Annotated in this window: 80 protein-coding genes; 31 read left to right on the forward strand and 49 right to left on the reverse strand. The window is 66.5% G+C overall.

Annotated elements, in window-relative coordinates; translation table 11 throughout:
* Positions 1–197: 197 nt before the first annotated feature.
* The 3 genes from DVT68_RS17815 to DVT68_RS17825 all read right to left on the reverse strand — a co-directional run bounded on the left by DVT68_RS17815 (position 198) and on the right by DVT68_RS17825 (position 2,734).
* The gene (locus DVT68_RS17815; RefSeq protein ID WP_114826551.1) at positions 198–917 is read right to left on the reverse strand and encodes a pseudouridine synthase; all 720 of its coding nucleotides are present in this window, start codon (positions 915–917) and stop codon (positions 198–200) included.
* A gap of 84 nt (positions 918–1,001) precedes the next feature.
* Positions 1,002–1,778, reverse strand: coding sequence for an ABC transporter permease (locus tag DVT68_RS17820; protein ID WP_114826552.1), 777 nt, complete (start codon positions 1,776–1,778; stop codon positions 1,002–1,004).
* Positions 1,775–2,734 (reverse strand): ABC transporter ATP-binding protein, encoded by a 960-nt coding sequence (locus DVT68_RS17825; RefSeq protein WP_114826636.1) that lies wholly within the window; start codon positions 2,732–2,734, stop codon positions 1,775–1,777. The genes DVT68_RS17820 and DVT68_RS17825 overlap by 4 nt, the downstream gene beginning before the upstream one ends.
* Positions 2,735–2,829: 95 nt before the next feature.
* Between DVT68_RS17825 and DVT68_RS17830 the strand changes: the two genes are divergently transcribed.
* Entirely contained in the window at positions 2,830–3,573 is a 744-nt protein-coding gene (locus DVT68_RS17830; RefSeq protein WP_114826553.1) for an FAD-binding oxidoreductase, read from the forward strand.
* A 251-nt stretch (positions 3,574–3,824) separates the two neighbouring features.
* Entirely contained in the window at positions 3,825–4,172 is a 348-nt protein-coding gene (locus DVT68_RS17835; protein WP_147281768.1) for a hypothetical protein, read from the forward strand.
* 18 nt (positions 4,173–4,190) lie between these two features.
* Here DVT68_RS17835 and DVT68_RS17840 read toward each other — a convergent pair whose 3' ends face one another.
* The 4 genes from DVT68_RS17840 to DVT68_RS17855 form a co-directional block, all read right to left on the reverse strand.
* Positions 4,191–5,282 (reverse strand): fimbrial protein, encoded by a 1,092-nt coding sequence (locus DVT68_RS17840; protein ID WP_114826555.1) that lies wholly within the window; start codon positions 5,280–5,282, stop codon positions 4,191–4,193.
* The gene (locus DVT68_RS17845) at positions 5,279–8,032 is read right to left on the reverse strand and encodes a fimbria/pilus outer membrane usher protein (RefSeq protein WP_114826556.1); all 2,754 of its coding nucleotides are present in this window, start codon (positions 8,030–8,032) and stop codon (positions 5,279–5,281) included. The genes DVT68_RS17840 and DVT68_RS17845 overlap by 4 nt, the downstream gene beginning before the upstream one ends.
* Positions 8,029–8,772, reverse strand: coding sequence for a fimbrial biogenesis chaperone (locus DVT68_RS17850; protein ID WP_114826557.1), 744 nt, complete (start codon positions 8,770–8,772; stop codon positions 8,029–8,031). Before DVT68_RS17850 ends, DVT68_RS17845 begins: the two co-directional genes overlap by 4 nt.
* A gap of 68 nt (positions 8,773–8,840) precedes the next feature.
* On the reverse strand, positions 8,841–9,398 hold the full coding sequence (locus tag DVT68_RS17855) for a fimbrial protein (RefSeq protein ID WP_114826558.1): 558 nt from the start codon (positions 9,396–9,398) through the stop codon (positions 8,841–8,843).
* A 425-nt stretch (positions 9,399–9,823) separates the two neighbouring features.
* On the opposite strand from DVT68_RS17855, the gene DVT68_RS17860 reads away from it, so the two are divergent.
* From DVT68_RS17860 to DVT68_RS17890, 7 genes are all read left to right on the forward strand, one after another.
* Positions 9,824–10,483 (forward strand): hypothetical protein, encoded by a 660-nt coding sequence (locus tag DVT68_RS17860; protein WP_147281769.1) that lies wholly within the window; start codon positions 9,824–9,826, stop codon positions 10,481–10,483.
* Positions 10,480–10,713: a helix-turn-helix transcriptional regulator gene (locus DVT68_RS17865; protein WP_199536134.1), complete on the forward strand. Its 234-nt coding sequence runs from the start codon at positions 10,480–10,482 to the stop codon at positions 10,711–10,713. The genes DVT68_RS17860 and DVT68_RS17865 overlap by 4 nt, the downstream gene beginning before the upstream one ends.
* An 11-nt stretch (positions 10,714–10,724) precedes the next feature.
* Complete coding sequence (locus DVT68_RS17870; protein ID WP_114826638.1) at positions 10,725–12,302, forward strand: alpha/beta hydrolase; 1,578 nt, start codon at positions 10,725–10,727, stop codon at positions 12,300–12,302.
* Complete coding sequence (locus tag DVT68_RS17875) at positions 12,299–13,033, forward strand: ABC transporter ATP-binding protein (RefSeq protein ID WP_114826560.1); 735 nt, start codon at positions 12,299–12,301, stop codon at positions 13,031–13,033. The genes DVT68_RS17870 and DVT68_RS17875 overlap by 4 nt, the downstream gene beginning before the upstream one ends.
* Positions 13,030–14,238 (forward strand): ABC transporter permease, encoded by a 1,209-nt coding sequence (locus tag DVT68_RS17880; RefSeq protein ID WP_114826561.1) that lies wholly within the window; start codon positions 13,030–13,032, stop codon positions 14,236–14,238. Before DVT68_RS17875 ends, DVT68_RS17880 begins: the two co-directional genes overlap by 4 nt.
* A gap of 188 nt (positions 14,239–14,426) precedes the next feature.
* The gene (locus tag DVT68_RS17885; protein WP_114826562.1) at positions 14,427–16,130 is read left to right on the forward strand and encodes a dipeptidyl-peptidase 3 family protein; all 1,704 of its coding nucleotides are present in this window, start codon (positions 14,427–14,429) and stop codon (positions 16,128–16,130) included.
* Between the two features lie 110 nt (positions 16,131–16,240).
* Positions 16,241–16,744, forward strand: coding sequence for a hypothetical protein (locus DVT68_RS17890; protein ID WP_114826563.1), 504 nt, complete (start codon positions 16,241–16,243; stop codon positions 16,742–16,744).
* 46 nt (positions 16,745–16,790) lie between these two features.
* On the opposite strand, the gene DVT68_RS17895 is transcribed toward DVT68_RS17890, so the two are convergent.
* Positions 16,791–18,668 (reverse strand): aspartyl protease family protein, encoded by a 1,878-nt coding sequence (locus tag DVT68_RS17895; protein WP_114826564.1) that lies wholly within the window; start codon positions 18,666–18,668, stop codon positions 16,791–16,793.
* A gap of 223 nt (positions 18,669–18,891) precedes the next feature.
* On the opposite strand from DVT68_RS17895, the gene DVT68_RS20500 reads away from it, so the two are divergent.
* Positions 18,892–19,032, forward strand: coding sequence for a hypothetical protein (locus DVT68_RS20500; RefSeq protein WP_158543542.1), 141 nt, complete (start codon positions 18,892–18,894; stop codon positions 19,030–19,032).
* A gap of 12 nt (positions 19,033–19,044) precedes the next feature.
* Here DVT68_RS20500 and DVT68_RS17900 read toward each other — a convergent pair whose 3' ends face one another.
* Positions 19,045–19,911, reverse strand: a complete 867-nt coding sequence (locus DVT68_RS17900) for an alpha/beta fold hydrolase (RefSeq protein ID WP_114826565.1) — start codon at positions 19,909–19,911, stop codon at positions 19,045–19,047.
* Positions 19,908–20,963: a ferrochelatase gene (gene hemH / locus DVT68_RS17905; RefSeq protein ID WP_114826566.1), complete on the reverse strand. Its 1,056-nt coding sequence runs from the start codon at positions 20,961–20,963 to the stop codon at positions 19,908–19,910. Before hemH ends, DVT68_RS17900 begins: the two co-directional genes overlap by 4 nt.
* Before the next feature lie 111 nt (positions 20,964–21,074).
* Here hemH and DVT68_RS17910 point away from each other — a divergent pair, with 111 nt between their 5' ends.
* The 5 genes from DVT68_RS17910 (at position 21,075) to DVT68_RS17930 (ending at position 23,706) form a co-directional block, all read left to right on the forward strand.
* Positions 21,075–21,764, forward strand: a complete 690-nt coding sequence (locus tag DVT68_RS17910; protein ID WP_114826567.1) for a lipid-binding SYLF domain-containing protein — start codon at positions 21,075–21,077, stop codon at positions 21,762–21,764.
* A 67-nt stretch (positions 21,765–21,831) separates the two neighbouring features.
* Positions 21,832–22,062 carry a Sec-independent protein translocase subunit TatA gene (gene tatA, locus DVT68_RS17915; RefSeq protein ID WP_114826568.1) on the forward strand — a complete coding sequence of 77 codons (231 nt, stop codon included), beginning with the start codon at positions 21,832–21,834 and terminating at the stop codon, positions 22,060–22,062.
* Positions 22,063–22,077: 15 nt separating this feature from the next.
* The gene (gene tatB, locus DVT68_RS17920; RefSeq protein WP_114826569.1) at positions 22,078–22,479 is read left to right on the forward strand and encodes a Sec-independent protein translocase protein TatB; all 402 of its coding nucleotides are present in this window, start codon (positions 22,078–22,080) and stop codon (positions 22,477–22,479) included.
* Complete coding sequence (gene tatC, locus DVT68_RS17925) at positions 22,466–23,230, forward strand: twin-arginine translocase subunit TatC (protein ID WP_114826570.1); 765 nt, start codon at positions 22,466–22,468, stop codon at positions 23,228–23,230. The genes tatB and tatC overlap by 14 nt, the downstream gene beginning before the upstream one ends.
* Complete coding sequence (locus DVT68_RS17930; protein WP_233523549.1) at positions 23,227–23,706, forward strand: cupin domain-containing protein; 480 nt, start codon at positions 23,227–23,229, stop codon at positions 23,704–23,706. The genes tatC and DVT68_RS17930 overlap by 4 nt, the downstream gene beginning before the upstream one ends.
* Positions 23,707–24,298: 592 nt before the next feature.
* Here the strand turns inward: DVT68_RS17930 and DVT68_RS17935 are convergent.
* Entirely contained in the window at positions 24,299–25,654 is a 1,356-nt protein-coding gene (locus DVT68_RS17935) for a S41 family peptidase (RefSeq protein WP_114826571.1), read from the reverse strand.
* A gap of 130 nt (positions 25,655–25,784) precedes the next feature.
* Entirely contained in the window at positions 25,785–26,987 is a 1,203-nt protein-coding gene (locus DVT68_RS17940) for a murein hydrolase activator EnvC family protein (protein WP_114826640.1), read from the reverse strand.
* Between the two features lie 374 nt (positions 26,988–27,361).
* On the opposite strand from DVT68_RS17940, the gene gltB reads away from it, so the two are divergent.
* Together gltB and DVT68_RS17950 are read left to right on the forward strand one after the other, a co-directional pair.
* Positions 27,362–31,807 carry a glutamate synthase large subunit gene (gltB, locus tag DVT68_RS17945; RefSeq protein WP_114826572.1) on the forward strand — a complete coding sequence of 1,482 codons (4,446 nt, stop codon included), beginning with the start codon at positions 27,362–27,364 and terminating at the stop codon, positions 31,805–31,807.
* The gene (locus tag DVT68_RS17950; protein ID WP_114826573.1) at positions 31,804–33,243 is read left to right on the forward strand and encodes an FAD-dependent oxidoreductase; all 1,440 of its coding nucleotides are present in this window, start codon (positions 31,804–31,806) and stop codon (positions 33,241–33,243) included. Before gltB ends, DVT68_RS17950 begins: the two co-directional genes overlap by 4 nt.
* A 67-nt stretch (positions 33,244–33,310) precedes the next feature.
* Here DVT68_RS17950 and DVT68_RS17955 read toward each other — a convergent pair whose 3' ends face one another.
* Entirely contained in the window at positions 33,311–34,069 is a 759-nt protein-coding gene (locus DVT68_RS17955; RefSeq protein WP_199536135.1) for a class I SAM-dependent methyltransferase, read from the reverse strand.
* A gap of 77 nt (positions 34,070–34,146) precedes the next feature.
* Between DVT68_RS17955 and DVT68_RS17960 the strand changes: the two genes are divergently transcribed.
* The 3 genes from DVT68_RS17960 to DVT68_RS17970 all read left to right on the forward strand — a co-directional run bounded on the left by DVT68_RS17960 (position 34,147) and on the right by DVT68_RS17970 (position 36,711).
* Positions 34,147–34,974, forward strand: a complete 828-nt coding sequence (locus tag DVT68_RS17960; RefSeq protein WP_114826575.1) for a helix-turn-helix transcriptional regulator — start codon at positions 34,147–34,149, stop codon at positions 34,972–34,974.
* Between the two features lie 6 nt (positions 34,975–34,980).
* Positions 34,981–35,850 (forward strand): methylglyoxal synthase, encoded by an 870-nt coding sequence (locus tag DVT68_RS17965; RefSeq protein WP_114826576.1) that lies wholly within the window; start codon positions 34,981–34,983, stop codon positions 35,848–35,850.
* A 96-nt stretch (positions 35,851–35,946) separates the two neighbouring features.
* Complete coding sequence (locus tag DVT68_RS17970) at positions 35,947–36,711, forward strand: NRDE family protein (RefSeq protein ID WP_114826577.1); 765 nt, start codon at positions 35,947–35,949, stop codon at positions 36,709–36,711.
* Positions 36,712–36,730: 19 nt separating this feature from the next.
* On the opposite strand, the gene DVT68_RS17975 is transcribed toward DVT68_RS17970, so the two are convergent.
* From DVT68_RS17975 to folE, 17 genes are all read right to left on the reverse strand, one after another.
* Entirely contained in the window at positions 36,731–37,144 is a 414-nt protein-coding gene (locus tag DVT68_RS17975; protein WP_199536136.1) for a YchJ family protein, read from the reverse strand.
* A gap of 86 nt (positions 37,145–37,230) precedes the next feature.
* The gene (locus DVT68_RS17980; protein WP_114826578.1) at positions 37,231–37,824 is read right to left on the reverse strand and encodes a DUF938 domain-containing protein; all 594 of its coding nucleotides are present in this window, start codon (positions 37,822–37,824) and stop codon (positions 37,231–37,233) included.
* Positions 37,825–38,034, reverse strand: coding sequence for a hypothetical protein (locus tag DVT68_RS17985; RefSeq protein ID WP_114826579.1), 210 nt, complete (start codon positions 38,032–38,034; stop codon positions 37,825–37,827).
* A gap of 57 nt (positions 38,035–38,091) precedes the next feature.
* Complete coding sequence (locus DVT68_RS17990; protein ID WP_114826580.1) at positions 38,092–39,885, reverse strand: ABC transporter ATP-binding protein; 1,794 nt, start codon at positions 39,883–39,885, stop codon at positions 38,092–38,094.
* A 221-nt stretch (positions 39,886–40,106) separates the two neighbouring features.
* Positions 40,107–40,685 carry an NnrU family protein gene (locus DVT68_RS17995; RefSeq protein WP_114826581.1) on the reverse strand — a complete coding sequence of 193 codons (579 nt, stop codon included), beginning with the start codon at positions 40,683–40,685 and terminating at the stop codon, positions 40,107–40,109.
* Positions 40,686–40,910: 225 nt separating this feature from the next.
* The gene (locus DVT68_RS18000; RefSeq protein ID WP_114826582.1) at positions 40,911–41,465 is read right to left on the reverse strand and encodes a HutD/Ves family protein; all 555 of its coding nucleotides are present in this window, start codon (positions 41,463–41,465) and stop codon (positions 40,911–40,913) included.
* Positions 41,462–43,564: an ATP-dependent DNA helicase DinG gene (gene dinG, locus DVT68_RS18005; RefSeq protein ID WP_114826642.1), complete on the reverse strand. Its 2,103-nt coding sequence runs from the start codon at positions 43,562–43,564 to the stop codon at positions 41,462–41,464. Before dinG ends, DVT68_RS18000 begins: the two co-directional genes overlap by 4 nt.
* 147 nt (positions 43,565–43,711) lie before the next feature.
* Positions 43,712–46,660 (reverse strand): TonB-dependent receptor domain-containing protein, encoded by a 2,949-nt coding sequence (locus DVT68_RS18010; RefSeq protein WP_114826583.1) that lies wholly within the window; start codon positions 46,658–46,660, stop codon positions 43,712–43,714.
* A gap of 246 nt (positions 46,661–46,906) precedes the next feature.
* On the reverse strand, positions 46,907–48,541 hold the full coding sequence (locus DVT68_RS18015) for an NAD(P)/FAD-dependent oxidoreductase (protein ID WP_114826584.1): 1,635 nt from the start codon (positions 48,539–48,541) through the stop codon (positions 46,907–46,909).
* A gap of 137 nt (positions 48,542–48,678) precedes the next feature.
* Positions 48,679–49,332, reverse strand: coding sequence for a DsbA family oxidoreductase (locus tag DVT68_RS18020; protein WP_114826585.1), 654 nt, complete (start codon positions 49,330–49,332; stop codon positions 48,679–48,681).
* 178 nt (positions 49,333–49,510) lie between these two features.
* Complete coding sequence (locus DVT68_RS18025; RefSeq protein ID WP_114826586.1) at positions 49,511–50,017, reverse strand: DUF1993 domain-containing protein; 507 nt, start codon at positions 50,015–50,017, stop codon at positions 49,511–49,513.
* Entirely contained in the window at positions 50,014–51,363 is a 1,350-nt protein-coding gene (locus tag DVT68_RS18030) for a TCR/Tet family MFS transporter (RefSeq protein WP_114826587.1), read from the reverse strand. The genes DVT68_RS18025 and DVT68_RS18030 overlap by 4 nt, the downstream gene beginning before the upstream one ends.
* Positions 51,364–51,828: 465 nt before the next feature.
* A complete protein-coding gene (locus DVT68_RS18035) occupies positions 51,829–52,161 on the reverse strand; it encodes an EF-hand domain-containing protein (RefSeq protein ID WP_114826588.1) in 333 nt (110 codons plus the stop codon).
* Positions 52,161–54,953 (reverse strand): AAA family ATPase, encoded by a 2,793-nt coding sequence (locus tag DVT68_RS18040; RefSeq protein WP_114826589.1) that lies wholly within the window; start codon positions 54,951–54,953, stop codon positions 52,161–52,163. The genes DVT68_RS18035 and DVT68_RS18040 overlap by 1 nt, the downstream gene beginning before the upstream one ends.
* A complete protein-coding gene (locus DVT68_RS18045; RefSeq protein WP_114826590.1) occupies positions 54,946–55,677 on the reverse strand; it encodes a hypothetical protein in 732 nt (243 codons plus the stop codon). The genes DVT68_RS18040 and DVT68_RS18045 overlap by 8 nt, the downstream gene beginning before the upstream one ends.
* Positions 55,670–56,965, reverse strand: coding sequence for a hypothetical protein (locus DVT68_RS18050; protein ID WP_114826591.1), 1,296 nt, complete (start codon positions 56,963–56,965; stop codon positions 55,670–55,672). Before DVT68_RS18050 ends, DVT68_RS18045 begins: the two co-directional genes overlap by 8 nt.
* A 13-nt stretch (positions 56,966–56,978) precedes the next feature.
* Complete coding sequence (gene folE / locus DVT68_RS18055; RefSeq protein ID WP_114826592.1) at positions 56,979–57,584, reverse strand: GTP cyclohydrolase I FolE; 606 nt, start codon at positions 57,582–57,584, stop codon at positions 56,979–56,981.
* A 159-nt stretch (positions 57,585–57,743) separates the two neighbouring features.
* On the opposite strand from folE, the gene DVT68_RS18060 reads away from it, so the two are divergent.
* Complete coding sequence (locus DVT68_RS18060) at positions 57,744–58,604, forward strand: energy transducer TonB (protein ID WP_114826593.1); 861 nt, start codon at positions 57,744–57,746, stop codon at positions 58,602–58,604.
* Positions 58,605–58,613: 9 nt separating this feature from the next.
* Here the strand turns inward: DVT68_RS18060 and DVT68_RS18065 are convergent, their stop codons facing one another.
* The 3 genes from DVT68_RS18065 to DVT68_RS20585 all read right to left on the reverse strand — a co-directional run bounded on the left by DVT68_RS18065 (position 58,614) and on the right by DVT68_RS20585 (position 60,614).
* Positions 58,614–59,465 (reverse strand): methyltransferase domain-containing protein, encoded by an 852-nt coding sequence (locus tag DVT68_RS18065; RefSeq protein WP_158543543.1) that lies wholly within the window; start codon positions 59,463–59,465, stop codon positions 58,614–58,616.
* Between the two features lie 73 nt (positions 59,466–59,538).
* Positions 59,539–60,342 (reverse strand): hypothetical protein, encoded by an 804-nt coding sequence (locus tag DVT68_RS18070; protein WP_114826595.1) that lies wholly within the window; start codon positions 60,340–60,342, stop codon positions 59,539–59,541.
* Complete coding sequence (locus DVT68_RS20585) at positions 60,339–60,614, reverse strand: hypothetical protein (protein WP_199536137.1); 276 nt, start codon at positions 60,612–60,614, stop codon at positions 60,339–60,341. The genes DVT68_RS18070 and DVT68_RS20585 overlap by 4 nt, the downstream gene beginning before the upstream one ends.
* Between DVT68_RS20585 and DVT68_RS18075 the strand changes: the two genes are divergently transcribed.
* Positions 60,613–60,912 (forward strand): hypothetical protein, encoded by a 300-nt coding sequence (locus DVT68_RS18075; protein WP_199536138.1) that lies wholly within the window; start codon positions 60,613–60,615, stop codon positions 60,910–60,912. The genes DVT68_RS20585 and DVT68_RS18075 overlap by 2 nt on opposite strands.
* Positions 60,913–60,934: 22 nt before the next feature.
* Here the strand turns inward: DVT68_RS18075 and DVT68_RS18080 are convergent, their stop codons facing one another.
* The 6 genes from DVT68_RS18080 to DVT68_RS18105 form a co-directional block, all read right to left on the reverse strand.
* Positions 60,935–62,383 carry a DNA recombination protein RmuC gene (locus DVT68_RS18080; RefSeq protein ID WP_114826597.1) on the reverse strand — a complete coding sequence of 483 codons (1,449 nt, stop codon included), beginning with the start codon at positions 62,381–62,383 and terminating at the stop codon, positions 60,935–60,937.
* Between the two features lie 197 nt (positions 62,384–62,580).
* Positions 62,581–63,792, reverse strand: coding sequence for a DUF2252 domain-containing protein (locus DVT68_RS18085; protein ID WP_114826598.1), 1,212 nt, complete (start codon positions 63,790–63,792; stop codon positions 62,581–62,583).
* Positions 63,793–63,823: 31 nt separating this feature from the next.
* A complete protein-coding gene (locus DVT68_RS18090; RefSeq protein WP_114826599.1) occupies positions 63,824–64,999 on the reverse strand; it encodes a class I SAM-dependent rRNA methyltransferase in 1,176 nt (391 codons plus the stop codon).
* 51 nt (positions 65,000–65,050) lie between these two features.
* Entirely contained in the window at positions 65,051–65,485 is a 435-nt protein-coding gene (locus DVT68_RS18095) for a hypothetical protein (RefSeq protein ID WP_114826600.1), read from the reverse strand.
* 431 nt (positions 65,486–65,916) lie between these two features.
* Positions 65,917–66,861 (reverse strand): serine/threonine protein kinase, encoded by a 945-nt coding sequence (locus tag DVT68_RS18100; protein WP_114826601.1) that lies wholly within the window; start codon positions 66,859–66,861, stop codon positions 65,917–65,919.
* Positions 66,858–67,298 (reverse strand): hotdog fold thioesterase, encoded by a 441-nt coding sequence (locus DVT68_RS18105; protein WP_114826602.1) that lies wholly within the window; start codon positions 67,296–67,298, stop codon positions 66,858–66,860. The genes DVT68_RS18100 and DVT68_RS18105 overlap by 4 nt, the downstream gene beginning before the upstream one ends.
* A 56-nt stretch (positions 67,299–67,354) precedes the next feature.
* Between DVT68_RS18105 and DVT68_RS18110 the strand changes: the two genes are divergently transcribed.
* On the forward strand, positions 67,355–68,434 hold the full coding sequence (locus DVT68_RS18110; protein ID WP_114826603.1) for a 2Fe-2S iron-sulfur cluster-binding protein: 1,080 nt from the start codon (positions 67,355–67,357) through the stop codon (positions 68,432–68,434).
* Positions 68,435–68,493: 59 nt separating this feature from the next.
* Here DVT68_RS18110 and DVT68_RS18115 read toward each other — a convergent pair whose 3' ends face one another.
* The 3 genes from DVT68_RS18115 to DVT68_RS18125 form a co-directional block, all read right to left on the reverse strand.
* Positions 68,494–68,937 (reverse strand): rhodanese-like domain-containing protein, encoded by a 444-nt coding sequence (locus tag DVT68_RS18115; protein WP_114826604.1) that lies wholly within the window; start codon positions 68,935–68,937, stop codon positions 68,494–68,496.
* A 133-nt stretch (positions 68,938–69,070) separates the two neighbouring features.
* The gene (locus tag DVT68_RS18120) at positions 69,071–69,484 is read right to left on the reverse strand and encodes a hypothetical protein (protein ID WP_114826605.1); all 414 of its coding nucleotides are present in this window, start codon (positions 69,482–69,484) and stop codon (positions 69,071–69,073) included.
* Positions 69,485–69,536: 52 nt separating this feature from the next.
* Positions 69,537–70,019 (reverse strand): YiiD C-terminal domain-containing protein, encoded by a 483-nt coding sequence (locus tag DVT68_RS18125; protein ID WP_114826606.1) that lies wholly within the window; start codon positions 70,017–70,019, stop codon positions 69,537–69,539.
* Positions 70,020–70,123: 104 nt separating this feature from the next.
* Between DVT68_RS18125 and DVT68_RS18130 the strand changes: the two genes are divergently transcribed.
* From DVT68_RS18130 to DVT68_RS18140, 3 genes are all read left to right on the forward strand, one after another.
* Positions 70,124–70,900, forward strand: a complete 777-nt coding sequence (locus tag DVT68_RS18130) for a uroporphyrinogen-III synthase (RefSeq protein WP_114826607.1) — start codon at positions 70,124–70,126, stop codon at positions 70,898–70,900.
* Between the two features lie 86 nt (positions 70,901–70,986).
* Complete coding sequence (locus DVT68_RS18135; protein WP_114826643.1) at positions 70,987–72,084, forward strand: uroporphyrinogen-III C-methyltransferase; 1,098 nt, start codon at positions 70,987–70,989, stop codon at positions 72,082–72,084.
* The gene (locus DVT68_RS18140; protein WP_114826608.1) at positions 72,081–73,337 is read left to right on the forward strand and encodes a heme biosynthesis HemY N-terminal domain-containing protein; all 1,257 of its coding nucleotides are present in this window, start codon (positions 72,081–72,083) and stop codon (positions 73,335–73,337) included. Before DVT68_RS18135 ends, DVT68_RS18140 begins: the two co-directional genes overlap by 4 nt.
* Before the next feature lie 6 nt (positions 73,338–73,343).
* On the opposite strand, the gene DVT68_RS18145 is transcribed toward DVT68_RS18140, so the two are convergent.
* The 6 genes from DVT68_RS18145 to DVT68_RS18170 all read right to left on the reverse strand — a co-directional run bounded on the left by DVT68_RS18145 (position 73,344) and on the right by DVT68_RS18170 (position 81,630).
* Positions 73,344–73,922 carry an FUSC family protein gene (locus DVT68_RS18145; RefSeq protein ID WP_114826609.1) on the reverse strand — a complete coding sequence of 193 codons (579 nt, stop codon included), beginning with the start codon at positions 73,920–73,922 and terminating at the stop codon, positions 73,344–73,346.
* Between the two features lie 31 nt (positions 73,923–73,953).
* On the reverse strand, positions 73,954–76,242 hold the full coding sequence (locus DVT68_RS18150) for a UvrD-helicase domain-containing protein (RefSeq protein WP_114826610.1): 2,289 nt from the start codon (positions 76,240–76,242) through the stop codon (positions 73,954–73,956).
* A 70-nt stretch (positions 76,243–76,312) separates the two neighbouring features.
* Positions 76,313–78,271, reverse strand: coding sequence for a serine hydrolase domain-containing protein (locus DVT68_RS18155; protein ID WP_114826611.1), 1,959 nt, complete (start codon positions 78,269–78,271; stop codon positions 76,313–76,315).
* 99 nt (positions 78,272–78,370) lie between these two features.
* Positions 78,371–79,573 (reverse strand): FAD-dependent oxidoreductase, encoded by a 1,203-nt coding sequence (locus DVT68_RS18160; RefSeq protein WP_114826612.1) that lies wholly within the window; start codon positions 79,571–79,573, stop codon positions 78,371–78,373.
* A 117-nt stretch (positions 79,574–79,690) separates the two neighbouring features.
* On the reverse strand, positions 79,691–79,909 hold the full coding sequence (locus tag DVT68_RS18165; RefSeq protein WP_114826613.1) for a hypothetical protein: 219 nt from the start codon (positions 79,907–79,909) through the stop codon (positions 79,691–79,693).
* A gap of 107 nt (positions 79,910–80,016) precedes the next feature.
* Entirely contained in the window at positions 80,017–81,630 is a 1,614-nt protein-coding gene (locus tag DVT68_RS18170; RefSeq protein ID WP_114826614.1) for an alpha-glucosidase family protein, read from the reverse strand.
* Between the two features lie 510 nt (positions 81,631–82,140).
* Here DVT68_RS18170 and DVT68_RS18180 point away from each other — a divergent pair.
* The 5 genes from DVT68_RS18180 to DVT68_RS18200 all read left to right on the forward strand — a co-directional run bounded on the left by DVT68_RS18180 (position 82,141) and on the right by DVT68_RS18200 (position 92,814).
* Positions 82,141–85,029: a TonB-dependent receptor gene (locus tag DVT68_RS18180; RefSeq protein ID WP_147281770.1), complete on the forward strand. Its 2,889-nt coding sequence runs from the start codon at positions 82,141–82,143 to the stop codon at positions 85,027–85,029.
* A gap of 180 nt (positions 85,030–85,209) precedes the next feature.
* The gene (locus tag DVT68_RS18185) at positions 85,210–86,784 is read left to right on the forward strand and encodes an alpha-amylase family glycosyl hydrolase (RefSeq protein ID WP_114826617.1); all 1,575 of its coding nucleotides are present in this window, start codon (positions 85,210–85,212) and stop codon (positions 86,782–86,784) included.
* Complete coding sequence (locus DVT68_RS18190; RefSeq protein ID WP_114826618.1) at positions 86,784–89,123, forward strand: glycoside hydrolase family 31 protein; 2,340 nt, start codon at positions 86,784–86,786, stop codon at positions 89,121–89,123. Before DVT68_RS18185 ends, DVT68_RS18190 begins: the two co-directional genes overlap by 1 nt.
* A complete protein-coding gene (locus tag DVT68_RS18195) occupies positions 89,120–91,330 on the forward strand; it encodes a glucosidase family protein (protein WP_114826619.1) in 2,211 nt (736 codons plus the stop codon). The genes DVT68_RS18190 and DVT68_RS18195 overlap by 4 nt, the downstream gene beginning before the upstream one ends.
* Positions 91,327–92,814 (forward strand): MFS transporter, encoded by a 1,488-nt coding sequence (locus DVT68_RS18200; protein ID WP_114826620.1) that lies wholly within the window; start codon positions 91,327–91,329, stop codon positions 92,812–92,814. The genes DVT68_RS18195 and DVT68_RS18200 overlap by 4 nt, the downstream gene beginning before the upstream one ends.
* A gap of 9 nt (positions 92,815–92,823) precedes the next feature.
* Here DVT68_RS18200 and DVT68_RS18205 read toward each other — a convergent pair whose 3' ends face one another.
* The gene (locus DVT68_RS18205; RefSeq protein ID WP_114826644.1) at positions 92,824–93,852 is read right to left on the reverse strand and encodes a LacI family DNA-binding transcriptional regulator; all 1,029 of its coding nucleotides are present in this window, start codon (positions 93,850–93,852) and stop codon (positions 92,824–92,826) included.
* Positions 93,853–94,547 lie beyond the last annotated feature (695 nt).

Genomic DNA, 94,547 nt, shown 5'->3' on the forward strand with positions numbered 1-94,547 from the left:
GGCGGTAACGCCTTAGAAGAGGCTAGAAGCTAGAGTCACTGGATCCCTGCTTTCGCAGGGATGACGGGTAGGAAAGCGTGGGGCAACCTGGGTTCCCAGTTTTTTCAGGGATGGAAGCACAGCTACGACTGCGATGATGCCGTCACGCACGGGGCGCTGCTAGAGAAAGAGTTGGCCACAAAGTGAGCCAAAATCACTCACCACTGCGTGCGATTCGGCAACAGCCCCTTCAACTCCGCCTCAGTCAAATTCCGCCACTGCCCCGGCTTCAGATGCCCCAACTTCACATTGATGATGCGCACCCGCCGCAACTGCGTCACGCGATAGCCAAACGCCGCCGCCATCAATCGAATCTGCCTGTTCAAACCCTGGGTCAGAATGATGGCAAAGCCAAACTTCGCGATCTTGCGGACCTTGCACGGCTTGGTCATCTGTCCATGGATGCGAACGCCACGCGCCATGCCAGCGAGAAACTCGTCGGTGACGGCCTTGTTCACCGCCACGAGATATTCCTTCTCGTGGTTGTTCTCCGAGCGCAGGATCTCGTTGACGATGTCGCCGTTGCTGGTGAGCAGGATCAGGCCTTCCGAATCCTTGTCCAGGCGACCGATCGGAAACACCCGCTCCTGATGGTCAACGAAGTCGACGATGTTGTCCTTGACCGTGGAGTCGGTGGTGCAGGTGACGCCCACCGGCTTGTTCAGCGCGATGTAGACGCCGCGCTTGGCCGACGGCGTGGCGGCGAGGATGCGCGCCTTGACGATCTCGCCATCAACGCGAACTTCGTCGCCTTCCAGCGCCTTCGCGCCAGTGGTGACGACTTCACCGTTGATGGTGACGCGGCCAGCCAACAGCATCTCGTCCGCCTCGCGACGGGAGCAGATGCCGGCTTCGCTGATGTATTTGTTTACACGCATAAAGGCTAGGAGTGAGTTAAGGGGAGTGAGAAACGAGAGGTGGCTCTTTTCTCACTCCTCACTTCTCTTCACTATTTTCTGCACTCAAGACCGCAAGCCTATGCCGCGCTTCAGCAGCTGCAGCGCCACGATGGACAAACCCACGACAAACGCCAGCATCACCGCGAACGCCACGCCGACATGCACGTCGCTCACGCCAAGCACGCCGAAGCGGAACGCGTTGACCATGTACAGGATGGGGTTGACCATCGAGATGGTGCGCCAGGGCTCGCCCAGCATGCTGACCGAATAGAACACGCCGCCAAGGTAGGTGAGCGGGGTCAGCACGAAGGTCGGCACCAGGGCGATGTCGTCGAACTTCTTCGCATACACCGCATTGACGAATCCGGCGAGCGAAAAGATCGTTGCGCCCAGGATCACCGAGGCCAGCGTGATCAGCGGGTGCACCACGTTCAGGTGCGTGAAGAACAGTGCAATGAGCAGCACGAGCGCGCCGACGATGATGCCGCGCGTCACGGCGCCGGTGACGTAGCCCAGCAGGATCACCCAGTTGGGCATCGGCGATACCAGCATCTCCTCCACCGCGCGACTGAACTTGGCGCCGAAGAACGAGCTGGAGATGTTGCCGTAGCTGTTGGTGATGATGCTCATCATCACCAGGCCCGGCACGATGTACTGCATATAGGTGAAGCCGCCCTCGATGGTGCCGATGCGGCTGCCGATCAGCTTGCCGAAGATCACGAAGTAAAGCGTCATCGTGATGGCAGGCGGGATCAGCGTCTGCGTCCAGATGCGCATGATGCGCACGATCTCGCGCCGGACGATGGTGTTGAGTGCGACGAGGTTGCCGGCGCTGTTCATGCGACTTTCTCCACGGTGTCCTTCGTCGTGCGGCCGTTCTCGACGAGTCGAACGAACAGCTCCTCCAGTCGGTTGGTCTTGTTGCGCATCGAGGTCACCGTCATGCCCTCGGCGGACAAGGTGGCGAACAGCGAGTTGAGATCATGCGAGCGGGACATCTCCGCTTCCAGCGTGTGCTCGTCGACGCGGCGCAGCGTGATGCCCGGGATGACCGGCAGCTCCGAGGGGACCTGCTGGATGTCCAGCACGAAGGTCTCCACGTCCAGCGAGGCCAGCAGTCGCTTCATCGAGGTGTTTTCCACGATCGTGCCGTGGTCGATGATGGCGATGTTGCGGCACAGCTGCTCGGCTTCCTCCAGGTAGTGCGTGGTGAGGATCACCGTGGTGCCGGCGGCGTTGATGCCGCTCACGAACTGCCACATGGAGCGGCGGATCTCGATATCCACGCCAGCGGTGGGCTCATCGAGGATCAGCAGCTTGGGCTCGTTCATCATCGCGCGGGCGATCATCAGGCGACGTTTCATGCCGCCGGAGAGCATGCGCGCCTGGTCCTGCGCCTTGTCCCACAGGCGCAGTTCCTTGAGGTACTTCTCGGCACGTTCGACGGCGATCTTGCGCGGAATGCCGTAGAAGCCGGCCTCGTTCACGCAAATATCGAACGGCTTCTCGAACTGGTTGAAGTTGATTTCCTGCGGCACCAGGCCAATCAGCTGCATGGCCTTGCCACGCTGCTTGTTGACCGACACGCCAAATACCTGCGCGTCGCCGCTGGTGGCGTTCACCAGCGAGGAGAGGATGCCGATCAGCGTGGATTTGCCGGCGCCGTTGGGGCCGAGCAGGGCGAAAAAGTCGCCTGGCTGCACCGTGAGGCTGATGCCCTTGAGGGCCTGGACGCCATTGCTATAGGTCTTGCGCAGGTTGTCGACGACCAGCGCGGGTGTGGAAGAGGAGGGCATGAGCTGCACCGAAGGGGCTAGCCCTTTATTATACGTGGCTTGCCCAGCCCGTCCGGCGCGACGCGGTGGCCACACTGTTTCCCCCGGAATACCCCATGGCAGACCATTTCCAGCTCCGTCTCGTCGACAGCCGCATGCTGGCGCCCACCGTGCGCCACCTGGCCTTCGAGCGCGCCGACGGGCAGCCCCTGGCCTTCGTCCCGGGCCAGTTCCTGCAGGTCCACTTCCACTATGAGGACGGCGCCGCCACCAAGCGGAGCTACTCGGTGGGCACGGTGGGCGACGGTTCCTCGCCGGTGCAGCGCATCGAAATCGCGGTGAGCTACGTGGACGGCGGGGCAGCCACCAAACTGCTGGGCGAGCTGCCGGTCGGCGGCGAAATCAACGCCAGCGGCCCCTACGGGCGTTTCTGCCTGCAGGCGGGCGATACCAACGGCCGCTACCTGTTGCTGGCCACCGGCACCGGCGTCACGCCGTACCGCGCCATGCTCCCGCAGATCGCCGAACTGGTGAAGCAGGGCCGCGAGGTGGTGCTGCTGTACGGCGCGCGCAACGAGACCGAGCTGCTCTACGGTGACGAATTCGAAGCCTTCGCCCAGGCCAACCCCGGCTTCAGCTTCTACGGCTGCCTCAGCCGCCAGCCCCGCGCGACGCCTCGTCCGAACGACCGCACCGGCCACGTGCAGAACGTACTGGCCGAGCTGGCGCCCAGCGCCGAGCGTGATATCGCCTACCTGTGTGGCAACCCCAACATGGTCGACGCCGCCTTCACTGCGCTGAAGGAATTTGGCCTGCCGGTGGCCCAGATCCGCCGCGAGAAGTACGTCTCTTCACGCTGAGTCCGCAGCCGCTTCCTAAACGGTTGCCCAACAAGGGATTCAAGCTGCGCTGACCCGCGCCGCTAACCGGTCAGCCCCCACCCAATCCAGATCGCCCCGCCTAGCCCGCCCCCGGCTGGGTGCGGGACGAATGTGACGTGCTTCACATTGCGGAGACCTGCCCGGGTTTCCCATATCAAGTCCCAGGGGACCACGCCGATAGACCCGACATGCACTCCCGCTTTCTGCAGGGGCTGCGGGAAGGGGCGCTTATGAAGGGCTGGATTCGCTGGACCTGTGCGGGTTGCGTCGTCGCCTTGGCGCTGGGTGGATCGCGGGCGCATGCCGTTGACGGAACGCTCACGTTCTCGGGCAGCGTCTTGGAGCCTACATGCATGGCTCGTGGCGTGGACGTTGCCATTGCATCGCCTTCAGCGAAAGCTATGCGCTCTGTTTGTGCCGGGCGGGAAGTTGATTCGGCAGCTTTTGATCTGCGCGTGACCACGGTGGCCCGATCAGGGATTTCTGACGATCGCGTGCTCAGCTATTACGCGGGTTATGCGCGGGCCTTGGGGCAGGACGACTCGTCGATCAAGTTGGTCATGCAGACGTTCTTTTGATGCTCCGAGAATCCATCATTACTGGTAACTCATGACGAACGTGAGCGTGGCGTTCACTTGGCCGGCGCTGACGGGCGATCCCGTCTGGTAGTACTGCACCGTATAGGGAATGGACAGTGGGCCTTTGCTGGTGGATGTGGCAATGCGCTGGCTTGAGCCGCCGGTGACATCCACGGGTGTCCCCGCATTGTTGAAGACCTGCACACCCACGTTGTTTGCATAGCCTGAGCCCGTCGTGGAGAGGATGACGCCCGTCTGTGGCCCAGGGTTACTGGCCGTCATGGTGATTAGGACGTTTTTGCTTGCCGACTTGCAGGTCAAGTTGATGTTGAAGGGGATCTTGCTGCCTACGGCACCACCACCGGTAAACGCCGATGCGATGATGCTCGGCAGGTTCACGCTGAGGTTCTGAGAGTCCGTATTGACGCTGCACGATCCACTGCGGATGGTGCTGTTGGCCAGCATGAGGCTGGCACCCATATTAATGCTGCTGGAATATTGTGAGCCGCCCGACACGTACCACCAGAAGGGAATGAGGCTCTTGCCCGTGATGGTGCCAGTGCCGACGGTGGTACTTGTGACAATGAGTTGGCCCACAAAGGTTTCGGTAAACGTACTGCCATAGCTGCCTTGCACGGAACCGGCCGGAGCCGTGACCGAGCCAACAGGATAGCCGGCGTACTTGTTTGGGCCGTCGTTTACGTTTCCGCTGAGACTGGTTGCCTGTACGGGGCTTGCAGTGACCAGCAAGGCAACGCCCGGGATGTTCGTCGCAAAGGTGATGCCAGGCCCGTTGGGGTTGTTGGTGGCATCCAGCGTCGCCAGACTTTGCCCAGCCTGGATCGTCGCGATGTAGTCCGCCGACCGGGTAGTTGTGACGGGCAGGCCGGTGCAGGTGAATGCGATGGTGACGGGGCTGGAGGTCGCCAGTACGGTGCCTACGGTCTGGTTAGTCGCTGTGATGACGACGTCAGGCATCGTCATCGTCGCCGATGAAGCTGTGCAATTGGCCGCCGCCGCTAGCGAAGACCAGCCGCATCCCGCCACCATGAGAACGAGATACGCGAGCCATCGGCTCCGGCCGCGACTGTTGTAAAGATGATGCGTCATGTACCGCTCCCTGAAACCTGTGCAACGCTTGTGGAGCGCAAGCACGTTACCGTGATCTGCTCGAAGGCACCGGCGAGCTGGCCCTTCCTGCGCGGGCTCAGCTGATAGGGGAACTGACAGCTCTGCATTCCCTCACCATTGTTCCAGCGTGCGGTGAGTAGGCCGCGTTGCTCGACGCCCCGCATAAGCACCTTGCCAGCCTGTCCGGATACGCCAAGGACAGTGCCCTTTTCATTCACGATTTCCGCACCGAAGGGAAGTGACTTGCCATCCTGCAGGCGGACCTGGGCAATCAGAACGCGTCCGTTATGGCTGGTGAATGTCACCATCACTACTGCACCGGCATGCGGGGCGATCTGAGCGCTGGTCGAGTCAAGCTCGACGTCCAGGGGGAGTCCGTGAGGATCGACCGTAATCGTATTGAGGTTGTATGGCACCAAGTAGGGCACGAGTGCGTAGCCTGCGCCATCCACACGGAGGCCGGATGCATTACCCAGGCGCGCACCCGCGGCATCGGGGATATGGACGAGGCCCACCGTGTCGCCCATGGGCTGGCCAAAGGTCAACCCTCCCGGATGCGCCACCACGGCACCACTGACATTGACTGCAGCCTGCGAGAAGCCACTGCCGTTGCCATAGCTCGCATTGATGATGGCATAAGGACTGCGGTAACCACCGTTGAGGGAGCCGGCATTGCCGGTCGTCTCGTTGTGCGAGGCAGTGGCGCCGTAGGTAAACTGATTGTCCACGCCGGCCGAGCCGCTGATCATTGCCTGTTCCTGCGCGCCGCTGGTGGTGTCGTGCGAGGCATTGAACGAAAGTGTGGGCGAGTGCGTGCTTTGGCCAAGAGGGAAACTGAGGTTGACGAAATACTGGTTGTCGTACCGACCCACTGGATCGCGTGTGCGGGTGGCGGATACGCCGTAGTTCACTTGGTGGAACGTATTGTTGTAGCCAACTTGGAACTGCGTATCAGTGCCTGTACGGTTCCAGTAGTCGTTGGCCGTCGTATTGAGGAAGAGGGATCCGCTGGAATCGCCCAGGCGTTGGCTGAGCGAGAGCGTGAAGCGATTGCGCTGGCGTTGCAGCACCTGGCTTTGCAGCGCGGGATTGTAGTTGGCTCCATTAAGCGCCGCTTGCTGTGCGGGCGTCAGCAGATTCTGCGCCGGAATACCATCGATGAACGTCTGGTTGATGGGCAGTGTGGCTGTGAATGCATCGAGACCGCGGCGGGAATAGTCCCGCGCGACGGCCGCATCAGAGAGGCTCAGGAAGCCGCTTGTGGAGTAGCGGTAAGCGGCCACTGAGAGAGATGTGTTGGTTTCGGGCAGGATCTTGCTGTAGCTGATCCGCATGCTCTGGCCCGACTGCGAGGAGAATCCCGGAATCTCAGCGTGGGCCTGAGTCAGATCAATCGAAACGGCGCCAAAACGCGAATTGAGCGCACTGCCAATCAGTACGGCTTGGTAGCCCTGAGAAGCCTGGAGTCCAGCATAGCCCGTCCATAGGTTGCCGAAGCCATGTTGGACGGTCGCTTGTGCGACGGTCGGCTTGTGGTCGATGAGCGTCGAACGCAGTTCACCGACCCCGATGTCGAAGCGTGTCGTGCCCGGGCGAAGAAGTTGCGCCACGGAGGCATACGGCACGACAAAGGTTCGCGTACGTCCGTCGGCTTCCGAAATGGTGACGTCCAGGTTGCCGCCGTATCCGGTGGGATAAAGGTCGTTGATGGAAAACGGACCGGGCGCCACCGTAGTTTGGTAAATGATCAAGCCGTTCTGCCGAACGGTCACTTTCGCGTTGGTGTCCGCCACGCCGCGCACGACCGGCGCGTAGCCGCGCAGCGAGTCCGGCAGCATGCGATCGTCCGTCGCCAGTTGCACGCCGCGCAAGCCATAGCTGTCGAAGACCTGGCCGTCGGTAAAGGAGTCACCCAGCGTCAGCTGCGCGCGCAGTGACGGCAGATCGCGCTGAACATAAGTATTAATGTTCTGCCACTGGTGGCGCGCCGGCGCGCCCGCCTCGGATGAAAACCAGTTGGCCGTAGAGTCCTGGCGAAAGTGCCACGAGCCGATGTTCAGACCCAGGTTCAGGCCGAGGTAGGCCGTTGTTTGCGAAATGCCCTGGTTCGACGAGCGGTATGTATTGAAGTTGTAGTTGAGAAGTGCCGCAGGCACGCCGGCATCCCAGTACTCTGGACCCACGTAGCCACGTGGTTTGAGCCCTAGTAGTGCTTGCGGAACGCTGGCGTCCAGGCGCAGGCTGGATAAGTCGAACGCCAAATTAGCCCCCGGGATGACGCGGTCGAAGCCCACGCATGCCGCGGGGTCTTTCATCTGGGCGACCACTTCGGCGGGAAGGTTGGACGGTCGCAAATTCAATTTGTCGAGCAGGGTTTGGTCAACGCACGGCGTTGCGGTGACCTGTCCCGGAGCCGTAGCAAAGCGGACATTGGCGCGTCCTGTTGGCATGCCATTGAGATAAAGGTCGGCGCGGTAGTTTCCTGGGGAGATTGGATTGCCGTGCTCGAAGCGTGACAGGTCTACCGTGTTCTGTCCGGCGCCGGACAGAAGGCTGCGATCAAAGCTTGCATCGGCGCCGCTGGCGTCCGCGCTGGTGGAAGCATCGGTGGCATGCGCACTAACCCACCCGCCGAGCGCGAGGGCGATGCCCGCGCACAGCAGGAGCTGCCGACCCTTCGCGTGATCGCGGGGTGGCTGCAGGGCGGCACTGGAGCACCGCAAACTCACGGGGAGACGATGCCCTTGAGAGCGATGCTGGCGCCGTAGTCATTGAGTGCGGTGTAGTCGATGCTGGCGCCGCTCGACGGAGCATGCGGCATATCCTTCACCGCCACACGAAGCGTGCTCAGCGGCGAAATCATGCCGCTATCCGCCGAATAGATCGCGCCGCCGCTATTCACCGTGATGGTGGTCAGCGTCACGTAGTAAGGCGTCGGGTTGCGGATTTCGAGTGCAATACTCTCTCCGCCGGACATGGCCTTCCAGGTAAGGCTTTCAGGTGCCTTCAACGGGTCGCCCGGCAGATTGGGCGGGCGATAGAACAGCTTCAAGCGCGACCGTACGGCGAACTGCAGCGTGTTTTTGCTTTCGCCCTCGAGGCTCGTGGGCTTCGGTGGAACTTCCAGTACGTTCAACCAGAACAGGGATTCGCGATCCACAGGCAATTGGGCCGGGGTCGCGACGATACGCAGGCTCTGGTCCTTGTTCGGTTCCAGACGGAAAAGCGGGGGGGTGACGAGGAAGGGCACATCCACCTTGTCCGGCGTCGACTGGGCGTCGCCGCTGTCGATCCAGCTCTCCACCAACGCCGGCTTGCTGCCCTGGTTGGTCAGGCGCACGGTCACTTCGCCATCCTTCGCCGGAAACACCACACGGGTACCGCCGATCACGACACTGGCCTGAGCAGTGGCTGTGCAGACGCACAAGGCGACTAGACCCGCGCCCACGGCGCAGATAAGGCTCTTCATCGGGAGTTTCCTGTAGAGGGTGGAAAGCCAGGCACGGCGGCCGCCGTGGGGTCGCCGTGCCTGCCGTCTTACTGGTAGGACATCGTGAACGAGACAGTGGACGTGACGGAACCCGCCCCGGCGCTGCCGTTCTTGGAGTAGTACTGGGCGTAGTACTGAAGCGTGGCCGCGCCGCTCGTAAGATTGACGGCGGGCATAGCGTAGGTTGCGGCCAGGGGAATTGCATTCTGGCTGCTGTCGAGCAACTGCACTTCCACGGCACTGCTGGTGCCGGTGTTCGAAAGCACGTGGTTCGTGACGTCGATGCCGCTGCCGGAGAAGGTGGTGGTCACGCTCTTGAGGCCGGGGTCGCAGCCGGCGATCTGGATCTGAAAGCCGGTCTGGCCGGCGGTGCTGCCCGCAGCATTCAACGCGGTGGCCAACACGTTTGGCAGGTTGATCGTGCGGTTGTCAGGCGTGGTCAACGTGCCATTGGACTGATAGGCGATGGTGTCCACAGTGCAAGTCTGCGCGAGAACTTGGCCCTTGAAGGTGATCGTGCCATCGACGGCTTTGGCCGACTGCGGAGCCAGAACGGCCACGCTAACAACGGCAGCCATCGCGGCGGTGAGAAGAAGCTTTTTCATACCCGAGTCCTTAATTGATTTAGTGGATACCGCTTTTTGACGCGCTTTCGGACTAGGGGCTGGGGCCCCCGGCTGCGCTGTTCGGCTTCTGGCCCGGACCCCCTATGGGCTGGTCTCCAGATCGCTTACCCCGCCCTTTGCAACCGCCGTGCCAAGCCTCGCAGGGCCAGTGAGATGGCCCTGTTCGGGGTGGAAACGAGGGATTTGTTAAGACGGGGTGAAGAATCGGCCGTCGTTTCGGGTCACTTCCGACCCTTGCAGCGGCCCAATGTGCAAATTCTGTCACGTTTTTGGAAATGTCTTATTGCCATGACACTAAAGTTTGGCGTGGGACTGTCGATAACCTTGCGTATGTAAAGCAAGCTTGACAGGCTTGGCCTGGCCGCCTTAGCCTCATGTCAAGTCAACTTGACATGAGGCGGATCATGGAAAGCGCCGATTCGAAAACTGGAACGCCGGCCGTGATGTCCCGCGCCCAGGTTCGACGGAAGTTGCCTTGGGGCCCGATGGCGGATTGGCCGGCGTGGGGACGCTCGGCGGCGCTCTTGCTTGCCTACGCGCTGCTTGCTGGCGGCGTCTGGCTGATGGCCGTGGGCGGGGCGGCCGCGCGCTTCGCGGGCGTGCTGGCGGTAGCGCTGTCATTGCCGTTATTGGTCCACGCCGGGCGTGCGGTGGCGCGCGAACGCAGCCGTGCCAGCGACCGCCGCTACTTGCGCGAATTCATGCCGGCCATCGTCGGGTACATGCTGTTCATGCTGTATGTCTGGCCCCTGCAGAAGGGCATGGACCCGGGCTGGCTCAAGACGGCGCTGGTGCTCTCGCCGATGCTGCCGGTAGCGGGCATCATCCGGGCCAGTCTTCGCCACGTGCTCGCGAGCGATGAACGGGAGCGACGCCAGCACATGGAAGCTCTGGCCATCGGCGTGGTGATCGTGAGCCTGGGCAGTTGCGCCCTCGGTTTTCTCGGCGCCGCGCGGATCCTCGTGCTGGATGGCGCCACGGTTCTCCTTTTCGTCTATCCGGCCATCTGCATCACGTATGGCCTGGCGTGCTGCTTCCTGACCTGGCGCAGCTATCGCGCATGATCAACCGCATCCGGGAATTGCGAGGCGATCACGGCTGGTCACAAGCGGACCTGGCGGAACGCCTGGACGTGTCGCGCCAGACCGTGAACGCGATCGAGACGGGCAAGTACGATCCGAGCCTGCCGCTGGCGTTCAAGATCGCGCGGCTGTTCGACCTGTCGATCGAGTCGATCTTCGAACCAGACGCGCCGGCGACGTTGTTGGCAACTCCACGAAACCCGAAGGAATGAGGGGCATCAGCATGGCGAGCAAGGGAAGGACAAGTTTGCGCATAGCGATGGCGATAGTCATCGTCGTTGCACTGGGCTGGAGGCACTTCCATCCCCAGGAACCCGAGGCGACAGGCGATCACCCACCGGCTGCCGCTGCGGCCCCTGCGGCTGTCGCGCCGGCGAAGCCTCAGACGTGGCGGCTCGGTTCGCTGACGTTGACGCCCTGCGAGTTGAGTGAACCGAACAGCGGCCTGTCCACGGCGGCGTGGTGCGCGCCATTCGAGGTGCCGGAAAATCGCGACGATCCGCACAGCCGGACGATCCATCTCAAACTGGCCGTCCTGCGCAGCAGCGCGCAGGTGGCCAGCAGGGACATGCTGGTGATGCTCGCCGGCGGTCCTGGCCAGGCGGCGACGGAATCGTGGCCGGCAGTCTCCACTGCGCTATCGCCGCTGACGGCGCATCGCCATGTGTTGTTGCTGGACCAGCGCGGCACCGGTGGGTCCAACCCGCTTACCTGCAAAGACGAAGGGGCCGGCCCCGAGGGCGGCGTCGACGACCTGCAATCGCATCCGGAAAAAGAGCGCGAGCAAATCCAGCGCTGCCTCAAGCTGCTCGCCGACAAGGCCGATCCGCGTTTCTACACCACCAGCGTCGCCGTGCAGGACTTGGAAGACGTGCGCAAGGCGCTCGGCTCGCCGACCTTCGACCTGGTCGGCGTGTCCTACGGCACGCGCATGGCGCAGCAATACGCGATGCGGCATCCGGAAGCGGTGCGCAGCCTGGTGCTGGATGGTGTGGTGCCCAACGAACTGGTGCTTGGCGAGGACTTTGCGCAGAACCTCGACGACGCGCTCAAGGCGCAATTCGCCCGATGCGCGACAACCGACGCCTGCCGCAAGCGCTTCAATGATCCGTACCAGACGCTGTACCAGTTGCGTGATGCGCTGCGCGCCAACCCGCACATGGTGAGCTTCCGCGATCCGCAGAACTACCAGACCGTGCAGCGCATGCTGAGCGAGGCATCACTGGCCAGCGTGGTGCGCATGTTCGCTTATACGCCGCTCACCTCGGCCTTGCTGCCGCTATCCATCGACGCGGCGGCGCATGGCGACGTCGGCCCGCTGCTGGGCCAGGCCAAGCTGCTGTCGGGGGATCTCTCCGACACCATGAACGGCGGCATGCAGCTGTCGGTGATCTGCAGCGAGGATGCCGACCTGCTCACCGCACGCCCGCAGGATGCGCACACCATCCTTGGCACGCGCATGATCGACACGCTGAAGAACGTCTGCTCTGTCTGGCCCAAAGGCACGCGACCGGACGATTTCCACCAGCCGCTGAAGACCGACAAGCCGGTGCTGCTGCTGTCCGGCCAATACGATCCGGTGACGCCGCCGCGCTACGCCGAGCAGGTGGCCAGCAACCTGCCGCGATCGCGTCACCTCGTGCTGACCGGCCAGGGCCACAACGTGATGAACGCGGGCTGCGCGCCGCAGGTCATCAAGCACTTCATCGAAGACCTGAATCCCGCAGCGCTCAACGTCAAGTGCCTGGACCGCCTGCAACCCACGCCGATGTTCATCGACTTCAACGGAGCTGAGCCATGATCGAAGTGAAGGACCTGCACAAGGCGTTCGGCGCGGTGAAGGCCGTCGACGGCGTGAGCTTCACCGCACGCGATGGCGAGATCACCGGCCTGCTTGGCCCCAACGGCGCCGGCAAGACCACCACGTTGCGCATGCTGTACACCCTGATGGCGCCCGACCAGGGCCGGGTGCTGGTGGATGGCGTCGATGCCGCGGAGGACGCTCTGGCCGTGCGCCGACTGCTCGGCGTGCTGCCGGATGCGCGAGGGTTGTACAAGCGCCTCTCCGCGCGCGAGAACATCGATTACTTCGCGCGCCTGCATGGCTTGCCCGAAGATGTCCTGGCCACGCGCCGCGAGGCGTTGGTGCAGGCGCTGGAGATGGGCGACTTCGCCGGCCGTCGCGCCGAGGGTTACTCGCAGGGCCAGCGCGTGAAGACCGCGATCGCCCGCGCGCTGATCCACGACCCGCGCAACGTCATTCTCGACGAACCCACCAACGGGCTCGACGTGATGGCGACCCGCGCGCTGCGGCAGTTCATGCGCCGATTGAAGGGCGAAGGTCGCTGCGTGCTGTTCTCCAGCCACATCATGCAGGAGGTGGCCGCGCTGTGTGACCGCATCGTGGTGATCGCCCATGGCCGCGTGGTGGCGGACGAGTCACCTGAGGCGCTGCGTGAGCAGACGGGGGAGGCCAACCTGGAAGACGCCTTCGTGAAAATCATCGGCAGCGAAGAGGGACTGGCCGCATGAACAGGGACATCGCGCCAACGATCGGCCGCAGCCGGGCTTTCCTCACCGTCTTCCTCAAGGAGGTGAAGGAGAACCTCCGCGACCGCCGCACGCTCATCAGCGCCTTTCTCACCGGGCCGCTGCTCGGCCCGATGATCCTGGTGATGCTGCTCAACATCACGCTCAACCGCGAGCTCGACAAGGCGGAAAAGCCGCTGCCGGTACCGGTGATCGGCGCCGAGTACGCGCCCAACCTCATCGCTGCGCTCAAGGTCGACGGCATCGTGCCCACGCCGCCCATCGCCAATCCCGAGCTGGCCGTGCGCAAGCAGGATGCCGACATCGTGCTGCGCATCTCGCCCGACTTCGGCCGCGCCTGGCGCAAGGGCGAGCCAGTGCAGGTGCAGCTGATCTTCGACTCCTCTCAGCGCGACGCGAATACGGCGGTAATGCGGGTGAGCCAGCTTGTGGAGACTTATGCTCGCCAGCAGGGCGCCATGCGGCTGGTGGCGCGGGGGCTGTCACCCAGCACGGCCTGGCCGGTGGTGGCGGCCAAGCGGGACCAGGCCACGGCGCAGGCGCGCGCGGCGCTGATGTTCTCCATCCTCCCGTATTTCTTCGTGCTCACCGTGTTCATGGGCGGCATGTATCTGGCGATCGACCTCACGGCCGGTGAGCGAGAGCGGCAGTCGCTGGAACCCTTGTTCGCCAACCCGGTGCCGCGCTGGAAGATCCTGGCCGGCAAGCTGGTGGCGATCTGCGTGTTCGCCACGGCCAGCCTGCTCATCTCGCTGGCGGCGTTCGCCGTAGTGGGGCGCTTCATTCCCACCGAAAAGCTCGGCATGGAGCTGGACCTTGGCCTGGGCTTCGGCAGTCGCGTCCTGCTGCTGATGTTGCCACTGATCGTGTTGCTGGCGGCGCTGCAGTCGCTGGTGGCGGCCTTCGCCAAGAGCTATCGCGAAGCGCAGACCTATGTGTCGCTGCTGATGTTTGTCCCGGTGATCCCGAGCATCCTGCTCTCCACCATGCCGATCAAGTCGCAGGCTTGGATGTACGCCGTGCCACTGCTTGGCCAACACATCGGGATCATGCAGTTGTTGCGCGGCGACGGTGTGGATGCACAGCAGTTGGTCTTGTGCCTGCTTGGCAGTCTGGCGGCGGCGGCGTTGGGCGTGCTGGTGACGGTACGTTTGTACCAGTCGGAGCGCTTGGCGATTTCGGGCTGATGCAACTCACTCCTTCTCCCCTCCGGAGAGAAGGTTGGGATGAGGGGCGGGTGCTCGCGATGAGGCCTCAGCAAAGCTCGCCTGAATGGCCGTCATCGCAAGGCCACCCCCTCACCCAACCCTCTCCCCAACGGGGAGAGGGGACGGCGTCGCGGTACCATGGCGCTTTCGTCATCCGGAACGTCCCCATGCGCCGCCACCTGCTCGCCCTCACCCTGATCGCCGCCCTGGCCGCCTGCAGCTCGCACGACCACGCGCCGGCGGCGCAGTCGCCCGGGCCGGCGCCGGCCAGCACGGCGCCCGCGGCGCCACCGCCGCCGTCGACCGACGCGGAGAACGCGCAGCAGCGCCTGGCCAACTACGCCACGGTGAAGCTCGGCGCTGACCTGTCCGCCTTCGACGAGAAGCAGAAGCGCATGATCGCGCTGCTGGTCGAGGCGGCCGATGTCACCAACGACATCTACTGGCAGCAGGCGTGGGGCGACAAGGCTGCGCTGATGGCGCGCATTCCCGATGAGGTGACGCGCCGCTTCGCGGAGATCAACTACGGTCCGTGGGATCGCCTCGACAACGATCAACCTTTCGTCGCCGGCGTCGGTCCGCGTCCGCCGGGCGCGCAGTTCTACCCGGCCGACATGACCAAGGAAGAATTCGAGCAGGCCGACCTCAAGGACAAGACTGGCCTGTACACGCTGCTGCGTCGCGATGCGCAGGGCAAGCTGGTGACGGTGCCCTACCACGAGGCCTACAAGGCCGACCTCGAGCGTGCCGCCGGCCTGCTGCGACAGGCGGCGGAACTGTCGGACGACAAGGAGTTCGCGGCCTACCTCAAGCAGCGCGCCGATGCGCTGCTCAGCGACGACTACCGTCCCAGCGACTTCGCCTGGATGTCGATGAAGAACAACCCGGTCGACATCGTGATTGGCCCGATCGAGACCTACGAAGACCAGCTGTACGGCTACAAGGCCAGCTACGAGAGCTATGTGCTGGTGAAGGACCAGGCCTGGAGCGCCAAACTCGCGCGCTTCGCCAAGTACCTGCCGGAACTGCAGCGCGAACTGCCGGTGGAGGACAAGTACAAGGCCGAGAAGCCCGGCTCCGATGCCGACCTCAATGCCTACTTCGCCGTGTATTACGCAGGCGACGCCAACGTCGGCGCCAAGACCATCGCCATCAACCTGCCCAACGACGAGGAAGTCCAGCTGAAGAAGGGCACGCGCCGCCTGCAGCTGGAGAACGTGATGCAGGCGAAGTTCGACAAGATCATGCTGCCGATCGCCAGGGAACTGATCGCCGAGGACCAGCAGTCACACCTGACCTTCGATGCGTTCTTCGAGAACACCATGTTCCACGAAGTGGCGCATGGCCTGGGCATCAAGAACACGCTCACCGGAAAGGGCATGGTGCGCACTGCGCTGAAGGACCAGGCTTCCAGCTTCGAGGAAGGCAAGGCCGACATCCTGGGCCTGTACATGGTCACCAAGCTGGCCGAGAAGGGCGAGCTGGACAAGTCGAAGCTGATGGACAACTACGTCACCTTCCTCGCCGGCATCCTGCGCTCGGTGCGCTTCGGCGCCAGCGATGCGCATGCGCGGGCGAACATGGTGCGCTTCAACTTCTTCCAGCGGCAGGGCGCCTTCACCCGCGACGCCGCCACCGGCCGCTATCGCGTCGACTTCGACAAGATGACCGCGGCGATGAACGCGCTCTCGGCCAAGCTGCTCACCATCCAGGGCGACGGCGACTACGACGCCGCCAGGCAGCTCACCGACACCATGGGCAATATCGACGCCACCCTGGCCGGCGATCTCAAGCGCCTTGATCAGGCGAAGATCCCGGTGGACATCACCTTCGAGCAGGGGCTGGACGTGTTGGGACTGAGCAAGCCCTGAGGCGGCCCGGACGCCTCCCGGATGACAAAAGTTTCATGTCAGCTCGATTGACACAGTCTCCTGGCAAGCGCCTCATCGCCCGAGGGGTCAACTGCCAAAGGAGCGTTGTCATGACGATGCGCAAGGATGGGATGGCGATCTGGATGGGCGTATTGCTGTCGATGGCCGCAGGTGTAGCGACGGCTGGGGATGGCGGCGATCAAGGACAGGCGGCATTGCGTAGCGCCTATCTCAAGGCTGCCGGCCGTGCCGTGGATGGCCTGCCGGCGACGACGCTCATCAGTAGTGTTGATCAGCTCGGCGACCACCACATCGCGCTGTATACGGTCGATGGCAGCCACAAGGACGTCTGGCTGGTCACTACCGATGCCGCCTGTGTGCAACCGAGGCTCGAGGGTGACCGCATCGTGGAGGCGAATGCGCAGGGCGAGGCTTCCGCGTGTCGTTCGGTGCGGATCCAGTCCGTGGATCAGCGAGAGCTGGCTGCGCAGTTGATGAGTCTTCCGTCGGGTCAGGCAAGCGCGCATGAGACTGTCCTGGTGTATCCGGTAACCCTGCGCGAGTTCACCGCCTATCGCACCGATGTGATGACGGACGGCGGGCGCACGCGCTAGCGGACGCTCGCCAGGCAAGCGTCCGCGCGACGTTGTCATCGCACGGTTACTTCGTCGCCAGGTCTCGCGCCTGCAGCTTCATCTCGCGCCCGTCGGCAAGGGTGAGCGTCACCGACGCGCCGTCCGGCAAATGGCTGGTGAGATCGCGCAACGCACCGAAACTCAATCTCGATGAAGGTTGGCCGTTCACCGCCATGATGGCGTCACCCTGCTTGAGGCCCGCCTGTTCGGCAGGGCTGCCGGGCATGACGTTGATGACCTGGTAGCGGTCGGGCTGGTCGGACTTCTTGTCGGCGCGGATGCCCGTCATGGCGTAGTGCCACGACGGAACCGGGTTGCGCGGCATCAGCACCATCTGCTGGCGGCGGTAGTCGAAGTGCACGTTGTAGCGCGACAGCACGTCCTGCCCGATGTTGCCTGCTTCGCTGGGGTTGCCGGTGGCGCCGGCATCGGCGCGGGTGAGCATGGCCACCACGTTGTCCAGGCGCTGGTTGCCCAGTTGCAGTTCTTTCGCATGGGCGATGTGCGCCATGAACAGGCCGCCCACGCCGCCGGTAGGCACCGGCGTGCCGCTCGCATAGTGGGCGGCGATGCCCTCGCGTTCGGCCCACTGCGGAAAGGTCAGCACGTAGCCGGCGTTGCCGGTGTCGATGCCGAACATGCCGCGTTTCCCGTCCTGTGCAGCAGACACCAGTGGCATGTCGTCAGTGAAGCGCAGCGCAAGCACGTCGCCCTTGGCAGTCGGTGGCGCATCGCCGTGGTCGAAGGGTTGCAGGTGCAATACGCCGCGATCGTAGTCAAACGTCACCGCGAATCGCTCGAAGATCTCCAGGCCGAGAATACCGGCAATCGGAGGCTGGCCTTCGCCACGCTCGTAGAAGTCGTAAGGGTAGGGCATCACCAGGAAGGTGAGTCCGTCCACATGCGCGTGGCCCAACGCGAGGTCGCGCACGCGGGTATAGGCGGTGCTCATCGAGCCGGGACCGGAACCGGTGCTCACGCCCTTGCCACTCGTCTCGAAGCCAAGCTGTTTCGCCGCGTCCGCGGTAAGGATCGCGTGACCACCGGAGTCGAGGATGAAAGGCATCGGGGCGCCGCCGTTGATGCTCGCATCGACCAGCACGATGCCGCCTTCCACACGCAGACGGGTGACGGCGATGCGCGCATCGCCGTCCATGCGTACGTCGGTGACGCGCGCCGTGGGGCGTTGCGTGTTGGCCGAGTGGGCGGCGTCGAGCACGCGATAGCCGGTCACGGTATCCACACTCTCGCCGTCGTTGGTACCTGCGACGGTGGCGGCGGTGGTGGTGATGCGGAACGGTAGTTGCAGGCCATCGACGGGGCGATAGTCGGCAAATCGCTGGGTAAAGGTGAGGAACGAACGGCGCCACTCGGCGCGATCCACGCGATGCGACTCCGGATCGATCCACAGCGTGACGGCGCGCCCGCCCGCCGGCGTGGCTTCCAGTCGCTGGTAGTGGCGCGCGCCATCGGCGGCATCGGGCAACGCGCGGTAACTCACGTCGCTCGCGGTCCGCAGAAAACCATAGCTGCGTAGCCAGTCTTCGCTGATGGCCGTGGTCTTCGCCTCGTCGGAGTCCAGCGGATGGATCAGGCCCGAGATGTCCTGCCGCCAGTGCCCCTGCGCATCGCCGCCCTCGGCGGTGGCGAACAGGTCGTTGCGCGCACGGGTGAGATAGTGGGCGTTGCGCAGGTCGACGGTGGATTGCCATGGACCCTCGAGCCCATCGCTGGACTCCCGGCCCTCGACAGCGATCGCGCCGACGCCGGACCAGCGTTCACCGCCATAGGCCTGCCGCAGGTCGCGCAGCAGCGTATCGGCGTTGTCCGCCGCCATGGAGCAGGCGGGGGCAAGCAGGCCGGCAAGCAGCATGAGATGGAGGACGGGCGAGTGACGCGCCATGGTGAGGCTCCTTGCGTGGGGTGGCGCCATGCTCGCTGCGTTTGTGGCGCGGGTCTGGCACGTGCGTGACAAATCAGCATGGGCTTTCCACTTGCCGCCGATAGTCACGTGGGGTCTGGTGGGTGGCGCGGGGGAACACTTGGCTCCCTGTAGATGCTCCATGCGGCCAGTCTATGCCGTTGCCGCGGCGCGGCATGTGCCGTCGGTCAGGCAGCACAATTGTGTGAACACCGTCCCTCGGATGTCGCGCAAGGGCGATGCCGATATCTTCAGCACGTTGCCGCTGCATGGCCCACCGCCGCACGACACCAGCATGAACCACATGAGCCACGCCGCCTCGACTGCCGGCAGCAACGTGAAATAGCCCGCCGGCAATTCAGGCCTGCGCGTCTCCGCCGAGATGGCGGCGCGCCCAGGCCGCCACGTCGGCGGGATGCTCCAGGTGCAGGTGATGGCCGCCATCCATGTGGATGGTTGCCATGTTGCCCACGCAGGCGGCTCGCGCCCGCATCTGGGCATCGGGCAGGTACGGCGTTTGCGGTCGTGCGAGCAGCAGCGCGGTGGGCGCCTCGATGCCTTGCAGCAGGGCATGGACCTGAGTCTCGGCCATGCGCAGCGGCGAGGCGCGGTTCAGGCGCGGATCGCTGCGCCAGTGCCAGCCGGCCTCGGTTTGTCGCAGGCCGCGTTCGACGATCGGGCGGGCCTGCTCAGCCGGGAGACCGCTGGCCATGGTGCGCGCACTGATGGCGAGTTCGACCGACGGAAACGCGCGCAGCGAGCGTCCCGTGGCCGAACTGGCCAGGGCATCGCGGAACCGGCGCAAGGTGAGGTGACCGTCATCACCGATCGGGCCGATGCCTTCGACCAGCAGCAGCCGATCCACCCGTCCTGGCGTGGCGGCGGCCACCAGCGCGGCGACGCCCGCGCCGAGCGAATGACCCAGCAGGTGGTAGCGGGTCAGCTGCAACGCGTCGACGGCAGCCAGCACGGCGCGCACGTAGTCGATGAAGTGGTAGTGCTGGCCCGGCGGCAGATGGTCCGAATGGCCGTGGCCTGGCAATTCGAGCGCGATGACTCGCCAGCGGTCGGCCAGCAGCGGCGCCAGGCGAGCAAAACTGCCCGCGTTGTCCAGCCAGCCATGCAAGGCCAACAGGGGCGGTGCATCCTCTCGTCCCCACGCCAGTGCGCGTAACCGAGAATGCGGCAGCGTGATGTCGAGTTCAGTCGGCGCAACTGTGCTCATGCGGTGCAGCCGTTGAATTCGGGCCAGCCGGCGGTGTGGCGTTGCACCAGCGCGGCGAGGCTTTCCACCTGCGCGGCCGAATCGTTCAGCGCGGGGATGTAGCGCAATGCGTCGCCGCCCGCTTCACGGAAGAACTCGTGGTTCTGCATGGCGATCTCCTCCAGCGTCTCCAGGCAGTCCACCGCAAAGCCGGGGCAGGCCACATCGAGCGTCCTGACGCCGCCGCGGGCCAGTTCGCGCACGGTGGCGTCGGTATAGGGTTGCAGCCAAGGCTCGCGGCCCACGCGCGACTGGAAGCTCACCAGCAGTTGCCCATCGTCCAGTCGCAGGCGTTCGCGCAGCGCGCGCGCCGTGGCCTGGCATTGGTCGAGATAAGGATCGCCCGCGCGCACGTACCGCTCGGGAATGCCGTGGAAGGACAGCAGCAGCTTCTCGCCGCGCCCATGTGTAGCCCACCACTGCTCGATGCTTTGCGCCAGCGCCTCGATGTGCGCGGGATCCTCGTGATAATCGTTGACCACGCGCAGCTCCGGCGGCCAGCGCAGCGCCTTCAGCGCATCGGCCACGGCGTCGATCACCGAGCCGGTAGAGGTGGCCGAGTACTGCGGGTACAGCGGTAGCACCAGCAGGCGGCGCACGCCTTCGCGCTGCAGCGCTTCGATCTGCTGGTGCACCGACGGCTGGCCGTAGCGCATTGCCAGCGCCACGCGGACGCGACCGGCGCACTGAACCGACAGCGTCTCCTGCAGCCGTGACGCCAGCGCTTCGCTGCCCACGCGCAGCGGCGAGCCCTGCGGGGTCCATATGCGCTGGTAGGCGTGGGCCGAGCGTGCCGGCCGCACGCGCAGGATCACCCCGTGCAGGACCAGCCACCACAGCCAGCGCGGGTAATCGATCACGCGTGGATCGCTCAAGAATTCGGCCAGATAGGGCCGAACCGCGCTCGGAGTCGGCGCGTCTGGTGTGCCCAGGTTCACCAATAGCACCGCAGCCTGAACAACAGGGTCATGGGAAGCGCCGGCAAGGCCGGTATAGTCATGGCTGCGTGGCATCGTGGCGTGGTCGGAGGAAACCGCCGCAAAGTCTGCCACAAGCCATCGGTGGCGCCGCGGGGAACCATCGCCGCAGGCCGCCCGTCCAATTATCAGCTTCGGGAGTCATCCATGTTCAAGGCATCGTTCCATCGCGTGTTGCTCGCCCTGTCGGTCCTGCTGCTGCCGGCCATGGCCGCGCATGCGGAGGATCCGCCGCTGGTGCGCGCCCAGAACGCCGTGCGCGTGTTGAACGAAATCATGCAGGCGCCGGACAAGTCGATCCCGACCGATCTGCTCAAGGAGGCCAAGGCCATCGCGGTGATCCCGGACCTGCTCAAGGTCGGCTTCGTGTTCGGCGGGCGTCGCGGTGAGGGTGTGATCTCGGTGAAGGCGCCGGACGGTACCTGGTCCAACCCCAGCTTCATCACCATGACCGGCGGCAGCTTCGGTTTCCAGGCTGGCGCGTCCTCCACTGACGTGATCCTGGTGTTCCGTACCCAGCGCGGCGTGGATTCGATCGTCAACGGCAAGTTCACCCTGGGCGCGGACGCCGCCGCCGCGGCCGGCCCGGTCGGCCGTACCGCCGCCGCCTCCACCGACAGCGACTTCAAGGCCGAGATCTACTCCTACTCCCGCTCGCGCGGCCTGTTCGCCGGCGTAGCCCTGGATGGCTCGGCCCTGCGCATCGACTACGACGCCAACGAGGCCATCTATGGCAAGGGTGTGACCCCGCGCCGCATCTTCGAAGGCGGTGTAAGCAATGTCCCAGGCCAGGTAGTCGATTTCAGGGACCGCCTGGAGGAGTACACTCAGCGCTGATATGGAGCGGCGGCGCGATGGCGTGACGGCTTCGTTCCGCCGCGTTGACGTCCCTGAGGCCTGTTAAATGAGCATCACTCATCTACTTATCCTGCTCGTTGTCGTCGTGCTGATCTTCGGCACCAAAAAGCTGCGCAATATCGGCGCCGACCTTGGCGGCGCGGTGCGCGACTTCAAGAAGGGCCTGGACGGCGACGAAGCGTCCAAGGCGAATGACCCGAACGAGCGCCTGCGGGCCGATCCCCCGGCCGGCACGACCCAGAACCAGGGCCAGCACGACACCACCGAGTCGAAGTAAGTCGGTACGCCGGTCATGATCGAGATCAGCTTCGGCAAGCTGGTATTGCTCGCGCTGGTTGCGCTGATCGTGCTCGGCCCGGAAAAGCTGCCGCATGCGGCGCGCACCGCGGGCGCTTTGCTGCGTCGGGTGCGAACCGGCTGGGACAGCGTACGGGCCGAGGTCGAGCGCGAACTGCAGGTGGAGGAGATTCGCCGGCAGGCGCAGGAGGCCGCGGCGCGGGCCGAGGCCGCCCAGGCCGAACTCGACGAAACCCTGCGCAAGATGCGGCCCGCCGGCGGCGCCGCCACGATGAGTCCGCCGGCGCCAGAGATCCAGCCGGTCGTCGTCGACGCTGCCACTGCAACAGCCACCGCCACCCCCACCGCCACCGCCGATGCGACGTCAGCCAAGGAAGCACCGCATGGCGGCGCCTGAACTCGACGGCCCGGAGGACGAGGGCCTGGAACAGGGTCTGTTCTCGCACCTGATCGAGCTGCGCTCGCGCCTGATGCGGGGCATCGTGGCCGTACTGGTGGTGCTCGGCGCGCTGATCCCCTTCGCCAACCGGCTTTATACGCTGCTGGCCGAGCCACTGGTGTCGCGCCTGCCTTCCGGCGCGCACCTGATCGCGACCGAAGTCGCCAGCCCGTTCGTGACGCCGCTGAAGCTCGCCTTTTACGCCGCGCTGTTCATCGCGATGCCGGTGCTGGTCTACCAGCTGTGGGCCTTCGTCAGCCCCGGTCTCTACCGCAACGAGAAGCGACTGGCGCGTCCGCTGCTGGTGGCGGCGCTGCTGCTGTTCTATCTCGGCTGCGCGTTCGCCTATTTCCTGGTGCTGCCGGCCGCGTTCCGCTTCCTCACGGCGGTGACGCCGCAAGGCGTGGAAATGATGACGGACATCTCGCATTACCTGGATTTCGTGATGCTGATGTTCTTCGCCTTCGGTCTTTGTTTCGAAGTGCCGGTGGCGGTGGTGATCCTCGCTGCGATCGGCGTGGTCAATCTTGAGCAGTTGCGCGCTGGGCGTCGCTACGCCGTCGTCGGCGCGTTCACCATCGCCGCGTTCATCACGCCGCCGGACATCACCTCGATGATCATGCTGGCCATCCCGATGTGTCTGCTGTATGAGTTGGGCGTGCTGGCGGTACGCTGGCTGATCAAGCCTGAGGGCGTGGAGGCGACGTGAGCGACCCGGCCATCCGCATCGAGGAGCTGAAGTCGCTGCTGCAGTTGCAGCCTCATGTGGAAGGTGGTCACTACCATCGTTTCCACCCGCCCAAGGCCAGTGGCGACGGCATTGGCGCTCGTCATGCACTGAGCGCGATCCACTACCTCATCGAAGCGGGAACCGTCAGCAGCTGGCATCGGGTGGATGCCGAGGAAGCCTGGCACTTCGTCGAAGGCGACCCGCTGGAGCTGTTGATCTACAACCCGGTGTCCAACAGCCTCGAACGTTGCTGCCTGGGACCCCTTGCCCCCGACGTGAGGTCGATGGTGGTGGTGCCCGCCGGCGCGTGGCAGGCGGCGCGGCCACTGGGTCGCTATGCGCTGATGACCTGTCTGGTGGCGCCGGGGTTCGAGTACGAGGGGTTCGAGCTGATGGCGGAGGATGATCCGCTGGCGGGGCATTTGAGTGGGTTGGCGCCGGAGATTGGTTTCTGAGTGAGGCGCTTCCGCGGGGAGCTGAAGGATTTTATGTTGGATGGGGCAGAGACGAAGCGATAGCTGTGCCTCACACCCTCCCGCTCGTCATCCCAGCGAAGGCTGGGATCCAGTGACTTTGGCTCTCGGTTTTGGGTTTGGCGCTCCCCGCCAGCTTGCCGCCTACGCAGCGGGCGTTTCGATCGCCTGCCGGCGCTCGAGTCACTTTTCTTTTGCTGGCCCAAAAGAAAAGTAACCCAAAGAAAATGGCCTTAAAGGCTCGTAGCGATATGTGAGATCCAAGACTCGCCGACTGCGGCCATCCGGATCGGCTTCGTGCTACCTCAGGGACCCCGGCTATCCCGCAACGCGCCGTAGCGGAGAGGGGGCGCAGCGCTGCATGGCATACAAGCACTGACGACTGCGCCAAGCCCAATTCGTCGCGTGCTACCTCAAGGACAGCGGCTACACCGCGGGGCGTCGTCGTACTGAGGACTTAAAGCAGCGTCGTCCGGCTCCGCTCCTCGCTCCCTCTCCCCTTTGGGGAGAGGGTCGGGGGTGAGGGGTGGGTGCTCGCGGAGACACCTCAAAGGCGCCCCACCAAGAGCGAGCCTCAATGCTTGCTGGTCGCCGACGGCGGCGCAACGCGATTGAGGGCCAGGCCCTTGAGCACGTTCAAGGCTTCCGACAGGGCGTAGTCCTGCGTGGCCAGCTTGGCGTTCTCGGCGCTGCCGTCGTTGTCGAGGTCCTTGACGCCCTTGCCGTCTTCGTTGGCGAGGTGGTTGGGCAGGTCGGCTTCGGAGCCGACCAGGGTGGGCGTGCTGTCGGACTTGTTCACCGCGAGGTCGGCCAGGGCGATGTCGGGCTTGATGCCCTCGGCCTGGATCGAGGTGCCGCTCGGGGTGTAGTAGCGCGCGGTGGTGATCTTGACGGCGTGATCGGCATCGAGCGGCAGCACGGTTTGCACCACGCCCTTGCCGAAGGTGCGGCGGCCGACGATCAGCGCGCGACGGTTGTCCTTGAGCGCGCCGGAAACAATCTCGGCGGCGGAGGCGGTGCCGTTGTCCACCAGCACCACCATGGGAGCCCCATTGAGCAGGTCGCCCGGGTGGGCTTCGAAGCTCAGGTTGGAATCCTGCAGGCGGCCGCGGGTGGTGACGATGGTGCCCGAATCGAGGAAATCGTCGCTGACGCCGACGGCCGCCGTGAGCAGGCCGCCCGGGTTGGAGCGCAGGTCGAGAACCGCGCCCTTGAGCGGGCCCTTCTTGCGGATCAGCTCACCGAGCTTCTTTTCCAGGTCCGCGGTGGTGTCGTCCTGGAATTGGCTGATGCGGATGTAGGCGTAGCCGGGCTCGATCTCGCGCACCTTGACGCTGGTGACGGAGATGCGCTCGCGCACCAGCGGCATGTCGATCGGCTTGTCGCTCTTCTCGTGCAGGATGGTGAGGGTGATCTTGCTGCCGGGGTCGCCGCGCAGTTCCTTGAACATCTCGTCGATGTTCTCGGAATCCACCGGCTTGCCGTTGATCTTGACGATGGTGTCGCCCGGCTTGATGCCGGCGCGCGAGGCAGGGGTGTCGTCAATCGGCGCAATGATGCGCAGGGTGCCGTCGACCTGCAGCACCTCGATGCCGAGGCCGCCGTACTGGCCGGTGGTGTCTTCGCTGAGTTCGGCCAGGCCGTCCTTGTCCAGATACTCGCTATGCGGGTCCAGGCCGCTGAGCATGCCGCTGATGGCGGCCTTCATCAGGGTCTTGTTGTCGACCGGCTCCACGTAGGCCTGGCGCACGATCTCGTAGACGCGGCTGAAGTTGCGGATGTCGTCCAGGTCCAGGGTGTCGGGTACCGCCGCGGCTGCGGCGCCAGCCGCCGGATGCTTCGAGCCGGTGGCTTGGGCGGGGGCCGTCTGGGCCTGCGCCAACGGCGCGGCCAGCAGCAGGACCGCCAGGCTCAAGGTGGAAAACCGCATGGATGGGGGACTCCGGGGGTACTGTGAGGACGCCGCCGACGGTCGGCAGCATGGCTGCTTGGACCGCCGGATAGCGCCGAAATTCAATCTCGCGGCGCGCAGATTAGCCTGCGACGCCGCGTAGCCGGCGTCAACGTGGCTTGCCCAGCCAACTGCGCGGGTCGACCGGCTTGTTGTTCTGGCGCAGTTCGAAATAGACACCGGTATTGACCCCGGTGGGGGCGCTGGCGGTGCCCACCACCTCGCCGGCGGCAACCTGGTCGCCGACGCCGCGCAGCAGGGACTCGTTGTTGCCGTACATGCTCAGCCAGCCGTTGCCGTGGCTGACGATGACCAGCATGCCGTAACCACGCAGGAAGGCGGCGTAGACCACCCGGCCGGCGGCCACCGCATGCACTTCGCTGCCACCGGCCGCCTTGATCAGCACGCCGTTGCCGTAGGTGTTGACCACGCCGTTGGCCGGCCACGGCAGGTTGCCGCGGATATTGACCAGGCCCTTGCCCGCGGGCGGCGCGGCGCTGCCCGCGGCGTTGGCCTTGGCGGCGCGCTCGGCCTCCCGCGCGGCCTCGTCGATAGCCTTCTGCAGCTTGTCCACCAACTGGTTGAGCGAGGCCTCGTTCTGCTTGAGGGCGGCCAGCCGGGATGCCTGATCCTTGTACTGGGCGTCGGTGTCGGCCACCAGCCTGGCCTGGCTGGCGCGCTGTTGCTCCAGCGCCTTGGCCTGGGTCTCGCGCTCGGCGCGACTGGCTTGCAGGGCCTGCTGCTGGGCGGTGATCTGCGCTTCCAGGTCCTGCAGCCGCGCCAGGTCGCCCATCAGCTGCTGCACCCGGGCCACGCGGTCTTCCTGGAAATACTTGGAATAGGCCAGCGCCTCGGCGATGCGGGCCACGTCGTCGTCACCCATCAACAGGCGAAGATCCGAGCCGCGCCCCAGCGCATAGGTGGCGCGCAGGAGGTCGGCGATGGCGGCGCGCTGCCCTTCGAGGCTCTTTTGCAGCTCGGCCCGCTGGGCCTGCAGCTGGGTGAGGTCCTTCTGCTTGGCGGCGAGCTCGGTGTCCGTGTCCCGGACCGCCTTGGCCGCTGAGGCCACGGCATTGGCCTGCTTGGCCAGCTCGGCGGTGGCGCTGTCGCGCTTGGCGGCGGTCTCGGCCTGTTCCTTGGCCAACTCCTCCATCTTGCTGCGCACGTCGGTCAGCTTCTTTTGCGCCTCGGCTTGTTCGGAGCGCGTCTTGCTGTCCTGGGCGGCCCAGGCCGGCAAGGCGATGAGGGAGAGGGCGAGGGCGCCAGTCAAGGCGCGGGCGAGGGGGCGGGCACAACTGACTGGTATGGGCATCGGCGGATTATCACAGAGCACGATGACGGCGCGCGAGACGGTGCAGCGGGCCAGTTGACCCTGGTCACAGGTCCTGCGCTCCGCCACCACGCGCTGCACTGGTATGGCGTAACGGCGTCATCAGTGTCTTCCGCACTGAGGCTTCGACGCAGCAGTGGGGAGATCGTCCGCACAGACAACTCGTTGTGAATCACGGCGATGCCTCGCGCGGCGAACAAGAATGATTCCACCTGAAACTTTCATTTAGCCGTAAAGATGTCTTTGACGCGACGCACCAATTGTGTTTTATTCGAAGCCACACACTCGGATGCGTGACAGCAGTGCCTGCGGCCCTGCTGGGACGACGCGTCCCCATCGATTAGCCGGGAGTCGAGATGGCGCAGGCAGTACCAGCGACGCTTTACGACGCTGCGTTTGAGCACGACAGCTGTGGCTTTGGCCTGGTCGCGAACATCGACGGGCATGCCAGTGCATGGGTGGTCAATACAGGCTTCGACGCGTTGGCCAAACTTTCCCACCGCGGTGGCGTCAATGCCGACGGCGTGAGCGGCGATGGCTGCGGCGTGCTGTTCCATCGTCCGCTGGGCTGGTTGAAAGCGCTTGCCGATGAGTCAGGTATCGCATTGGGCGAGCAGTTTGCCGCCGGCGTGGTGTTTCTCGATCCCGCAGGCGGCGATGCCGCCGCAGCTACGCTCGAAGCGTTCGTGCGTGAGGAAGGCCTGCGTGTGGCCGGTTGGCGCGAGGTTGCCGTCAATGCCGAAGCCTGCGGTCCGCTCGCGGCGGCGGCCATGCCACACGTGCGCCAGGTCTTCGTCGAACCGGCCGAGAGCATGGATGACGCGCGCTTCGAGCGCGCCCTGTTCCGTGCACGCCGCCGCGCCGAGACGGCGCTGGCGAACGACCAACACTTCTATGTGGTGACGCTGTCGGCCCAGGTGGTTGGCTACAAGGCGATGGCCGCGCCGGGCCGCCTGCGCGAAGTCTTCGCCGACCTGGCGCATCCGGCGCTCGCCGCCGACGCGATCGTGTTCCACCAGCGCTATTCCACCAACACCACGCCGCAGTGGCGCCTGGCGCAGCCGTTCCGCCTGCTCGCCCACAACGGCGAGATCAACACGATCCGCGCGAACCGTCGCTGGATGCAGTCGCGCGAGTCCATCCTGTCGTCGCCGCTGGTGGACTTCTCCGACATTGGTCCGCTGGTCAGCCAGACCGGCTCGGATTCCGAAAGCCTGGACAACGCGCTGGAAGTGCTGCTGGCCGGTGGCCTGGATCTGATCACCGCCATGCGCGTGCTGGTGCCGCCGGCATTCGCCGCGCGTGAAGGCATCGACGAGGATCTTGCCGCGTTCTACGAGTACTACGCGCTGCACAGCGAGCCGTGGGACGGCCCCGCCGGCCTGGTGATGTGCGATGGCCATTACGCCGCGTGCACGCTGGATCGCAACGGCCTGCGTCCGGCGCGCTGGGCGCTGTCGGCGGACAACCATCTGATCGTCGCTTCCGAAGCCGGCCTGTGGGACGTGCCGTCCTCGAAGGTGGTGGCCAAGGGCCGCCTCGCGCCGGGCGAGATGATCGCGGTGGACCTGAAGGAACACCGCCTGCTGCGCGACGCCGACATCGACGACATCAACCGCAAGCGCGCGCCGTTCCGCGACTGGTTGCGCGATGGCGTGAGCTACCTGGAGTCGGACCTGATCGACCCCTCGCTGGCGGCCGAGCCGCTGCCGCAGGAGCAACTGCGCCGCTATCAGAAGCTCTACGGCCTGTCGCGCGAAGAGCGCGAGACCGTGCTCAAGGCGATGGTGGAACTGGAGCAGGAAGCCACCGGTTCGATGGGTGACGACACCCCGATCGCGGCGATGTCGCGCCAGGTGCGCCCGCTGTTCGATCGCTTCCGCCAGGGTTTTGCCCAGGTCACCAATCCGCCGATCGACCCGCTTCGCGAGAAGCTGGTGATGTCGCTGGTCACGCAGATCGGACCGGAAAGCAATGTGTTCGACCTGGCGCCGGAAAACGCCAAGCAGATCCTGATCAATTCGCCGGTCCTGTCGCAGCGCAAGCTACGCCAGTTGCTGGCCCTGCCGCAGTTCGTGGGCACGCCGCGCTTCGACCTGATGTACGAGCCGGAGCAAGGACTCGAGGCAGCGATCCGCCAGCTTTGCGACGACGTGGAGCAGGCCGTGCGCGGCGGTTGCCAGCTGGTTTTCCTCAGCGACCGCTATCCGGAGCAGGGCTTGCTGCCGATCCACTCGCTGCTGGCGGTGGGCGCGGTGCATGCGCACCTGATCGACAAGGCGCTGCGTTGCCAGTGCAATATCGTGGTCGAGACCGCCACGCCGCGCGACCCGCATCAGTTCGCCTGTCTGCTCGGCTTTGGCGCCACCGCGATCTACCCGTGGCTGGCCTACCAGAGCCTGTTCGAGCTGGGCCGCGAAGGCCATATCGCCAACGACCGCTTCGAGGTGGGCCGCAGTTATCGCCGCGGCATCCGCAAGGGCCTGATGAAGATCCTGTCGAAGATGGGCATCTCCACCGTGGCCGGCTATCGCGGCGCGCAGCTGTTCGAGATCGTGGGCCTGTCGTCAGACGTGGTGGAGCTGTGCTTCCCCGGCACGCCGTCGCGCATCGGTGGCGCCACGTTCGCCGATCTGGAACAGGACCAGCAGCTGCTGGCGGCGGAAGCGTGGAGCGACGCGCTGCCGTTGCGTGCGGGCGGCCTGTACAAGTTCGTGTACGGCGGCGAGTACCACATGTACAACCCGGACGTGATCGCCAGCCTGCAGAAGTCGGTGCGCACGGGCAACGTCGACGACTATCGCGAATACGCGAACTTCGTCGACCATCGTCCGCCGTCGGCCCTGCGCGACCTGCTGTCGCCGCGGCCGCTGGGCGAATCGATTCCGCTGGACGAGGTCGAGTCCGTCGAGACCATCCTGCGTCGCTTCGACTCGGCCGGCATGTCGCTTGGCGCGCTGTCGCCCGAGGCGCATGAGTCGCTCGCCATCGCCATGAACCGGCTGGGTGCACGCAGCAACTCCGGCGAGGGCGGTGAGGATCCGGCGCGCTACGGCACCGAGAAGACCTCCAAGATCAAGCAGGTCGCCTCCGGCCGCTTTGGCGTCACGCCGCAGTACCTGGTGAACGCCGAGGTGCTGCAGATCAAGATTGCGCAGGGCGCCAAGCCCGGCGAAGGCGGCCAGCTGCCGGGCCACAAGGTGGACGCCACCATCGCCCGCCTGCGCTACGCCAAGCCGGGCATCGGCCTGATCTCGCCGCCGCCGCACCACGACATCTACTCCATCGAGGATCTGGCCGAGCTGATCCACGACCTCAAGGAGGTCAATCCCGATGCGCTGATCTCGGTGAAGCTGGTCAGCCATGCGGGTGTCGGCACGGTCGCCGCAGGCGTGGTCAAGGCGGGCGCCGACCTGATCACCATCAGTGGCCACGATGGCGGCACCGGCGCGAGCCCGCTGTCCTCGATCAAGTACGCCGGCACGCCATGGGAACTGGGCCTGGCCGAGGCGCAGCAGACGCTGCGTCGCAACGACCTGCGCGGACGCGTGCGCCTGCAGACCGACGGCGGCCTCAAGACCGGCCTCGACGTGATCAAGGCCGCGCTGCTTGGCGCCGAGAGCTTCGGCTTCGGCACCGGCCCGATGGTGGCGCTGGGCTGCAAGTATCTGCGCATCTGCCATCTCAACAACTGCGCCACTGGCGTGGCCACCCAGCATGCGGTGCTGCGCAAGGAGCACTTCATCGGGCTGCCGGAAATGGTGATGCACTATTTCCGTTTCATCGCCGAGGATGTGCGTGAGCATCTGGCGCGCCTGGGCGCGCGCAGCCTGGATGAACTGATTGGTCGCGCCGATCTGCTGGAGCAGGTCGATGGCACCACGCCGGTGCAGCACAAGCTGGATCTGCGGCCCCTGCTCGGCACCTCGGCGCTGGCCGCCAATGTCGACTTCGCCTGCACGCTGCCGCGCAATCCGATGCGTGACGAGGCCGCGCTGGCCACGCGCATCGACGAGGCCACGCGCGAAGTGGTGGCGCAGCGCACGGGCGGCGAATTCGAGTTCGACATCGCCAACACCGATCGCGCGATCGGCGCCCGCCTGTCCGGCGCGGTCGCTCGCCTGTGGGGCGACCACGGCATGGACCAGCATCCGGTGACGCTCAAGCTGCGCGGCGCGGCCGGGCAGAGCCTGGGCGCGTGGAACGCGGGCGGCGTGCACATCGACCTGGTGGGCGAAGCCAACGATGGCGTCGGCAAGGGCATGGCCGGTGGTCGCATCGTGGTGCGTCCGCCAGCGGACTCGCCGTTCGCCACGCAGGATGCCTCGATCATCGGCAACACCTGCCTGTACGGCGCCACCGACGGTGAGCTGTTTGCGGCGGGTCGCGCGGGCGAACGCTTCGCGGTGCGCAACTCCGGCGCGCTGGCGGTGGTGGAAGGCGCAGGCGACCACTGCTGCGAATACATGACCGGCGGCGTGGTCGCCGTGCTGGGCAAGGTCGGCCTCAACTTCGGCGCGGGCATGACCGGCGGCTTCGCCTATGTGCTCGACATCGAGCGCACCTTCGTGGACTGCTACAACCACGAGCTGGTCGACATCGTGCGCATTTCGCCCGAAGGCATGGAGCATTACATGCAGCACCTGCGCGGCCTGGTGGAGCGCCACGTGAAGCTCACCGGCAGCGACTGGGGCCGGCGCATCCTGGCCGACTTCCGCGGCCTGCAATACAAATTCTGGCTGGTGAAGCCGAAGGCGGCGAGCCTGGCCGCCCTGGCGGAAGAGTTGAGGAGCGCGGCATGAGCAAGAAGGATTTCCAGTTCCTCAACCTGCCGCGCCAGACGCCGCGCATCGTGCCCGTGTCGATCCGCGTGCTGGGCTATGGCGAGATTGCCGGCGACTTCAGCAACAGCCAGGCCGGCGCGCAGGCGGAGCGCTGTCTCGATTGCGGCAACCCGTATTGTGAGCACGCCTGTCCGGTGCACAACTACATCCCGAACTGGCTGAAGCTGGTGGAGGAAGGCCGCCTGATCGAGGCGGCCACGCTGATGCACGAAACCAATCCGCTGCCGGAAATCTGCGGTCGCGTCTGCCCGCAGGACCGCCTGTGCGAAGGCGCCTGCACGCTCGAACAGACCAAGTTCGGCTCCGTGACCATTGGCAGCATCGAGCGTTGGGCCACCGACGAAGCCTTCCGCATGGGTTGGCGTCCAGATTTGTCGGCGGTTCGCGAGACCGGTCGGCGGGTAGCCATCATCGGCGCCGGTCCGGCAGGCCTGGCCTGCGCCGACCGTCTGCGCCGCGCCGGCATCGCCGCGGACGTGTACGACCGCCAGAGCGAGATCGGCGGCCTGCTCACCTTCGGCATCCCGCCGTTCAAGCTGGACAAGGGCATCGTGCGCACGCGCCGCGAGGTGCTCGAAGGCATGGGCGTGCGTTTCCTGCTCAACCGTGAGGTGGGCCGCGACATCGAATTCGGCCAACTGCTGGATGAGTACGACGCCGTGTTCGTCGGCACCGGCGCGTACACCTATGTGGATGCGCAGCTGCCGGGCCGCGACCTGCACGGCGTGCACGACGCGCTGCCGTTCCTGATCGCCAACACCGATCGCCTGTTGCGCGACGAGGCGCCGCCGCCGGCGTTCGACTTCCGCGGCAAGCACGTGGTGGTGCTGGGCGGCGGCGACACCGGCATGGACTGCAACCGCACGGCGATCCGCCTCGGCGCGGCCAGCGTCACCTGCGTGTACCGCCGCGACGAGGCCAACATGCCCGGCTCGGCGCGCGAGGTGAACTATGCCCGCGAGGAAGGCGTCAACTTCCTGTTCCAGCGGCAGCCGCTGGAAATCCTCGGCGGCGCGCGCGGCAACGTGCGCGGGGTGCGCGTGGTGGAAACCGCGCTGGTTGCCGACGGCTCCGGCCGGCAGCGCCCGCAGAACGTGGCTGGCACCGAGTACGTGATCGATGCCGACGTCGTGATCCAGGCCTTCGGCTTCCTGCCCAGCCCGCCGGATTGGCTGCGCTCGCATGGCGTGGCGCTGGACCGGACCGGGCGCGTCATCACCGGCGCCAGCGGTTCGCTGCCGCATCAGACCAGCCACGCGCAGATCTTCGCCGGTGGCGACAATGTGCGCGGCGCCGACCTGGTGGTGCGTGCGGTGTACGACGGACGTGAAGCCGCCGCGTCGATCGTGCAGATGCTGGCGACCGCCGACGCACCCGCACTGGCGCATGCCTGATGCGGAAAGGTCGAAGGGCGAACTGAGGGATCCCACGCGGGATCCCTCCTTCGCCGCCGACTTCGGCTCAGTGTGCGATGAGGGTGACGGTCCCCAGCGTGAAGCTGCCGTCCTCGGCCATGGCGAAATGCTCCTTCACTTCGGCGGGCGCGGCGATCTGGAGCGCACGTATCGCCGCCACCTGCGCTTCGGGTGTGTGCGTCCGCGCCACCCAATCCGCAAAGCGCATCGGCAGAAGTCTTGGCGCGAGGCTATCGATGGAGAAGCCGGCGGCAGCCAACGCGGCCACCCATTCGCTTACGCGGTAATTGCGTACATGCGAGATGTCGCGCAGGAGCTCCAGCGTTTGCAGCCAACTGTCCAGCAGAGCCTGCTCCGGAGCCACCACGTCGATGAAGATCGCCAGGCCACCGGGCTTGAGCACGCGGCGCGCCTCGCGCAGGCCGGCGTCGCGGTCGCGCCAGTGATGCGTGGTGTAGCGGGCCACCACTACGTCGAAGGTCGCGTCGTCGAACGGCAGGCATTCGGCGGGAGCCTGCGCCGTCACCACATTGTGCAGCCCTCGTTCGACGGCGGCGCCACGCACGATGTCCAGCATGCTGGCCGTTACATCACAGGCCACGACCTCGCGCACCAGCGGCGCAGCGCGGTAGCTGACGTGCCCGCCGCCACAGCCCAGATCCAGCACGCGCGCATCGCGCCGCGCAACCAATTCCGCCTCGATCTGATCGAGATCGGCGCCCTGGCGATGCACTTCGCTGCTCAGGTAATCCTGCGCGCGTGGCTGGTAATGCTCGGCCGCGAAGGCCTGGGAATGGCTGGACATGTCGGGATCTCCCATGGGTTGGCGCGGCGATTGTCCGGGGCGCGCTGGCGTCGAGTAAGTTGGGTGCTTATCCCGGTATGAGCGCTACCACCCTCGAGTCCATCGACGACGCAAGGCGGCTGCTGGCGCAGTTCCTGCGCAGCCGTCGTGAAGCGGTGTCTGCGGATGCAGCGCGAGGCGAGGGCCTGGGGCGGCGGCGCACTCCTGGCTTGCGCCGCGAGGAAGTGGCGCAACGCGCAGGCATCAGCACCACCTGGTACACCTGGATGGAGCAGGGACGCGAGGTGGCGCTTTCAGCCGCCGCGCTTGCCCGGTTGGCCGAAGCGCTGGCGCTGACCGCGGCCGAGCGCGCCTACCTGTTCGAACTGGCGCGCCGGCGCGATCCTGCGCCACCGGCAGCGATCGCGATGCCTGAGCTGGCGCCGGAGCTTTTGAGTGCGGTCGCGGCGATGCCAATGCCGGCCTATCTGCTCGATCGCTGGTGGTGTCGGCGCGCATGGAATGGCCTGGCCGCGACGTTGTTCGAAGCGTGGCGCGACGAAGATGACACCTGCCTGCTGCGCTTCGTTTTCCTGCACCCGGCAGCGCGTTCGTTGATCAGTGATTGGGACGAGCGGGCGCAGCGTCTGGTCGCGGAATTCCGCGCCGATACCGCGCTCTATCCCGAGGACGTCGTTCTGCGGGACAAAGTGGCGTGCCTGCGGCGTGAGAGCCCCGAGTTTGCGCGACACTGGGAGGCTCAAGCCGTGCTGGCGCGGGAGGGCGGTCGCCGCCGGTTTTCCCACCCCAGTCTGGGGTCGCTCACCTATACGCAGGTGACGCTGTTGCCGGCCGGCCATGCAGACTGCAAGCTCGTACTGCTGTTGCCCGAGGGCGGCGGCGACCATCTGTTTACCAAGGAGTAATACCTCATGCGTCTTGGCCTCGCCGCCAACCAGTTGCATCACGCGCACGCCGACGCCGCGCTGTTCCGCTGGCTGCGCGCCAGCGAAGCGGGCATTCGCGAACTCGGGCTGGGCCTGCACGCGGTGGGCCGCACCTATGATGCGATCCTTCGCTCGGGACATCTGGAAGGCTACGCGCCGCTGCGTCGCTATCCCTACGGCCGCGAGGGCGGCCTGATGAAGCTGGTGGCCGAAGTGGTTGGTCTGGGCGACGAACGCACGCTGGATGGCGCGATCTACCTGATCGATCCGGTCGATCCTTCGTCGATCTTCCCCGAGGCGGTGGCGCTGAAGCGCCAGTGCGTGATCCACGGCAAGCCCTTTATCTCCACGGTCGCCACGGCCCGCGACTGGATCGAGCTGGAGCGCATCCACGCAGGGCTACGCCCCGATCCGGGCGCCAACGAATTCCACGCGCTGGAGACGCAGACTGTCGCGCTCATCGCCCATGACGCCATGAAGCCGCAGATGCTGGCCTACGCCGCCGAGCACTTCGACGTGCTGTCGCGCTTCGCCCATCGCGTGGGCACCGGCACCACCGGACAACGCCTCAACGAGCTGGCGTGGAGTCGCGGCTGGCCGAAGGACCAGCCCTGGGTAGAGCGCTTCCAGAGCGGCCCGATGGGCGGCGACGCGCAGATCGCCGACCTGGTGCTGGAGCGGCGTTGCCAACGCGCGATCTTCTTCGAGGATCCGCACGTGGCTCGCCAGCACGAGGCCGACATCCAGCTGCTGGAGCGGGCCGTCACCACCCGCACCGACGAGGCCGTGTGCATGACCTCACCCAAGGTGGCCGCACGCTGGGCTGATGCAGTGCGCCGGCGCGCGCAGGCCTGATCGGGGCGAACCACGCGGGCAGGTGCATACTGTGCGCCGTTGCCCGCGACCCGAAGTGCCTGATCCGATGTGCGGCCTGACTGCAGGGGGTGCCTCATGTGTGTGATTGCCTTCGCCTGGAACACCCATCCGCGCTGGCGGCTGGTGCTGATCGGCAACCGCGATGAGTTCCATGCACGCCCCAGCCTGCCGTTGATGCGCTGGGAGCAACCAACCATGGTGGCGGGCAAGGATCTCGAAGCGGGGGGCACCTGGCTCGGCGTCACCGATGACGGACGCTGCAGTGTGGTCACCAACGTGCGTGATCCGCGCGATCCGCAGCATGGTCGCTCGCGCGGCCTGCTGGCGCTGGACTACCTCGCCGGCGCCGCGGACGCCAATGCACATGCGCAGGCGTTACTGGCTACCGCCGCCGACTATCGCCCGTTCAACCTGCTCACCTTCGACGCACGCAACGCCTATTACCTGGGCAACCGACCGGAACCACGCGCGCAGGCGGTGACGCCGGGCGTGCATGGCCTGTCCAACGCGGACTTCAACACGCCCTGGCCCAAGACGCGCGCCTTGATGCAGGCGCTGGAAGCCTGGCTCGACGCCGGCCGCGACGACGAGTTCGCCCCGTTGTTCGCCGCGCTGGCCGATCCACGTGGCTATCCCGACGAGGAGTTGCCCGATACCGGCGTGGGGCTCGAGCGCGAGCGCCTGCTCTCGTCGGCCTTCATCCGTGGTGAGCACTACGGCACCCGCGCCAGCACGGTGGTGGCGATCAACCACGATGGGCGCGGCGTGGTGGTGGAGCGGCGCTTTGGTCCGTTCGGTCGCGAAGACGGCGAGACGGCTATTCCGTTCGCTTCGAGCTAGGCGCGCCGCTAGCGGAGCGTCATTCGCCGGGAAATTCGCCGTCCACGTAGAACCAGCGCCCGTTCTCGCGCACGAAGCGACTGATCTCATGCATGCGCTGGGCCTTGCCGCCGCCGTAGCGCAGGCGCGCCACGAACTCCACCGTGGCATGGTCGTCGGCGCTTTCGTGGCGTTTGACCGTGAGGCCCAGCCAGGTGGGCGCAGGCTGCTGGGCGCCGAGCTTGAGATGGGCCGGACGCGTGCTGCCATGCCAGGTGGCAAGCAGGTAGTCCTCCCGCTTGAGCACATAGGCGCTGTAACGCGAACGCATCAGTTGCTCAGCCGTCTCCGCGACGCCGCCCTCATGCAGAGGTCCGCAGCAACGGGCGTAGCCCGTCTCATTGCCGCAAGGGCAGGGCGTGAGCGTATCGATGGCTTGCACGTAGGGTCGCATGGTCCGTTTTGGGCGCAGCCTGGGGCGCCCCATGCCGCGCATCCTGACGCCAATGTCGTCAAAAAGCCAATCGGACGGGTGGCCGATCAGCGGGTGCGCCGCCAGACCCGGGAACGGTTGTTGGCCGGCATGGCGATGTCGTCGACCAGGTCGAAACCGGCCACTTCCGCCAGCGCATCGACCGCTTCGGCATCGCGGATGCGCATATGCGCGCCGCGCGCCTGCAGCCACTGGTCGAACGCGGCGTTGCTGTCGCTGGTGTAACGGCCGCCGTAGTTGAACGGGCCGTAGATGACCAGCACGGCATCTGCCGTGGTGACGCCGGCCAGATGCTCGAACAGTTGCTCCACCTCGGGCCACGCCATGATGTGCAGCGTGTTGGCGCTGAACACCGCGTCATAGTCTTCCGCGGGCCAAGTGCCCGCAACGTCGAGTTCGATCGGCGGCGGTGTATTGGGCAACCGTGCCTCGTCGAGCCACTGCCGGATGCCCGCCAGGTTCTCCGCCTGATCCGAGCACTGCCAGCTCAGTTGCGGCAAGGCCGCGGCGAAATGCACGGCGTGCTGCCCGGTCCCGCTGCCGATCTCCAGCACGCGCCGCCGGTCGGCGTAGCGCGCGCGCAATACCTCGAGGATGGGATCGCGATTGCGCTCGCAGGAGGGGGCGTTGGGCTTGTCCACTTAAACCGGGCGCTGGACCGGACGCCCGCGCAGCACGCGGGCGGGCAGCATCAGCATCGCGCCAAGCAAGGCGAACACCGCGCTCACCGTGACGCCGACCAGGCGAAACGGCAATACCAGCAGCCACACGATGGGATAGAGCACCAACGCCAGCAGCGCGAGCGGCCAGCAGAACACCAGCAGCAACAACCACAGCAGGAAGGCGACCATGGCCCGATCCTCATGCCGATAACGGCGCCACTCTAGCTCAACTGGATCGCGCCGCGCCTATGACGTATGGCCCAGGAACTGCTTGCGGCACAGCTCGGCGTACAGCCCGCCGCGCGACAACAACTCGGCGTGCGTGCCGCGATCCACGATGCGGCCCTGGTCCATCACCAGGATCAGGTCCGCGCGGACGATGGTGCTGAGGCGGTGCGCGATGACCAGGCTGCTCCGGCCCGCCAGCAGTGTTTCCAGCGCCTCGTTGATCAGCGATTCCGACTGCGAGTCGAGCGAGGAGGTGGCCTCGTCCAGTATCACGAGCTTCGGATCGCGCAGCGCGATACGCGCCAGCGCCAGGCGCTGCCGTTCGCCCCCGGAGAGCTTGTAGCCCTTCTCGCCGATCACCGTCATCAGGCCCTGCGGCATCGCCGCGATCACCTCGTGGACCTGGGCCAGCCGGCAGGCCCTTTCAAGCTCCGCATCGGTGGCGTCCGGCTTGGCGTACAGCAGGCTGTCCTTGACGGTGGCGTTGAAGAAGATCGCCTCCTGGGTGACGCTGGCGGTAAGCCGGGCCAGCGTGGCGAAGTCGATCGAGCGCAGGTCGACGCCATCGAGCGTCACCGAGCCGGCGCTGGGGTCGTACAAGCGCGTGGCGAGATAGGTCGTGCTGGTCTTGCCGGCGCCGCTGGGACCCACCAGCGCCACCATCTTGCCGGGCGGCAGCTCGAAGGAGATGTCGTCGAGCACTTTCCGCCCGCCCGCGTCATACGCGAGCGAGACATGTTCGAAGCGCAGCTCGCCGCGTGGATGGGTGATGGCGACTGCTGGCTGTGCATCGGGCAGTTCGATCGGCAGGTCGAGATATTCGAAGATGCGCCGGAACAGCGCCGTGGCGCTGATCAGTTCCACCTGCGCGTTGACCAGCGCAGAGGCGGGCGCGTAGAGCCGTCCCAGATAGGTGACGAAGGCCACGATGGTGCCGGTGCTGATCGCGCCGGCGATGGCTTGCCAGCCGCCCACCAGGTAGATCAGCGCGGGGCCGATGCTGGCGAACGAGGTGATGAACATCAGGAACCATCGCCCGAGCATGTTCTGCTGGATCACCGAGTCACGGATATCGCCCGCCTTTTGCTCGAAGCGTTGCTGCTCTACCTCACGCGTGCCGAACAGGCGCATGAGCAGGAAGCCACCGATCGACAGACGTTCCTGCACATAGGAATTGAATTCGGCGATCTGTTCCTGCGTGCGCCCGGCAATGCGGCCACGCGCCTGGCCGACCTTGCGCGTGGGCAGGATGAAGATCGGAAGGATGCCCAGCGCAACCAGGGCCAGGCGCCAATCCAGCTTCAGGATCACCAAGGCGATCGCAAGCACGGTCAGCGAGTTGCTGACGAGGTTCACCAGCGTATTGCTGACCACGCCCTGGATGCTGCTGCTGTCGTTCTGCAGCCGCGACAGCGCCTCGGCGGAGCGCGTGTGGGTGTAGAAGCGCAGGGACTGCTGCTGCAGCCGCGCATACATCTGGCTGCGGATATCGAAAATCACCGACTGGCCCAGCCGCGTGGCGATCTGGCTTTGCCACACCCCGAGCAGGTTGCCGGCCAGCGATGCGCCGACCATCCCCCCGACCAGCGCAAACAGCAGCGGCAGGCTGTGTTGCGGAATCGCCTGGTCGAACACGTCGCGCATCATCAGCCCCGGCACCACGGCCAGCGCTGCGGACATCACGATGCAGAACACGAGCTGCAGGCTGTGCCGCCACTTGGGCAAGACGTGGCGCGCGATGCGCCGCCAGTCGTCCAGCTTCATGGTGACGTCGGCCGGACGGCTCTGATAGTTGAAATGGAACGCGCTCATACCGGTGGTTCGCTCCGCAGGCGAAAGACATTCGACCGCCACGCTGGGGCAGGCCTAGGTGACGGCAGGCACCTTAGCAGGCGCAGGGCGCCGCTCTGCATCGCCGCCGGACAGCCATTCACCGGTGGTCGGAGCAGACTTTTGTATAATGACGGCCAGCCGCAAACCCGTGCTGCCAATTTCAGGCGTTGCGACGATCACGCGACATGGCGCAGGGCATTTCAGCCCATCGGCTTCACGCCGATCAGCCACCCATGCAGCCAGAAGGCGAACGCCGCCCAGGCGATCACGGCCACGATCACCACGATGACATCGCCCCTGATCGAGCCGGCTGGGTAGGTGACGCCGGCGAGACGGTCACGTCGCCGCGCGCTGACAAAGTCGATGCCCGCCCACAGCAGGAAGGCGCCGAACAACACCACGTCATGCAGCATGCCGGTGGCTAGCAGATGGCCGAACGCCCAGGTCTTCACGCCAGCCAGCATCGGATGGCCAAGGCGGGACTTGAAGTGGTTGCCCGGGACGTAAGCCGCGACCACCAGGATGAAGGCGATCAGGGTGAACAGGCCGTTGACGTGGCGCAGCCACAGTGGCGGCGTATAGAGCAGCACCGGATGCTGCCGGGCAAGGCCGAAACCCCAGATGATCAGCACGAAGCCGATGATCGAGGTTACGGAGTACAGGCCTTTCCAGCCCTTCTCACCCAGTCGCGTCAGCTGGCGGCTTCGCCAGTCGTTGGCGAAGATGCGCACCGAGTGCACGCCGAGGAACAACACCAGACCAAGGATCAGCACAGCCATGGGCTCACCTGAGGGTTGGTGGAACGGGAGTGATGATAAGCGGAGGGCGGCCTGATTTTGTGAAGCGCGTGCCGAAGCGGGAAGCTCTCGCTCGTCATCCCAGCGAAAGCTGGGATCCAGCGACTCACGCACGCCTCAAGCCCAAGGCACTGGATCCCAGCTTTCGCTGGGATGCCGAGCGAAAATACGGCTACTGATCGCAACGAATCACGGAGACCGTTGACATCAACCAGCCGCCGCCAACGCCAGCAGCACCACGCTTCCTTCGGCCATCTCGAACGGACTGCAATCTGGCAGCCAGGCGTCGCCGGCCTCCAGGTCGCCATCGATGGTAGTGACAGTTCCCCGCGCCACGTACACCAGCACGCACTCTGGATCGGGCACGTGGCTGCCGCTTTCGCGCAGGACGCGCACGCTGCCGCTTCCCCACGCGCGCCGCACCATCAGGTTGAAGTCGCGCGTGGCGCCACCGGCCATGGCGACCTCGACCTGCGCCTCGCCCGGAAACGCGAACGGCGCGTACGGCGTGGTCAATGCATGCGTGCTTGAGCCGTCCAGCGTCATGTGGAAGCCCTCGCCATCGAGCAGCACGATCTGCCGGTCGATGCCGGGAAACGTGGAGAACGGCGAGGCGCTGTTCACCTCGGCCACGCTGATCCGCCACGAGAAGTCCTCGCTGCCCGCGCGGGCAGGGAAGCGCGCGATCTCGCGCGTAACGCCCATGCCGTTCTTCCACGGCTGCGGCGATACATCGGCGGCGCGAATGACGTGGAAACTCATGCGACCTTCTCGATGACGCGGGTAAATGGCGGCAGCGCCTTGAGCATGCGCTCGCCATAGCGCTTGAGCACGACGCGGCGATCCAGCAACACGATGCGGCCGCGATCGGTCTCGGTGCGGATCAGGCGGCCGCAATACTGCGTGAGCAGGCGGGTCGCCTCCGGCACGGTGACTTCGATGAAGGGATTGCGCCCGCGCGATTCAAGCCACTCGGCGTAAGTGGCGCCGACCGGATCGGTGGGCACGGCAAACGGCAACTGGGTAATCACCACCGTCTCGCACAACTTGCCGGGAAGATCCAGGCCTTCACCGAAGGAGGCCAGACCGAACAGCGTGCTTCCCTTGCCCGCTTCCACGTCGGCAATGTGTTCGGCCACCAGCTGCGCCTTGCCGAGCGAGCCCTGCGCGCGCACCTTGCGCACGTATTCGATCGGCAGCTTCTGCAGCACGCGGTCCAGCTTGGCGCGCGAGGTGAACAGCACCAGGTTGCCTGCTCCCCAGTCGAGATGCTCGGAAAGCCAGTCGCAGATTTCCTGTACGTGTTCTTCTCGCGCGTCGGGCAGGGCGCGCATCGCCGGCACTTCGAGCCGCGCCTGCGCCGCCAGGTCGAACGGCGAGGGCAGGCTCAGCGTCACCGCCTCGTCGGGAAGGCCCACCGCATCGGCGAAGCCGCGAAAGTTGCCGCCCGCGCTGAGCGTCGCCGAAGTCATCACCACCGCGCTGGCGTTGCCCCACAGCACGCTGCGCAGCAGTCCGCCGGCGGACACGGCGGAGGCGCGGCAGACCAGCTGCTGGTCGGGGCTGAGGGTGACCCAGCGCGCCAGCGGCGGCGTGTTGTCGCCATCCGTCGCCGACCATGCGCGCCACGTGCGCACCTGGCGGTCGATGCGTTCGAGCGCCATGCCGAGCTCGCGCGAAAGCGCCTCGTGTGTGGGCCCGCTCTCGGTCATCTCCAGCACGGCGCGGCGCACCGCGCCGACCCAGCGCTCGATCTCGCCGGTGAACACGTAGAGCGCGCGTGCGTGCTCCACCCAGGCTTCCGGCAGCTGGCCCAGCGAGCCGCGGTACATCGGCTCATCGTCGTCGGGCGAGGGCAGCCAGCTGAGGCGAATCTCCTTCTCCAGCTCCTCCAGCGCGTCGCTGAGCTCCTGCAACTTCTGGTCGCCCGCATCCAGGCTGAGCTTGCCGATCACTTCCTTGTCGGTGAGCGAATAGGCCGCGTGAATCTGGCGACCCAGGCGGCTGAGTTGGCGCACGGCGGCGGTCATGTAGACCTCGGCGGCGCCGCGGTCGATCGCCTTCGACGGCACGTGGTGGCCTTCGTCGAAGATGTAGAGCGTTTCATCCGGCTTGGGCAGGATCACGCCGCCGAAACCGTCTTCCTCGCGCGGCATGGTGAGGTCGGCCAGCACCAGGTCCTGGTTGGCCACGATGATCTCGGCGTCGCCCACCGCGCGGCGTGCAGCGAAGAACGGGCATTGCATGAAATGCACGCACTTGCGACCGGTGCATCCACCGGCGCTGGTGGTGACCATCGGGCGAAGCACATCGCTGATCGGCTCAGGGGCGGCATCGATGTCGCCGTCCCACTCGCCGCGGTCGAACAGGCCGGCAAGCTTGGACAGCGCTTTTTTGTCGCGCTCCTGTGGCGGCTTGCTCCACAACGCCAGGTCGGCGTCGAAGCCCAGACCCAGCTGCGCCGTCTCGTTCAGGCTGTTGCTGGCCATCGCCAGATTGCGCGGACACAAGTAGCGGGCGCGGCCCTTGGCCAGAGCCACCTTGGCCTCGCTGCCGTTGAGTCTGAGATAGAGCGGGATGTCGCGCTGAACCAGCTGTTCCTGAAGCGCGACCGTCGCGGTGGCGATCAGCAGCTTCTTCTTCTGCGCGCGCGCCACTTCCACGCCGGCGATGAGGTAGGCCATGGACTTGCCGGTGCCGGTGGGCGCTTCGATCACTGCGGCGCCGCCCTCCTGCGCCAGCGCCTTGGCCACCTCGGCAATCATCTTTCCCTGCGACGCACGCGCCCGGAAGCCCGGCAGGCCGTCCTTCAGGCGCGTATAGGCGGCGCGGATCGCGTCTTTGGTGGTGTCGGTGAGCATGGGGCGGCTGAAGCGCGTCGGATGCCCATTCTCGCACGGCAGGGCCGGGCCACGAAAAAAGGCCGGCATGGCCGGACCTTGCGTGCGAAAAGAAGGGGCCAGCCGAAGCCGGCCCCTTCACCCCAAGCCCCAGGGCTGCCACCCAGGTCAGAAGTTGTAGTTGAAGCCCGCGTAGTAGGCGCGGCCGATGGCGTCGTACAGGCCCGAGCCGAAACCGGTGCCGAACAAGTTCACCGGCGGATCGCGGTCGAACACGTTCGTGATGCCGCCATACACCTGCCAGCCGCTGTTGGCGATGGCATAGCTGACCCTGGCGTCGTTGAAGAAGCCTGTGCCCGCCTTGACTGGCATGGTCTGGGTCGGGTTGGACTGGTAGCTCTCGTTGCTGACGCGCAGCATCGAGGAGAAGTAGCGCATGTTCCAGTTGAACGCCCAGTTGTTCCACGCGTAGGTGGTGAACAGCGAGGCCTTCCATTTCGGATAACCCAGCGTGCCGTTGTCCTGAATGGTGGAATCCGGATCGTCCTGGAACGGATGCTCGGTGAACGCGATCACCTTGGTCGCGTTGAGGTTGAGCCTCAGGTTGCCGTTGCCCACCTGCGTGCTGTAGTACGCGCCGATATCCACGCCCGAGGTGCTGAGCGCCGAAATGTTCTGGTACACCGAGCGGATCGAGACCAGCTCATGCGTGACCGGATCGCGTGCCGCGTTAGGGCAGTACAGGTTGCCGATGCCGTTGGGCGCGTCCACGCAACGGTTGGCGATGTCGGTGCCGCTGGGAGCGGTGATCGCGTTGGTGAGCCGGATGTTCCAGTAATCCAGCGTCAGCCCGAAGCCGTCGAGGAAGCGCGGCGTGATCACCATGCCGGCGGTCCACGTGCGGCCGTTCTCCGGGCTAAGGTCCGGGTTGCTACCAGAGACGCCCTGGATGGTGGATGTGCGTGTGGACTGCCATCCGGCGGGGATGCCGAGCGCCGCGCAATTGGCTGCGCGAACCGAGGGATCCTTGCCGTTCTTCAGCTGGTTGATCGAGCAGGGATCGGTCACGCTGAAGAAGTTCTGCGTCTGGCCGCCGAACAGTTCACCGATGTTCGGCGCGCGTACGGCGCTGGACATCGTGCCGCGCAGGCGCAGGTCGTCGACCACTGACCAGTCCAGACCCCAGCGCCATGCCTTGGTGTGGCTGATGCTGTTGTAGTCGGAGAAACGCGCTGCGGCGTCGAAGGTCAGGTTCTGCACGAACGGCCGGCCGGAAAACAGTGGCATCGCGGTTTCGATGTAGCCTTCCTTGACGTTGTATTCGCCGCTCGAGTTTGGGATGGCGTTGAGGAAGGTCAGGCCCTGCTGGTCCAGCGGATCGGTGGTCTGGCGGCTGGTCTCACGACGGTATTCGACGCCGGCGGCGAGGCTGGCGGCGCCCGCCTCGAACGGCATCTCGAACAGGTTGTTGTTGGTCACCGAACCGCCACCAACGAACTGGGTCAGGCGCGAGCTAGTGGTGGTCGTGGTGTTGAACCACTGCGCCGCCGCCGGATTGATCACGCCGGCGCCGAAGATGCTGGTGGGCACGCAGCCGCTGCCCAGGGCGATAGGGTCGAGTACGCCGCCGCGGGTGTTCTGCGCGACGTTGATGTGGTTCGGGTTGACGTAGTTCGGATCGATGGTGGAGCGGCAGACAATGTTGCCGGTCTTCGGGTCGCGCACCGCGTCGATGGAGGCGAAGAAGCGGTCGTGAATGCGGTTGTTGAGGTTGTGGCGGGTCTCATCCGTCACGCCATAGTCAAGCGAGGCGTCGTACTGCCAGTCGCTGGCGATCACACCATTGGCGCCGAATACCGCTCGGCCCGTATCGCGCTTGGTGTCCTCGCCGCGGACGCCGGCGTCGCCGTCGATGCGGGAGACGCGGATCGACTGCAGCTTGTTGGCGTCCATCAGCGCGGCGAGGTCCGGCGTGATGTAGGCGTTGTCGCGGGTGATGACGTAGCCACGGCCACCGGCGCGGGTGCTGTCGAAGGCCGGCGAGGAGTAGGTCTTGACGTCGACGTGGCTGTAAGTGCCCTCGAAGTACAGTTTGTGCTCGGGCGTCACGTCATAGCTGGCGATGGTGCTCAGCGTCGTGCGGCCGTACCTGGGCTGCAGCTGGACGTACTGGTTGTTGTCGGACCGGTCGCAGTCCTGGCAGTAGCCGGCGTTGTCGTAGATGCCGTTGAACTGTTGCTTGCGGATGCTGCCATCTTGATTGAACACGTAGCGCCTGCCGATGTCCGTGGCGGAGCCGAGCGAGAACGTGCCGGCGTCGACGCGCGTATAGCCGCCGGCATTGTTGAACAGCGCAGTGTCGGTCGGGCCGTTCGGCGTCTTGATCGTCGCGTAGGCCTTGTGGCCGAAGCGATCGCGGAACATCACGTCGTCCTGTTCGCTATGCTCGACCGATCCCGCGATGTTGCCGCGGTTGTTGTCGAAATTCATGCCGCCGGTAAGCGAGAACAGGCCCTTGTTGAAGCTGCCGTGCTCGGACGTGCCGAGCTGCGCGTGAAGGTTGGCGCCCTGGTAGTTCTTCTTGAGGATGAAGTTGACCACGCCGGTCACCGCGTCGGCGCCGTACACCGCCGATGCGCCGCCAGTGATGATCTCCACACGCTCGATCCAGTCGGCGGGGATCAGGTTCACGTCGACCGCCGTGTCGCCAGCGCTGGAGCCGACGAAGCGGCGACCGTTGACCAGCACGAGAGTTCGGCTCGAGCCCAGGTTGCGCAGGTCTTGCCTGGCGACGCCGGCGGTGCCGATGTACCGGCCCGAGTTGCCCATGGTGTAGGTGGTCGACAGCTGCGGCATGGTCGTCATCAGGTCGCCGATGTTGACCGCGCCGGTCGACTTGATCTCGGCGGCCGAGATCACGCTGATGGGGGTGGGCGAGATCACGTTCGGGTTCGAGATACGGGTGCCGGTGACGGTGATGGCCTCCAGTTTGGTGGCGTTGGTGGCGTCGGCCGGCTGGGCGTTGGTTGGCGCAGCATCTTGCGACATGGCTGGTGCGGCAAGCGCCGCCAGGCAGGCCATGGCCAGCAGTTTGCGGGTGGTTTCGGGCTTCTTCATGCGTCCGTCTCCCTACGGGGCATAGAGTTATCGGGAGCCGACGTCTGGCAACGTCACTCTTGGGGATCAGCGTCGGCGAGGGGCTTGCCGCTCGATTGACGGCAAGAAATTACGATTCGATCACGATACGCGGACGCAGAGTTGACGAGCCAGCCCTAAATTGGCGATTTGGCGACAAGCCCCGTCCGGGAAACCCACGTCCACGCGTGGGCAATCCCGGAAGCTGGTCGGTGAGCGGCCTGGGCGTCAGTGACCGGCGTTGATGGCGAGGGCCAAGGCCTCGGCCACGCGAATGCCGTCGACGGCGGCGGAGAGGATGCCGCCGGCATAGCCGGCGCCTTCGCCGGCAGGATAGAGGCCGCGGGTATTGAGGCTCTGATAGTCCTCGCCGCGGCGGATGCGCACGGGCGAGGAGGTGCGCGTCTCGACGCCGGTCAGCACCGCGTCGTGCATGGCGAAGCCCTTGATCTGGCGATCGAAGGCCGGCAGCGCCTCGCGGATCGCTTCGATGGCGTAATCGGGCAACGCCGGCGCCAGGTCGGTGAGATGCACGCCCGGCTTGTACGAGGGCTGCACTTCGCCGAATTCGCTGGAGGGTTTGCCGCGCAGGAAGTCGCCGACGAGTTGGCCTGGCGCGCTGTAATTGCGGCCACCCAGTTCATAGGCTCGCGATTCCAAGGCACGTTGCAGCGCGATGCCGGCAAGCGGGCTGCCGCTGTCGTCATAGGCGGCGAAGTCCTTCGGATCGATGCCCACTACGATCGCGGCGTTCGCATTGCGCTCGTTGCGCGAGTACTGGCTCATGCCGTTGGTGACCACGCGCTCCGGCTCGGAGGTGGCTGCGACCACGGTGCCGCCCGGGCACATGCAGAAGCTGTAGACAGCGCGCCCGTTCTTGCAATGGTGCACCAGCTTGTAGTCGGCGGCGCCAAGGATGGGATGGCCCGCCTGCGGGCCGAAGCGCGCCTTGTCGACGATGGACTGCGGATGCTCGACGCGGAAGCCGATGGAGAACGGCTTGGCCTCCATGTACACGCCACGCTCGTGCAGCTTGAAGAAGGTGTCGCGTGCGCTGTGGCCCACCGCCAGCACCACGTGCTCGCTGAGCAGCTGCTGGCCATCAGCCAGCACCACGCCGCGCATCCGACGCGCGCCATCGGCGTCGGTGTCGACCAGGAAATCCTCCACGCGCTGCTTGAAGCGGATCTCGCCGCCCAGCGACTCGATGGTCGCGCGCATGTTCTCCACCATGGTCACCAGGCGGAAGGTGCCGATGTGCGGCTTGCTGACGTAGAGGATTTCCTCCGGCGCGCCTGCCTGCACGAATTCGCTGAGCACCTTGCGGCCGTGATGGTGCGGATCGGAAATCTGGCTGTGCAGCTTGCCGTCGGAGAAGGTGCCGGCGCCGCCTTCGCCGAACTGCACGTTGGATTCGGGTTCCAGCTGACGCTTGCGCCACAGGCCCCAGGTGTCCACGGTGCGCTCGCGCACCGCCTTGCCGCGCTCGAGGATGATCGGCTTGTAGCCCATCTGCGCGAGCAGCAGGCCGGCGAACAGGCCGCACGGGCCCAGCCCGATCACGATGGGGCGCTGCCCGAGATCCTCCGGCGCCTTGGCAACGAAACGGTAGCTGGTGTCGGGCGAAGGCTGCACGTGCTTGTCGCCGGCATGGCGCTTGAGCACGCCGGCCTCGTCGGCCAGTTCCACGTCCAGCGTGTAGATCAGCTGGATGTCGCCGCGCTTGCGCGCGTCATAGCCGCGGCGGAACAGGTGGACGGCGCGCAGCGCGTCCTTGCCCAGCCCGAGCCGGGCCCGCACGGCGGCTTCAATGGCGCCTTCGGGGTGGTCCAGCGGGAGCTTGAGGTCGGTGAGTCGGAGCATGCGCAAAGGCTTCGGACGTTGATAGCCCCGCATTTTCGCATGTCCGGGCGCCGGGGCGTGGAGCGGTCAGCGCGCACAGGGCGGCCTCCTAGAACGGATGCCCCTTTCCTTCTTGTGGACAGCAGCCTCGCCGAGGATCACGCCTCGGCGGCGATCTTGCGCAGCGTCTCCTCGAACACCTCGGCCGGCTGACCGCCCTGGATCAGGTAACGGTCGTTGACGATCACGGAGGGGACCGCGCGGATGCCCTGGGACTGATAGAACTGCTCCTGCGCGCGCACGTCCTGGGCGTAGCGGCCCTCGTCGAGCACCTGGCGGGCCACCGCCGCATCCAGACCGATGGAGCCGGCTACTTCCACCAGCACGTCGCGCGAGCTGACGTCGCGGCCGTCGGTGAAATAGGCTGCCAGCAGGGCCTGCTTGAGCTCGGGCTGGCGACCTTCCAGCGCTGCCCAGTGCAGCAGGCGGTGTGCATCGAAGGTGTTCACGATGCGGCCGCGCTTGTCCATGTTGAAGGTGAAGCCCACGTCGGCGCCGCGCTGGCGGATGGCTTCCTGGTTCTGGCGCATCTGCTCGGCAGTGCTGCCGTACTTGCGGGCCAGGTGCTCGCCGATGTCCTCGCCTTCCGGCGCCATCTGCGGGTTCAGCTCGAATGGCTGGAAGTGCAGGTTCACCGATACATCGTCACCCAGCCGCTGCAGGGCCTCTTCCAGAGATTTCAGGCCGATGGCGCACCACGGGCACACCACGTCGGAGACAAAGTCGATCTTGAGCGAACTGGGAGCAGGCATGGGGCGTTTCCGGGCTTGGGCGGGACCCACCCTTAGTGGGTTTGCCGTCCGGCGCAATCAAGTGGTTGCGAAACGCGTTGATCAGGCGAGCGTCATCCCGGCGGAAGCCGGGATCCAGCGAGTCTGTGGTTCAACCAGAGGCCCTGGACCCCAGCTCGCGCCGGGATGGCGAGGGCGATCAGGGTTTGCCGAGGAAATCGGCCTTGCCCAGCTCGGCGCCGGCCTCACGCAGGATCGCGTAGGCAGTGGTGCAGTGGAAGAACAGGTTGGGGATCACGTAGTGCAGCAGGTAACCCTGGCCTTCGAACTGCTGTTCGCCGCTGCGCGTCTTGATGGTGACCGTGCGCGTCTCGCTGCCGTCGATCTGGTCCGCCTTGAAGTGCTTGATGTATTCGACGGCGCGGTCGATGCGCGCGTGCAGCTCGGCGAAGGTGGACTCGTTGTCCTCGAACTTCAGCGGCTCCACGCCGGCCAGACGGGCGCAGCCGTTCTTGGCCATGTCGGTGGCGATCTGCACCTGGCGGGTGAGCGGCAACATGTCGGGCGTCAGCCGTGCCTGCAGCAGCAGGGCCGCGTCGTACTTGCGCGCCTCCGCGTGCGCCTCGCCCTTGCGCAGCACGTGCTGCAGGTTGTGCAGGGCACGCAGGAAGACGGGGGCGGAGGATTGGTACATCGACAAGCTCATGGGGAATGCTCCGAATGTTCAGGGGGAGTGACATTGCCTTGCAGCGGAACCACCGAGGAAAGCTCGGCGGTCACCGCCACGTCGGCGGATTCGTCGGTACGGGCCAGATCGTGCGTATGGCGCGTGACGCGCACCGCGATCATGGTGCCGATGGCCAGCAGCACGGCCGCCAGCACGAAGGCCAGGCCGGGCAGGTGATAGGGCGAAGCCGGGGAAATCGAGAACGAGAACACCTGGGCGAACAGGAACGGCCCGAAAATTCCCGCGAAACTGGCCAGACTGGTGATGGCGCCCTGCAGGCGCCCCTGCTCGCCGGGATCGACCTGATGCGTCATCAGCGACTGAATCGGTGGCTGCGAAAGCCCCCACAAGGCCATCAGCGGCACACCCAGCAGGAACACGGCGCCGCTGCCGGCCAGGCCCATCACCAGGAACGCGCCGATACCGCACAGCATGCCACCCAGCATCAGGCGGCGTTCGCCCAGCTTGGGCGCCAGCCGGCGGGTGAGCACCGCCTGCACGAAGCCGTCGCAGCCACCCACCAGCATCAGCACGTAACCCACCGCTTGCGGGCCCCAGTTGTAGCGGTAGTCGGCGTACAGCACGAAGGTGGTCTGCAGCACGTAGTGGGCCAGATAGACCAGGAACATCACGATCGCCAGTCCCAGCACCAGCGGGTAGCGGCGCAGCAGGGCCAGCGAGCCGAGAGGATGGGCGCTGTGCATCTCGAAGCGCGGCGTACGGCGCTCCTTGGGCAGCGACTCGGGCAGCACGAACAGCCCGTACAGGAAATTGCAGGCCGCCAGCCCCGCCGCCACCCAGAATGGCAGGCGCAGGTCGTAATGGCCCAGGAAACCACCCACGCCCGGGCCGATGATGAAGCCCAGGCCGAACGCGCTGCCGAGGATGCCGTAGGCGGCCGCGCGCTTCTCCTTGGGGGTGATGTCGGCGATGTAGGCGTTGGCCGTGGTGAAGCTGGCGGCGGTCATGCCCAGCAGTACGCGGGCCACGAACAGCAGCCACAGCGTAGGCGCCAGGGCCAGCAGCACAAAATTGATCGCCAGCCCCGCGTTGGAAATGAGGATGACGGGACGACGTCCGTAGTGGTCGGACAGGGCGCCCTGAACCGGCGAAAACACGAACTGTACGAAGGCGAACACCGTGGCGAATACGCCGACCCACCACGCAGCATTGGAAATGCCACCACCCGCCAGCTGCTCGACTAGGTGAGGCAGCACCGGGATCACGATGCCGAACCCCAGCATGTCCAGCACCACGGTGATGTAGATCAGCACGATCGCTGCGCGGCGGCGGGGCTGGAAATCGGTGGCGGCTGGCTGGTCCATGGATGTCGCAGGCAGTGAAGCACGCACCATAGCCGATTGCGTGTGACGGTGTGTGTGCGGTGCGGTAAGGGGTAGGGTCGGTGCCTGCTAGGCGCTTGGCGTTTTGGAACTTGCGCCATGCCTTCCTGTTCGTCATCCCAGCGAAAGCTTGGATCCAGTGCCTTTTGCTCTTTGATTCAGCGCCGCCGGCGGCATCTCGACTTCCAAAGAACGGAGTTTCCGAGGGGCACGGCGCGGGGCTTGATCGCCGTGCGGGCCGGATCCTGCGGGTACGCACCCACTGGACGCAGAGCAAAGTCACTGGATGACTCGCTTCGCTCGCCCCTTCGGGGCCGCCCTGCGGGCGTTCTACGCGCTTCGCGCTCCGTCCAGCTTTTGCTGGGATGACGAGTGGAAGAGTGCGCGGCAATCTGAATCCTCGCTTTCGCTGGAATGGAGAGCTGAGACCCAAAAGGCCAAATACCCTCACCCCTGCGGCGGCTGCGTCAGCTCCCGCGCATCCAGATACCCGTCATGATTGCGGTCCAGCTTGTGGAACTGCCGTCGCAGATTGTCCTGGTACTGCTTGAGCGTGATCGGTTTGCCATGGCCGCCAGGCAATTCATCCGACTCGAGCACGCCGTCGCCATTGAGGTCGAGGCGGTAGAAGCCTTCGCTCATGTGCGCGACGTATTCGGCCTCGCTGACGCGACCGTCGCCGTCGGTGTCGAACTCGCGCAGATATTCCTCGGGCGTGCTCTGGGCGCGGGCCCAGAGCGGCAGCAGGAGCAGGGCGGCGAGGGCGGCCCTGCGCGCCATCACGCCGCCTCGGTGCGCCGGCGCAGCACCGCCAGTGGCTGCGCCCAGGTGGCCCCGGGGCGGCGCTTGCTGGTGACCAGAGTGAGGTCGCTGGGCTGGAACACGTTGATGTTGTGCGTGGCTGGGGTGGTCAGAATGTACTGCGCGCGCGTGGACTTGAGGAAGGCGCCAACCTTGTCAATGTTGAAGATGTCCAGGTGCGCAAACGGTTCGTCGATGAACACGAAGCCACCGGGCCGATCTTCGTCGCGCATCAGCGCCACCAGCAGCAGCAGCGACTTCATCACCTGCTGGCCGCCCGAGGCTTCGCCGTCGTCCATGCCGATCCAGCCCTTCTTGTCGAACTCGAAGCGCACGTTGAGGCCGGCCTGGGCCAATGCCAGGTCCTCGTTGGACAGCTCCGGCAGTTCCACTTCCACGCCGATGCCGGCGAGATCCGCCAGAGTCTTCAGGTTGCGTGCGTAGCGCTTGACCGTATTGCGCAGCACGTTGAGATAGGCGGCGCGCGCTTCATGCGTGATGCGCGCCGCGCGCTCCAGGTGCACGCGACGGCGCTGCAGGTCCTGCTTCAGGCCATCGTGGTCGTTGGCAAACTTGTCGCGCAATGGCAGCACGCCATCGTCGGTTTCCCAGTGGCCTTCGTTGAGGCGGCGCTCGATGCGCTCGATCTCGCGGCGCACGGCGGCGGGCGATTCGTAGCGCTCGCGCAGCTCGGCCATGGCGCGACCACTGCGGTGGGCCGGACGCACGTGGTTGCGCTTGTGGCGGAACGCCTTGAGGCGGTCGATCTGTTCGTTGCGAAACTGGTTGTACTGGCGCGCACTGTCGGCCAGCTGCTGCTGGGCCTGGCGGTGATCGCGCGCCTCGTTGTCGCGCTGGCGGGAGTTCTGCTGGCGCTTCTCGCGCACGGCTTCGTAGTGGGCTTCCGCCGCGGAGTAGCTGTCGGCGCAGCGCTGCACGTCGTCCTGCAAGGCGGCCTGGGCCTCATGCGCTTCGGCGAATTCGTCGGCACGATCGGCGAGCTGGCCGCTGGCGTTGGCGCCACGCAGCAGGCTCTCGGCATCACCGGCCTGCTGCTGCCACTGCTTGCGCTGTTCGGCGATCGTGCGTAGTTGCTGTTCGATCGACTGCAGGCGCGTCTCGCCTTCGCGCAACTGCCGCTCGCGCGCCGCGCTGCCGAAGTAGACATCGTCCACGCCGAGGTGGCGGCCGCCGCGACGTTCGCGGAAATAGCCCTGCGGGGTGATCCAGTCCTGGTCCTTGCCCAGCTTGGCGCCGTCGGCCACGTCCTCGACACGCCGTATGCGGTCGAGCTGGCGCAGCAGCCATTCCGGTGCGTCGGCGGTGAAATCGACCACCTCCAGCAGCGAGCCGCGGGTCGGCGCCATCGTCGGCGCGCGCTCGGCTACCACGAAGTGCTTGTAACGATGCTGCTCGCCCAGGCGCCAGGCGGCCTCGCGATCGCGAGGGTGATCGAGCAGCACGACATGGCGATAACCGGCCAGCACCGCTTCCACCGCCGCCTGCCAGCGCGGCTCGGTGATCTCCACGATCTCGCTCAGCATGCTATGGCCGATGCCGGCGTCATCCAGCGCGCGGCGGAACGACTGTTCGAATTCCGGCGTATAGCGCTGACCGCGCCGCCACGCGCCCAACTGGGCGGTGAGCGTGCTCAGCTGCTCGCGCAAGCGGGCTTCCTCGTTCTGCAGGCGACCAAGCTGGCTGCGCGCCTCGACCAGCTGCTTGCCCTGCTTTTCGTGGTCGGCGCCGTCCTGCTCGGCGACCAGCTTGCGCAGGTGCTGCTCCTGCTTGAGCAAGGTGGCGTTTTCGGTTTCGGCGCGGCGGGCCTCGTCCAGCTGTTGCTTGGCCTGCTGGCGCGCCTGGTCGGCGGCGTGCTGCTCGCCGCGCAGCGATTCCTCGCAGGCGTCCAGCGACTGCAACTGCAGCTGCAGTTCCACGTCGCGTGCCGAGAGATCGCGACACTTGCGCTTCAGGCCCAGCAGTTGCGGGCGGGCGCCGCGGATCGCGGCATGCAACTCGGAAAGCTCGGTGCGCGGCAGCGTCTCGGCGACCAGGTCGGCGTGCTCGTGCTTGAGCGCGTCCCACTCCTGCCACGAGCGCACGCGGCCTTCGGCCTCCTGCAGGCTCACGCCGATCAGCGAGAGCTGGTGCTCCAGTCCGTGCAGCTCGCGATCGGCTTCGGCCTGTTCGTTGCGCGCGCGCTGGTAGTCCTCCAGCACGCTCTTGTCGCCGAACACGTCGAACACCAGGTCCAGCAGCGCCTTCGGCGGCATCTGGCATAGCTTGTCGGTCGCGCCCTGTTCCAGCGTCAGCACGCGGCGAATCGCCTGCGACAGGCCGGCGCCCTCGAGGCGCACGCGGTATTCGCGCAGCCCCAGCCAGTCGTTGCGCGCCTCAATCTCGTCCACGCTGACGTCGCCGCCGAGCACGGCGTACTGGCGCTGCCATTCGCCGCCCTTCTTCTGGATGCGCACGGCCAGCGTGACTTCGCTGTCCATGATCGGGAAGAACGGACGCTCGCCGCGCGGCCCCGGCGGGTTGCCCACGCGGGCGCGCAGCCATGCGAAAGGCTTGCCGTTGTGGCGCAGGTAGCTCTTGTAGTCGCGGTTTCCGGCACAGTCGATGGTGAGCAGGGTGCGCAGCGCGTCGAGCAGGGTGGTCTTGCCCGAGCCGTTGGGGCCGACCACGGTGACGATGTTGGTATCTAGCGGCAGGCTGAAGCGCTGCCAGTAGTCCCAGTGGATGACTTCGAGGCTGCGGAAATCAAACATCGTGGGTCACTTCGCTGTCTTCGCTGATGTCATTCACGTCACCGTCGCGATCGTCGTACAGCGGCTCGTCGTTGTCGTTCACGTCGTCGCGCGGCGTGAGGCTGGCCAGCAGGTCGCCCAGCGCGCCGTCGAGGATGCGCCGTGCGGTGCGCTCGTAATCGAACACCAGGTCGAGCAACGGACCTTCGGCCAGCTCGCCCTTGCGGCGCACGATGAAGCCGTGGCGGCTGAGCACGCCGAGATTGAAGTTCACGCGCGTCTTGCCGCCCAGCTTGTCGCCGAAGTCGGCGAGCAGGGTGCGTTCGGCCACCACCGGCGACAGCGATGGATCGCGCGAGATCGGCTTGGCCTCGGCGAACATCTGCGTCTGCGAGGCATCGGCCTCTGCTTGCTGGCGCTCCAGCTGGCGCTGGCGCTTGGGCAGCACGATCAGCGCCCACAGCACCACCAGCAGCGCGACCGCGTCACGGTCCAGCTGCAGCGTGTTGGAGATCCAGCTGTCGCTGCCGCCGAACACCTGGCGCTCGGCGCTGCGGGTGACGGCCACGCCGATATAGGCGGAGTAGGGGTGCTCGCGCAGCTCCAGGCCCACCGCGGCAAGGCGACGGTCGAGTTCTTCGCGAAAGGCTTCGTCGAGCAGCGCCTTGCGTGCCTGCGTGTCGTCGCGCGGCAGCCAGCGCTGCGACAGCAGGCGCGCGATCAGCGCGGCGATGTCGTCATGCATCGGTGGGTTCCTTGGGATGCAGGCGGCCCGCGCTTACCAGCGCGATCGCCGCCAGGCCCGGGTCGACCAGGCGGGGTTCAATTTCCAGCTTCAACGGCAGCCGCGCGAGATCGGCGGTCGGCCCCTGCAGCGCGGATGATTCAGGGTCGCCGAGCAGGCCGAGCAGCGACAGGCGATAGGCGCTCAGCGCGTAGTCGTCGCCGCGCAAGGCGTCGGTGAGTTCGAACGGCTGTGTCACCGCCGCCAGCACGCCGTGCCAGTCGAGCAACGGCGAGAGGTCTTCTTCGTCGATCGGCAGGTCGTGCGTGGTGGGCGTCGCTTCCGCGCTGGGCAGCTCGGTGCTTTCGGCGGCGACGCGCTCGCGCTCGAGCAGTTCGTACTCGGCCACATCGAGCGCGATCTGGTCCTGCACGAAGGGCGGTTGGATCGGCAGCCGATGCGCCTCGTCGGCGTACTGGGTCAGCGCATCCGGCGTGAGCGAGCGCAGCCAGGCCACCAGGTCGGAGGAGGACAAGCCGGTGCGGCCCAGGTGCACGCGGTGCTGGTCAATCTTGTTGAGCTCGCGCTGGAACACGCCGGCCTGGCGCAGCAACGCGCTCTGCGCGCGACCAACGGCCTGGGCGAGACGATGCTTGGCCGAGTCCAGCTCGTCACTATCGGCGATCGCGCGCACCACCTCGGTGCCTTTCTCCACCCAGGTCCACACCGAATCCAGGCGCGCGGCGGCGCGACGGATGCGGTGCTCGGAGCCGGACAGCACCGCGCGGTCGAAGTCTTCCTTCAGTTCGGACAGGCGCGACAGCAGGTGGCCGAGTTCGTCTGCGGAAATGCGCCCCACTGCCTGGCCGGCGGCGAGCTGCGCGGTGAGGTAGCCCAGGCCGTCCTCGTCGTCGCGCTCGAATTCCAGCAGGGTGGATACCGCGGCCAGCGCCTTGCGGCCCAGCGGGCTGATCCGGTAGCGCAGCGTCTCGCTATCCCAGCTCAGCAGCTCGTGTTCCTTCAGGCGCTGCACCACGGTTTCCAGCTTGACCGGCTCGACGAAGGCGAGCTGGTCGCGGATCTCGGCAGGCGTCCACTCCGGCGCATGCGCGCGCGCGCCCAGCGTGCGCAGCACCAGCAGGCGCAGCAGCACCTGGGCCTCGCCACCGTGGAACAGGGCGCTGAAGGCGCGCAGCAGCCCGCGGCCACGCAGCAGCGGAAATACCGCCGGCAGGTCCTCGGCCGTGATGCCCTCGCGCAGTACGTCCTGCAGACGCTCGTCGGCGTCCGCGCTATCGATCGGCAACATCAAACGCGCTGGCTCAACGGTGGTTGCCGCCGCGGATACCGATGAACTGCAGGAATTCCGAACGCGTGCGCGCGTCGTCGCGGAACGCGCCGAGCATCTGGCTGGTGATCATCGACACGCCGCGCTTGTGCACGCCGCGCGTGGTCATGCATTCATGGCTCGCATCGATCACCACGGCCACGCCGGCCGGATGCAGGTTCTCCTGGATGCACTGCGCGATCTGCGCGGTGAGCTTTTCCTGCACCTGGAAGCGGCGAGCGTAGGCGTCGACCACGCGGGCAAGCTTGCTGATGCCCACCACGCGGTTGGTCGGCAGGTAGCCGACGTGGGCTCGACCGATGATCGGCGCCATGTGGTGCTCGCAGTGGCTTTCGAACTCGATGTCGCGCAGCACGACCATCTCGTCGTACCCGGCCACTTCCTCGAAGGTGCGACGCAGGTATTCGCCGGGATCGACCTGATAGCCGGAGAACCAGTCCCGGTAGGCCTTCACCACGCGCTTGGGCGTATCGAGCAGACCTTCGCGGCTCGGATCCTCACCCGACCAGCGCAGCAGGACGCGCACGGCCTCCTCGGCCTGTTCGCGGGTGACTTCGGTCGACTCGTTGCGCTCGGTCATGCGGGTTCCTTCGGGTACGGCTCTTCGGACGCGCCAGTGTAACGCCACCGCCGGGTTTTAGGCCTCGCCGGCGTCGTCGGCCCTTGGCTATCAAAGGGTTGTAGGGCGCTCGGCGCAGACCCTAGACTCTCGAACGCCATTCGGGGGAGAGGCGTCAACATGAAGCAGGGGATAGCCATCGGGTTCTGCCTGCTGCTGGGTTGCGCTTCCGCGACCGCCCACGCCGGCGCCAATGACGTACGCAAGACTGCCGAGGCCACCATGTTGGTCACCGGCACCGTGCAAGCGAACCCGGACGGGACGGTGAATGGCTATTCCCTGGACCAGTCGGACAAGCTCCCCGCATCGGTCGTTGAGGCGATCAATCGCGACATGGCGCACTGGACGCTGACGTTCGACGGAAAGCCAGCCAGTGTGATCACCAGCAAGATGAGCGTGCGTGTGGTCGCCGAACCCATCGACGACAAGAGCTTCCGCATCGTCATCGCGGGCGAGTCGTTTGGCGACTACGACAACCGATCGAGAACCACGCTGACCTACAAGGCCCGCCCCGCTCCGTCCTACCCACGGGAAGCCATCAACTGGGGGGTGTCGGGCACTGCCTACCTGTTGATTCGCGTGGGTCGCGACGGCAAGGTGCAAGAGCTGGTTGCCGAGCAGGTGAACCTCGACCAGTATGGCGCGGAACACGACATGGACCGCTTCCGCAAGATGCTGGCCGATGCAGCGCTGAGAGCCGCCAAAACGTGGACGTTCAACGCGCCTACGGAGGGCAAGGACGCCAATGCCCCGTACTGGGACGTTCGCGTACCGGTCGTTTATGACCTGGGGACATACGGCGGTCCCAAGGCGCATAAAGGCTACGGCAGCTGGGACGTGTACATCCCGGGACCGCGTCAGAATGCGCCCTGGGTGAAGGACCAGGCGCTGCTCACTGGCGCTCCCGATGCCTTGCCTGATGGCGCCCTGCAGATGATGGGATCGGGGCCGCGATTGACCTCGCCGCCCAGTGGCGGCTGACGCTCATGTTCAGGCGTTGCAGGCTTTGAACACGGTGATGCGGTCGGACCCCGGCTGACAGGACGGCACCAGCCACGGCTCGGCGGCAACGATGTCCGTGCACGGACCGAAAGTGGCCAGACGGATTTCGCGATGACTGGCTTCCTGCTTCAGGCGATCCAGTACCTGGCGCAGGATGCCGCCGGTGAACGGCGTATACAGATAGAACAGGTTGCCGCGCGACAGGTCGGCTTCGCGCGCGTCCTGCGCCATGAAACGGACTTGGTCGAGCTGCAGCGACGCCGCGCTGCGACGGGCGCCCTCGACATACGCCGTCTCGCGCTCGATGCCGATGCAGTGCGCCCCGGTGCAGATGGACACCAGCAGCGGCACGTGGCCGAGTCCCGAGCCGAGGTCGACCAGCACGTCCCGGTCGCTGATGGCGGCGCGATCGATCAGGTCGAGCACATGGCGCGCCGGCGTGGGCTGGTAGAACACCATGTCCGCGTCCAGTGAGGCGATGTCGTCGGTCGGTTCCTCGAAGGCCAGCACGTCACTGACCAGTGCATCGAGGTGATCGTAGCCGTCGGCCACCGGCGACTGGCCCGGTGTGGTCCAGCCATGCAGAACCTGTGAGCCCGCGCCTTGCTTGATCGCTTGCCGAATCGCTTCGCACAGACGTTGTTGGACGGTCGAGAGCCTGGCATGCAGCGCCTGTGCGCGCTGGCGCAGTGGGCCGTCGCAGGCGCGAGCGTCGGAGACGTGCAGCAGCAGGTCTTCAAGCCGGTCGAGCGCGTGGACGCGTTCGCGCAGGCGCTCCGGCTGCTCCAGCGTGTGGTCCTGCTCAAGTTCGCGGATCAGGGTGTGCAAGGGATCCGTCATGGCGGCTCCGTGGTCGTGCATGGCTGATCCGAAGGATGCTGCCACACGCCGTCCTGCCGTTCTTTGAACGAAGTCAGCGCGGATCGGGAACAAAATGCCCCGGGAATGGATCAGGCCGCGACGGGACGGGCGGATACGACCCCGGGATGACACCCTGGGCGATCAGGCGCTCACGCGTGTCGTAATACAGCGTGACCACGTCGTCTGGCGTGTCCGAGGCTCGCTGGAAGGCGGTGTAAGTGACCACCGAACCCTCGCGCTGGCCGTGTCCGGTGCCGATCGGTCCGCCCTGATAGGGCATCACCCTGGCGATCGATGAGTTGCCCGCCATCGGCATGCCGGGCGCCGGCGTGACGATCGGCGCCGCTGGCGTCGTCGCCTCTTCTGCGGCCCGTGCCGGGGCCTGCGCCATTGGCATGGGTCGTATGAGCGGGCGAGCGCGGAAGATCGCCATGCCGATCACCCCCACGTTGTCGGGTCGTCCGGTGCGCGCGGCATAACTGCGCGAGGCATCGGCGAAGACGAAATCCGCCACTTCCGACAGGCTCTTGCGCCAGCCGAGGATCTCGCCCATGGCGAACGGATTGAGCACGTAGCCGGTCTGCGACCAGTCGGCAGTATCGCCCGACAGCACATTCACGCCATCCACCGAGAGCACGCCCAGCACGCGGGCGCCCTCCTGATTGCGCAGCTCGATCTGGTAGCGATGTCCGGGCTGGCCGGCGACGTAGTAGCGGCCGTCGTAGCGATAGACCGGCAGCTCCTGCTGCGCGGTGCGGTCATACACGGTGAGATCGACCAGGCGGCCGACTGCGTGGGCCTGGAAGCTGCTGGCCAACGCAGCCAGTAGCACAAGGACGAGGGCTGAAGATTTCATGTGACCACTCCGGCACGCATCGCCAGCCGATGCATGGGATGTAACGTCAGCGGGAGCCTCGTGGGGTTGGTCGGACTCAAGTCCGGGCGAAGGCTGCCGACAATCTGGCGATCCCCCCCCTGTGTCAGGCCCCGCATGAACGTCAACCTCGGTACGACCACGTCCAGCATCCCCGTGACTATCGCCGGGACCACGTCGAGCAGCCCGTCGACCACGTCATCGTCCGCCTCGTCGTCCACGGCGAAGCGCGCGTCGGCGTCGGGCGCAGGCATGGTCGGCGCCGCCGGGGGCAGCACTTCGAGCAGCTCCAGCAGCAGCGAGACCACGATCGAGGCGCTGCAGCGTCAGATCGCGCAGTTGCAGAAGCAGCTCGCGCAGGAGCAGCAGCAACTGCAGAAGGCCCAGAACAGCAAGGGCCAAAGTCAGGTGGACACGGCCACCGTGGCCGGGCTGCAGGCGCAGATGGCGACCACCTCGAGTGCGCTGGCCACTGCCAGCAGCGAGCTGGCGACCGCCCTGCTGGCCGAGGGCAGCAGCACCACCGGCAGCCTGGTCAGCACCTCGGCCTGATGGCCGGCGGGCGACGGGGAGTTCAGACCTCCACGTCGTCTTCGCTGCCGTCCTCGAGCGCCGGCAGGTTGTCCCCCAGCAACTGCCGGGCCTCGTCGCCGGACAGCGTCTCCACCCCGCGCAGCTTGCGCTCGATGGCGCGGGTGCGCACGCTGGCCTGGTCGATCACGTTGCTGGCCTCGCTGAGCTTCTTGCGGGTCTTCTCCAGCACCATGCCGAACTTGCCGAACTCGGTCTTCACCGCGCCAAGCAGGGTCCACACCTCGCTGCTGCGCTTTGCGATGGCCAGCGTGCGGAAACCCATCTGCAGGCTGTTGAGCAAGGCGGTGAGCGTGGTGGGCCCCGCCACGGTGACGTGGTGCTCGCGCTGCAGCGTCTCGAACAGGCCCGGGCGGCGGATCACTTCGGCGTACAGGCCCTCGGTGGGCAGGAACAGCACGGCGAAGTCGGTGGTGTGCGGCGGCGCCACGTACTTGCTGCGGATACGCTTGGCTTCCTCGCGCACGCGCACTTCCAGCGCGCGGCCGGCCTGCGCGGCCGCGTCGGCATCGGCGGCTTCCTGGGCATCGAGCAGGCGCTGGTAGTCCTCCACCGGGAACTTGGCGTCGATCGGCAGGTACAGCGCGGCGTCGTCAGCCGGACCGGGCATGCGCACGGCGAATTCCACACGCTCGCTGCTGCCGGGAATGGTGGCGACGTTGGCGTCGTACTGGTCGGTGGTGAGCAACTGCTCGAGCAGCGCGCCGAGCTGCACTTCGCCGAGGATGCCGCGGGTCTTCACGTTGGTGAGCACGCGCTTGAGGTCGCCCACGCCGGCGGCGAGGTTCTGCATTTCACCCAAGCCGCGCTGCACCTGCTCCAGGCGCTCGGAGACCAGCGCGAAGGACTGGCCCAGGCGCGTCTCCAGCGTGGTCTGCAGTTTCTCGTCCACGGTCGCGCGCATCTGTTCCAGCTTGGCGGCGTTGTCGTCCTGGATCGCCTTGAGCTTGGTCTCCAGCGTGGCGCGCACTTCGTTGAGGCGCTTCTCGTTGTCGGCGGTGAGCGCCGCCAGGCGCTGCTGCTGTTGTTCGCCGAAACGGCTGAGGCTGAGCGTGAGTTCCTCGCGACTGTGGCGGGCGTCTTCGGTGAGGCGTTGCGCCAACGCCTGCAGGCCAGCGTCGGTGCGTTCGGTGAGCACGTCCAGGCGCTGGCCGAAGTGGCCGATGCGTTCTTGCTGCTGCGTGCTCATGCCGCCCAGCTGTTCCTGCACCAGCGTGCGGAATTGCGACAGCGTCTGGCTGATCTCGCCGCGGCCGGCGCGCTGTTCCTGCGCCAGCGCCTCACGCAGGTGGCGGTTGTCGTCCTTGAGCGCGTCCAGGCGCGCGGTCAGGCTGCCGTCGTCGCGATGGCGCATCAGCGCCAGCACCTGCAAGGCGAGCAGGACCAGCACCGCGAGGACGAGCACGATCAACAGGGTTTCGGTCAAGGACATAAGGGCACCCGGGTTTACTGGGCGCCAAGTGTACGCGTTGCGGTCTCATAAGCTGGGAATGGAGCGGAGGCCTCCAACAAACTGTCATTCCTGCGGAAGCAGGAATCCAGTGCCTTTGTCGGCGCGTAGAGCGACGTCACTGGATCCCCGCTTTCGCGGGGATGACGGGCTGAGAAGGTGGGGCACTCGCGAGCTCCCTAGGCCGTTTCGACCTTGAATGCGCCCTTGTCGTACGCCTTGCCATAGGCCTTCCAGTCACGACGCGTGCGGTCGGCGCACTCCACCGCCAGCTCGCGCAGCTGCCAGGGCCAGCGGCTCTTTTCGCCGAAGCGGATCAGTTCGTCGGCCGTGGCCGAGCCTTCCCGGCCGCTGCTGCGTAGCTGGGCCCAGGCGGTGAGTCTGCCCATGACCGCCAGAACGCACTCCAGGCGTTCGAGCTTGCCGTCCCAGTGGGCCAGCGCCACGCGGTCCTCGGTGGGCTGCAGGCCGCGCAGCACGAAGCTCTTGCGGCCCATGGTCACGGCTCGCAGGAAGGCCTGCGAAATCGCCTGCATGCGCTGCTGCACGCCCACCACGCGGGCCGCCTCGTTGGCCCATTCGGGCTGTTCAACGTCGAGGTGTGGTATCAGCGAAGAGGGCATCGCCTGCTTGAGGTCGAGGAAATAATTGCCGTCGGGCGAACCCTTGCCCTCGACCAGGATGGAATAGCGGTCCACGCCAAGGCTGCCGGTGCCGGCGATGCGGCGCGCCACGTCGAGCACTCTGTAAAAGCCCGGGTCGGCTTCGTGGGCGCAGATCTTTCCGATCAGTTCGGTGACCTTGTCGCGCTGCTTGTCCGTCACCGGCAGCGCACGCTTGCCGTCGAGCCGTATCACGCGGTGCTTGCCCTTGCGCTCGGTGCGGCCGTCCAGGAAGTGCGGGCGGAGTCGTCCACGCAGTCCGTTCAGCAGGTCACCCACAAGGCCTTCAGCGGTTTCACGCTCGATCCAGCGCGCCTTGCCGTGGCGCAGCGCTTCGGCATAGGCATCGAGGTAGCTGCTGACGAGATGGTCGGCCTGTTCGCGCTTGAGCTTGAGGCTGCCGGCGGCCAGGTGGATGCTGGTCAGCAGGCGGATCACTTCCCAGCTGCACGGCGCCAGCGCGGCCTCGTCGAAATCGTTGAGGTCGAAATAGACCTGCCGGTTGTCGCCCTTGTAGCTGCCGAAGTTCTCCAGGTGCAGGTCGCCGCACACCCAGGTCAGCGGCGCCTTGGCGAACACTTTTGCCTGCGGCAGCCGCGCGTAGAAAAGGTGGCAGGCGCCGCGCAGGAACACGAACGGATCCGTGCGCATGGCGGTGTACTTGCGCGCGAGGCGTTCGGGTTCGCGGCCGGCGTTGAAGTCACGGATGGTTTCGACGACATCGAGCATGACCCACCTCCTCCGGCAGCGAACAATCAGGCTACATCACGCGGCAGAACACCGCTTTCAGGTAGCGCCCCTCGGCCACATCGCTGCGGAACGGATGGTCCGCGCCCGCGCCCGCCACGTGCAGCACCTGGATCTCGCGACCGGCGTTGAGCGCCACGCGGCGCAGCATCTCCAGGAAATCCGCCTCGCTGACCAGCCCCGTGCATGAGCAGGTCAGCAGCAGGCCGCCCGGCGGGATCACGTCCAGCGCCAGGCGGTTCATCGCGAAGTATTTCTTCAGCGCATCGACCACCTTGTTGCGGTCGCGGGTGAGCTTGGCCGGATCGAGGATCACCGCGTCGTACTGCTCGCCGCGCGCGATGGCGTTGCGCAGCCAGTCGAAGATGTCGGCCGCCTCGAACGCCACCGGCACGTCATTGGCGGCGGCATTGGCGCGGGCGATTTCCAGGATGCCCGGATCCATGTCCACGCCGGTGGCAGAGGCGGCTCCCGCCGCGAGCGCGTGCACGGCGAAGCCGCCGGCGTTGCAGCACAGGTCGAGCACGCGGCGACCCTTGGCCAGGCGCGCGAAGTGATGGCGGTTTTCGCGCTGGTCGGCGAAGAAGCCGGTCTTGTGGCCGTAGCCCGGCGCAGCATGGAAGCGCAGGCCGTGTTCGTGCACCTCCACCGGCTCGGGCGCCTCGGCCGAGCGGCAGTCGAACGATTCCTGCTTCTGCACGTGGTTCTCGGCAAACCAGTACAGGCGCGCATCGGGAAAATGTCGCTTGAGCGCGGCGTGGATGGCGTCGCGGAAGCGCCACATGCCGGCGGCGAAATACTCGATCACCAGGATGTCGGCGTAGCGGTCCACCACCAGGCCGGACATCCCGTCGCCCTCGCTGTGCACCACGCGCCAGGCGTCACTCACGCGGTCGAGCTGCAGCAGCTCCTGGCGCAGTGCGATGGCGCGGTCGATGCGGGCGGCGATCCACTCGGCGTCGATGCTCTCGGCCGGGTCGCTCGTGAGCAGGCGCAGCGCGATGCGCGCATGGCCGTTCCAGAAGCCTCGGCCGACGAAGCGGCCCTTGGCGTCCTCCACGTCGACCACGCTGCCAGGGGGCAGGCGGCCTTCGGGCTTGTGGACCTGGGCGGACCACACCCAGGGGTGGCCGGGGGCGCGGTCGGTCTTGAGGCGGATGACGGGGAGGGAGGGGGGGAGGGTACTCATCCGCCCATTGTACCGGCCCGGGCCTCCCGACGAGGGGCGCCTACAGGGGGCTTAGCGAATCCGCAGCGCCAGCCATGACAGCAGCGCCAACAGATTGATGCCCAGGCGCGACGCCGACGGGCCCGCCACGGCCAGCACGAAGCCCCAACTGCCGAAGTGCCAGTCAATCGACAGCTGCATCGGCAGGTGCACGGTGGCGTACACATTCACGTAGCCGCCGGTGTAGAGCGCGTAGCTGAGGATGGGCGTGGCGATCAGCGGCAGCTGCAGCAACTGCGCCCAGCTGGAGAGCGACACGCCGCGCTCGCTGCCTTCGATCAACAGCACGCCCGCCACCAGCACGAAGGTGTAGAGCACCAGTCCAATCACCGCGACCAGCGAGTCGTGCGTGCCGAACGGCAGCAGGCGCTGCAGCATATGGACCATGCCCATGAAGCCGCCGGCCACTTCGAGGATGCCGATCAATCGGAAGAGGAAATTGCGCACGTGCCGGTCCCCGGGTCGAAAGCCGCGAGCTTAAGGCAACACTGAGCAAGTATCACCGTCGCCATGATGTCTGGAGGGCCCGCCGGGTGTGTCGTGCGGCGCGGGGAAGTCTGGCCATCTTGCCAAGCCGTGCGGCGCAGCCGGCGGGCCCTCCAGACATCACCCCGTCACTTTGAATTCCATACGTTGGGGCCCGCCCTGTCTGTCCGCACGCCTTCGGTCCGCTGGTTCGACAGACAGCCAGTCTGCCTTCACCAACGGCCCTGTGCCGTGCGAACAGACAGGGTGGGTGGCGACGGCGATACTTGCTCAGTGTCGCCTTAACGGATCAATGCGTCGTTGTTGCCGGGCCCCGTTGGCGTTTCTTTGGGGGCCGTACAGTCACGTGATGCGCGACAGGAGCGCTGGATCGTCCCGCACAGATTGCGCTCCTACAGGAGCTCCTCGGCCAGCTCGTGCAGGTCCGCGATGTGCTGCTCCCACCAGCGTGGCTCGGCCACGAATGGGAAGGCGGCGGGGAAGGCCGGGTCGTTCCAGCGGGCGGCTATCCAGCCGGCGTAGTGCAGCTGGCGCATGGCGCGCAGCGCCGGGACCAGGGCCAGCTCGGTGAAGTCGAACTCGCGCATCTGCTGATAGCCGTCGAGCAGGGCCTGCATGCCGGCATCGTCGTTGGCCAGCATCCACAGGTCCTGCACCGCCGGGCCCATGCGCGCGTCGTCCAGGTCGACGAAGTGCGGGCCGCCGTCGGTCCACAGCACGTTGCCCGGATGGCAGTCGCCATGCAGGCGCAACTGGCGCACCGGTCCGACGGCCCCCAGCCGTGCGTCGACGGCGGCATCCACGCGTTCGGCGGCGATACGGTAGGCGTCGCGCTGCGACGGCGGCAGCAGCGTCGACTCCAGCACGCTGAGCATCGGCCGCTCGATCAGCGTGGCGCGATCGATCCGGCCGCGATGCTCGAACGGTCGGCGCGCGCCGACGCTGTGGATGCGCGCGATCAGGCGGCCCAGCCATTCGAGCTGTTCGGTCGACTCCAGCGAGGGCGCGCGGCCCCCGCGGCGAGGGGTCAGTGCGTAGCGGAAGCCGTCGTGGTGCAGCAGGGTGCGCCCGCCGAACACCAGCGGGGCGACCACCGGGATCTCGTCGGCGGCCAGCTCCTGCGCAAAGGCGTGTTCCTCGAGGATGGCCGCGTCGCTCCAGCGGTGCGGACGGTAGAACTTGGCGATCACCGGCGGGGCGTCCTCGATGCCCACCTGCCACACGCGGTTTTCGTAGCTGTTGAGCGCGAGCAGACGTCCATCCGGCCATAGCCCGCAGGCGGTGACCGCGTTGAGCACACGGTCGGGGTCGAGCGTGGCGTAGGGCTCGAAACTCAACGCGGCGCCACCACGCGGGACGGAATCACCGCCATGGTGATGCGCGAGATGCACACCAGCTCGCCGGCTTCGGTCTCGATGCGGATCTCCCACACCTGGGTGGTGCGCCCGATGTGCAGCATACGGGCGGTGCCGGTCACCGTGCCGCTGCGCACGCCGCGGATGTGGTTGGCATTGATGTCCAGGCCCACCGGCACTTCATGCGCCGGGTCCAGGGTGAGCATCGCCGCCATGCTGCCCAGGGTTTCGGCCAGCACCACCGAGGCGCCGCCGTGCAGCAGGCCGAAGGGCTGGTGGGTGCGGTGGTCGACGGGCATGGTGCCGCGCAGCCAGTCCTCACCGATCTCGGTGAAGCGAATGCCCAGGGTTTCCATCATGGTGTTGGCGCTCGAGGCGTTGATCCGCTCGAGCGAGGGGTCCTGCTTCCAGATGGCCATAGGTTGAATCTCCGGGGACGGACCCGCATTGTCGTTCGACTGCCGTCGCCGCGACAATGCGCCCTGTGCCAACCGTCACCATCCAATCCACTGGCCGCCGCTTTGCCGCGGGGCCCGGCGAAACCGTGCTGGAAGCCGCCCAGCGCGCCGGCATCGCGCTGCCGTATTCCTGTCGTGCGGGCGTCTGTGGCAGCTGCAAGGCCACGCTGATCGAAGGGCAGTGCCTCTACCCGCGCAATCCGCCGGTGGCGCTGAGCGGCGCCTCGCCGTCGCAGCATGCGATTTTGCTGTGCCAGGCGGTGCCGGCAGGCGACCTGGTGATCGAGGCGCGCGAGGTCACCTCGGTGGAGGACATCACGCGACGCCAGCTCGACGTGGTGGTGTCGCGCAAGTGGATGCTGGCGCCGGACGTGATCGGCGTGGAGCTGCAACCGGTCGAGGGCCAGGCGCGCCTGCAGTGGTTGCCCGGGCAGTACCTGGACGTGCTGCTCGACGGCGATCGCCGCCGACCGTTCTCCATCGCCAATCACCCCAATCCGGACGGCAGCATCGAACTGCACGTGCGCCAGGTCGCCGGTGGTGGCTTCACCTCATGGGTGGCCGACGCGTTGAAGGTCGGCGATGTGATGCACATCGACGGTCCGCTGGGCACCTTCGTGCCGCGCGAGGATTCGGAGCGGCCGATGGTGTTCATGGCGGGCGGCACCGGCTTTGCGCCGGTCAAGGCGATCGTCGAGCACTTCATCGCGCTGGGCACGCGCCGCCCGATGAGGGTGTACTGGGGCGCGCGTCATGCGGCGGACCTGTACCTGCAGGAACTGGCCGAAGGCTGGCGACACCAGGCGCACGATCTCAGCTTCCACCCGGTGATCTCCGATCCCGAGCAGGCGGCCGAGAGCGGCCTGCGTGCGGGCCTGGTGCATGAGGCGGTGCTGGAGGACCAGCCGGAGCTCGACGGCTACGACGTCTACATGAGCGGTCCGCCGGCGATGATCGACGCCGGACGCCGTTTGTTCGTCGACGCCGGACTGCCGGAAGACCGGCTGTACTACGACTCGTTCGACTATGCGCCCGATGTGCTGGCGCAGATTCTGGCCGGCCGCGCCGGCATCAGAAGGCGAGAAAAGAGTGAATAGAAGCGAGTAGTGAGAGATAAAGCTTCAAATCTCACTACTCACGCCTCTTCCCTGTTTTCCTAGTTCTTGCCCTTGGCGACCGGAAGCTGCGCCTGCTGCCAGGCGAGCACGCCGCCGCCGAGCACGTAGACCTTGGCGAAGCCTGCCTTGACCAGACGCTGGGCGGCCTTGCCGGTGGCGCGGCCATCCTTGTCGATCAGCACGACCGGCACGTCCTTGGCCTTGGCCAGGTCCTTGTGCTCGGGATCGAACTGGCTCATCGCGACGTGGCGGGATCCCGGCACGTGGGCCTTCTCGAAGTCGGCGTAGGCGGAAAGATCGACCATCAGCGGGCCCTCGCGGTTGATCAGCAAGGTCAGGCCGGCCGGGGTCAGCTCCTTGTACTTGCGGAACAGCGTGAGGATCTCCGTCACGATGACCGCCAGCAGCAGGGCGAAGAACAGCGCGACCAGCGCCAGATGGTTGCTGATGAATTCGGGCAGCTTGTGCAGGACATCGCTCATTCGGGGTCTTCCGCAGGCGCGGACAGACCGCGCGGATTGAACAGAACGGGCGATTATACCGAATGACGGCGGCCAGACTTATTCAGTGCCGCCATGGCCCGGGGCCGTGAGCCGCCCCGCCCGGATCAAGGACTTACTGCCGGCTGATGTCCGGGAGGCCGCTGACCAGCCACCAGTGCTTGCCCTCGACGTCGTAATGCCAGGTCTGGTGGTCGGTGATGACGCGTTCGGACTGGGTATTCACGTTGACCAGGTTGATCTGCACGTCCTGGCTTACCTCGAACTCGCCGTGGTGCGTCGGTCCCTTGCCCTCGTCATAACCGCTCACCTTGTACTGCTGGTAGCGGGACATCTCCAGCGGGCTCACCGGATGGGCCTCGCGCACCTTGGGATCGACGAAGGTCGCCGCGCCGTTGTAGTCGCTCCAGCGCACGACGCCGGCATAGGCGTTGAGCGTGTCGGTGAGCGCGTCCTTGCGCTGGTCGGTGGCGCAGCCGCCGAGCAGCAGCATCGAAAGCGTGGCAAGCGGGATCAGGACACGACGCATGAGGCTTCCCCTGTTGGCTAGGCCTGCATTGTGCCCAAGCGCCGCCGCGTTTTCATACGGCGTCGGGCGAACGCCGCTTGGCCACGAAGCGGGCCTCCAGCGTGGCTGCCGGCTTGTCGCCGCTGCCCGGGACGTCGCACAGCACCTCGATGCGGGCGCGGCCGCGAGCGTCCAGGGTGGCGAAGAAGGTGTCCCAGCTCGCGCTTTCGGCCAGCCGCGCCTCGCTGAGGAAATCGCCCCACACCGGCTCCAGGTAGCGCACGGTCGACTCGCCCACGAACACGTCGCAGTCGAGGCCGCGCATGCGCAGCTCCAGTTCCACCAGGCCCCAGCCGGTCAGGGTCATCGCGCTGACCAGGCTGCCGCCAAAGGCGCAGCCCTTGTCGTTGACGTTGGGAGACAGCGGCGCGGCGATCGCCAGCCGGTCTTCCTCGGATGCGTGCAACTGCAGGTCCATCGCCTGCGCCAGCGGAATTTCATCGCGCATGAAGGTGACCAGCTTGCGCGCAAGGGTGGATCGTTCGGTCGTGCTCATCGGGGTCGGGCAACATCGGGGGAACGCGTAGTGTACGCACTCGCCGCCCGGAGGCGACCGTCGGGCCGGCGGCCGTTACACTGCCGGCAGCTTTTTGCGGGGCGATGTCACACGTGCCAGCTTCTCCTCCATCGGTCGAATCACCGCTGCACGGTCGGATCGTGGTGATCACGCGCCCCGCCGGCACGGGCTCGTCGATGGCGCGCCAGGTGCGTCGCCGTGGCGGCGTGCCGCTATTGTTGCCGGGCCTGGCGCTGCGCGGCGCTGACGATGCGGCCGGCGCGGCCGAGGCCCTGCGGGCGGCGCTGGACGACGACGTGCTGGTGTTCACCAGTCCGGCCGCCGCGCGCTTCGCCGCCCGGCTGGCGCCGCTGCGGACCGATGCCGTCGTGCTGGCGGTCGGGCTGGGCACGGCGCGCGTGCTGCGGCGCCTGGGCGTGCACGAACCCCTGGCTCCCGAGTCGCGGCAGGACAGCGAGGGGCTGTTGGCGCATCCGGCCCTGGCTCAATTGCACGGCAAGCGGGTGACCCTGGTCGGCGCCCCCGGCGGGCGCGGCGTGCTCGGTGAGGCGCTGGCGATGCGCGCCGCGCGTTTGCACGAGTTGCATGTGTATCGACGCGCGCCGCCACGCTGGCAGCGGCGCCAGCTGGATGCGGTGCGCGCGCTGCCGGTCGACGCCCGCGTGCTGCTGTCCAGCGCCGAAGCGCTGGACAATCTGCGCACGGGATTGCCCGCCGATGCCTTCGCCGCCTTGCGTCGCACGGTGGCGGTGGCGAGCAGCGAGCGACTGGCGCAGGCCGCACGCGCGGCGGGCTTCGAGCACATCGCGCTGGCGGCGTCGGCCGTCGGCGAAGACATGCTGGCCGCGGCTGCGCGCTGAGCGGGAACGCGAAACCTGATCGCCAACGGCCACCTTCACGCGGGCTTGATGCAGGGCCGCCATCGCGGGCTGTTAGCATGGCGCCCATGAGCCAAGACGACTCCACTTCTCCCATGGGCGCGGCGGCCAGTCCTCGCGCGGACTCCACTTCACGTGCCCCGGCGCCGGCGCGCCGCGGCAGCAGCACGCTCGCCGTGGCTTTGCTGTTTTCGCTCGCCGCGCTGGGTGGCGCCGGCTACATCGGCTGGCGCCAGTGGCAACAGGAACAGGGCAATGCGGCCGGCAGCGCCGTGCTTGATGGCCTCAGGGTGCGCGTGGATACCCTCGAGAGCGCGGCGACGGCCAGCAACAGCGAACGCAACCTGCTGCGCCAGCGCCTGGGCGATGCCGATCAGGTCAATCGCTCGCTGCGCGAGGAGTTGCTGAGCCAGGCCGAGCGTACGCGCAACCTCGAGGATGCCGTCGCCAAGCTGTCCGAGAAGACGCTTTCCGCGCATGACGCCATGCTGCTGGATGAAACCGAGTCGTTGCTGCGCATGGCCAAGGAACGCTACGAGCTGTTCCACGATGCGCAGGGCGCCTTGACCGCGTATACGCTGGCTGACCAGACGCTCGCGGCGGTGGACGATGGCGCCTTCTCCGGCCTGCGCCAGAGCATCGGCGCCGAACGCGAAGCGCTGGGCAAGAGCCAGCCCGTGGCGATGGATGCCGCGTTGTTGACGCTTACCGCGTTGCGCGCGGGCATGGCGCAGTTGCCGCTCAAGCCGCTGGACACCCCGGCCGCCAACGCGAGCGCGGATGCCTGGTCGCGCATCGCCTCGGCGCTGGACAGCGTGGTGAAGGTACAGCGCACCAACGGCGCCCCCTTGTCCGTGGCCGATGCGCGCTTCGCGCGTGAGCTCGCCTCGATCGACCTGGCCCAAGCGCAGGCCGCGCTGCTGGCCAGTGATCGCGATGCCTACGTGGCCGCGCTCAAGCGCGCCGATGCGGGTATCGCCCACCAATTCGATGGCGCCTCGCCGGCGGTGCAGCAGGCACGCGCGCAACTGGCGACGCTGCTGGCCCAGCCAACCGCCTCGCCGGTGCAACTGGGCTCGGCCCTGAACGAACTTCGCAACCTGCGCGCGGTGCATGCGCTCAAGCCTGCCGGCAGCAGCAGTGCGCCGGCCGGGGTCAAGCCATGAAGCTGTGGCGTTCGATTCTGTTGCTGGTAATCCTCGCGGCGTTGGCCGCTTTCGGCTGGCACTGGGTGGCCGAGGACCCGGGTTACGTGCTGGTGCAGTTGCGTGGCTGGCAGGCCGAGACGACGGTAGTCGCCGCCGTGATCATCCTGCTGGGGGCCTGGGCGGTGATTGGCGCGCTGTGGTTCGCCGTGCGCTGGCCGTTCGGCGCGGTTTCGCGCCGTCATCGCCGGCTCAGCCGCCGCAAGATGGGCGAGGGCCTGCTTGCGCTGATGGAGGGCCGTCACGGTGACGCCGAGCGCGACCTGCATCGCGCCTCGCGCCTGGACATGCTGCGTGGTCCCTCCTTGCTCGCCGCCGCCGAAGCCGCATCGCGCCGTGGTGAGAATGCGCGCGCATTGACCACGCTCGACGAGGCGGCGCAGGTTGCGCCGCGCGCCGCCCGCGTGCTGCGTGCGCGCGTGCTGCGCCGCGAGGGCAAGCCGGCCGAGGCGGTGAACCTGCTGGCGCCGGATGCCGACACTGGCAACCTCACGCCGGGCGGCTGGCGCGAACTGGCGCTGGCGGCGTTGGCCAGCGGCGACCACCGTCGCGCACGGCTGGCGCTGGAGCCGTTGCAGAAGAGCGGCGCGCTCGGCGCACGCGGCTATGCCACGCTGGAGGCGCAGGTGCTGTCCGCTTCGCTGCGCGCCGCGCCGGATCCGGCGGCGCTCAACACGATGTGGTCGCAGCTGCCCAAGGGTCAGCGCCGCGTGCCCGCGGCGATCGACGCGTATGCGCGCCAGTCCGCTTCGTTCGGCATGGTGTTGCCGGCGATGGACGAAGTGGAGTCGGCGCTGCGTCGCGAATGGTCGCCGCTGTTGATCGAAACCTATGGCGCGCTGGGTGGCGACGACATCGAGGCTCGCCTGCGGCGTGCCGAATCATGGCTGGATGCGCATCCCAATGATGCGGCGTTGCTGCTCACGCTGGGTCGCATGTGCGTGCGCCAGCAGCTTTGGGGCAAGGCCGCGCAGTATCTGGAGCGCTCGCTCGCGCTGTCGCCGACCAGCGGAGCGTGGGAATCGCTGGGCGACGTGTACGCTGGACAGAGCGATGCGGCGATGGCGCAGCGTTGCTATCGCAATGCCTTGTCGCTGGCCCGCGGCGAACCGACCCAACCGTTGCCGCAGGGCGCACGCTCGACGCGGCTGGACACGCGGCCAATTGCTGTGGAAGAGCGTAGCGAGCACGGCGTGCCGCGCCTGCCCGAGTAGGCGCGCTCAGTGGTTTGATTCGGCTACGCGTACCCAGCGCGCCTGCAGGCGTTCGGCTACCGCCACCACGAGCAGCGCGCAGATGATGCCCAGCGCCACCTCGCCGATCCGGGTGAGCGCGACCAGCCAGAACGCGCCAGTGTGGGGCACCAGCATCACGATGGTGGTGGTGCTGCCGCTCAGGCGCCCGGCGCTGCCCACGCCGAACAGCCAGCAGGCGGTGATCGCGCATACGATAGCCAGCGCATACGCGCTGTAGTGCTCGCCCCATAGCAGCGCGGCGGCGAGTCCGGCGACGCCGCCGACCAGCGCGCCGATGATCTGGTCGCGCGAAGAGTCGCGCGTGTCCAGGTAGCCCTGCTGGGTCACCGCAATCGCGGTGAGCGCAGCCCAGAACGCCTGTTGCGTGTGCAGCAGCAGGCCCAGTCCATAGGCGGCGCTGGCGGCGACCAGCGCGAGCAGGGCCAGCCACAGTCCCTGCACCAGTCGGTGCGTCCAGGGCAGGCGGCGGTAGATCGCCGACATGCCCTCCTGGGAGATGAGCAGTCGGCGCAGGGTTTCGCGCAGGGACAGAGGCTCGCTCATGCTTGGCTCCGGTGGCGCCTGGCGTTTCGTTTTATAGCGGCGTCAGGTTGGCATAGGCGTAGACCAGCCACTTGCTGCCGGCGGCGGCGAAGTTCACCTGGATGCGCATGTGCGCGCCGCTGCCTTCCGCGCTGATGACCACGCCTTCGCCGAAGCTGGGATGGCTGACGCGCTGGCCGAGCTTCAGTGGCAGGCTTTCTTCCAGCGAGATCGAGCCGCTGTTCGGGCGTGCGCCGTAAAGCGGTCGGCTTACCTGCACGCGGGGACGCACCTCGTCGATCAGCTCGGGCGGGATCTCCGCCAGGAAGCGCGAGGGGCGCGCCAGCATCTCCACGCCGTGCATGCGGCGCGATTCGGCATGGGTGATGAACAGGCGCTCGCGCGCACGGGTGATGCCGACGTAGGCGAGGCGTCGCTCTTCTTCCAGGCGACCCTCGTCTTCCACCGAGCGCTGGCTGGGGAACAGGCCTTCCTCCATGCCGACCAGGAACACCACCGGGAACTCCAGGCCCTTGGCCGAGTGCAGCGTCATCAGTTGCACGCAGTCATCCCACGCTTCGCCCTGGCCTTCGCCGGCTTCCAGCGCGGCATGCGAGAGGAAGGCGGCCAGTTCGCTCAGGCCGGCCTCCTCGTCGTCCGGCGTCAGCTCGAAGCGGCTCGCCACGTTGACCAGTTCGTCCAGGTTTTCCACACGCGACTCGGCGTTGCCGCGGCTGTCCTTCTCGTAGAAGTCGCGCAGGCCGGTGTGGGTGATGGCGTGGTCGATCTGCTCGGCAAGCGCCATCGCACTGCTAGCCCTCTCCCCTGCGGGGAGAGGGTCGGGTGAGGGGGCATTCGGAGCGGAAGCCTGGGACAAGCCCGACCCCTCACCCCAGCCCTCGCCCCCAAGGGGAGAGGGAGCAAAAGTGCGCGCCATGTCCTCGATCATCAGCAGGAAGGCCTTCACGGCGTTCTTCGCGCGGCCGGCCAACTCGCTGCCACCGCTGAGCTCGTTGAGCGCGGATTCCCACATCGAGCTGTTCTCGACGCGGGCGCGACGGCGCAGCACATCCAGCGTGCGGTCGCCGATGCCGCGCGGCGGCGTGTTCACTGCGCGCTCGAAGGCGGCGTCGTCATGCCGGTTGGAGGAGAGGCGAAGATAGGCTAGCGCGTCCTTGATTTCCGCGCGGTCGAAGAAGCGTTGCCCGCCGTACACGCGGAAGCGGATGTCCCGCTGCATCAGCTGTTCTTCGAAGTTGCGCGACTGTGCGTTGGAGCGATAGAGGATCGCGCAATCGCGCGCCTCGCCGTGCTCGTTGATGTATTCGCGGATGCGCTCGATGACGAAGCGCGCCTCGTCCTGCTCGTTGTAGGCGGCGTACAGCGCGATGCGCTCGCCTTCACCACCGTCGGTCCACAGCTGCTTGCCCAGGCGCCCGCCGTTGCGCGCGATCACGCTGTTGGCGGCCTTGAGGATGGTGGAGGTGGAGCGATAGTTCTGCTCGAGCTTGATGGTGCGGGCGCCGGGGAAATCGCGCAGGAACTGCTGCACGTTCTCCACCTTGGCGCCGCGCCAGCCGTAGATGGCCTGGTCGTCGTCGCCCACCACGAACACCTGGCCGGTCTGGCCGGCGAGCACGCGGATCCACGCGTATTGCAGCGTGTTGGTGTCCTGGAACTCGTCAATCAGCAGGTAGCGCCAGCGGTCGCGATAGTGCTCGAGCACCTTCGGGTTGTTCAGCCACAGCTCGTGCGCGCGCAGCAGCAGCTCGGCGAAATCGACCAGGCCCGCACGGCGGCAGGCTTCCTCATAGGCCTGGTAGATCTGCACCAGCGTGCGCGTCATCGGGTGGTCGCGGTGCTCGATGGTATCGGCGCGCTTGCCTTCGTCCTTCCACTGGTTGATCTGCCAGGTGGCCTGGCGCGGCGGGAAGCGCGCCTCGTCCAGCCCGAGACCGGTGACCACGCGCTTGACGATGCGTTGCTGGTCGTCGGCATCGAGGATCTGGAAGCCCTCAGGCAAACCGGCCTCGCGCCAATGTCGGCGCAACAGGCGATGGGCGATGCCATGGAACGTGCCGACGGTGAGGCCCTGTGTGCCGCCCGGGATCAGCTGGTCCAGGCGCGCGCGCATCTCGCCGGCGGCCTTGTTGGTGAAGGTGACGGCGAGGATCGCCCACGGCGATACACCCATCACCTGGGTGAGCCAGCCGATGCGGTGGGTCAGCACGCGGGTCTTGCCGGAGCCGGCGCCGGCGAGCACGAGGTAGTTGCCGGGCGGCGCGCACACCGCTTCGCGCTGCGCGTCGTTGAGCTTGTCGATCAGGTGGGAGACATCCATCCTGCCTATTGTAGCGGGCCGGCCGAAACCGCACCCGCAGCGCGGCCCTGCACGGTGAAGAGGGCTGCCCCTAGTAGTTGATGTTCAGGGCAAGCAGCCGCCAGCGGACGATGAAGGCGATGGCGCCCAGACACGCCAGCAGCAACAGCACATCGCTGATCCGCCGCCACCAGCCGCCCTTGCTGCGCCAGGCGCGCCAGGTCTCGATCGCCACGGCGACGCTGCCGAACACGGCCAGCACGCCCACCAGCTGCAGCAGGCGCAGGCGCAGGTCCAGTCCCGGCAGGATCAGCCTGAACAGCATCAGGCGCCAGCCAATGGCGAACAACAGGTACAACACCGCAGTGAGGCGACTGAGCCGATACCAGCGCACGTCCTCGTCCGGCAACGCTTTCTGCGGGCGCCGGCGCAGCAGTGCCTCCACCGGCCACGACAAGACCAATGCGATGAACAGCACGATCGGCACGAGCGCGCTGAGCGCGATCTGCGTTGGCGTCCAGCCTGTCGCGGGCAGATACACACGGACCGGTGACTGGGTATCGATCGAGAGCATCACCGGCTTGCCGTCATGCATCACCACGCCAAGGCGGCGCCCGGTCGCATCGTCCACCCACACGTAAGGCTGCACTTCGCGCCAGTGCGCCGGGCCAAACATGGGCGCCTGCAGCGTGCCATCGGCGGCCATGCCGATGCTGAGTTGACCAAGGGCGTCGGGTAGCGCCAGCAGGTTGTCCTGGGAGATGACGCTGGGCAGGTAGCGGCCGGCGAGCTGCGCGCCATGGACCTTGTCGGTGGCCAGGGTGGGTTGCCTGAGTTGAGGCAGCGGCGGGAAATGGCGGTCGGCGAAACGCTCCATCAGCGGGCGCAGCAAGGGCGCCGCATGACCACCGTCGGTGGCGATGAAGATGCCTGTGTGATGCTCGGGAAACAGCATCAGCAGGCTGTGGAAGCCGCCGACTTCGCCACCGTGGCCCAAGATGACCTGGCCGTTCCTATCCATGCGCAGGAAGCCCAGGGCCATGCCAGGCAGCCCGGGAATCGCCGCGCGCTGGTTGTCCTGCATCTGGCGCACGGTGGCCTGCTCGAGCAATTGCGCGTTGCCCGAGCGGCCGTACTGCAGGTGGGCGATCATGAAGCGCGCCATATCGTCGCCGCTGGCCGACAGCGCGCCAGCGGGCACGGCCGTGCGCAGGTCGAACGGGCGCGGAGGCGCGTCCGGCTGGCCATAGGCGGGCATCACGTCCGCCTGCAACGCATCCGGCAGCGGCTGCCGGAAGCTTGAATGCTTCATCTCCAGCGGCTCCAGGATGTGCCGCTCGATGTAGTCGTCGAACGGTTGCCCGGACACGCGCTGCACGATGTAGCCGGCCAGGGCGGCGCCGTAAGTGGAATAGGCCGGCACGTCGCCGGACGGATGGATGCGCGTGGGTACCCAGCGCTTGAGCCAGGTGTCGAAGGGCAGCAGCGTGGCGGGACTCGTCGCATAGCGGTCCTTGAGCGCATCCTCGAAGCCCGCCGTATGCGTCATCAGGTCGCGCAGCGTGATCGGCTTGCCGTCACGCGGCGGAATGGGAAAGTCGAGATACAGGTTGATGTCGGCGTCGAGGTCGAGCTTGTGCTTCTCCACCAGCTGCATCACCGCCGTCCAGGTGAACAACTTCGAGATGGAGCCGACGCGGAACATGCTGGTCTCGGGATCAACCGGCTTTTTCGCTCCGGCATCGGCGTAGCCGTAGCCCCTGGACAGCACGATCTCGCCATCCTTCACCACCACCGCCACGGCGCCGGTGACCGCGCCCTGCCGCATCACGTCGTTCATCTGCGCATCCAGCCACGGCTGCAGGTCGCTGGCGCTGAGTTCGTTGGCGCCGATCTGCGTGACGGCCGCGTGCTTCTGCTCCGGCAGCGGGGTGATCTGGATCTGCGCCTGCGCCTGGGCCAGCAGGGGCGACAACGTCAGCGCGAAGGTGGCCAGGGCGCGCCGCAGACAGCCCTGCCATGCGGCGTAGCGTCCAGCGGCTGGGTTCATGGCGCGGCTCCCGGGGTCCGCCGGCGGCGGTCGAACGGCAAGTATGCCGCGCGCCCCAGACGCGCGTGTCTGCACGCCGTCAACGTTGTCAGCGCATCTTCAGCCGCGGCGCATGCCGGTCATCAGATCTGCCAATTCGCGCACGGCGGCTTCGGAGTCCTCGCGGCGGGGCGTGATGTCGGGATTGTTGAAATTACCCGTGTCACCGATCACCTGCACCATGATGCCGTCGCTGCGCGGCACCACGCTGATGTCGCGCATGCGCAGGCCGTAATTCACTTCCGGCTGCGGAACCAGCCGCGCGGTCTGGCCGCGCACCGGAATCACCGTGTCGTCGCCGAACAGCGCGCGCGCGCCGTAGCCGGTGGCGTTGACCAGAGTGTGCTCGGGCAGCTTGAGCAAGTCCTCGGGCCGGGTGAACTCGCGCTGCTCGATGCGCCCGCCGGCGGCGAGGAACTCGGACAGCAGGTAGTTCGCGTAGCTGCTGATGTTGAACATCAGCGTGGTGTAGCGGCGCACGTACGGTTCCGGGAACGGATGGCTGCCGGGCGGCAACTCCACCGGGCGGGGCGTGAGGTCATGCACGCGGTCACTGAAGTCACCGAATTCGGGTTCGTCCGGCACCTCGCCGTGGAATTTGCCGAACGGCGCGTCAGCGAGTGAATAACCGTCGATCCATTCGATCGGCTTGCCCGGCAGGCCGAGCAGGCTCTGGTAACGCGCATGGGAGATGCGCGTCATCCTTTCCCAGCGATCAGCCAGCGCCGGTGCGTGCGCGGCGTCGCAGATGCGCGAATCGGGCGTCCACAGGCCGGAGGCCCGCATGGAGAACACGTCGGGCGGCAGGTCCTTCGCGTAAATGCGCACGCTGAATCCCGCGCGTTGCGCCAGCAGCGCCGTGGTCAGGCCGATCGCGCCGCAGCCGATCACACCCAGTTCGCGTACGCCGGTGGCCTGCACCATCTGCAGCGCCAGCGTGCCCGAGCCCCAGGACAGCGACCAGCCGCTGCCGCCATGCCCGTAGTTGTGCACGACAGTCTTGTGGCCCAGCTTCTGCGCCTCGATGCGCGGGCCGGCCGCGCGGAACGGCCGGGTGCACACATAGACGCCGGTGATGCGGTCGATGCTGGCCCGGATCGGCGCGAGCTCCACGCCTTCGGCGCCCAGTCGCGTGCCCGGCGCCACGACGCTGCCGCTGGCGGCGGTCGACGCCCGCGGTGGCGGCGCACAGGCGGCGAGGCCCGCGGTCGACGCTACGGCGAGGGTGGCGCCGGCCTGGCGCAGGAACTGCCGGCGCTGCATGGACTTGTCTTCCGATTCAGACACGCGGGGACTCCGGACGGGTGACGCCGGCGCGCTCCGCGTGTCGCGGGGGCAGGCCAGGGAGACGAGGATGCGGCACGGGCAGGCGCAATGGCCTCAGCCCTTCCTGAGAAATCCACCGAGCGCAAGCACCGCGCCCACCGCGATGCCGACGATGCCCATCCACGACGGGATCGCCTTGTCATGCGTGGCGGTGATCTTGGCCGAGCCGATCTGCACCAGGGTGTCGGTGGCCTGGTAGCTGCCGTGTCCGAGGGCGACCCATACGCCGGCGGCCAGCACGGCCAGCCCGAGGATGATCAATACGGCGCGCATGGATGACTCCCTGATGATCGAGGGTCCGATCATAGGAGCGCGGGCGGCGCGGGAAAAGTCGACGGCGGCGCCGGACTGCGCGTCCGCCGTCGAGAGGGAAACTGGTATCAGCCGAGGCGGGCGAACAACACGCCGTGGGCCGGCAGGCTCAGCGCGCCGTTGGCCAGCTCGCCCTGGGGCAGGCCGTGGCCGTTGATCGGCGTGGCCGTGGCGTCGGCCAGCGGCACGGTCACCGGCTGGCGGGACAGGTTGAAGGCGACCAGCACGGTGTCGTCGCCGTGGCGACGGGTGAAGGCAAGCACCGGCTCGGGCGTGTCGAGGAAGCGGATCTCGCCCCAGCGCAGCGCCGGCTGCGAGCGACGCCACGCCACGAAGGTGCGGAAGCCGTTGAGCGCCGAGGCGGGCTCGGCTTCCTGCAGCGTCACCGCCAGCGCGCGATGCTCGGCGGGCACCGGCAGCCATGGATCGCCGACGCTGAAGCCGGCATGCACGCCGCCGTTCCACGGCATCGGCGTGCGGCATCCGTCACGGCCCTTGAAGTTCGGCCAGAAGGTGATGCCGTAGGGATCCTGCAGCGACTCGAACGGCACCTCGGCCTCGGTGAGGCCCAGCTCTTCGCCCTGGTAGACGCACACCGAACCGCGCAGCGAGCACACCATCGCGCTCAACAGGTTGGCCAGTTGCGGCGAGGCGTCGCCATTGCCCCAGCGGCTGAGCACGCGCGCCACGTCGTGGTTGGAGATGGCCCAGCACGGCCAGCCTTCCAGCATCTGCGACTCGAGGTTCTCGACCGTGCGGCGGATGTAGGCGGCGCTGAAATCGTCGGTGAGCAGCTCGAAGCTGTAGCCCATGTGCAGGCGACGGCCGCTGGTGTACTCGGCGGTGGTGGCCAGCGAATCCTCCGAAGAGATCTCGCCGATCGCCGCCACCTCGTCGTACTGGTCCATCAGTGCGCGCAGCTCCTCGAGGAACGCGAGGTTCTCCGGCTGCGTGTTGTTGTAGTAGTGGTACTGGAACGCGTACGGGTTGTCCGGGCTGAAGCCGCGGCCCACGCGCTTGTCCTCGGGCTTGGCCGGGTTGTCGCGCAGCTCGCGGTCGTGGAAGCAGAAGTTGATCGCATCCAGGCGCAGGCCGTCCACGCCCTTGTCCAGCCAGAACTTCACCTCGTCCAGCACCGCGCGGCGCACGTCCGGGTGGTGATAGTTGAGGTCCGGCTGCGAGGTCAGGAAGTTGTGCAGGTAGTACTGGCCGCGGCGCGGTTCCCACTGCCAGGCGCAACCGCCGAACAGCGACAGCCAGTTGTTCGGCGGCGTGCCGTCGTCCCGCGAGTCGGCCCACACGTACCAGTCGGCCTTGGGATTGTCGCGGCTCTCGCGGCTTTCCTTGAACCAGGCGTGCTCCACCGAGGTATGGCTGAGCACCTGGTCGATCATCACCTTCAGGCCCAGGCGGTGCGCCTTGGCCAGCAGGCGGTCGAAGTCGTCGTTGCTGCCGAACAGCGGATCGACTTCGCGGTAGTCGGCGATGTCGTAGCCGAAGTCGGCCATGGGCGAGCGGAAGAACGGGGAGATCCAGATCGCGTCCACGCCGAGGCTCGCGACATAGTCGAGCTTGTCGATGATGCCCGGCAGATCACCCACGCCATCGCCGTTGGTGTCCATGAAGCTGCGTGGATAGATCTGATAGGTGACGGCTCCGCGCCACCATGGTGCTTGACTCATGTCACGTGTCCCAAGGTTCCCGCCCAATGCGCACGCTGCGAGGACAGCTGGTCCGAGCGAAGCGCGGGGGCAGCTTAAAGGCAGAGTCGTTGCCGATCGCCTTGACTGCATACGTATTCAAAAAAACGCGATATTGCGACGCAGCACGGCGAATTCTCGCGGCGACGCGGACGAAAAATATCGCGCGCCGCATGACGGATAGATGGCGCAAAACCGCATCGTTGAAGCGCGTCGGGCGATTTTTCCGTGGCCTCGTCCGTCGCACGTCTACGAGGGTCGTGCGACGCGACGCCATTAGAATTTTGTCAAAGGTGCACAAAAAAACGCGGTCATGAATACGTATGCAGAGGCCTGTTCGCCATTTGGCGCAGCCCTACCATGACCGCCACGCGACGGAGCCCCCGACATTCGGCATGCACTGGCGCGTAGCCCGCAGCAGTCTGTGGGGACTGCTGCGGCAACTACAAAACCAAATGAAGTGCAAACCCGTGGGAGGGGAAGACGGTGATCTTGAAACGTAATGTGCTGGCCATGGCGCTGGCGTCCGGCCTTTTGTTTGCTGCCGGCATTCATGCAACGCCGACTGATACGGGCGCGACCGCGGGCAGCAGCGCTGCCGGCAACGGTGCGACCAGCGACCAGACGACGCCTGCCGCCTCGCAGCAGCAGGGCGACCAGTCGACCAGCGGCAAGCAGACCCAGGATCAGCAGCTGGCCAAGAGCCTGTCGACCATTACCGTGACCGGTTACAACCAGGGCATGGAAAAGGCGATCGACTTCCAGCGCTACGCCGACACGATCCAGAACGTCATCACCCCGGCCGACATCGGCGGCCTTCCCGACCAGTCGATCGCCGACGCGCTGACCCGCCTGCCGGGCGTGTCCGCCGAGCGTATCGCCGGCCAGGCCTCGCAGATCAACATCCGCGGCCTCTCGGGCAACTTCATCCAGACCACGCTCAATGGTCGCGAGCAGCCGTCCACCAGCGGCACCAACTACATCCAGTTCGACCAGTACCCGTCCGAGCTGATCAACATGGCCACGGTGTACAAGTCGTCCCAGGCCTCGCTGATCACCGGCGGCGTCGGCGGCACCATCGCGATGGAGACGGCCAACCCGCTCAATGCGCCGAAGGAGCAGAACCTCAACGTCGACGCGCGTGGCAGCTACAACAGCCAGGCCAACGACGTGGCCGGCGCCAACTCCACCGGCTACCGCCTGAGCGCGGCCTACCAGGGCAAGTTCCTCGACAACACCCTGGGCATCGGCCTGGGCGTGGCGCAGATGTACCAGCCGCACGTGGCCGAACAGTTCGTGGGTGAAGCCTCCGACGGCAACCTCGTCACGCTGCCCAGCGGCCAGAACGCCTACCTGACCCAGGGCCTGCAACTGCAGCAGAACGGCGGCAACGAGCGCCGCACCGGCGAGCTCGCCACCGTGGTGTGGAAGGCCAGCGACGAGCTGACCCTGTCGCTCGACTCGTTCTACTCCAAGTTCAAGAACACCTCGTTCGGCTACGGTTTCCGTTCGCAGAACATGTACGGCAACCAGGACCTGGTCTCCAACGCGGTGCTCGGCCCCTACGGCACGATGACCGGCGGCACGGTGACCAGCACCGGCGGCGGCAACTTCTCGAACGAGACCACCGCCGACAACTACACCACCGACACGAGCATCTTCTCCGGTGGCCTGAACATGAAGTGGAACCACGACCGTTGGCACATCAATGCCGACCTGTCGTTGTCGCGCGCCACCAGCAACGAGATCAACGTCGACACCACGGCTGATCCGTACACCGGCCTGGGCACCGCCACTCCGCAGCTGATGGCGCAGTCCACCACCTACCAGCTAGCCGGCCGCAACCTGGGCACGGTGTCGTTCGCCAACCCGGGCGTCTACACCAACCTCAACGACATGGCTCTGTCGCGTTACGGCGTGTACCCCTACATCTATCACGACAAGATGAAGGCGTTCCGCACCGACGTGAAGTACGACCTGCCCAACAGCAACTGGTTCTCCGCGCTGGAAGCGGGCGTGTACGCGAACAATCACACGTACAACGCCGACCGCGAGGTCTACGTGTATGGCAACGAGTGGGGCAGTGGCGGCACGATTCCGCTGACCATTCCGTCGAGCGCCGCCAACGTCACCTGCTGGAAGGGCAACTTCTCGGGTTACCCGTGCTTCCTGCAGCTCAACGGCCCGGCCATCCTCGCCGCGCATGGCATCACCGCCACCCCGGTGAAGGACTGGAACAACAGCTGGTCGTTGATCCAGAGCGGATCGGTCGACACGCAGACCCGCGACGTGTACTTCATGGCTGACATCGACGCGCAGGACGTGTTCGGCCACGAGCTGACCGGCAACGTCGGCATGCGTTATTCGCACCAGCAGCAGACCAGCTACGGCATCCAGCAGGTGGGCAATGGCGCCGGCGTGCCGATCACCGACGGCTACGGCGTGGTCAGCACCGACTACGCACCGCTCACCGTCGGCAAGACCTACGGTGACTGGCTGCCGTCGCTGAACCTGGTCTATCACCTGACGGAAAACGACCAGACGCGCTTCTCCGCCGCCAAGGTGCTGTCGCGCCCGCCGATCAACCAGATGATGGCCGGCTCGGGCTCGTGGGTGTCCAATGGTCCGGGCCCTCTTGCCCAGTACAACGTGTGGGGCGGCACCAGCCCGCTGCTCAATCCGCTGCGCGCGACCCAGTTTGACCTGACCTACGAGCACTACTTCGAGGACTCCAGCGGTCTGGTCAGCGGCGGCGTGTTCTACAAGGACATCAAGTCGTTCATCCAGGCGGTCACGTACAACAACTACAACTTCGCCTCGGCCGGCATCCCGGTGCCGACCAACCCGGACACGGGACAGCCGTACCTCAACGGCCAGTACCAGACGGCCTACAACGCCAAGGGTGGCGAGGTGCGCGGCCTGGAGCTGGCGTTCGCCAAGAACCACATCTTCCCGGGCATCTGGGAAGGCCTGGGCGTGCAGGGCAACTTCGCGCTGACCTCCAGCACGGTGAGCAACCCCACCACGCTGGGCGGCGCGACCTCGTACATCGGCCTGCCGGGCCTGTCGCGTCGCGTGGCCAGCGCCGCGGTGTTCTACGACTACGGTCCGTTCTCGGCCCGCGTGTCCGGCAACTACCGCTCGAAGTTCGCCTCCGACACGCAGATGTCGGTGACCAACCAGATGGTCACCTTCGCCGCGGAGACGGTGTACGACTTCCAGGCCTCGTACAACTTCACCGACCAGTGGAGCGTGGTGTTCCAGATGTTGAACCTCAACAATCAGCCGACCCGCACCTACTTCGGTTCCGATCCGTCGCAGACCGGCACGATCCAGTACTTCGGTCGTACCAGCTACCTCGGCGTGAACTTCAAGCTGTAAGCCACGATCGCGCCGGCGCCCACCAGGACGCCGGCGCGATGCTTTTGGGGGCCACGCCGCTGACGGCGTGGCGCTGCAACACCGCGAGGCCCGGCGTGGCGGCCACCGGTCCGAAGCGACGATCAGCGTTTCCGGTGTACCGTTCCGTCGAAGGCTCGTGGCCTTCGAATGGAGCAAGGCATGTCCCGGAATCGTCTGTTCAGTACTCTGGCTTCCCTCTTTGCCCTGGCGCTTGGCGCAGGCGCCATCCCTTCGGCCCAAGCGGCCGACACCGCGCCCGCTCCGGCGGCTGCCGCGGCCCCTTCGGGCGTCTATTACGAGATCTTCGTCCGCGCCTGGTATGACACCAGCGGCGACGGCATCGGCGATATCAACGGCGTCACCGCCAAGCTCGACTACCTCAAGTCGCTGGGCGTCAGCGGCATCTGGCTGATGCCGATCAACCCGTCGCCCAGTTACCACGGCTACGACATCACCGACTACTACGGCATCAATCCGCAGTACGGCAGCATGGCCGATTTCCAGCACCTGATCGATGAGGCGCACAAGCGCGGCATCGCGGTGACCATGGACATGGTGATCAACCACACAGCCAAGGACCATCCATGGTTCCTGGATGCGCAGAAGGCCGGCGACGCGCACCGCGACTGGTACACCTGGTCGCCCAAGCGCCCGAATCTCGGCGCGATGAGCGCCACCGATACCCCGATCTGGCACGCCGGCGCCGACGGCTGGTACATCGGCGTGTTCGGCGGCCACATGCCCGACCTCAACTACGACAATCCGGCCGTGCGCGCGGAGATGATCAAGGTCGGCCAGTACTGGCTGGGCAAGGGCGTCGACGGTTTCCGCCTGGATGCGGCCAAGCACATCTACGTGGACTTCAAGTCGGACGTGCACAGCGCCGAGGCGTTGCAGAAGAACGTCGCATGGTGGACCGAATACCACGACGCGCTGGCCAAGACGAAGCCGGACGTGACCCTGGTCGGCGAAGTGAGCGCCACCTCGCCCAAGGAGCTGGCGCCGTATCTCAAGCCGCTGGGCTCGATCTTCGACTTCCCGCTGGCCGAGCAGCTGATCGTCAGCGCCAAGAGCGAGAAATCAGACGCGCTCGGCAAGCTGCTCAAGGCGACCTACGACGCGTACAAGGCGGCGGGCGATACGCCGCACATCGATTCCACCTTCCTGTCGAACCACGACCAGGAACGCGTGATGAGCCGCCTCGGCGGCAACCTCGACCATATGCGCATGGCGGCCGCGATGCTGCTGACCCTGCCGGGCCGGCCGTACATCTACTACGGCGAAGAGCTGGGCATGGAGGGCAAGAAGCCCGATGAGAACCTGCGCGAGCCGATGCGCTGGACACGCGAGCCGGGCCCGGGTGAGTCGCGCTGGAAGCCGACCAGCGTGCACCAGGGCCAGCTGGTGTCGGTGCAGGCCGAGCAGGACGACCCCAACTCGTTGCTCAACACCTATCGCACGCTGATCTCGTGGCGTGCGCAGAGCAGCGCGCTGCGCGACGGCGCGCTCGACGTCGTCGCCACCGGCAATCCGCACCTGTTCGCCTTCTGGCGCGACGACGGCAAGCAGCGCGTGCTGGTGGTGCACAACCTGTCCGGCAAGGCGGCACACTGGAAGCCCTCGCAAGCCATGCTGCCCAAGGACGCTACCGTGATGTTCAAGAGCAAGCCCGACGTCGCCCTGGAGGATCGCCAGTTGAACCTGCCCGCCTACAGCACCGTGGTGCTGCACTGATGCGCACGCGCCTGCTCGCCCTGGCCCTGCTCGCCGCCATCACCGGCGTGCCGGCCGCCGCCGCCGCCGCCGAACACGCCGACGCGGACAACGATCGGATGACGCTTGCCTTGCCGCAGGGCAAGGTGGAACTGCGGCTGCTCGCCCCCGGCATCGTGCAACTGCGCATGGACGGCACGCACGAGCCGGCCACGCCGGTTATCGATGCGCGCGCCAGTTTCGAGCCGGTGGCGGTGGAGCGCGACCAGCAGGGCGATGAGCAGGTGCTGCGCTCCGATCGCGTCACCCTGCGCTGGAACGCCAAGCGTGCGGAGCTGCGCATGGAGGACCATGCCGGCCACCTGCTGCTGGACGCCGATCTCTCGCACGCGGCCGACGGCCACTGGACGCTGCGCCACGCCAAGGGTGAGCCGCAGTACGGTATCGGCGGGCTCAATGCCTTCGATCGCGCCACCGGCACGCTGACCCGCGAGGGCAAGCAGCAGGCCACGGCCGGCACGCAGGGCCATACGGGCGCGCCACTGGTGTGGAGCACCGCCGGCTACGGCGTGCTCGCCGACGCCGAACCGGCGACCTTCAACCTCAGCGATACCGCCATCGCCATCCGCGCCGGACAGCAGCCGGTGCGCACGATCTACCTGCTGGCGGGCGACCCGGCCGAGCTGTTCGGCCAGGTGCGCAAGCTCAGTGGCGCGGCGCCGATGTTCCCCAAGTGGGCCATGGGCTTCACCAACAGCCAGTGGGGCATCGACCAGCAGGAAGCGCTGACCCTGGTCGACACCTATCGCGCCAAGCACATCCCCATCGACAACTTCACCTTCGACTTCGACTGGAAGGCGTGGGGCGAGGACATGGGCGAGTTCCGCTGGAACACCGACAAGTTCCCGGACGGCCCCAGCGGCAAGCTCAAGCAGCAGATGGACCAGCGCGGCATGCACATGACCGGCATCATGAAGCCGCGCGTGCACGTGGACACGTCGGAAGGCCGCGAGGCCACCGCCAAGGGCTACTGGCTGGCCCAGTCGAAGGCGGCGCCGGATTACTTCTCGCACAAGCTCGCGCGCGACATCGACTTCGACATGCCGGCCGTGCGCGAGTGGTTCTTCAACGATGCGGTGAAGCACTCTTTCGACACCGGCATCGTGGGCTGGTGGAATGACGAAGCCGACACCAGCGGCGTCGATACCCAGTTCCTCAACATGCAGCGCGCGATGTACGACGGCCAGCGCGCCTACAGCGACCGTCGCGTGTGGTCGGTCAACCGCAATTTCTACCTCGGATCGCAGCGATACGCCTATGGCGTGTGGTCAGGTGACATCCGTAGCAGCTTTCCCACCATGGCGGCGCAGCGCCAGCGCATGCTGGCGGCATTCGACGTGGGCGCGATGCACTGGGGCATGGACGGCGGCGGCTTCAACAAGGCCCATCCGACGGACGAAAACTACGCGCGCTGGATCGAATTCGGCGCATTCACGCCGGTGTTCCGCGTGCACGGCGATTTCGGCGAGAAGCGCCAGCCATGGGTCTACGGGCCGGTGGCCGAAAAGGCCGCCACCGATGCGATCCGCCTTCGCTATTCGCTCATTCCGTACATCTACGCCTATGAGCATCAGAACCATGTCACCGGCGTGGGCCTGGTGCGGCCGCTGCAGTTTGTCTATCCCGACGACCCCGCGCAGCGCGACCGCATCGACGCGTGGATGTTCGGCGACTACCTGCTGGTGTCACCGGTGGTGGAGCAGGGCCAGACGTCCAAGCGCCTGCAACTTCCGTCGGGTCGCTGGTTCGGCTGGTTCGATGGCAAGACTTACGAGGGCGGGCGCGACGTCACGCTGGCGACGGACGCCAAGGGCTGGGGCGACATCCCGCTGTTCGTCCGCGAAGGCGCGATCATTCCGCAGCAGCCGGTGATGGACTATGTGGGTCAGCAGCCGGTCACCGCGCTGGACGTGCAGGTGTTTCCGTCCGATCACGAAACCCGCTTCGAGGTCTATGACGACGATGGCGAGACCTACGGGTACGAGAAGGGCGCCTACTTCCTGCAGCCGCTAGCGGTCCAGCGCAACGGCGCCACCGTGGACTTCCGCGCCGCTGCGCCGACCGGCAGCTACAAGCCGGTGTTGCGCGACTACGTGCTCGCCGTCCATGGCGACGTGGCCGGGAGCGTGAGCAGCGATGGCAAGCCGTTGCCGATGCTGGGCAGCGTGGAAGCCTTGCGCGCCTCTGCGGACGAAGGCTGGGCGCGCGGCAAGGACCGTTTCGGTGAGGTGACGTACGTGAAGCTGGCGGCCGGCAAGGCGCGTGACGTGACGATCGATACGGCGACGGTGGCTCGATGAGGGCGCGTCGTCGCCTGGCGCTGGCGGGCGCCGCATGGCTGCTCGCCGGTGTAGCAACGGCGCAAGGTATCGACACCAATGGAACGGTGAGCTGGCAAGGCCGTAGCGCGAGCATGAGCGCCGCGGGGGTCGGCAGCTTCGTGCTGCACGCCCCGCGGGGTGATCGGCGCATCGCGCCTCAGAAGCTCGCCGTGCATACGGCCAGTCCGTTGTTCGACGGCCTGTTCGCCATGGCCCAGGACGACCTGCGCCAGGACTCGGTCGCGGCCATCCGCGACGACGCCTACGACCATGGCCAGTCGATCCCGTGCGAGTGCTTCGCCACCGGCGAGAAGTGGCCGTACGTGTGGACGCGCGACCTGTCCTATGCGGTGGATCTGGCGCTGTGGCGGCTGGATCCGGAGCGGGCGCGCCAGTCGTTGCGCTTCAAGCTGTCCGAAGTGCGCGAGCCGTCGGCGACGCAGGGCCTGTACGTGATGCAGGACACCGGCTCGGGCGGCAGCTGGCCGATCAGCACCGATCGCATCGTGTGGTTCCTCGGCGCCCGCCATCTGCATGACGATCCGCATTTTGCCGACGAGACCTGGCGTGCGCTGCAGGACACGCTGGCGCAGGATCGCCAGTACACGTTCGATGCGCAGCTCGGCCTGTACCGCGGCGAGACTTCGTTCCTCGACTGGCGCGAGCAGAGCTATCCGGCGTGGACGGCGAAGGATGTGAGCTTCATCGGCGAGTCCTACGCGCTCTCCACCAACGTGCTGCACTACCAGGCGCTTCAGCTGGCGGCCGCATGGGCCGAACAACGCCACGATGCACACGTCGCGGAGTTCCGAGGGCAGGCCGAGGCGCTGAAGCGCGCCATCAACACGTACTTCTGGCGCGATGACCGCGGCCTTTACATGAGCTACATCGGCCCGGGCGCGATGCCGGTGGACAGTTACGACCTGCTGGGCATTGCTCTGGCGGTGACCAGCGGCGTCGCCGATCCGGCGCGGGCGCGCCAGGCGCTTGCGCAGTATCCGACTTGGCCGGCGGGCAGTCCGGTGATCTGGCCCGAGCGCAAGGACCAGCCGGTCTACCACAACCGTGCGATCTGGCCGTTCGTGAGCGCCTATGCGCTGCGCGCTGCGCGGGCGGTTAACGATGCACCGCGCATCGCGCACGAAATGGACTCGCTGCTGCGTGGCGCAGCGCTGTCGGCTTCGAACATGGAGAACTACGAGCTGCTGACGCAGGCCGTGCATGTGGAGGAGGGCGCGCTCAGCGGACCGGTCGTCAATTCGCCGCGCCAGCTGTGGTCGGTGGCGGGTTATCTGGACATGGTGATCGGCGGCGTGTTCGGCCTGGACGAGAGCGGGCGCATCGAACCCAAGCTCCCGGCGGCCTGGGTGGCGCCATTGTTCGGTGACCGTACGCGCATCACGCTGCAGCTGGCCGACCAGCGCATCACGCTGGTGCGACCGGCCACGCTGGACGGCGACCTGCTGGTGAGCGCATCGCAGCGCCGCGACGGCAACGAGACCATCGTTGCGCTGAAGGCCATCCGTTCGGACGCACCGCCGCTGCGCACTGACGCGCCGCTGTATGCGCCGGCGATGCCGGATGCGCCAGTGGTGACCGACACGTCCGCGGGCTGGAAGGTGAGCTTCAGCGGCAAGGGCGTGCTCTACCTTGACGGTCGCCGCGTCGGCCCGATCGATGGCAGCGTTGTCGTACCCAAGGGAGCATCCCGCCAGTGCTTCCGGCTCACGCGCATCGCCGAGGATGGGCTGGAGTCCCTGCCCAGCCAGGAGACCTGCAAGGGCGAGGAGACGCGTATTGCCGGCCAGGGGCCGTGGCGGTGGCGCACCAACAGCGACGGCCGCTTCGCAGTGGCGTTGGCCTATGCCAATAATCACGGTCCGATCAACACGGGCGTGACCGCAGCGGTGAAGCAACTCATGGTTCAGTGCGAAGGCCAGCCGCTGCAGTCGATCCCGCTGGTGATGCCGCATAGCGCAGGCATCCAGCGCTCCACCACCGGCAGCTTCGTCGCGCATGCGGGCGCCGCGTGCCAGTTCAGCCTGGAACAGGGGTTCAACATGAGTTATCTGCGCCACAACGCGCATTACACCGGCAACCAGGGCGGCACGGCCGGTCCGCTCAACCAGGCCAACATCGACGCGCTGCTGCTGTCGCCGGCGCCGCAGGCCGGGGCCACGCCATGAGCCGCAAGCCCGAACTGTCGTTCTGGCAGATCTTCAACATGTGCTTCGGCTTCCTGGGCATCCAGTTCGGCTTCGCCCTGCAGAACGCCAACGTCAGCCGCATCTTCCAGACGCTGGGCGCCGACGTCGGCGATATCCCGGCGCTGTGGATCGCCGCGCCGTTCAGCGGACTGATCGTGCAGCCGGTGATCGGCTACCTGTCCGACCGCACCTGGGGAAGGCTGGGCCGCCGTCGCCCGTACTTCCTGATCGGCGCGGTGCTGACCACGCTGGCCCTGTTGTGCATGCCCAACTCACCGGTGCTGTGGGTGGCCGCAGGACTACTGTGGGTCATGGACGCCACCATCAACATCTCGATGGAACCGTTCCGCGCCTTCGTAGGCGACCAGTTGCCGCCGCGACAGCGTCCGCTGGGTTACGCGATGCAGAGCTTCTTCATCGGCGTGGGGTCGGTGGTGGCCTCGCTGCTGCCCTGGCTGCTGGCCAGGTTCGGCGTCAGCAACGTGGCGGGCGAGGGGGCGATTCCCGACACCGTCCGCTACGCGTTCTACCTCGGCGGCGCCGTGCTGCTGCTGTCGGTGTTGTGGACCGTGCTGAGCACGCGCGAGTACCCGCCGGAACAGCTCGAAGCCTTCGCGGACAACGTGGCCGACGAACGCCCGGTCGATACCTCCCGCGCTTGGCACGTGGGCCTGCTGATGCTCGGCGCCGGCGCGATGCTGCTGCTGGCGATCTACCACTATGCGCTGGAGAAGGAGCTCTACCTGCTCGGCGGTGGGTTGGTGATGTTTGGCCTGCTGTTCGCGTGGCTGTCGACCACCCGCAGCGGCGGCATGCTGCGCCAGGTGATGGGGGACCTCTACGGCATGCCGGGCCCGATGCGCCGGCTGGCGCTGGTGCAGTTCTTTTCGTGGTTCGCGCTGTTCGCGCTGTGGATCTACACCACCGCGGCGGTGACCTCGGTGCAGTACGGCACGACGGACACCCACTCGGCGCTCTACAACGAGGGCGCCAACTGGGTGGGCGTGCTGTTCGCTGCCTACAACGGGTTCGCCGCGTTGGCCGCCGCCTGCATCCCGTGGATGGTGCGCCGCTGGGGACTGCGCCTCAGCCACCTGGCCAACCTGTGGCTGGGCGGCGCGGGCCTGCTGTCGTTCCTGCTGATTCGCGATCCGCACTGGCTGCTGCTGTCGATGGTCGGCGTGGGCTTCGCCTGGGCCTCGATCCTGTCCCTGCCGTACGCGCTGCTGTCGGACAACCTGCCGGCCGCGAAGATGGGCGTGTACATGGGCATCTTCAATTTCTTCATCGTCATCCCGCAGCTGCTGGCGGCCAGCGTGCTGGGCGTGCTGTTGCGCCTGTTCTTCCATGGCCAGCCGATCTGGGCGTTGGCCATGGGCGGCGCCAGCCTGGTGATCGCCGGCCTTTGTACGCTGCGCGTGGCCGAACCGGTTGCGGAACCCGTGGCGGCGCCGGCCGCGTAGCGGCGCGCCTCAGCGCGGCCGCTGGCTCGATCGACGCACGATCAGCCTGGCCGGGAGCCTGGTGCTCTCGGCCGGCTCGCCGTGGATCAGGCGCAACAGGTTGTCGACGAGGATCTCGCCGGCCAGCTTGGTGTCCTGCAGCACCGTGGTCAGCGGCGGATTGATGAAGCTGGCCATCGGGATGTCGTCGAAGCCGGCCAGCGCCACGTCGTCGGGCACCCGGAGGCCATGGTCGCCCAGCGCGCGCAGGGCGCCGATGGCGATCAGGTCGCTGGCGGCGAACACGGCGTCGAAGTTCACCCCGCGGGCCAGCAGCGTTTCCACCGCCTCATAGCCCGAGCGCTCCGTGCTCACGCCGTTCACCTGCAGCAGCGGTTCCGGTTCCAGTCCGGCTTCGCGCAGCGCGTTCACGTAGCCGCGATAGCGGTCGAAGAATTCCGGGAAGTGGCTGGAAGCGTCGCCGAGGAAGGCGATGCGCCGGCAGCCTTGCCCGATCAGGTGCGTGGTGACCTCGTACCCGCCGCTCAGGTTGTCGCAGCCAACCGAGACGTCCGGCTGATCCGGCAGCACCGCGCCCCAGCGCACGCAGCGCGTGCCCTGCGCGACCAGCTTGCTCAGCTTGTCGCGGATGGCCAGATAGTCGCCGTAACCGAGCAGGATGATGCCGTCGGCCTTTTTGCTGTCGGCATAGTCGGCGTGCCAATCGAGCGAAAACTGCTGGAAGGAGATCAGCAGGTCGTAGCCGCGCTTGGCGCTGGCCCGGGTGATCGAGCCGAGCATCGACAGGAAGAACGGGTTGATGTGCGATTCGTCGGCAGTGGGGTCCTCGAACAGCAGCAGCGCCAGCGTGCCCGTGTGCTTGGCGCGCAGGCCCGAGGCGTTCTTGTCGACCTTGTAGTTGAGCTCATCCACCGCCGCCTGGATGCGCCGGCGGGTCTCCTCGTTCACCAGCGGACTGCCACGCAGGGCGCGCGACACGGTGGACTGCGAGACGCCGGCCACGTGGGCGATATCGAACGAGGTGACTTTTCCCTTGATCTGCACGAAGCCGTGACCCCTGTGAATGCCGGCCGCGCTCCGTGTGGCCAGTCGTATGGAATTCGTAAATCCTAACGGCTCTGGGGCTCGCTGTCCTTGCGGAATGCGGGAGCTGGGGGAAGGGCAAAAAAAGAGCCCCGAGGATTAGGGGGGAATCCTCGGGGCCGGGTGGCCGCGAAACCCAGGGGAGAGGATCGCTAGCCGGATGGTTCACCCAGGGAGGTGGGTGAGCCGATGGATGCCGTTGCGCGCATCCGAGGATTAAGAACGCGCCAGTGCGGAAAAGTTGCACCCGAGAGTGCAATTTTGGTCAGCGGGGATTCATTTGACGAAATTCAAACGAATGAGGAGTGGTGGTGGATGGGTGGACGCCTTCTTGGCTTTGGTTTCTTGGCGTTGCCCGGATGGGCCGGCGTTGCCCGGATGGAGCGTAGCCTGCACCGTGCTCGCAGACCTTCCTAGCTCGTCATCCCAGCGAAGGCTGGACGGAGCGCGAAGCGCGGAGAACGCCCGGAGGGCGGCCCCGAAGGGGCGAGCGCAGCGAGTCATCCAGTGACTTTCGCTTTTGATTTGAGGGTGGCGCGACCGTGCTCGCCTGCGGCGGGCTTCCGCCGGCCTGCCGGCCGCCGGGTTACTTCTCTTTGCGTGGCCAAAGAGAAGTAACCAAGAGAAAGGCCACCCCGATGGCGCGCCTT

The organism is Dyella solisilvae (assembly GCF_003351225.1).
GTDB lineage: Bacteria > Pseudomonadota > Gammaproteobacteria > Xanthomonadales > Rhodanobacteraceae > Dyella > Dyella solisilvae.

Excerpts from the sequence above, each read along its gene's own strand:
- DVT68_RS17975 (WP_199536136.1), bottom strand. The coding sequence starts at position 37,144 with ATGCGACCCTACGTGCAAGCCATCGATACGCTCACGCCCTGCCCTTGC.
- DVT68_RS17960 (WP_114826575.1), top strand. The coding sequence starts at position 34,147 with ATGAGCGCTACCACCCTCGAGTCCATCGACGACGCAAGGCGGCTGCTG.
- DVT68_RS18165 (WP_114826613.1), bottom strand. The coding sequence starts at position 79,909 with ATGCGCGCCGTATTGATCATCCTCGGGCTGGCCGTGCTGGCCGCCGGC.
- DVT68_RS17940 (WP_114826640.1), bottom strand. The coding sequence starts at position 26,987 with ATGCCCATACCAGTCAGTTGTGCCCGCCCCCTCGCCCGCGCCTTGACT.
- DVT68_RS18155 (WP_114826611.1), bottom strand. The coding sequence starts at position 78,271 with ATGAACCCAGCCGCTGGACGCTACGCCGCATGGCAGGGCTGTCTGCGG.
- DVT68_RS17900 (WP_114826565.1), bottom strand. The coding sequence starts at position 19,911 with ATGAGCACAGTTGCGCCGACTGAACTCGACATCACGCTGCCGCATTCT.
- DVT68_RS17815 (WP_114826551.1), bottom strand. The coding sequence starts at position 917 with ATGCGTGTAAACAAATACATCAGCGAAGCCGGCATCTGCTCCCGTCGC.
- tatC (WP_114826570.1), top strand. The coding sequence starts at position 22,466 with ATGGCGGCGCCTGAACTCGACGGCCCGGAGGACGAGGGCCTGGAACAG.
- DVT68_RS18160 (WP_114826612.1), bottom strand. The coding sequence starts at position 79,573 with ATGCAGCGCCGGCAGTTCCTGCGCCAGGCCGGCGCCACCCTCGCCGTA.
- DVT68_RS17955 (WP_199536135.1), bottom strand. The coding sequence starts at position 34,069 with ATGTCCAGCCATTCCCAGGCCTTCGCGGCCGAGCATTACCAGCCACGC.
- DVT68_RS18050 (WP_114826591.1), bottom strand. The coding sequence starts at position 56,965 with ATGTTGCCGATCGATAGCGCGGACGCCGACGAGCGTCTGCAGGACGTA.
- gltB (WP_114826572.1), top strand. The coding sequence starts at position 27,362 with ATGGCGCAGGCAGTACCAGCGACGCTTTACGACGCTGCGTTTGAGCAC.
- DVT68_RS18150 (WP_114826610.1), bottom strand. The coding sequence starts at position 76,242 with ATGGATGTCTCCCACCTGATCGACAAGCTCAACGACGCGCAGCGCGAA.
- DVT68_RS18135 (WP_114826643.1), top strand. The coding sequence starts at position 70,987 with ATGAGCCAAGACGACTCCACTTCTCCCATGGGCGCGGCGGCCAGTCCT.
- DVT68_RS17850 (WP_114826557.1), bottom strand. The coding sequence starts at position 8,772 with ATGAAGAGCCTTATCTGCGCCGTGGGCGCGGGTCTAGTCGCCTTGTGC.
- DVT68_RS18190 (WP_114826618.1), top strand. The coding sequence starts at position 86,784 with ATGCGCACGCGCCTGCTCGCCCTGGCCCTGCTCGCCGCCATCACCGGC.
- DVT68_RS18090 (WP_114826599.1), bottom strand. The coding sequence starts at position 64,999 with ATGAGTACCCTCCCCCCCTCCCTCCCCGTCATCCGCCTCAAGACCGAC.
- DVT68_RS17990 (WP_114826580.1), bottom strand. The coding sequence starts at position 39,885 with ATGAGCGCGTTCCATTTCAACTATCAGAGCCGTCCGGCCGACGTCACC.
- DVT68_RS17855 (WP_114826558.1), bottom strand. The coding sequence starts at position 9,398 with ATGAAAAAGCTTCTTCTCACCGCCGCGATGGCTGCCGTTGTTAGCGTG.
- DVT68_RS18065 (WP_158543543.1), bottom strand. The coding sequence starts at position 59,465 with ATGACGGATCCCTTGCACACCCTGATCCGCGAACTTGAGCAGGACCAC.
- DVT68_RS17820 (WP_114826552.1), bottom strand. The coding sequence starts at position 1,778 with ATGAACAGCGCCGGCAACCTCGTCGCACTCAACACCATCGTCCGGCGC.
- DVT68_RS17830 (WP_114826553.1), top strand. The coding sequence starts at position 2,830 with ATGGCAGACCATTTCCAGCTCCGTCTCGTCGACAGCCGCATGCTGGCG.
- DVT68_RS17895 (WP_114826564.1), bottom strand. The coding sequence starts at position 18,668 with ATGGCGCGTCACTCGCCCGTCCTCCATCTCATGCTGCTTGCCGGCCTG.
- DVT68_RS17885 (WP_114826562.1), top strand. The coding sequence starts at position 14,427 with ATGCGCCGCCACCTGCTCGCCCTCACCCTGATCGCCGCCCTGGCCGCC.
- DVT68_RS17950 (WP_114826573.1), top strand. The coding sequence starts at position 31,804 with ATGAGCAAGAAGGATTTCCAGTTCCTCAACCTGCCGCGCCAGACGCCG.
- DVT68_RS18170 (WP_114826614.1), bottom strand. The coding sequence starts at position 81,630 with ATGAGTCAAGCACCATGGTGGCGCGGAGCCGTCACCTATCAGATCTAT.
- DVT68_RS18145 (WP_114826609.1), bottom strand. The coding sequence starts at position 73,922 with ATGAGCGAGCCTCTGTCCCTGCGCGAAACCCTGCGCCGACTGCTCATC.
- DVT68_RS17860 (WP_147281769.1), top strand. The coding sequence starts at position 9,824 with ATGGAAAGCGCCGATTCGAAAACTGGAACGCCGGCCGTGATGTCCCGC.
- DVT68_RS18125 (WP_114826606.1), bottom strand. The coding sequence starts at position 70,019 with ATGAGCACGACCGAACGATCCACCCTTGCGCGCAAGCTGGTCACCTTC.
- DVT68_RS17865 (WP_199536134.1), top strand. The coding sequence starts at position 10,480 with ATGATCAACCGCATCCGGGAATTGCGAGGCGATCACGGCTGGTCACAA.
- DVT68_RS18075 (WP_199536138.1), top strand. The coding sequence starts at position 60,613 with ATGGTCGGCGCCGCCGGGGGCAGCACTTCGAGCAGCTCCAGCAGCAGC.
- DVT68_RS18120 (WP_114826605.1), bottom strand. The coding sequence starts at position 69,484 with ATGCGTCGTGTCCTGATCCCGCTTGCCACGCTTTCGATGCTGCTGCTC.
- DVT68_RS17995 (WP_114826581.1), bottom strand. The coding sequence starts at position 40,685 with ATGGCTGTGCTGATCCTTGGTCTGGTGTTGTTCCTCGGCGTGCACTCG.
- DVT68_RS17835 (WP_147281768.1), top strand. The coding sequence starts at position 3,825 with ATGAAGGGCTGGATTCGCTGGACCTGTGCGGGTTGCGTCGTCGCCTTG.
- DVT68_RS18105 (WP_114826602.1), bottom strand. The coding sequence starts at position 67,298 with ATGGCCATCTGGAAGCAGGACCCCTCGCTCGAGCGGATCAACGCCTCG.
- dinG (WP_114826642.1), bottom strand. The coding sequence starts at position 43,564 with ATGCTCACCGACACCACCAAAGACGCGATCCGCGCCGCCTATACGCGC.
- DVT68_RS17870 (WP_114826638.1), top strand. The coding sequence starts at position 10,725 with ATGGCGAGCAAGGGAAGGACAAGTTTGCGCATAGCGATGGCGATAGTC.
- DVT68_RS17985 (WP_114826579.1), bottom strand. The coding sequence starts at position 38,034 with ATGGTCGCCTTCCTGCTGTGGTTGTTGCTGCTGGTGTTCTGCTGGCCG.
- DVT68_RS18195 (WP_114826619.1), top strand. The coding sequence starts at position 89,120 with ATGAGGGCGCGTCGTCGCCTGGCGCTGGCGGGCGCCGCATGGCTGCTC.
- DVT68_RS17965 (WP_114826576.1), top strand. The coding sequence starts at position 34,981 with ATGCGTCTTGGCCTCGCCGCCAACCAGTTGCATCACGCGCACGCCGAC.
- hemH (WP_114826566.1), bottom strand. The coding sequence starts at position 20,963 with ATGCCACGCAGCCATGACTATACCGGCCTTGCCGGCGCTTCCCATGAC.
- DVT68_RS18010 (WP_114826583.1), bottom strand. The coding sequence starts at position 46,660 with ATGAAGAAGCCCGAAACCACCCGCAAACTGCTGGCCATGGCCTGCCTG.
- tatB (WP_114826569.1), top strand. The coding sequence starts at position 22,078 with ATGATCGAGATCAGCTTCGGCAAGCTGGTATTGCTCGCGCTGGTTGCG.
- DVT68_RS18080 (WP_114826597.1), bottom strand. The coding sequence starts at position 62,383 with ATGTCCTTGACCGAAACCCTGTTGATCGTGCTCGTCCTCGCGGTGCTG.
- DVT68_RS18045 (WP_114826590.1), bottom strand. The coding sequence starts at position 55,677 with ATGCATGACGACATCGCCGCGCTGATCGCGCGCCTGCTGTCGCAGCGC.
- DVT68_RS18185 (WP_114826617.1), top strand. The coding sequence starts at position 85,210 with ATGTCCCGGAATCGTCTGTTCAGTACTCTGGCTTCCCTCTTTGCCCTG.
- DVT68_RS17910 (WP_114826567.1), top strand. The coding sequence starts at position 21,075 with ATGTTCAAGGCATCGTTCCATCGCGTGTTGCTCGCCCTGTCGGTCCTG.
- DVT68_RS18000 (WP_114826582.1), bottom strand. The coding sequence starts at position 41,465 with ATGAGTTTCCACGTCATTCGCGCCGCCGATGTATCGCCGCAGCCGTGG.
- DVT68_RS18015 (WP_114826584.1), bottom strand. The coding sequence starts at position 48,541 with ATGCTCCGACTCACCGACCTCAAGCTCCCGCTGGACCACCCCGAAGGC.
- DVT68_RS18140 (WP_114826608.1), top strand. The coding sequence starts at position 72,081 with ATGAAGCTGTGGCGTTCGATTCTGTTGCTGGTAATCCTCGCGGCGTTG.
- DVT68_RS18040 (WP_114826589.1), bottom strand. The coding sequence starts at position 54,953 with ATGTTTGATTTCCGCAGCCTCGAAGTCATCCACTGGGACTACTGGCAG.
- DVT68_RS18070 (WP_114826595.1), bottom strand. The coding sequence starts at position 60,342 with ATGAAATCTTCAGCCCTCGTCCTTGTGCTACTGGCTGCGTTGGCCAGC.
- DVT68_RS18030 (WP_114826587.1), bottom strand. The coding sequence starts at position 51,363 with ATGGACCAGCCAGCCGCCACCGATTTCCAGCCCCGCCGCCGCGCAGCG.
- folE (WP_114826592.1), bottom strand. The coding sequence starts at position 57,584 with ATGACCGAGCGCAACGAGTCGACCGAAGTCACCCGCGAACAGGCCGAG.
- DVT68_RS18085 (WP_114826598.1), bottom strand. The coding sequence starts at position 63,792 with ATGCTCGATGTCGTCGAAACCATCCGTGACTTCAACGCCGGCCGCGAA.
- DVT68_RS18035 (WP_114826588.1), bottom strand. The coding sequence starts at position 52,161 with ATGGCGCGCAGGGCCGCCCTCGCCGCCCTGCTCCTGCTGCCGCTCTGG.
- tatA (WP_114826568.1), top strand. The coding sequence starts at position 21,832 with ATGAGCATCACTCATCTACTTATCCTGCTCGTTGTCGTCGTGCTGATC.
- DVT68_RS20585 (WP_199536137.1), bottom strand. The coding sequence starts at position 60,614 with ATGCCTGCGCCCGACGCCGACGCGCGCTTCGCCGTGGACGACGAGGCG.
- DVT68_RS18130 (WP_114826607.1), top strand. The coding sequence starts at position 70,124 with ATGTCACACGTGCCAGCTTCTCCTCCATCGGTCGAATCACCGCTGCAC.
- DVT68_RS17970 (WP_114826577.1), top strand. The coding sequence starts at position 35,947 with ATGTGTGTGATTGCCTTCGCCTGGAACACCCATCCGCGCTGGCGGCTG.
- DVT68_RS18060 (WP_114826593.1), top strand. The coding sequence starts at position 57,744 with ATGAAGCAGGGGATAGCCATCGGGTTCTGCCTGCTGCTGGGTTGCGCT.
- DVT68_RS17935 (WP_114826571.1), bottom strand. The coding sequence starts at position 25,654 with ATGCGGTTTTCCACCTTGAGCCTGGCGGTCCTGCTGCTGGCCGCGCCG.
- DVT68_RS18020 (WP_114826585.1), bottom strand. The coding sequence starts at position 49,332 with ATGCCTGCTCCCAGTTCGCTCAAGATCGACTTTGTCTCCGACGTGGTG.
- DVT68_RS17840 (WP_114826555.1), bottom strand. The coding sequence starts at position 5,282 with ATGACGCATCATCTTTACAACAGTCGCGGCCGGAGCCGATGGCTCGCG.
- DVT68_RS18025 (WP_114826586.1), bottom strand. The coding sequence starts at position 50,017 with ATGAGCTTGTCGATGTACCAATCCTCCGCCCCCGTCTTCCTGCGTGCC.
- DVT68_RS17825 (WP_114826636.1), bottom strand. The coding sequence starts at position 2,734 with ATGCCCTCCTCTTCCACACCCGCGCTGGTCGTCGACAACCTGCGCAAG.
- DVT68_RS17890 (WP_114826563.1), top strand. The coding sequence starts at position 16,241 with ATGACGATGCGCAAGGATGGGATGGCGATCTGGATGGGCGTATTGCTG.
- DVT68_RS18110 (WP_114826603.1), top strand. The coding sequence starts at position 67,355 with ATGCGCCCTGTGCCAACCGTCACCATCCAATCCACTGGCCGCCGCTTT.
- DVT68_RS17880 (WP_114826561.1), top strand. The coding sequence starts at position 13,030 with ATGAACAGGGACATCGCGCCAACGATCGGCCGCAGCCGGGCTTTCCTC.
- DVT68_RS17875 (WP_114826560.1), top strand. The coding sequence starts at position 12,299 with ATGATCGAAGTGAAGGACCTGCACAAGGCGTTCGGCGCGGTGAAGGCC.
- DVT68_RS18200 (WP_114826620.1), top strand. The coding sequence starts at position 91,327 with ATGAGCCGCAAGCCCGAACTGTCGTTCTGGCAGATCTTCAACATGTGC.
- DVT68_RS18115 (WP_114826604.1), bottom strand. The coding sequence starts at position 68,937 with ATGAGCGATGTCCTGCACAAGCTGCCCGAATTCATCAGCAACCATCTG.